Source organism: Amycolatopsis sp. NPDC051128 (assembly GCF_040682715.1).
GTDB lineage: Bacteria > Actinomycetota > Actinomycetes > Mycobacteriales > Pseudonocardiaceae > Amycolatopsis.
Genome location: NZ_JBFBBN010000002.1, coordinates 300,792 through 389,058, shown reverse-complemented (window position 1 = coordinate 389,058; position 88,267 = coordinate 300,792). Strand labels below are relative to the sequence as shown.

Sequence of the window (88,267 nt, the reverse complement as noted above, 5' to 3'; positions counted from 1 at the left end):
GACGTGGTACTCGACACCCTGTCTGCTCAGGTAGAGCTTGTCGCATTGAGGGACTTCAAGTCCCTCAATGCGACATTCACGGCCTTCTAGTCCGGGAGGACGTCGCTCGCGAGGGTGCCGAGCGCGGCGTGCCCGGCCCGGGTTGAGCACCACCGGCTCAGGCTTCCGTAAACTCGGGGTCAGCAGCGAGCGAGGTAGGTGAGGAACCGGTGGCCAACGCGGATGAGCGCCGCTTCGAAGTGCTGCGCGCGATCGTGGCCGACTACGTGTCCAACCAGGAACCGGTCGGGTCCAAGGCGATCGTCGAACGGCACAACCTGGGTGTGTCGAGCGCCACCGTGCGCAACGACATGGCCGCGCTCGAGGAAGAGGGCTACATCACTCAGCCGCACACCAGCGCCGGCCGCGTGCCGACGGACAAGGGCTACCGCCTCTTCGTCGACCGGCTCTCCGAGATCAAGCCGCTGTCGGCGGCCGAGCGGCGCGCCATCACCACGTTCCTCGACAGCGGCACCGACCTCGACGACGTCCTCCGCCGCTCGGTCCGGCTGCTTGCGCAGCTGACCCGCCAGGTCGCCGTCGTCCAGTACCCGATGCTGACCAACGCCAAGGTGCGCCACCTCGAAGTGGTGCCGCTCACCCCGGCGCGGCTCATGCTGGTGCTGATCACCGACTCCGGGCGTGTCGACCAGCGTACGGTCGACCTCGGCGACGTCGTCACCGAAGAAGACGTCGCCCGGCTCCGCAGCGTGCTCAACGGGGCGATGGCGGGGCGCCGGCTCAACGACGCCGCGGCGCACGTCGCCGAACTACCGGACAAATCGCCCGGCGACCTGCGTGACGTGCTCATCCGCGTCTCCACGGTGCTGGTCGAATCGCTGGCCGAACACCCCGAAGAACGCCTGGTGCTCGGCGGCACCGCCAACCTCACGCGCAACGTCGCCGACTTCCCGGGTTCGCTGCGCCAGGTCCTCGAAGCGCTCGAGGAACAGGTCGTCGTCCTCAAGCTGCTGGCCGCCGCACGCAACCCCGGTGCGATCACGGTCCGCATCGGTGAGGAAAATGAGGACGAGCAGATGCGCAGCACCTCGGTCGTCTCGATCGGCTACGGCCGCGACGACGTGGTGCTCGGCGGCATGGGGGTGGTCGGCCCGACCCGGATGGACTACCCCGGCACGATCGCCGCGGTGCGGGCGGTCGCCAACTACGTGGGGCAGATCCTGGCCGGCCGCTGAGCCGGGCAGAGCAGAAGGAGAAGCGAGAGACGGTGGCGAGGGACTACTACGGCATCCTCGGGGTGGCGAAGAACGCGAGCGATCAGGACATCAAGCGCGCGTACCGGAAGCTGGCCAGGGAGCTGCACCCCGACGTCAACCCGTCGGAAGACGCCCAGCACAAGTTCGGCGAGGTCACGACCGCCTACGAGGTGCTGTCCGACCCGCAGAAGCGCAAGATCGTCGACCTCGGCGGCGACCCGATGGACAACGGCGCGCGCGGCGGGGGCGGCGGCGACCCGTTCGCCGGATTCGGCGGCCTCGGCGACATCATGGACGCCTTCTTCGGCGCCGCCGGCGGGGGCGGCGGCCGCGGGCGTGGGCCCCGCAGCCGCGTCCAGCCCGGCTCCGACGCCCTCATCCGGCTCGGCCTCAGCCTCGAAGAGTGCGCCACCGGTGTCGACAAGGAGATCGCCGTCGACACCGCCATCGTGTGCGACCTCTGCCGCGGCGCCGGCACCACCGAAGGCACCGGCGTCAAGACCTGCGACACGTGCGGCGGCGCCGGCGAGGTCCAGTCCGTCCAGCGGTCCTTCCTCGGCCAGGTCGTCACCGCGCGGCCCTGCCCGGTCTGCCGCGGCTTCGGCGAGGTCATCCCCGACCCCTGCCGCCAGTGCGGCGGCGACGGCCGCATCCGCGCCCGCCGCAACGTCACCGCGAAGATCCCGCCGGGCGTCGGCGACGGCATGCGCATCCGGCTCTCCGGCCAGGGCGAGGTCGGCCCCGGCGGCGGCCCGGCCGGCGACCTCTACGTCGAGATCGACGAGACCCCGCACGAGGTCTTCGTCCGGCAGGGCCACGACCTGCACTGCAACTTCCGCATCCCGATGACCACCGCCGCCCTCGGCGCCACCGTGCCGATCGCCACCCTCGTCGACGGCGACTACGAACTCGACGTCGAACCCGGCACCCAGCCCAACGCCGAGCTCGTCCTCACCGGCAAGGGCATGCCCCGGCTGCGGTCCTCCGGCCGCGTCGACGGCCGTGGCGACCTCCACGTCCACATCGACGTCGTCGTCCCCACCAAGCTCGACGACGCCCAGCGCGAACTCCTCGTCGAGCTCGCGCAGCAGCGCGGCGAAGAGGTCCCCACGCTCGCGAACAACGGCACCAAGCACGGCGGCCTGTTCTCCAAGCTCCGCGCCAAGAACCACCGCTGACCCGTGCCCGACACCACCCTGCCGGTCTTCCTCGCCGCTTCGGTACCCACCAGCGGGCACGCCGTCCTCGACGGCGAGGAAGCCCGGCACGCGGCCACCGTCCGCCGCCTGCGCGCGGGGGAGCGGCTCGTCCTCTCCGACGGCGCCGGCGCGATGGCCCGCTGCGTCGTCGACGCCGTCCAGCCCGGCCGGGACGCGGCCCTGACCCTGACGGTCGAGGAGAGCTGGACCGAGGAACCGCCGGCCCTGCGGATCCACCTCGCGCAGGCCCTCGCCAAGGGCGACCGCGGCGAACTCGCCGTCGAACTCGCCACCGAAGCCGGCGTCGACGCCATCGTCCCCTGGCGCGCCGCCCGCAGCGTCACCAAGTGGGAAGACGGCCCCCGCGGCGACAAAGCCCTCGCCCGCTGGCGCACCACCGCCCGCGCCGCCGCCAAACAAGCCCGCCGCGCCCACGTCCCCGACATCACCGAACCCGCCACCACCACCGAACTCGCCGGCCTCGCCACGACGATGTCCCTGACGATCGTCCTCGAATCCGACGTCCCCGACCGCCTCACCGACCTCACCCTCCCCGACACCGGCGACATCCTCCTGGTCGTCGGCCCCGAAGGCGGCATCACCGACGAAGAACTTCGCACCCTCTGCGAAGCCGGTGCCCAGGCCGTCCGCCTCGGCACCACCGTCCTCCGCACCTCCACCGCCGCCGCCGTCGCCCTCGGCGCCATCGGCGCCCTTACCACCCGGTGGCAGTGAAAAGTTCACAACCAAAAAAACGACCAGATTTTGCGCCCAGTTATGGCGCGATCACGCTCCGACCCGTTACTCTCGTCAACTAACGCACCACACACTGTTTCGGTGCGCCACTGGGAAGACACAGACTCCGCCGGGCACCTCCCCCCTCGGTCCGGCGGCGCCGCGCCCCGGCGGATCGACCCCCAGGATCCGCCGCGGCGCGGCATCTTCCGCCGCGCAGCTCCCTCCTTCGCTTCGCTTCGTCGGATGCTGCTTTGCGTTCGTTGTGTTTTCTGGGGGTCAAACCCCCAGACCCCCAGCCGGGGGCAAGCCCCCGGACCCCCCGCGACTTTTGCTCGGTGCCTGTTCAAAAGGCGTCTTGCCTTGCTCGGCGGTCTTCGGCCTTCTCGCTTCGTGTTGGGTGGCGTGTGGGTTCGCGTGGTGGCGTTGGGGGTCGTTAGGGTTTGGGTATGAGTGAGGATCTCTTTGAACGGGTTATTCGGGGGGAGGTCCCTGCTGACGTTGTTTTTCAGGATGAGACCACCTTTGCCTTCCGGGATATTCGGCCCCAGGCTCGGGTTCACGTGCTTGTTGTGCCTCGGCAGCGGTATCGGAACCTTGCCGAGCTTGCTGCTGGGGATCCGCAGTTGCTCAGTGATGTTGTTGCTACTGCTCGTCGGGTTGCTGAGCTCGAGGGCATCCTCGAGAGTGGGTATCGGGTGGTCTTCAACACCGATGCCGATGCCGGGCAGACCGTCTTTCATGTTCATGCCCATGTGCTGGGTGGGGAGCCGTTGGGGTTCTTCGGGGCGCACGAGGGGTGACTGGGGAAACCTGCCTGCGTCCGGTCGGCCGGTGCCAGTAGCATCGGTGGGGTCCGCTGTCCCTCATGCAGAAAGCAGGGCCGAGGCCACGTGGCCGGAACCGTACCGGGTGGAGCCGCCCGACCTGACGTCCCTGGAGACGTCCAGAAGACCGAGGACACCGCCGGTGCGCAGGCGGCCCAGTCCCGGTTCCCCATCCCCGACGCCGCCGCCCTCAGCCTGCTCGGCTCCCGCGACGAGAACCTGCGTGTCGCCGAGGAACTCCTCGCCGCCGACGTGCACGTGCGCGGCAACGAGGTCACCCTGACCGGCACCCCCGCCGACGTCGCGTTCGCCGAACGTGTCTTCGCCGAGCTCGTGCAGCTCGCCACCGGCGGCCAGCAGGTCGGGCCCGACACCGTCCGCCGCGCCGTCGGCATGCTCTCCACCGGCGACGCCTCACCGGCCGAGGTGCTCAGCCTCAACATCGTCTCCCGCCGCGGCAAGACCATCCGGCCCAAGACGCTCAACCAGAAGCGCTACGTCGACGCCATCGACAAGCACACCGTCGTCTTCGGCATCGGCCCCGCCGGCACCGGCAAGACCTACCTCGCCATGGCGAAAGCCGTCCAGGCGCTGCAGGCCAAGCAGGTCACCCGCATCGTGCTGACCCGCCCCGCCGTCGAGGCCGGCGAGCGCCTCGGCTACCTGCCGGGCACGCTCAACGAGAAGATCGACCCCTACCTGCGGCCCCTCTACGACGCGCTGCACGACATGGTCGAGCCCGAGTCGATTCCGCGGCTCATGCAGGCCGGCACCATCGAGATCGCACCCCTCGCATACATGCGTGGAAGAACGCTTAATGATGCCTTCATCATCCTCGACGAGGCCCAGAACACCACGCCCGAGCAGATGAAGATGTTCCTCACCCGCCTCGGCTTCGGCTCCAAGATCGTCGTCACCGGCGACATCACCCAGGTCGACCTGCCCAGCGGGCAGCGCAGCGGCCTCCGCGTCGTGCGCGACATCCTCACCGGCGTCGAAGACCTCCACTTCGCCGAACTCACCAGCCAGGACGTCGTCCGGCACCGGCTCGTCGCGAGCATCGTCGACGCCTACGAAAAATGGCAAGCCGTGCAGGACGCCCAGGACCAGGGCAACGGCTGGAAGGGCAGCAGGCGTTGAGCATCGAGATCGCCAACGAGTCCGGCGTCATCGTCGACGAGACGTCCATCGTCTCGGCCGCCCGCTACGCCCTCGACAAGATGGAGGTCAGCCCGCTCGCCGAGCTGTCCATCCTCCTCGTCACCCTCGAGGTGATGGAAGACCTTCACGAGCGCTGGATGGACCTTCCGGGGCCCACCGACGTCATGGCCTTCCCCATGGACGAGCTCGACTCCTCCCGCCGCCCGGACGCGCCCGACGCGTCACCCGCGCTGCTCGGGGACATCGTGCTCTGCCCGGCGTTCGCCAAGGACCAGGCCAAGACCGCGGGCCACGGCCTGATCGACGAGCTGCACCTGCTCACCGTGCACGGCGTGCTCCACCTCCTCGGCTACGACCACGCCGAACCCGCCGAGGAACGCGAGATGTTCGCCCTCCAGAAGCGCATCCTCGGCGAATACCAGGACGCCGTCGCCGCCCTGGAGAAGCGGGACGCCCAGCGCAGCACCGACGACCGCGTCCTCGGCATCGCCGGGCTCGACGCGAGCGCCACGCCCGCCGCGCCCGCCGCCGAACCACCCGCCGGGGAAACGCCCTAGGCGCCAGCCATGGTCCAGCTCCTCTTCGCGATCGCGCTCGTCCTCCTGGCCGGCGTCTTCGCGGCGGCCGACGCCGCCATCAGCTCCGTCTCGCAGGCCCGGGCCGAAGGCCTCGCCCGGCTCGGGCTGCCCGGCGCCGGCCACCTCGCCGCCGTCGTCGCCGAACGCCGTCGCCACATCAACCTGCTGCTCCTGCTCCGCCTCGGCTGCGAGCTCACCGCGACCGTGCTGGTCACCGTGTTCGTCGGCACCCGGCTCGAGCCGCTCGGGCTGGCCGTGTTCGTCGCCGCCGTCGTCATGGTCGTCGTCAGCTACGTCCTCATCGGCGTCGGCCCCCGCACCCTCGGCCGCCAGCACCCCTACCGCATCGGCCGTTACGTCGCCGGGCCCGTCCGCGTCCTCGGCTCGATCCTCGGCCCGCTGTCCCGCCTGCTGATCCTCATCGGCAACGCGATCACCCCCGGTCAGGGCTTCCGCGAAGGCCCGTTCACTTCCGAGGTCGAGCTGCGCGAACTCGTCGACCTCGCCCAGGAACGCGGCGTCGTCGAGGACTCCGAACGGGAGATGATCCACTCGGTGTTCGAGCTCGGCGACACCGTCGCCCGCGAGGTGATGGTGCCGCGCACCGAGATCGTCTGGATCGAGCGCACCAAGACCGTCCGCCAGGCCCTCGCCCTCGCGCTGCGCACCGGGTTCACGCGGCTGCCGGTGATCGACGAGTCCGTCGACGACATCGTCGGCGTCGTCAACATCAAGAACCTGATGTCCGGGTACATGGACCCGGACGGCCCGAGCACCGTCGTCGACACCGTGATGAACGAAGCCTGTTTCGTCCCCGACTCGAAGCGGCTCCACGACCTGCTCAAGGAGATGCAGCGCTCGCACAACCACATCGCGATCGCCGTCGACGAGTACGGCGGCACCGCGGGCCTGCTCACCATCGAAGACGTCCTCGAAGAGATCGTCGGCGAGATCACCGACGAATCCGACGCCGACGAGCGCCCCGAGGTCGAGGAGCTCGACGGCGGCGCCGTCCGCGTGTCGTCCCGGATGGGCATCGACGACCTGGGCGAACTGTTCGGCATCGACCTCGAAGACCACGACGTGGAGACGGTGGGCGGGCTGCTCGCGGAACGACTGGGTAGGGTCCCGCTGCCGGGGGCCGAAGCCGAGGTCGCCGGCCTTCGGCTGTTCGCCGAAGGGGGCAAGGACCGGCGCGGCCGCATGCGCATCACCTCCGTGGTGGTGCACCCGGCCAACGCCGACGCGATGACGGACCCGGCCGACCGGACCGCCCGGCGCCGCACGCGCCTGCCCCACCCCGACGAACGCGACAGGAGCGTCGAACATGCCTGACCTCGAGGCCGAGGACCGGAAACTCGTCACGCTGGCCAGGTCCTCGCGCGCCCGCATCCAGGCCCCCGAGGGGGCCGCGGTCCGCGACACCGACGGCCGCACGTACGCCGCCGGCACGGTCGACCAGCCGTCGTTCAAGCTGACCGCACTCCAGGCCGCGGTCGCCGCCGCCCTGTCCAGCGGCGCCGAAGGCATCGAAGCCGCCGCCGTCGTCACCGACCAGGGCCTGATCAAGGGGGCGTCCGTGCACGCCGTCCGCGACATCGCGAAGTACGCGCCCATCATCCTCGCCGGCCCGGACGGCGAAGTCCTCGAGGTGCTGACCCGATGACCGAACACCGCTCCGGCTTCGCGTGCTTCGTCGGCCGGCCCAACGCGGGCAAGTCGACGCTGACCAACGCCCTCGTCGGCACCAAGGTCGCGATCACCTCCAGCAAGCCGCAGACCACCCGCCACGCCATCCGCGGCATCGTGCACCGCGAGGACGCCCAGCTCGTCCTCATCGACACGCCCGGCCTGCACCGGCCCCGCACCCTGCTCGGCGAGCGGCTCAACGACATCGTGCACGCCACCTGGTCCGAAGTGGACGTCGTCGGCTTCTGCGTGCCGGCCAACGAGAAGATCGGGCCCGGTGACAAGTTCATCGCCGCCGAGCTGGCGAAGCTCGCCAAACGGACCCCGGTGATCGGCGTCGTCACCAAGACCGACCTCGTCAAGCCCGAGCAGGTCGCCGAGCAGCTCCTGGCGCTGCAGAAGGTCATGGAGTTCGCCGAGCTGATCCCGGTGTCCGCGGTGGACGGGTTCCAGGTGGACGCGCTCGCGAACCTGCTCGTCGGCAAGCTGCCCGAGGGCCCGCAGCTCTACCCGGGCGGCGAGCTCACCGACGAACCCGAGCAGACCCTGGTCGCCGAGCTGATCCGCGAGGCGGCGCTGGAAGGCGTCCGCGACGAACTGCCGCACTCGATCGCCGTCACCGTCGAGGAGATGCTGCCCCGCGAAGGCCGTGACGACCTCATCGACGTGCACGCGTTCCTGTACGTGGAACGGCCCAGCCAGAAGGGGATCATCCTCGGGCACAAGGGCGAACGGCTGCGCGAGGTCGGCGCCACCGCCCGCAAGAGCATCGAGGCGCTGCTCGGCTCGAAGGTCTACCTCGACCTGCACATCAAGGTGGCCAAGGAGTGGCAGCGCGACCCCCGTCAGCTGCGTCGGCTCGGCTTCTGACCTGCGCCTTCCCTCGCCGGGGAAGGATCAGCGGAATTCCGGGTCTCGATTCGGTCGCGACGCCACGAAACCGGGGGCGGGCGACGATTTCGCCCCCTACAGTCGCGGCTTCGACCACACCGCCGCCGGTCGGGGCGGTGAGCGGATCCGGTGGTCGTTCTCGGAGCACGACGAAGGGGAACAACAGATCATGACCGACAGCCAGGGCATGCCCAACTACCCCGGCGACCAGCCGAACCAGCCCGGCGGGCAGCCGAACTACCCCGGTGGGCAGCCGGGCGGATACCAGCCGGGACCGCCCCCGAGCAACAACCTCGTGTGGGCGATCCTCACCACCATCCTCTGCTGCCTCCCGTTCGGCATCGTGTCGATCGTGCAGGCGGCGAAGGTCAACGGCTTGTGGGCGCAGGGCCAGACCGCCGCCGCGCAGGAGGCCGCCGACTCCGCCAAGAAGTGGGCGATCATCTCGGCCGTCGTCGGCGTGGTGTGGATCGCGTTGTGGGTCATCCTCGGGATCGCCGGTGTCTTCACGTCCAGCTTGAGCACGACGTCCTACTGACGTAGCCGAACAGCAGGAGGATTCCCGGTGACCGACCAGTACCCGCCGCCGTACCCGCCCCCGGGCGGGCCGCCACCCGGCTACGGCTACGGTTACCCGCCGCCGAACTACGGGCCGCCGCCGGACAACAACATGGTCTGGGCGATCCTGAGCACGGTGCTCTGCTGCCTGCCACTGGGCATCGTCTCGATCGTGAAGTCCAGCCAGGTGAGTTCGCTGTGGTTCCAGGGCTTCCACGCCGAGGCGCAGAAGGCCGCCGAAGACGCCCGCAAGTGGGCGATGTGGTCGGCCATCTCGACCGGGATCCTCCTGCTGCTCTACATCCTGCTCTTCGTCGTGATCGGGGCCGCGGCGTGGTGGTCGGCGTGACCACGACGACCGTCTACACGGGATTCCCCGCCCACGGCGCCAAGGCCAAGCTGCGCGCGCTCAGCGCGCCGCTGGCACTGGTGGCGGGGCTCGGCGTGTGCTGCGCGGTCGTCTGGGCCGGCGACCCGACCACCCCCGGCGGCTTCCTGCCGGTCTGCCCGACCAAGGCCCTGCTCGGCATCGACTGCCCGGGCTGCGGCGGCATGCGGATGGCCTACAGCCTCATGCACGGCGACATCCCGGCGGCGCTGCACTACAACGCCGTGTCGTTCGTCGTCGTGCTGCTGTTCGTGTGGAGCACCGTCGTCTGGACCATTGGGCGGCTGCGCGGCCGCGCGATGGACAGCTGGCTGCACTGGCGCTGGACGCCCCTGGTGTTTTCGATCGTGTTCGTCGTCTGGTTCGTCATCCGTAACCTGCCGTTCGCGCCGTTCACCGGTTTGCGCGTCTGATCCCGGCACGGACGGGAACCGTTCGCGCACCCACTGCGTCGGACCGGTGGGCGGGTCACTCGAACAGTGGACGCCTGCGAGGCGTGGCCGTCACGGAGCGAGTACGCTCCCGCGGACCGGGCCGTGCCGTCCATTCGGGCCGGTCCCGCACGAGGCTCCGTGCGGGCGAAGTGACCAGCGAGGGGAAGACACCCAATGACCGATCCCTACGGTCAGCAGTCCTTCGGGCAGCAGCCCGGCGGCCGGCAGCCGTTCGGACAACCGCAGCCGGGTCAGGCGCCGCCGCCGTTCGGGCAGCAGGCGCCGTACGGGCAGCAGGCGCCCTACGGCCAGCAGGCCCCGTTCGGGCAGCCGGCGCCGTTCGGCCAGCAGGGCAACCCCTTCGGTCCGCCGCGGAACTACGCGAACTGGGGCCAGCGGGCCGGCGCCTTCCTGATCGACATCTCCCCGACGCTGGTCCTCTACCTCCTCGCGGTCGTGCTCATGGTCTCCGGCGCGCGCGCCATCGGCGCCCTGCTGTACGGGCTCGGCGCGCTCGTCGGCCTCGGCTGGTCCATCTACAACCGGTGGATCCAGCAGGGCAACACCGGTCAGTCGCTGGGCAAGCGCGTCCTCGGGATCAAGCTGGTCTCGGAGCAGACCGGTCAGCCGGTCGGCGCCGGCACGGCCTTCCTGCGCGACCTCTGCCACATCGCCGACGCGCTGCCTTGCTACGTCGGCTATCTGTGGCCGCTCTGGGACGACAAGAGCCAGACGTTCGCGGACAAGATCGTCAGCTCCGTCGTGGTGCTGGGCGAGGCCACGCCGGCGGCTGGTCAGGCCCCGTTCGGCCAGCCCGGCGCGCAGCAGTTCGCCGGTGGCTACCCGCCGCAGGGACAGCAGCCCGGTCAGTTCGGCCAGCCCGGCCAGCCGCCGTCCGGTGGCTTCCCGCAGCAGCCGCAGTCCGGCGGCTTCGGCCAGCCCGCCCCGGGCGGGTTCCCACAGCAGCCGGCCTCCGGCGGGTTCGGGCAGCCCCCGCAGCCGGGTCAGCCGTCCACCTCGCAGCCGGGCGGCTCCGCCTTCGACGAGGTCGAGCGCACCCAGATGCTCCGCCCGGACTCCGAGGGCGGGTCCGCCTTCGACGAGCAGGCCGAGCGCACCCAGATGCTGCGTCCCGAGGCTCCGGACGGGGCCGGGGAGACCCAGAAGATCGATCCCGGTCAGTTCGGGCAGCCGCCGACCGACCAGCCGCCGCGTCACTGACGCACGGCTTTCCATTCCACCGCCGAGGGACACGGCGGGAGTTCACTAGTAGTTGGGGTAGAAGTAGATGACCAATCCCTACGGCCAGCAGCCTCCGTACGGCCAGCAGCCGCAGCAGCCGCAGCCCGGCTACGGCCCGCCGTCCGGCGGCATGCCCGCGCCCTACGGCCAGCCGGCGCCGTATGGCCAGCCCGCGCCGTACGGCCAGCCGCCCACCGGTGGCTTCGGCGCCCCCGGCTACGGCATGCCCGGCGGGGACATCAACCAGATCAAGGACTACAAGGGCTGGGCGATCGCGTCGCTCTTCCTCGGTGGCCTCATCCTGGGCATCTTCGCGATCATGAAGTCCAACGAGGTCGGCACCTACAAGATGCAGGGCAACTTCGCGATGGCGGAGCAGGCGTCGCGCACCACCAAGACGCTCTGCCTGGTCTCCAGCATCCTGGGCGGTCTCGGCTGCCTCTTCGTCATCGTCATGTTCATCATCGGGCTCGCGGCGGCGAGTGCCTGCACGGGCCGCTACTGCTGAACCCGGGTCGGTCCACCCCGGCATCACCCCGAAGTGGGACGATGTCGGGGTGGTGAACCTCTACCGCGACACCGGGGTGGTGTTGCGCACGCACAAGCTGGGTGAGGCCGACCGGATCATCACCCTGCTGACCCGGCGGCACGGCAAGGTCCGCGCCGTGGCGAAGGGCGTGCGGCGCACCTCGTCCCGCTTCGGGGCCCGGCTGGAGCCGTTCGGCCACGTCGACGTGCAGTTCTACACCGGCCGCACGCTCGACGTCATCACCCAGGTCGAGACCGTCGACGCGTTCGCGCTGCCGCTGGTCGCCGACTACCAGCGCTACACCGCGGCCAGCGCGATCGCCGAGACCGCGGACCGGCTCTCGGCCGAAGAGGGCGAGCCGGTGCTCAAGCTCTACCTCCTCGTCTGCGGCGCGCTGCGTTCGCTCGCCGCCGGCGAGCGTGACGCGTCCCTCGTGCTCGACGCGTTCTTCCTCCGCGCGATGTCCTACGCCGGCTGGGCGCCCGCGCTCACCGAGTGCGCCCGCTGCGGACTGCCGGGCCCGCACGTCGCGTTCAGCGTCGCCGCCGGCGGCGCGATGTGCCAGGGCTGCCGGGTTCCCGGCTGCGTGCACCCCGCGCCCGAGGTCCTGGACCTGCTCACCGCCCTGATGCACGGCGAATGGCCGCAGGCCGAGTCGACCTTGCCGGGTACCCGCCGTGACGCGAGCGGCCTGGTCGCGGCGCACCTGCAGTGGCATCTGGAGCGTCAGCTCCGGTCCCTCCCCCTGGTCGAGCGACGCGCCCGGGAGACTGTGCTGACATCCGGGGCTTCGCCCCGGGCCGGGGGCTCCGCCACCCGGACCCCCGAAGGACAAGGGGTGCCCGGGCAGTAGGGTCGGGCCTGATCGGTTTCACCCATCCAGGGAGGCTCGCTGTGCTGCGCAGGGGACGCGAGAACAAGGCGTCGCGATCCGAGCTGCGCGCCCCGGATCCGCACCCGTCCGGCGCGAAGCCGCCGGAGATCCCGCGCGAGCTGGTCCCGAAGCACGTCGCGCTGGTGATGGACGGCAACGGCCGCTGGGCCAACCAGCGCGGCCTGCCGCGGATCGAGGGACACAAGCGCGGCGAAGCGGTGATGATCGACGTCGCCGCCGGCGCGGTGGAAATCGGCGTCAAATGGCTCTCGGTGTACGCGTTCTCGACCGAGAACTGGAAGCGCAGCCCCGAAGAGGTGCGCTTCCTGATGGGCTTCAACCGCGACACCATCCGCCGTCAGGTCGACTACCTCGGCTCGATCGGCGTCCGCATCCGCTGGGCCGGGCGGCGGCCGAAGCTGTGGGCGTCGGTGATCAAGGAACTGCAGGCGGCCGAGGAGAAGACCAAGCACAACACGGCGCTGAACATGACGATGTGCGTCAACTACGGCGGCCGCGCCGAACTCGGCGACGCGATGCGCCGGATCGCCCAGGACGTCGCCGACGGCCGCCTGGACCCCGGCAAGGTCAGCGAGAAGACCATCGGCAAGTACCTCTACCAGCCCGACATGCCGGACGTCGACCTGTTCCTGCGGCCCTCGGGCGAGCAGCGGACGTCGAACTTCCTGCTGTGGCAGTCGGCCTACGCCGAGATGGTCTACCAGGACACGCTGTTCCCGGACTTCGACCGCACCCACCTGTGGCGCGCGTGCCTGGAGTTCGCGAAGCGGGATCGCCGCTTCGGCGGCGCGATCGACCAGACGGCTTCGTCATGAGCGCCACCGAGGCGGCCGAAACCGCGGAGCTGCTGACCAACGCTCGCGGCGCCCTGGAGCGTTACCTCGAGGTCCACGTCGACGACGACGGCGCGCTGACGTTCTCCCACGGCGACGTCCCGTGCGTGGTCCAGGCGACCCGGCTCGGCGAGGGCCTCACGGTGCTGACGTTGACCTGCGTGGTCGGCTGGGACCTGGAGGACGAGCCGGAGCTCTCGATCGCGGTCGCCGAGCGGGCGGGTCAGGGGCTGTTCGGGACGTTGGGCGTCGGGCATTCGGACAACGGGGTCGACGTGACCCTGCGGTACGCGTTCCCGGCGGTCGGATTGGACGCGCCGGCGTTGGGGACGCTGCTGATGCTCGTGGTGTCGACGGCGTCGCAGCTGCGGACCGAGCTGCCGGGGATCGTCCCCGGGGAGTAGCCCGGGGTACCGCTCCGGCGTCCGGCCGGCCGCGGAAGCCCGCTGTGGGCGGCGGATTTTCGGGGCGAACGGTGGATCAGGGGCCAAAACGGACCGTATCCGGCCGTTCGCGGGCCGTGCGGGGCTCTTCTTGTCGGGCGGCCCTGGCATCATCACCGGTGTGGACACTCTCCCCGGCGACGACACCATTACCGAGCCCGGCCGGCGCAACCGCCGGTTTCGGATCAGCTCGGTCGAGGTGCTGTGCGCGATCTTGCTGGTCGCGATCCTCGGTCAGGGCTGGCTGCAGCAGTTGTTCGACGTTCCCGCGTTGCGGACCGGTTCGACGGTGTTCGTCGCCGTGTGTGTGCAGGCGTTGCCGTTTCTGGTGCTGGGTGTGCTGATCAGCGGCGCGATCGCGGCGTTCGTGCCGGCGCGGGTGCTGGAGAAGGTGCTGCCGAAGCGGGCTGGTGCCGCGGTCGGTGTCGCGGGGCTTGCCGGGGTCGCGTTGCCGGGTTGTGAGTGTGCTTCGGTGCCGGTGGCGCGGCGGTTGATGGGGCAGGGGGTGGCGCCGGCGGCGGCGTTGACGTTTTTGCTGGCGGCGCCGGCGGTGAACCCGGTGGTGCTGGTGGCGACGGCGGTCGCGTTTCCCGGTAAGCCGGAGATGGTGCTGGCGCGGTTCGCTGGTTCCTTGGCCACGGCGATGGTGATGGGCTGGTTGTGGGCCCGCTGGGGGAAGCTCGAATGGATCACTGAGCGAGCGTTGCGGCGCCTGCCTGAGGTGGCGGGTGGTCAGCGGTGGCGGGTGTTCGCCGAGACCGCGCGGACGGATCTGGTCGAGGCCGGTGGGTTCCTGGTGCTGGGGGCATTGATTTCGTCGGCGTTGAATGTGCTGGTGCCGGCGAAGTGGTTCGGGGTGCTGGGCGATCAGATCGTGCTGGGTGTGCTGGTGATGGCGGTGCTGGCGGTGGTGCTGGCGTTGTGCAGTGAGGCGGATGCGTTTGTGGCGGCGTCGTTGACGGCGTTGCCGTTGTTGCCGAAGTTGGTGTTTTTGGTGGTGGGGCCGGCGGTGGATGTGAAGTTGTTCGCGTTGCAGGCGGGGACGTTCGGTCGGTCGTTCGCGGTGCGGTTCGCGCCGGTGACGTTGGTGGTGGCGGTGGGGTGTGCGGTGGTGGCCGGGTTGTTGGTGGGGGTCGCGTGAGGCGGGAGACGCAGAACGTTCTGCTGATTTTGCTTGGTGGTGCGTTGGTCAAGATCGCGGTCAACGGTGACTTTTTGCGCTATGTGAAGCCGGCGCAACAGCCGTGGATCGTCGCGGGTGGCGCGGTGATGGTGGTGCTGGGCGTGGTCGCGATCGTGCACGACGTGCTGGCCGCGCGCTCGAAGGTCACCGTGGACGCGGTCCCGGAGGAGCATGATCACGCTCACGACGACGGGCACGCGCATTCGGCCCGGCCGGCGTGGCTGCTGCTGGTTCCCGTGCTGGCGGTGTTCCTGGTCGCGCCACCCGCGCTGGGCGCCGATTCGGTGATCCGCACGGAGGCGCGGGTGCCGTCCAGCGCGGCCGCGGCGAGCGCGGCGGCGTTCCCGCCGCTGCCGATGGGCAACGTGATTCCGTTGCCGGTGAACGAGTTCGTGAGCCGCGCGGGCTGGGACACGGCGGGCACGCTCAACGGCCGCACGGTCTCGCTGACGGGTTTCGTCGTGCACACCGACGGCGGCACGCTGCTGGCCCGCCTGGTGATCAGCTGCTGCGCGGCCGACGCCTTCCCGGTGACGGTCCGGCTCCGGGGCGGCGAAGCGGACCACTTGGCGAGCGACGCGTGGATCCAGGTGACGGGCCAGGTGGTCCCGGGCACGGCGACGAAGGACAACAGCTACACGCCGGACTTCACCCCGGCCTCGGTGACACCGGTCCCGACCCCGAAGGATCCCTACGAGTACTGACATTCGTCCAAGACGAGCGGCCGGCTGCACCCCTACCGTCCGGCGCATGGGTCTTCACGAAAGTACGGGGATGTACGTCGTCCACGACGGGCCGCGGGCCGCGCCGCCTGTGGTGCTCGTCCACGGGTCGGGTGCTTCGGGCGCGTTGTGGGGTCCGGTGGCCGGCGTCCTCGCCGCCCGCTACCACGTCATCCGGGTCGACCTCCCGGGGTGCGGCCAATCCCCGCCCGCGCCGTCGTACGCGGTGCCTGGGCAGGCCGCCCGGGTGGCAGCGCTGCTCGACGACCTCGGGCTGCGGCAGGTCGCGGTCGCCGGGCACTCCAGCGGCGGCTACGTCGCGACGTCGCTGCTGGAGCAGCGCCCCGATCTGGTGCGGTCGCTGGCGCTGGTGAGCACCGGCCCGAGCCTCGGCGCGCTCCTGCCGCAGCCGTGGCTCATCCGGGCCCTGTCGGCCCCGCCGCTCGGCCCGCTCCTCTGGCCGTTGCGCTCGGATGCGTTGATCCGCAAGGGAATCCGGGCGACGACCGCGCGCCCGGTGGCCATCCCGGACGACGCGGTCGCCGAGCTGAAGCACATCGGCTACCGCACGTTCCGGAAGATCCTGCGCGCCAACTCCGCGTACGTCGCCGAGCGGAGCGTGCCCGATCGCCTCGCCGGGCTCGGCCGGCCCGTGCTGGTCGTCTTCGGCGCGGCGGATCCCCGCTGGAACCCGCAGTCGGCCCACGAGTACGACCCGGTGCCGGGCGTGCGCGTCGAGCTGCTTCCCGGCGTCGGGCACGTCCCCCTCTTCGAGGCCCCCGAGCCGACGAGCGAACTCCTGCTGCGCTTCGCGGCGGCCACTGAAGACGCTGCACCGGCCTAAGCTGCGGAGGTGACCGGCTGGCAGTGGGCGGACGTGGACGTCGCCGTGCCGCGCCCGGAAGTCCGCCTGCCGGGGGTCGCGATGGCCGGGTTCCGCCAGCAGATCGGCGGGAACGTGCGGATCGAGATGATCGCGCACCCGTCGGTGACGCTGTTCCTCGACCTGAGTGAGGGCGGCGGCATCGTCCGCGAGACCAGCGGGACGTCCCGGCGCGGCAGCTTCGTCGCCGGGCTCCTCCCGGGCGTCCTCCGGACCGGCGGGCGAGCGGGCGAGTGCCTCCAGATCCGGCTGTCCCCGGCGGTCGCGACGGCGGTACTGGGCGTCTCGGCCGACCTCACCGGCGCGGTGGCCACCCTGGAGGAGGTTTGGGGGCGTGACGCCGAGCGAACCGAGGAGCGCCTGCGCGCGGCCCCGACCTGGGACGAACGCTTCACCATCGCGACGGATCTGCTCGCCCGCCGCCTGGCGGAGACTCCGCCCCGGATCGAGCCGGAGGTCGCCCGGGTGTGGCACCGGACGCTGGCCGCGGGTGGCCGGGTGCGGGTCGACGGCCTGGCCGAGGAGGTCGGCTGGAGCCGCCAGCGCCTGTGGTCCCGCTTCCGCGCCCAGCTCGGTCTCACGCCCAAGCGAGCGGCCGGGCTGATCCGCTTCGACCACGCGGCCCACCTCCTGGCGGCGGGCCACCCGGCCGTGATCGTGGCTGCTCTGAGCGGCTACGCGGACCAGTCCCACCTCCACCGGGAGGCGCGGACGATCACCGGCCTGACACCGGCGACGCTGGCTACGGCTCCCTGGCTGGCCATCGACGAGGTGGCCTGGCCTGCGCCACCGCAAGCCTGACTGGGCCGACCCTCCGCGGCGCACGGCCCATCGCCGGGTTTCGCGGTGGTCGAAATGCGCGACACGCCTTCGGACGACCCGGAAGCAACCACGACGCACCTCGTCTCCACGGCGAAGGCAGCCCTGGACCGGCAGGGGATCCCGCCGCGCTGAGCCGCCCTAGTGCTCCGCGCAGGTGCCGGTGATCTCCACCGTGTGCGAGATCTCCGAGAAGCCGTGCTCGGCCGCGATCTTCTCCGCCCAGCGCTCGACCGCCGGGCCCTCGACCTCCACCGTGCGGCCGCACAGCCGGCACACCAGGTGATGGTGGTGGTGCGCCGAGCAGCGGCGGTAGATCGCCTCGCCGGAATCCGTGCGCAGCACGTCGATCTCGCCGGCCTCCGACAGGGACTGGAGGGTGCGGTACACCGTCGTCAGGCCGATGCCGTCGCCGCGTTTGCGCAGCTCGTCGTGCAGTTCCTGGGCGGAGCGGAAGTCATCGATGGTGCTCAGCAGCTCGACGACCGCGGCTCGCTGCCGGGTCGATCGGCGCCCGGGTACCGGGGCCTGGCTGCGCGACGCGGCGTGGGTCATCACTTTCCTTCCTGCACGTGGGCGACGGCGTCGACGACGATATGCGCCAGGTGGTCGTCGGCCAGCCGGTAGACGACCTCGCGGCCGCGGCGCTCGCCCTGGACCACCCCGGCCGTCTTCAGCACCCGCAGGTGCTGGCTGATCAGCGGCTGCGCGACGTCGAGGGTGTCCACGAGCTCGTGCACGCACCGGTCGGCCGCCCGCAGCTGCAGCACGATCGCGATCCGGATCGGCGCCGCCAGTGCGCGCAGCAGGTCGCCCGCGTCGGCCAGTACCGACGGCGCCGGGTGGGCGGGCGCCGCCGCCGACGTCGGGGCGCACTCCGCGAGTCCCGGCTGGGTGCCACTCCCGGTGACCGTCGCCATACCCGCCTCCACGCTGCTCGTCGACGTCCGGACCATGAATTCCGTAGTCATTGCCGATAACGGCTCCACCCATCCTAGTGTTTCCGCGTGCCGGGGCCCTGCCCTGCGGGGTACGGTCGGTGGTATTGCTCCATTTGGGTGTGTTAGTGAGAGAATGGCTCTTCGGCTTCGCATGTCGTGGCCGACGGTGCAAGGTTGTCGCGGACCGTTGCGTCGCTTCTCGTACACCGGCGGCCCGTCCGAGCAGAGCAGTGGGGAGAAATGACCCGTTTCGTGACGAAAGCAGCCGTGGGTGCGGCCGTGTTGTTCCCGCTGGTCGGCGTCGGTGCCGCCGGGGCGCAGAGCCAGGCGGTCGACGAGAAGACGGGGCCGGTCTCCTTCGCGAACATCGCCTCGGTCCGGATCGGGGACGAGGGCCAGCGAGGGGGCGCCTTGATCACCGAGACCCAGCGCTCGCCGCTGCTGCCCGGCCAGTCGAAGCTCGGCACGGACCGCGTCGCGGTCCCGAAGGACGACGGCGAGCGCGCCACCTTCGGCGGGCACTACCGGATCGACCTCGGCCGCTACAGCCCGTCGCAGAACCCCTACCCGCCGGGCATCGCCAGCCGGGACCACAACGTCGTCGCCGCGCTGCAGGCCACGACCGTGCCCACCGCCGTCGCGGAGACCAGCTACGCGCTGCGCGACACCTGGCAGGGCGGGACGAAGCCGGCCGACGACACCGCGCTCGTGCTGGAAGGCGCCAAGACCGCGGTGGACTGCACCGGCCCGGCCAAGCTGACCGGCACCACGTCGGTGGCCCGGCTGTGGGTGCGCCAGGGCGGGGCGCTCGGCATCGTCCCGATGCCCGGTGGCACCGCCGGCCTCCAGCTGCGGAACCTGAAGCTGGGCCCGCCCGGCGACATCACCGACGCCAGCAAGGACAGGACGGTCTCCGACCTCAAGCTGACCCGGGTCGCCACCTTCGACCAGCTGATCCGTCAGGACGGCTGGCGCGGGGGCGACTTCACCGCCGTCGCCGGCTGGCGGCTCGAGATCACCACGCACGTCAAGGACGCGCGGGGCGACGCGCTGCAGGACGTCCGGACGAACATCGTCCTCGGCGGGGTCAGCTGCTCGGTCCCGAAGGGGTTCGTCGCGAAGGCCGGCGGGCCCGCGGGCGGCACGAACGCCTCCCAGGCCGCCGTGCCGACCCAGGTCCCGGCGGGCTACCTCGGCGCGGCCGCGCCCGCCACCGACGGTGACGGCTCGCGCGTCCCGCTCGGCATCGGCCTGCTCTTCGGCGGGGTGTTCTTCGCGGCGGTCGCCCTGCTGCTCGGCAGGCGGCGCGGCTCCGGGACGGGCTAGGTGCTGCGAACGGGGCTGGCCGCCGTCTCGGCGGCGCTCGCGGTGGTCGCCTTCGCGGCCGGGATCGTCGTCCTGACCTGGCTGCCGCCCGCCCCGGCGCCGATCGCGGCGCCGCCGCCCGGCGCATTGCCGGGGGAGAACGCGGCCCCGGCCGTGCTGCCCGCGGACAGCGAATCCGCCGCGCAGCAGCGGCCCGGCACGGTCCGGCTGCCCGACGGCGGCACCGCCCGGCTGGTCCGCACCGAGCTCACCGGCGCGGGCGTGCTGCCGATCCCGCGCGGCCTCGGCGACGCCGCCTGGTGGGGCGCCAAGCTGGGGGCGGATCGCGGAGCGGCCCTGCTGTCCGGGCACGTCAACTGGGAGGGACGGCCTGGGCCGTTCGACGAGCTGTGGCGGATGCGCGGCGGCGACGAGATCAGCGTCGTCGATGCGCGCGGCGGCCGGTGGGTCTACCGGGTCGACGACGTCGTCACGCTGTCGAAGGAGGCCCTCCCGGCGCAGGCCGCCCGCTGGTTCGGGCAGGACGGCCCGCACCGGCTGGTGCTGGTGACCTGCGGTGGCGACTACGTCGGCGGCACCGAGGGCTACGACGAGAACCGCCTGGTCACGGCCGAGCTGGTGACGCGCCCCGCCCGCTGACCGGGTTCGGTGCAACCTCGCGCGCCCGCCGCGGCATGTCCGTCTGTGCACTGGTCACGGAACCAAAAGGAGCACAGGCGCATGCAGGAGCAGAACCCGGCGGAGCGGAAGAAGGGCTCCGGCCGCTGGTGGATCGTCGGCGTCGCCGGCGCGTTCGTGGTCGCGGCGCTCGTCGCCACACTGCTCATCTTCACGGGAAAGGATGAACCCGCGGTCGCGAACGGCACCGGCTCGAACAGCGCCGGCGCGCCCGTCACGGCCGCGGACCAGCCCGCGAAGCAGGACACCGGCCGGGCGCCCGCGCAGCTGTCGCTGCCCGGCGGTGGCACGGCGAAGCTGATCCAGGAGGACCTGGACGCGAACGGCGCGCTGAAGATCCCGGAAGGCCTCGACGAAGCCGCCTGGTGGGGCGCGAACCTCGGGGCCGACCACGGCGTCGCGCTGCTGTCGGGGCACGTGAACTGGAAGGGCAAGAAGGGCCCGTTCAACGAGCTGTGGCAGGTCAAGCAGGGCCAGGAGGTCCGGCTGACCGACGCCGCGGGCGGGGCCTGGGTGTACCGGATCGACGCGACGGAGACCGTGCACAAGTCCGAGCTGGCCGGCCGGTCGGAGCAGCTGTTCTCGCCGGACGGGCCGCACAAGCTGCTCCTGGTCACCTGCGGCGGCGAGTACGTCGGCGGCAGCCAGGGCTACGAGGACAACCGGGTGGTGACGGCGTCACTGGTGTCCCACCCCTGACGGGGGCTCACCTGCGCGGAAACCCGGTGGGCCCGGCGGATACCCTTGACGTTCTAGTCCGATAACCGTCCCCGCATGCTTCCGGAGCGTGGAGTGCCCACGAACACGATCGATACCGTAGTCAACCTGTGCAAGCGCCGTGGTTTCGTCTTCTCCAGCGGAGAGATCTACGGCGGTACCCGCTCGGCGTGGGACTACGGGCCGCTCGGGGTCGAGCTCAAGGACAACATCAAGCGCCAGTGGTGGAAGACCGTGGTGCAGGGCCGGGACGACGTCGTCGGTCTCGACTCGTCGGTGATCCTGCCCCGTGAGGTCTGGGTCGCTTCGGGGCACGTCAACGTGTTCACCGACCCGCTGATCGAGTGCCTGTCGTGCCACAAGCGGTTCCGCGCCGACCAGCTCGCCGAGGAGTTCTCGGCGCGCACCGGCAAGGAGACCGGCGAGGACGACCTGTCCGAGGTGCCGTGCCCCAACTGCGGCACGCGCGGCAAGTACACCGCGCCGCGGGACTTCAACATGATGCTGAAGACCCACCTCGGCCCGGTGGAGTCCGAAGAGGGTCTGCACTACCTCCGCCCGGAGACGGCGCAGGGCATCTTCGTGAACTTCCTCAACGTGCAGACGACGTCGCGGAAGAAGCCGCCGTTCGGCATCGGCCAGATCGGCAAGTCGTTCCGCAACGAGATCACGCCGGGCAACTTCATCTTCCGGACGCGCGAGTTCGAGCAGATGGAGATGGAGTTCTTCGTCGAGCCGGGCGAGGACGAGACCTGGCACCAGTACTGGATCGACCGGCGCACGGAGTGGTACACCGATCTCGGCATCAAGGCCGAGAACCTGCGCCACTACGAGCACCCGAAGGAAAAGCTCTCCCACTACTCGAAGCGCACCGTCGACATCGAGTACCGGTTCGCGTTCAACGCGGGCCAGGAGTGGGGCGAGCTGGAAGGCATCGCCAACCGCACCGACTTCGACCTCACCACGCACTCGAACCACTCGGGCGTGGACCTGTCGTTCTTCGACCAGGCGTCCGGCCAGCGCTACCGGCCGTTCGTGATCGAGCCCGCGGCGGGTGTCGGCCGGTCGATGATGGCCTTCCTGGTCGACGCCTACCACGAAGAGGAGGCGCCGACCGCGAAGGGCGGCGTCGAGAAGCGCGTCGTGCTCAAGCTCGACCCGCGGCTTTCGCCGTTCAAGGTCGCGGTGCTGCCGCTGTCGCGCAACGCCGACCTGACCCCAAAGGCGAAGGAAGTCGCCGCGACGCTGCGTAAGCACTGGAACGTCGACTTCGACGACGCCCAGGCGATCGGCCGCCGCTACCGCCGTCAGGACGAGATCGGCACGCCGTACTGCGTCACCGTGGACTTCGACTCGCTCGAAGACCAGGCCGTGACGGTGCGCGAGCGCGACACGATGTCGCAGGAGCGCGTCGCGATCGACAAGCTGGAGTCGTACCTGGCCGGGCGCCTGATCGGCTGCTGACCGCACCCCGGGCCCGGGCACCCCTGACACTTGTCACGACGAGGTCGTGACGCACGGTCTGGGGACCCGGGCCCGCCGGGCGGCAGCCTGGGGGCATGCGAGAAACCAACATCCAGGCGGTGGCGGCGGGGGCCGCGGTCCACCTCACCGGCCTGCGGAAGCACTACGGCGACGTCCACGCGGTCGACGGTGTCGACCTGACGATCGCCCCGGGCGAGGTGGTCGCCCTGCTCGGCCCGAACGGCGCGGGCAAGTCCACCACCGTCGACATGATCCTCGGCCTGAGCAGCCCGGACGCCGGTGCCGTGCGTGTGTTCGGGCGCAAGCCGATCGACGCCGTGCGCGCCGGGCTGATCGGCGCGATGCTGCAGGGCGGCGCCCTGATGGACGACCTGACCGTCGCCGAGACCGTCGGCCTGGTGGCGGCCCTGCACCGGAAGCCGATGCCCGTGGCCGACGCCCTGCGCGCCGCCGGCGTCGAGGAGCTGGCCGGCCGCCGCGCGAACAAGCTCTCCGGCGGGCAGAAGCAGCGCGTGCGCTTCGCCGTCGCCCTCGTCAGCCGCCCCGACCTGCTGATCCTCGACGAGCCGACCGCCGCGATGGACGTCGGCACGCGCCGCGAGTTCTGGCAGTCGATGTACTCGTTCACCGAGTCCGGCCGCACGGTCCTGTTCGCCACGCACTATCTGGAAGAGGCCGAGGAGTTCGCCGACCGGGTGGTGCTGATGCGGCGCGGCCGGATCGTCGCCGACGGCTCGGTCGCCGAGGTCCGCGCGCTGGCTGGGGGCCGCACCCTGCGCGCCGCCGTCCCGGGCGCCACCGACGCCGCGATCGCCGCGCTGCCCGGCGTCAAGGAGTTCGAGCTGCGCGGCGACCGCGTCGCGATCTCCACCGCCGACTCCGACGCGACGCTGTGGGCGCTCAAGGCGACGGTCCCGGCCGTGCACGACGTCGAAATCAGCGCCGTCGGCCTCGAAGGCGCCTTCCTTTCCCTGACCGCCGACGAGACCGCGGAGCCCGTGCGATGAACGCCACCTACCTGCTCACCGAGATCCGCCGGAACTTCCGGGCGCCGCGGTTCCTGATCTTCGTCGTCGCGTTCCCGGTCCTGATGTTCCTGTTGCAGGCCAACGTCTTCACCAAGGCGGACGACCCGGACCACGCGAAGATCGCCGCCGTGATCATGGTCAACATGATGACGTTCGGGGTCTTCGCCGCGGCGACGAACAGCGGGGCCCGGCTCGCCCTCGAACGCGCCGCGGGCTGGCAGCGGCAGCTGCGCCTGACCCCGCTGACCGGGTCGGGTTACCTGGCGGGCAAGGGCCTCTCGGGCATGCTGGTCGGGCTGCCCGCGCTGATCCTGGTGCCGCTGCTCGGCGTGCTGGCCGAGGGCGTGCACGTCGACGCGGCGGGCTGGGTCCGCGTCTTCGCCGGGATCTGGCTCGGCACGATCCCGCTGGTGCTGCTCGGGCTGCTGCTGGGCCAGTTCGGCACGCCGGACTCGATGCAGCCGATCAACATGATCGTCACGCTGGGCATGGGCTTCCTGGGCGGGCTGTGGATCCCGATCGAGTCGATGCCGGGCTGGATGCACGACGTCGCCCAGGTCATGCCGACGTACTGGGTGCTGCAGCTGGCGCGGCCCGCGGTGACCACCGACATGGTGGTGTCCCTGCCCCAGGCCGTGGGTGTGCTCGGGGCGTGGACGGTCGTGCTCGGGGCGCTGGTGATCAGGCGATACCGTAAGGACAGCGCCCGCGTTTGAGGGCCTGAGGGGACGAGGAACGGCGATGGCGGAGTCCGCGAGCCACAAATTCGGGCTGGGCAACCGGGAGACGTGGTGGGTGGACCCGCCCGGTGGCCGGGACGGCGGGCCGGACAAGGTGCGGTGGCCGATCCTGTCGGTCCTGTTCACCTTGCCCTACCTCATCCCGGTGACGAGGTCACTGCTGGCCGAAGACCGGGTGACGCCCGGCGTGGTGGCGCTGTGGGTGCTCGTCTACGGCTACGCGGTCGCGTACGCGTTCTTCCCGCTGGCGTTCGACCGCGGCCGCCCGGTCCGCGTCGGCTACGGGGTGGGGATGCTCCTCATGGGCCTCGGCCTGGTCGCGGCGATGAGTGCGAACCCGTTCGTCCTGCTCTACGGCACCGCGGCGATGGTCTTCCTGGTGTCGCCGGCGTGGGTGGTGATCCTCGACGGCGCGGCACTGGCGCTGGCGGCCGGGATCATGCTGCTGGCCGGCCGGTTCGGTGAGAACTACGGCGACCTGATCACGGTCGCGTCGGTCACGCTGGCGATGTTCTTCATGTCCAGCCTGATCCGCGCCGTCCGCGGTCTGGAGCAGGCCAACAAGGAGATCGCCACGCTGGCCGTGGCGAACGAGCGGGAGCGCCTGGCCCGCGATCTGCACGATCTGCTCGGGCACAGCCTCACCACGATCACCGTCAAGGCGGGGCTGGCCCGGCGGGTGCTGGAAAGTGCGGGTGACATCCCGCGCGCGGTCGAGGAGATCCGCGAGGTCGAAAGCCTCACCCGCAGCGCGCTCTCCGACGTCCGCGCGACCGTGTCGGCCAACCGCGAGGTGTCGCTGTCCGCGGAGCTCGTCGGGGCCCGCGCGGCGCTGCGGGCCGCCGAGATCGACGCGGACCTGCCGCACGCCGTCGACAACGTCCGGCCGGAGTTCCAGCCCACGTTCGGCTACGTCCTGCGCGAAGCCGTGACGAACGTGCTGCGGCACTCGGAGGCCAAGAAGGTCAAGGTGAAGCTCGGCGACACCTGGCTGGAGATCGAGGACGACGGCACCGCGACGGAGGTCGTCCCCGGCAACGGCCTGCGGGGACTCAACGAGCGGCTGGCCATGGTCGGGGGCACCCTGCGGGCGTCGGCCCGCCCCGGGGGAGGATTGCTGGTGCGGGCGGAGGTCCCGCAGCCGGAACCCCGCGCGGCCGCCAAGGCCGTGCGCGCCGAACCCGCGGGAGGACTCGCTTGATCCGGGTGTTGCTGGCCGACGACCAGGCCATGGTGCGCGGGGCCTTGGCCACCGTGCTGGGCCTCGAGAACGACATCGAGGTGGTCGGGCAGGTCGGGTCCGGCGACGAGGTGGTGGCCGCCGCGCGCGAGGCGAAGCCGGACGTCGCCCTGCTGGACGTCCAGATGCCGGGCAAGGACGGCCTGGAGGCCGCGGCCGACCTGCGGGCCGCGCTCCCGTCGTGCCGGGTCATCATCTGCACGACCTTCGGCCGCCCTGGCTACCTGGCCCGGGCGATGGCGGCCGGCGCGGCCGGGTTCGTCGTCAAGGACGCCCCGCCCGAGCAGCTCGTCGAGGCCGTCCGCCGGGTCCACAGTGGACTCCGGGTGGTCGATCCGGCGCTGGCCGCGGAGTCGCTCGCCACCGGCGCCAGCCCGCTCACCGGGCGGGAGCGGGACGTGCTGCGGGAAGCCAAGGACGGCAGCACGGTGGCCGACGTGGCCCGTGCGCTGCACCTGTCGGAAGGCACCGTCCGCAACCACCTGTCCGCCGCCATCGGCAAGACCGGGGCCCGCACCCGGGCCGAAGCGGTCCGGGTCTCGGAGGAGCGTGGCTGGCTCTGAGCGGCCCGTGGCCTTCTGACAAGATGGGCCGGGTGGGTACCGCTGAACGCACGAAGCCGTCGCGCGCGAGCTGGGCGCGCCGGATCGTCCTCGGCACGGTCCTCATGTTGCTGGCGCTCGTCGGCGGCACGGCGTTCCGCGTCTGGCAGGTCGCGCGCGAGAACGACCGGACGCCCGCCGACGTCATCGTGGTGCTGGGCGCGGCGCAGTACAACGGCAAGCCGTCGGACATCTACGCCGCGCGGCTGGCCAAGGCGAAGCAGCTCTACGACGCGGGCGTCGCGAAGACGATCGTCACCGCGGGCGGCAAGAAGGCCGAGGACAACTTCACCGAAGCCAGGGCCGGCCAGCTGTGGCTGACCAGGCACGGCGTGCCGGCGTCGGCGACGCTGGCCGTCGGGGAGGGCAGTGACACGCTGCGCAGCCTGCGGGCGGTCGCGGACGAGGTCAAGGCCCGCGACTGGCGCACGGCGGTGCTGGTCAGCGACCCGTGGCACTCCTTCCGCGCCCGGACCATGGCCGGCGACCTGGGGCTGGACGCCTGGACCGCGCCGACGCACAGCGGGCCGATCGTGCAGGAGCGCGTGACGCAGGTCCGCTACATCGTCCGCGAGACCGGCGCGCTGCTGTACTACCGGCTGACGAAGACCCCGGCCGACGACCTGTTCGCCACCTTCCTCGGCTGAGGATTTGCCGGTCCGTCCGCTTAAGCTGGCCGGGTGGACGACCGCTACACCGAGCACGACACCGCCCGCCTCCTGCCGGAACCGGCGAAGGGCGCGGCGCTGCCCGGCGCGCGCGCCGACGGGCGCAGCGCGTTCTCCCGCGACCGGGCCCGGGTGCTGCACTCCGCCGCGCTGCGGCGGCTGGCGGGCAAGACCCAGGTGGTCGGGCCCGGGGAGGGCGCCGAGGTCACCGGCGTCCCGCGCACGAGGCTGACGCACTCGCTGGAGGTCGCCCAGATCGGCCGCGGCATCGCCGAGGAGCTGGGCGCCGACCCGGATCTGGTGGACACCGCGGGGCTGGCGCACGACATCGGGCACCCGCCGTTCGGGCACAACGGCGAGCGCGCGCTCGACGAGGTGGCCGCCACGTGCGGTGGGTTCGAGGGCAACGCGCAGACGGTGCGCATCCTCACCCGGCTGGAGCCCAAGCTGGTCGGCGCCGACGGCGCCACGGCCGGGCTCAACCTGACCAGGGCCTGCCTCGACGCGACCACGAAGTACCCGTGGCAGCGCAAGCCCGGCCAGACGAAGTACGGCGTCTACGGCGACGACGCCGAGGTGTTCGCGTGGTTCCGCGAAGGTGCTCCGGCGGAGCAGACGTGCCTCGAGGCCCAGATCATGGACTGGGCCGACGACGTCGCGTACTCGGTGCACGACGTCGAAGACGGCGTGCTCGCCGGCCGGATCAGGCTGCGCGTGCTCGCACACCCGGACGAGCGCGCGGCCGTCGCCGAGGCCGCCGCCAAGCACTTCTCCGGCCAGTCGGTGTCCACTTTGGAGGATGCGGCGGCGGAACTGCTGGCGCTGCCGGTGGTGGCGGCGCTGGCTTCGGGGGAGCCGGACGGTTCACCGGGCGCGCAGGTCGCGCTGAAACGGCTGACCAGCGAGCTCGTCGGCCGGTTCACGACCGCGGCGGTCACCGGCACCCGGGAGAAGTTCGGTGAGGGACCGTTGAGCCGCTACCGGGCCCGGCTGTGCGTACCGGAGCAGGTCGCGGCGGAGGTGGCGCTGCTGAAGGCACTGGCGCTGCGCTACGTGATGAGCGACCGCCGGCGGCTGGCGATGCAGGAGGGCCAGCGCGAGCTGCTGGTCGAGCTGGTGCACGCGCTCGCGCGGCGGGCCCCGGAATCACTCGACCCGCTGTTCGTCCCGGCCTGGAAGGCGGCGACGGGCGACGCCGGCCTGCTGCGGGTGGTCGTCGACCAGGTCGCTTCGCTCACGGACGCGCAGGCCCACGTCTGGTATTCCTGGCACGTCACCCGCCTGCACCGCTGAATCAGCACGCGCGAAGGGCCTCACGCGTGACCAGAGGGGCATCGCGTCCGATGCTCGCCCAATCACGGGAAATGCCCGCCCAATCACGTGTGAGGCCCGCCGGATCACGCGAGCCGACCCGTTGGGTACGCGAGTCGTCCGTTCAGGTGCGTGTGTCGTGCGTCTGGGTGCGTTGGCTTGCCGGCTCGGGGCTGTTCGGTGGCGGTGGGGGATTTGTCCACCGGTGGGCGGAGTCGCGTGGAGTCTCCCGGCGGGGCGAACCGTTCCGGTAGTCTCGCCCGCATGGCCACGGACAGCCACCTCCGGTTCGCCCTCGCCGTCCACTCGGCCATCGGTGCCGGGGGCGGGAACACCTGTTTTTCGCCGTACTCGGTGGCCAGTGCGCTGACCCTGGCCGCGCACGCCGCCCGCGGCGGCACGCGCGATGAGCTGGTCGCGCTGCTCGGTGACCCGGCCGCGCAGACCACCATGCTGCGGGAGGCCGCGCAGCTGACCGAAGAGGGCGCGCGCGGTGAACAGCCCGAGCTGGCCGTCGCGAACACGCTGTGGGCGGACGACCGGCTCCCGCTGGAGGATTCGTTCAAGACCGAGCTGGCCGGGTGGCCCGGCGCCGCCGTCGCGAGCGCGCCGTTCGAGAAGGAGCCCGAAGCCGCTCGCGCCCTGGTCAACGACGACGTCGGCCGCACCACGCGCGGGCTGATCCCGCAGCTGCTGCCGCCGGGCTCGATCGACCGGGACATCGCGGCCGTGCTGGTCAACGCGCTCTACCTGAAGTCCGCGTGGAAGCTGCCGTTCCGCGAAGCCAACACCAAGGACGCGCCGTTCCACGCGCCGTCCGGCACCCACGACGTGCCGACCATGTGGCTCGGCGAGAGCGTCGGCTACGCGCACGCCGGGGGCTGGCAGGCCGTGCAGCTGGCCGCGGGGGGCGGTCTGCAGGCCGTCGTGCTGTTGCCCGACGGCGACCTCGCCGAGGCCGAGGCCGCGCTCGACCAGGCTTCGCTGACGAGCCTGCTCGGCGAAATCCGGTTCAAGCGCGTGGAACTTACACTCCCCAAGATCGCGCTCGACGTGCCGAGTTCGCTGACCGCCGTGCTGCGCGGCCTCGGCGTACGCACGATCTTCACCGACCGGGCCGACCTGGGCGGGCTCTCCCCGGACCCGCGGCTGGCCGTGTCCGAAGTGCTGCACCAAGCCGTGCTGCGCGTCGACGAACAAGGCTTCGAGGGGGCCGCGGCCACCGCGCTGACCATGCGCCTCACCTCGATGATGATCGACGAACCGGTCGCCGTCACGGTGGACCGGCCGTTCCTGCTGCTGGTCCGGCACGCCGGCACCGGGGCGCTCTACTTCCTCGCCAGGGTGGTCGAACCGTGAGCTTGAAGTCCGAAGCCGTTCCCGAACTCGTGCCGCCCGCACCCGAACCACCCGAAGGCCCGAAACGCTGGGCGTGGCAGGACTCCGCGATCGCCGGCGGGTTCCTGCTGTTCACGATCCTGCTCTACAACGGCCTGTGGTTCGACCTCAAGCGCGGCTACCTCTGGAACGGCGCGTCCGACCAGAGCCAGTGGGAGTGGTACTCGACGGTCGTCGCGAAGTCCGTCCTGCACTTCCAGAACCCGTTCACCACGGACCTGCAGAACTACCCGCTCGGCGTGAACATGGCGGCGAACGCGGCGATGTTCGGCTTGAACATCCCGCTGGCCCCAATCACGCTGACCTTCGGCGCGACGCTGACCTGGGCGATCGTGCTCACCGCCGGGCTCGCCGGCACCGCGATCGGCTGGTACTGGGTGTTTTCCCGGCACCTGGTGCCGAACCGCACCGCGGCCGCGATCGGCGGCGCGTTCTGCGGCTTCGCGCCGCCGATGATCTCGCACGGCAACGCGCACCCGAACTTCGTCGTGCTGTTCGTGCTGCCGTTCATCGCGCTCAAGACGATCCAGATCGCGCACGGCGAGCGCCCGGTGCGCAACGGCGTCGTGCTCGGCCTCCTCGTCGCGTGGCAGATCCTGCTGGGCGAAGAGCCGCTGGCGATCTTCGCCCTCACCTTCCTCGTGTTCGCGATCGCGTACCTGATCCCGCACCGCGCGGAGATCCGCGGCATGCTGGCGCCACTGGCCAAGGGGATCGGCATCGGCGCGGTGGTCGCGCTGCTGATCGCCGGCTTCCCGTTGTACTGGCAGTTCTTCGGCCCGCAGAGCTTCCATTCGCTGCTGCACGGCTCGGCGGGCAACGACACGGCGGCGCTCACGCGCTTCGCGACGCAGTCGATCGCCGGCTCGCCGGAGGCGGCCGCGGACGTCTCGATGAACCGCACCGAGGAGAACGCCTTCTTCGGCTGGCCGCTGGTCGTGCTCATGGTGGTGCTCACGATCTGGCTCTGGCGCGACGTGGTGTCGCGGGCGCTCGCGATCACGATGTACGTCATGGCGTTCCTTTCGCTGGGCGTCGAGATCACCGTGGCGCACGAGGACACCGGGATCCCGGGGTTGTGGAAATGGCTGGGCCAGTTGCCGTTGCTGGACTCGCTGCTCGAATCGCGGCTGGCGATGGGCTGCATCCCCGTCGTCGGCGGGCTGCTGGCGATCGCGACGCACCGCGCCTGGACGGCCGCGGCCGAACAGCCGGAGCCGCTCGACGGCCGGCCCCGCTTCCCGCTGCGGATGATCTGGATCGGCGCGGTGGTGGCGGTGCTGCTCCCGATCGCCCCGACGGAACTGGTGACGCACCCGCGCCCGCTCTCGCCGATGTTCTTCGCCGACGGGATCTGGCGCCAGTACGTGGCACCCGGCGGCTCACTGGTGCCGGTCCCGCTGCCGAGTACCGGCGAAGCCGAGCCGCTGCACTGGCAGGTCGACGCCGGCCTCGGCTACCCGATGCCGGAGGGCTACTTCGTCGGCCCGACCTCACCGGACGACCGCAGTGGCCGCTACGGCGCGGTTCCGCTCCCGACGTCGGACCTGTTCGCCCGGGTGGAGCGCACCGGCCAGGCGGCCGAGGTCACCGAGGCGGACCGGACGCAGGCGCTGACGGACCTGCGGAAGTGGAACGCGGACGTGCTCGTGGTGGGGCCGCGGCAGCACCAGGAAGCCCTCAAGTCCACTGTGGAGCTGTTGCTCCGGAAGCCGGCGGAATTCGTCGGCGGGGTGTGGGTCTGGGACGTCCGCCCGCTGACGCCGTGACCGGTAAAGTCGGCGCCCGTGACTATTGTGGACGAACAGGGCCGGCCCGAGCCGCCCCTCGACGGTGACGAACTCGCCACCCTCCTCGGTTTCCTCGACTACCACCGCGCGACGCTGGCCTGGAAGTGCGCCGGCCTGGACGCGGCCGGCCTGCGCGCGACGGTCGCGCCGTCGCCGATGACCCTCGGCGGTCTGCTCAAGCACCTCGCCTACGTGGAGGACCACTGGTTCTCCCGGGCGCTGTTCGACCGCGAGCGCGCGGCGCCGTTCGACGCGGTGGACTGGGCGGCCACACCCGACTGGGACTGGGAATCCGCCGCGGACGACACCCCGGAGCAGCTCCTCGGGCTCTGGGAGGAGATGGTCGCCCGGTCCCGCTCGGCGGTGGCAGAGGCGCTGGAGAACGGTGACCTGTCGCGGCCGGCCCGGCGCCCGTGGCCGGACGGCAGCGCGCCGAGCCTGCGCTGGATCCTCGTCCACATGGTCGAGGAGTACTCCCGCCACAACGGCCACGCCGACCTCATCCGCGAGTCGGTGGACGGCAGCACCGGGGAATGACCCCACGCCGGGTGGTCAGGCGACGGTGAGCGACTTCGGGCCTCACCCGACGAACAGGCAGAACGGGTGGCCCGCCGGGTCCGCGTAGACGCGCAGTGGTTCTTCCGGGTCGTCCGCGTGGTCCGCCAGCAGCCGCGCACCCAGCGCGATCGCCCGGTCGTGCTGCTCGTCCAGCTCCGCGGGCGTCGCCACCGTCAGGTCGAGGTGCAGCATCTGCGGCCGCGGGCCGTCCGGCCACGTCGGCGGTGGGAGGGCCGCCACCTGCTGGAAGGCCAGGCGCGGAATGCCGTCGGCATCGCGCAGGACCAGCCAGCCGGACTCGCTCTCTTCGTCGCCCGGGCGGTACGCGAAACCCAGCAGCCGCCGGTAGAACTCCGCCAGTGCCCGCGCGTCCGTCGTGTCGAGGACGACCTGGCGCAGCCGGGGCACCCGGTCAGCCACGGTGTTGCGCGATCTGGAAGACGTTGCCGAACGGGTCGCGGACCATCGCGCGCCGGTCGCCGTAGGGCATGTTCGCCGGATTCTCCATGCTCGTCGCGCCGCAGTCGAGGGCGCGGCGGTACGTCGCGTCCGCGTCGGCGACGTAGACGTAGAGGAACGCGGGGAACAGCTCACGCTCGCCTTCGGCGGACACCAGCACGAGCGAGTCGCCGATGCGGATCTCGGCGGGGCGGCCGCCTTCGGCCTCGCCGGTGGCGCCGAACACCGTGCGCAGGAACGCGACGGCGGCGACGAGATCGCTCACCACCATCCGCGGGATCACCGTCTGGAAACCCGGGGTCATACCCGCACCCAAGCCCCTTCGGGCCGGGAGCACAAGTCAGGGCCGCAGGCCGACCAGCTTGACCAGGAACCGGTCGATCTGCTCGACCGCGGGCGGCCAGGGCAGATCGGGCTCGTTGATGCGCTGCGCCAGCATGCCGTTGACCGCGGTCCGCAGGTCGATCGCGACGGTCGCGGCGTCGTCCGCCGGGGCCAGGCCGGCCTCCATGCACCGCCGCACCGCCTCCGTCGTGCGGGCGACCATGACCTCCTTGAACGGCATGCCGAGGCGCCGGTGGACCTTGCTCTCGTGCAGCACCTTGTAGAGCCCGGGGTGCTCCCGCGCCCACGCCGCCTGCGCCAGGATCCGCGCGCGCAACGCGGCCGCGGGGTCCGGCGCGGCGTCGGCCGCCTCGTCGCCGGCGCTGACCAGCTCTTGGTGGCAGCGCCGCATCGCGGCCAGGACGAGTGCGTCGCGATCCGGGAAGTGCAGGTATACCGACGTCGCCGCGATCGACACCGCACGCGCGACCGCCCGCAGGGACAACGCCTCGTCGTCGGCCAGCTCGTCGAGCATGCGCACGGCGGCCGTGACGATCTCTTCGCGCAGCAGGTCGCCCTGGCCGCGGGCGTTGGGACGGCGGCGTGTCTCTTCCATCGACGCGAGTGTAGCTGGACACCTATCGCGCTACAGGTGTAGCGTCACTTTGCACTACGGCTGTAGCGCTACACACGTTCATCCACTGAGGGAGCACGATCTTGACCACCGCCGAAGCACCCACGAACCTCGACCGGCTGGCCTCGCTCGACCCGGCGTTCGCCCAGATGGTCGGCGCCACCGCGAAGTACGTCCGGTCGATCCCCGAGCTGACCGACCGCGAGAAGACGTTCCTGTGCGTCGCGGCCGACGTCTGCCAGACGAGCCTGGGCATGGCGTTCGCCGCGCACGTGCGGACCGGGCTGGCCGCCGGAGTGACCACCGCGGACATCCGCGAGCTGCTGCGGTTCGTCTCCTACGACTGCGGTTACCACGCGGCGACCGCGGGGATCGAGCGGATCACCGAGCTCGAGGCGGAACTCGGCCTGCCCCGCCCGGAGGCCGAGCCGCTGGCCCCGGAGCTGCTGTCGACGGGTCCCGACGCGGCGCCCAGCCCGCTGCCGGACCCGGTGCGGGCCCGGCTGAACGAACTGGACCCGCACTTCGCCGGGTACTTCGACCTGCAGTCCCGGATGCGCGCCGGGCATGGGCCCGGCACGCTCAGCGAGCGTGAACGCGGCTTGGTCAGCCTCAGCGTCGACGTCCACTACCAGACCCTGGCGGACACCTTCCGCACGCACGTCGGGCGCGCGCTGCGGGGTGGCGCGTCACCGGAGGACGTGCGCGCGGCGCTGCGGTTCAACGCCCAGTTCGGCGTCACCAGGGCCTGGCACGCCTGGGAAGCGCTGAACGCGATCCTGGCGGAGAGCTAACCGAGTACGTCGTCCGCGAGCCGGCTCAGATAGCCCGCGAAACGCTCTCGGTCCTCCTTCGGCCAGTGGCCCACCAGCCTGTCGAACGCCTGACGCTGGTGGGCCTTCGAAGCCGCGAGGAACTCCTTCGCGGCGTCGGTCAGCGTCAGGACCGCGCGTCGCGCGTCGCGGGCCGACGTCGAGCGCGCCACAAAACCGTCTCGCGTCGCTTCGCCGACCATCCGGCTGGCCACCGAGCGGTCGATTCCCAGCTGGTGTGCCACGTCCGCGACGGTCACCTCGTCGCCCGCCGCCCCGTCGATCGCCTGGATGACGAAGAGGTTCGGCACCGTCCACGCCTTCGGGGCGTCGGCGGCGAAGCGTTCGACGACGTCCGGTGCCCACTGCCGCGCCCAGTGCCGGACCAGGCGGAACAGTGCCGGGCCGCCGTCAAGGGGGCTTGATGCGTGCATAACGCACACTATAACGTGTGCTTCATGCACGTATCTCGCAACCTCGCTTACGCCGGGCTCCTGCTCGGCATGGCCATGGCCCAGCTCGACGGCTTGGTCGTCACCGCGGCCCTGCCGTCGATCGGCACCGACCTGCACGCCCGCACCGGTCTCGTCGCGGTGACCGCGGCCGGCCTGCTGACCCTGACCGTCGCGACGCCGCTCCACGGGCGGCTCGGCGACCTCTACGGCCGCCGGGTCTCGTTCGCCGGCTCGGTCCTGGTGTTCGCCGCGGCTTCGGCGTGGTGCGCCGCCGCGCCCGACATCGGCTCGCTGATCGCCGCCCGCGCCCTGCAGGGCATTGGCGGGAGCGGCCTCGTGGTCACGGCGATGAGCGCGCTCGGCGAGCTGTTCGAACGCGACGAGCTGCTGCGCCGCCAGGGCTGGCAGACGGCGGTGTTCGCGGCCGCCACCCTGGGCGGGCCCCCGCTCGGCGGACTGCTCGCCGCGGGACCTGGCTGGCGGTGGATCTTCCTGGTCAACCTGCCGCTGTGCGTGCCCGCCCTGCTGCTCGGCCTGCGCGGGCTCCCGGCGAAACCGCGGCGTAGCAAGGAGAAGTTCGACGTGCCGGGCAGCGTGCTGCTGGCCGTCGCGGGGACCGCGGTCGTTGCGCTCGGCACCGTCGACGCGCTCGCTCGCAGTCCTTTGTGGACGCCGATGCTGGTGGGCGCGGCCGTGGTGGCGGGCTTCCTGTTCGTCCGGCGGCAGCGCCGCACGCCGAGCCCGCTGATCGCGCCGAAGGTGTTCGCGGACGCCGTGCTGGCGCGCGCGGTCGTCGTCAACGGCCTGGCGGGCGCCGCGCTCTACGGCACCTTCACCTACGTCGCGCTGGTCGTCGCCCTCGGCGCGGACGCGGCGGGCACCGGGCTACTGCTCGTCGCAATGACCGCCGGGCAGCTCGCCCTTTCCGCGTCCTTCGCCGCGCTGGCGCGCCGGCGACCGGAAATGACGGCGTGGGGCCGGTTCGGCTGCCTGCTCGGCACCGCCGGGCTCGCCGCGACCGCCGTCGCGGCCGCGGCAGGTGGCGAACCGAGGCTCCTCGCCCCGGGGCTGTTCGCGATCGGCGCCGCCTTCGGCGTCTGCACGTCCGCGTACACCGTGCTGGGCCAGACGCGGGCGAAGCGCGAGCTGATGGGCGTCACCCTGGGCGCGCTGACCTTCGCCCGGCAGGCCGGCGGGCTGGCCGGGGCCGCGGTGTTCGGCTGGCTCGCCCTGGCCACGACCGGCGGGCTGGCCGCGCCGGGACTGACCGTCGTGTTCGCCGTAGCGGCCGGGACGATGCTGGTGGCGTGGCTCACATCGCCGGTCGTCACGTCTTCGGACGCTGTCTCGTTCCCTTCCTGACCGAGACGAAGGAGAACGCAAAATGCCTCGCATCGCCGCGAAGAAGACCACCGAAGCCGGACCGGTCCTCAGGCTCGTCTACCGGATCGCCGGCCGCCGCTTCGGCGCGGTGCCGGAGCCGATGGCCGTCGTCGCGCACCACCCCGGCCTGCTGCGGGCCAACGCCGCGCACGAGCTGATGGTGGAGCGGGCGTCGAAGCGGCTGCCGTCGAACGTGCGGGAGCTCGCCGTCTACCGGGTGGCGACCCGGATCGGCTGCTCGTGGTGCGTCGACTTCGGCACCATGCTGCAGAAGCACGACGGCCTGGACATCGAGCGGCTCAAGAAGATCGACGACTACGCGACTTCGTCCGCGTTCAGCCGCCAGGAGCGGCTCGCGATCGCCTACGCCGACGCGATGTCCGCGGACGGCGTCACGGTGACCGACGAGCAGGTCGCCGAGCTCGAGCGCGAGTTCGGCCGGGACGGCGTCATCGAGCTGACCTACCAGATCGCGCTGGAGAACATGCGCGCCCGGATGAACAGCGCGCTCGGCATCGTCGACCAGGGCTTCACCTCGGGCGACGCCTGCCGCGTCCCGCTGCCGTAGGACCCCGGGAATCGGACCCTGGTGGGACGCGCCGCCGGGGTCCCCGCGGGATCGTTCGGAGCATGCACCTCGTCGCCAGTGAACGGATCAAGCTCTTCAGCATCGCCACGCCCTGGGTGTGCGGTGTCTTCGCGCTCATCGCGCTCGCCGCCCCGGCCGCGCTCACCGCGCTCACGGCCACCGAGTCCCGCCTGCCGCCGACCGTGGCGAGCACCCAGTTCGGCTCCCCGTTCGGCCTGGTCGCCGTGCTGGTGCTGGCGGGGCTCGCGGTGACGAGCGAATACCACTCGGGCACGATCCACGGCACCTTCCAGGCCGTGCCGGGCCGGACCCCGGCGCTGGTCGCGAAGGCCGCCGTCGTCGCCGCTTACGCGTTCGGCGTCGGCGAAGCCGCCGCCTTCACGGCCTGGCTGGTGGCGCGGGTCCTCGCCCCGGACGCCGACCTCGCGCTCGACAGCGCCGCCGACTGGACGATCGTCGCGGGGACCGGTGCCGTGTTCGCACTGGCCGCGGTCGTCGGGGTGGGAGTGGGCCTGCTCGTGCGCCACACCGCGGGGACAGTCGCCTTGCTCGTGATCTACCCGCTGGCGTTCGAGAACGCCGTGCAGCTGATCCCGGACGCGGGCCTGGCGATCCACCGCTGGCTGCCTCTGAACGTCGTCACCAAGTTCCTCAGCGGCACCGGCGAGGCGAACGCGGGCCGCGACGGCGGCAACGCGAACGTGCTGTCCGACTCGCCGCTGAGCCCCGGCTGGGCGCTGGCCTACTTCGCCGCCTTCGCCGCGCTGGTCCTGGCCGCCGGGATCACGGCTGCCCGGGTCCGGGACGCGTGATCCGGACCAGCTTGTCGGGGTTGACGACGTCGTAGATCGCCACGATCTTCCCGTCGCGGATGGTGACCGATTGCACGTGCTCGTCGAGGGCGACGAAGCCGTCGCGGCCCGGCATCGGCGGCAGGTACATCCCCAGGTCGCCGTTGACCAGCACCGGGACGCCGCGCTCGGCCATCCCCGGCGCGTACTTGCGCGTGAGGCCGACGAAGAACCGGGCGATCTTGTCCGGGCCGACGATGAGCTGGCGCGCGGTGCGGCCCTTGCCGTTCGAGTCGCCGATGAGCACGACGTCCGGGGCCAGCAGCTCGGTCATCGCCTGGATGTCGCCCTGCTGCAGCGCGATGACGAACTTCTCGAGGATCTTCGCCTGGTCGTCCAGTGGCACGCGCGGCGCCGGGTCCGCGTCCGCGAGGGCCTTGCGCCCCCGCGACGCGTGCTGGCGCGCGGCCTCGACCGAGACGCCGAGCGCGTCGGCGATCTCGGAGAACGGCACCGAGAAGGCGTCGTGCAGCACGAACGCCACCCGCTGCTCCGGGGTCAGCTTGTCGAGCACGACGAGCGCGGCCATCCGCAGGCCGTCATCGCGGACGGCGACGTCGAGCGGGTCCTCGCTCACCGGCCGCCCGAACGGCGTCACGACCGGCTCCGGCAGCCAGTTGCCGACGTATTTCTCGCGCTGCGCGGCGGCCGACTTGAGCCGGTCGAGGCAGATCCGGCCGACCACCGTGGTGAGCCAGCCCCGCAGGTCGCGGATCGCCGCGCGGCCGGCGTCGTCCAGCCCGGCCAGCCGCAGCCAGGACTCCTGGACGGCGTCCTCGGCGTCGGCGCGCGTCCCGGTCAGCCGATAGGCGACCCCGATCAGGTGAGACCGGTGCTCCGCGAAGTGCGCGGCGAGGGTGTCCTGGGCGGTGGGGGTGGCGGCCATGTCCCGAGTGTGCCGCACACGGACGGAGCCCGGAAACGGGGAAGACTAGAGTGGGCCGCGTGGCAGGACGGATTCGGGAGAGCGACATCGCGGAGGTGCGCGAGCGGAACCGGATCGACGAGGTCATCGGGGAGTACGTGGCACTGCGCCGCGCCGGCGGGGGCAGCCTGAAGGGCCTCTGCCCCTTCCACAACGAAAAGACCCCGTCGTTCAACGTCCGCCCGGCGCACGGCACCTTCCACTGCTTCGGCTGTGGCGAGGGCGGCGACGTGATCAAGTTCGTCCAGAAGATCGACCTGATCACGTTCGTGGAGGCCGTCGAGCGGCTGGCCGACCGCGTCGGCATCCGGCTCACCTACGAGGGCGGCGGCGCGACCATCCAGCGCGACCGCGGCAGCCGCACCCGGCTGGTCGAGGCCCACCGCGTCGCGCAGGAGTTCTACGCCGAGCAGCTGCTCACCGACGAGGCGCGCCCCGCGCGCGACTTCCTGTCCGAGCGCGGGTTCGACGCCGCCGCGGCGAAGACGTTCGGCTGCGGCTACGCCCCCGGCGGCTGGGACAAGCTGACCAAGTACCTGCTCACCCGCGGCTTCGAGGTCAAGGAACTCCTCACGGCGGGGCTGTCCAAGGAGGGCCAGCGCGGCCCGATGGACCGGTTCCACCGGCGGCTGGTCTGGCCGATCCGCGACGTCGGCAACGACGTCGTCGGCTTCGGCGCGCGGCGGCTGTTCGACGACGACCGGATCTCGGCGAAGTACCTCAACACCGCCGAGTCGCCGATCTACAAGAAGTCCCAGGTCATGTTCGGCCTCGACCTGGCCAAGCGCGAGATCGCGAAGCGGCACCAGGTGGTCGTGGTCGAGGGCTACACCGACGTGATGGCGATGCACGCGGCGGGCGTGCCGACGGCGGTCGCGTCGTCCGGCACGGCGTTCGGCGAAGACCACATGAAGGTGCTCCGCCGCTTGATGATGGACGACGACGCCTTCCGCGGCGAAGTGATCTTCACGTTCGACGGCGACGAAGCGGGCCAGAAGGCCGCGCTGAAGGCGTTCGAGGGCGACCAGACCTTCGCCGGCCAGACCTACATCGCGGTCGCCCCGGACGGCATGGACCCGTGCGAGCTGCGCCTGGCCAAGGGCGACAGCGCGGTGAAGGACCTGGTCGCGCGGCGGACCCCGCTGTTCGAGTTCGTCATCCGCAGCACCCTGAAGAACTACGACCTCGACTCGGTCGACGGCCAGGTCGCGGCGCTGCAGAAGACCGTGCCGATGGTCGCGGCGATCAAGGACCGCGCGGCCCGCGACGGCTACGCGTCGAAGCTCGCCTGGTGGGTGGGCTGGCAGGACGTCGCGCAGGTCGTCAACCGGGTGCGCGGCAGCGCGGGCGCGACCGACAAGCGCGGTGGCGCGCCGCTGCGCCAGCCGGCGCGCGTCGGCGCCCCGGCGGTGCCGGCCCCGGAGCAGGACGTCGCCCGGCCCGCGCCGAAGGACCCGCGGTTCGCCATCCAGCGCGAGGCGCTGAAAGCGGCCCTGCAGCAGCCCGCGATCGCCGGGCCGGAATACGACGCGCTGCCGCTGGAAGCGTTCACGCACCCGGTGTACGTCGCGGTGCACGAAGCCGTGCTGAAGGCGGGGGGCGCCGGCTCGGGCCTGACCGGCCCGGCGCTGCTGGACGCGGCGGCCCCGCACTGTCCGGAAGGGACGGTCCGGCGCGTGCTCTCCGAACTGGCCGTGGAACCGTTGCAGGCCAAGGACGAGGTCGACTCCCGGTACATTTCGTCGATCCTCGCCCGGCTGCAGGAAACCTTCGTCGGCCGGCAGATCGCGGAGATCAAGTCGAAGCTGCAGCGGCTGTCGCCGGTCGAAGCGCCGGACGACTACCGTGCGCTGTTCGGCGACCTCGTCGCGCTGGAGCAGTACAAGAAGTCGCTGGGCGAACAGGCGGCCGCCGGCGCGTGGAGCTGACATGACCTGGCTGCGCCGGTTGCTGGGCGACCGCACGCCCGAGGACTTCTCCGGCGCGCTGGCGCCGGGCGAGGACGTCGTCGACAGCGCCCCGGTCGAAGAGGGCGGGCACCTGGTGGTGACCCCGCTCGGGCTGTGGATCCCGGACGGTGCCGGGGCGCGGCGCGTCGGCTGGCACCTGGTCGGCAAGGCGACCTGGGCGGACGGGGTCTTCACGCTGACCGAGTCGTCCGAGACAGGCACCGCGGGGGCGGCCGTCGTGCTGGCCGACCTCCCGCCGGTTCGCTTTCGGCTGCCCGCGCCGGGCAAGGTGCCGCACCACGTCCGCCTGCGCGTCGACGGCTCGGTGCGGTCGCGGCACCGGCAGGAGATCGGCTCCGGCGGCGCGTGGTTCGTGCAGCGCAAGGTGCCGGGCCGCGACGGCAGCGTCCTGCAGGTCCGGCCCGATCCGGGCACCGACGTCACGCTGGTGGCGGCCATCGCCGAGCAGGTCGCCGCGAAGCTGGTCAACCCGGCCGAGTAGCAGTACGCTCGTACTCAGTACAGGCGTACTGTTTGTACTGTTGTTGTGGGGAGGCTGCCGTGTGGGATCCGGAGAAGTACCTCGACTACGCCGACCTGCGGGCCCGGCCGTTCTACGACCTGATCGCGCGCATCGGGGCCGTCGCGCCCCGGCGCGTCGCCGACCTCGGCTGCGGCCCCGGCAATCTCACGGTCGACCTGGGGAAACGCTGGCCATCGGCCACGCTGGAGTGCAGTGACAGTTCACCCGAAATGGTGGCCGCGGCCCGCTCCCGCGGCCTCGACGCCGCGGTGCTCGACGTCCGCGATTGGACGCCGGCCCCCGACACCGACGTCGTCGTGTCCAACGCGGTCCTGCAGTGGGTGCCGGACCACGAGTCGTTGCTGCGCCGCTGGGTGTCCGAGCTGCCGCCGGGCGCTTTTGTCGCCGTCCAGGTGCCGGGGAACTTCGACGCGCCCTCGCACGCGTTGACCCGCGAGCTCGCGGCGTCCCCGGCGTGGGCGTCCCGGCTGGCCGACGTCATGCTGCGCGAGGACGACGCGGTTTCGAGCCCGCTCGGCTACGCGAACCTCATGGCCGACGCGGGCTGCCGGGTCGACGCCTGGGAGACGACGTACGTGCAGCCCCTGCGCGGCCCGCTGGCGGTGCTGGAGTGGATCACCGGAACGGCGTTGCGCCCGGTCCGGGCCGCGCTGCCGGACGAGGAGTGGGAGCGGTTCCGCGCGGAACTGGCCCCCCGCCTCGCCGAGGCGTACCCGGCCCGCCCCGACGGGACCACCTGGTTCGAGTTCCGCCGGGTGTTCTTCGTGGCCCAGGTCTAACGGCCGAGCTTCTCGCTGATCTTGGCCCGCGCGACGCCGGCGGCGCCCTGCACCATCGGATGGTCGACGACCCGGCGGTAGGTGCGCACGAGCTGCTCGTAGCGCCCCCGGCCTGCCTTGGCGCCCAGTACGTATCCCAGGCCTGCCCCCAGCAGGAACTTCTTCATCCGCGTCCACGCCTTCCGTTCGTCAGGTCGTCCGACCGTCCATTGTCCAGGAAAACGGCGCCGCCGGGGCGGTTGCGCTAAGTGGGGGGTGGTGTGAAGGGCTTGGCGGGCATGGGTTAGAGTTCTTCTCGTCGGTCGGAGACCGGCACCGGAAGTGAGCGGCAATCCCCTGTAGCTCAACTGGCAGAGCATTCGGCTGTTAACCGGAGGGTTCTTGGTTCGAGTCCAAGCGGGGGAGCTTCCAGACGAGAAAGCCCAGGCCAGCGGCCTGGGCTTCTCTGCGTTGTGGGGTAGTGACGCCTGGAGGGAGGATTTAGTGATTAAAAACTCCGTCACGGCGCCGCCGCTGACGTCTTCCCGTGCGACGCCCGCGGAGGAGAGCACGTCCTCGAACGGCACGTCGGACGCCTGTCTCATCCAGCTGATCGTGTCCGGCGTGACGGTGGGCGCCGGCATGCCGCCGAGGCTGTCGACCACTGCCTCGAGTTCGATGTCGAAGGGCACGGCGCCCGCTTACGCCGGTCCGGTGCCGCGGGCGAACGAATCCCGCGTCGGGTCGGTGTGCACCTCGAGTTCCATCGACACCGGTGACATCCTGACCTCGGCGGGCGTCGCCGGCGGCATCGACCTCTGCCTGCACCTGCGGCGCCGCGACCACGGCGCCGCCGTCGCGAACGCCGTGGCCCGCGACATCATCGCCGCCCCGCACCGGGAAGGCGGCCAGGCGCAGTTCATCGACCGGCCCTCGGTGGTCACGGCCCGCACCGGCATCGGCGAGACCCTGGAATGGGCACTGCAGCGTCTGGGCGAACCGCTGACCGTCGCCGACCTCGCCGCCCACGCCAGGATGTCGGCCCGCAGCTTCGCCCGCAGCTTCACGGACGAAACCGGGACCAGCCCGATGAAGTGGCTCAACGCCGCCCGCGTCAACCAAGCCCGCGAACTCCTCGAAACCACCGGCACGAGCATCGACGACATCGCCGTCCGCTGCGGTCTTGGCACACCGGCCAACTTCCGGCAGCACTTCCGTCGGGCCACGGGAACCACCCCGAGCGAATATCGCCGGATGTTCGCCGAAGCCTGAGCCGGTCGAGGTGCTGGTCAGGGCAGCCTTTCGTGAGGTGTTACCCGACGCCGGGCACCGCCGGCCCTGGACGCGGGACCGGTCCGCGGCCCCGGCCACGGTGGTGAGCCCCCGCATTCCAGCGGTCGGTCCGCTGCGGGGGAAAGTTCCCACGGACATCCGCGGGAACTCTCCGGGAATGGAAACGGGGCGCTGTGACCGCGCCGCAGGATGTTCGTGCGGTTGCCAGAAAGGGGAATCGTGCCAATGCCGCGCGATCACCCCGTGAATTGTCCACTGTGGAGGAGCGGAGAAGGGCGGCTACGGTGCTGTCGTCGCGTCGCGGGCTTCACTCGTGGCTCAACCGGCCGACGGCGTGAGGACCTTGTCCAGTACGCCGGCCTTGACGTCGGCAACGAGCACCTCGAGCTGCTCGAGGCTCATCTCGATCCGCTGGCCGAAGTCGTCGGTGATGACGATCGCGCGCTCGGGCGGGGCGCCTTCGGCTACGTAGAGTTCTGGGCAGCCGCAGTTGCACTGGCCGCAGAAGGTCGCGATGTGCCGCAGGCCGGCTGGTTGTGAGGTCATCGTCGGCTCCTCGGAAGTTGAGTGGCTCCCTCGGTAGTCGTCCGGCGCGGCCGGTTGGTTCCCGGCGATCATCAGGCCGCACGGCGGCGGCTGGCCGGCAGGTGCGGGAACCGGCGGCGCGGACCCCGGCCGTCGCCCTTGGCGGCCGGTGGCTCCCAGCCGAGCGCGACCTCGTCGTGCGCGGTGGGCTCGACGCGCGTGCTCGGGCCCGGTGTCGACGTGCGGTAGTGCTGGCGGCGGACGCCGGCGTGCGGGACCGTGGTTGGGGGTTCGCCGAGGTGGCGGCCGGCTGGCCCGGTGCCGCCGACCTCGGCGATCGTGATGGCATTCTGCTTCTGGTGGCGGGGTTCAGGTGGTGGTGAGGATGTCGAGTGCGGCGGCGTGGACTCCTGGTGCGGCAGCCAGGTAGCTTTCGGAAGTGATCGTCCAGGGTTTGCCGTCGAGGTCGGTGACGACTCCACCGGCTTCCAGTACCAGGAGTACGGCGGCGGCGTGGGCGCGGACGTTGTCGAACTGCCAGTGCAAATCCATCCGCCCAGCCGCGACCTGCGCGAGCTGGTGACTGACCGGCACCGAGATACGGACATAGAGCGCCGCTTTGGCCATCGCGGCGTACGAAGCGCCGGTGCGGTCGGCCAGGGCAACGGTAGTGCCGGGTTGTGCCTGGCCGGTTCCGGTCACCGCGCCCTCGAGTGACTGCTTGTCGGAGACCCGCACAGGCACTCCATTAAGGAAGGCACCACCACCGTCGGTGGCGGTGAACATCTCGTCCAGCAGCGGGAAGTACAGCACCCCGAGTACTGGGCGGCCGTCGCGGACCAGGCTCACCCCGATGTTCCAGTCGGTCATTCCGTGTACGGCGTTGAGGTTGCCGCCCACCGGGTCGATCAGCCACCACGCGCCGTCGGGCAGCGGGCCCGAACCGTGTTCGTCGTTCAGCCAGCGCGCCTCGGGGACGATCTCGGCCAGCGCGGGTTCCAGCACGTCGACGACGGTCAGATCGTTGGCTTGAAGATCGGCAAGCAGTTCGGGCAACCCGGGCTGGCGGGCAGCGGTGGAATAACGCTTCAACAACCGGGCACCCGCCTGGCGGACAGCGACGGTCGTGGCACGCACCAAATCCTCGGACATGAGTATCTCCTTGAGTCGATTGTCGAAAAAGGTGGCGAAGTCAGCGGGCGAGGGAAACGGCGAATGGCGTGAAGCCGTTGCGGCGCAGGATGTGCGGAACGACGAGAATCATCGCTTCGGTCGCACGAGCGGTGACGATGTCGCCGAGGTCCTCGATCCAGGCGGGCTCCCAACCCAGATCACCGAGAAGACCCGCGACGGTCTTCTTGGCCCGCTCGTCATTTCCGGACAGATAGACGGTGGGCGGGGTGCTCAGCGTGCCGGGGGCCGTCATGACCATGAACAGCATGGTGTTGAGAGTCTTCACGACCTGGGTGCTGGGCAAGGCGGCCTGCAGCTGCTCGGCGAGACTGCTACCGGGATAGCACAGGTCACCGGGCAAACCATCGGCCCCGTCGATGGTGGCGTTGGAGACATCGACGAGGATCTTGTCCTCCAGTTCGGCTCGCAACGCGGTGAGCCGCTCCAGTGCGCTGTCGCCGGGGGTCGCGTTGATCACGACCTCCGCGCCGCGAGCAGTCGTGGCGTGATCGGCGTACCGGATCTCGACACCCTCCACGAGCGGCGTGCCCGGCTCCTCGTTCTCTCGAACGCCGAGGGTGACCTGGTGGCCCGCCGCGGCGAAAGCCCGGGCGAGATTGGTACCGACGCGACCCGCGCCCAGAATGCCAATGCCGGCCATCACAAAAACTCCTTGCGGTCTCGGTCTGAACGGTCCGAATGATTCGAAAAGGGGGGCGGCTGTGCGCGCTTCCCTCGGCCCCGCACCTCAAACGTAGAGGCATCCATCATTGACGACAAGTGCATGCTTGGTACTTGAAGGTTTACCGCCAAGGGAGAGGTGCAAGCGCATGGCGGCACGCTAAGCGCCTGGCATACCGTCCGGCGTCATACCGCGCTGTGATCGCTGTCCCTCTCGGGAGTGACTTCCGGCCGGGTTCGCGCCGGGCACAATGACCGGATGCTCAGCAGTACGAACGAGGGGGACCGCTCTCCGCTGCGCCGATGGCTCGGCCGCGCGGGCGCGCACGACACAGAGCGGTCCCTGGCACGCCAGTCGGCCCTCGTCGGGGCCGTGTGCCTGGTCGTCGACGCGGTCAGCTTCCTGACGCGTGGTCCCGGGCCAGGACCGTGGAACACGCTCCTGCTGGCCGGAATACTGATCGCCGACGCAGCTCTCGTGTCCGCGCCGCGGTTCTCCGGCTGGGTCGCGCTCGGACACGCACTGCTGATTCCCGCCCTTGCCTTCGTGCTTCCCGGCCGCAGCGCGAGCACCGCCGGCCAGCTGGTCAGCGCGTACCGCGCCGGCGCCTGGCTGCGGGGCCGGCCCGCCGGCGCGGCACTGGCGGCGTCGTGCGGCGGGGTCCTGTGCTCGTTGCTGATCAGTGGGCTGGACGCACCGGCTTCCCTGCTGAGCCTCGTGGCCGCCAACGCCCTGATGCCGTGGCTGGTCGGGCGGTACACGACCGCGCGCAAAGCGCACGTGGACGAACTGCGCCACCAACGCGAAGCCGCACTGCGAGACGCGCAAGCCGAGGTGGCCGCGGCAGTGGCCGAGGAGCGCGAAACGATCGCCGTCGAGCTGCACGACGTCATCTCCCACCACGTCAGCGCGATCGGCGTCCACGCCACGGCGGCCCGGTTGAACCTCGCGGCGGGCCCGCTCCCCGACGACAGCTCGGTGCGCACCTCGCTCACCGCGGTCGAGGAATCCAGCCAGGCCGCGATGGTCGACCTGCGCCGCCTGCTTTCCCTGCTGCACGAGGGCGACGAGTCACCGGAGCAGCCGGGACTCTCGATGCTGCCGGATCTCTTCGACGGCGTCCGGTCTTCCGGCCTGCGGGTGACGTATGTCGTGTACAACACCCCACACCCGCTTCCCCGAGCCATCGACACCACGCTGTACCGGGTGGCGCAGGAGATGATGACGAACGCTCTGCGGCACGGTGACGGGAAAGCCGCTCGAGTGGAACTCGACTACGGTGACGACCGCGTAGGCCTCACCGCCCGCAACCGGATCGTCTCCGGCGCGGATCCGGTGGGGACAGATTCCCCGGTCACCGGCTTCGGCGTCGGACTCGAGGGAATGCGCAAACGCGCGGAGACATTGGGCGGGTCGGCAGCTTTCGGCCTCGCCGGCGACGGGCACTACTGGGAGTCGAGCGTGACGATTCCCCTGGGAGGTGAATCGTGACCTTGCGGATCGTGATCGCCGACGACCACGCGATGTTCCGATCCGGTTTTCGCGCGGTCCTCGACGCCCAACCGGACATGGAATGCGTCGCCGACGTCGGCGACGGGTACAGCGCCATCGAGGCCATCCGGTCCCTTGCCCCGGACCTCGCCGTCCTGGACGTGCGCATGCCGAAACTCGACGGTCTCGCGGCCGCTCACCAGCTGATGTCGTCGGGACGGCAAGCCTTGAAAGTCATCCTGCTCACCACGTTCGGCACCGACGACTACCTGCGCTCGGCACTGGCCTCCGGCGTGAGCGGGTTCGTCCTGAAGAGCCTGCCCCCCGAAGAACTCGTGACCGCGATCCGCGTCGCCGCCCGGGGCGACACCTACCTCGACCCCTCGATCACCAGCCGGCTCGCCCCACGGCTGGTCGACGCGCTGACCCCCGCCGTGCCGGACCGGGAACGAGTGCCCGGCCTCGACCGGCTCACCGCACGCGAGCGGGAGGTGTTCCTGCTGATGGCCGCGGGTTTGTCCAACGCCGGCATCGGCGAACAGCTCTACGTCGGCGAACAGACCGTCAAAACCCACGTCTCACGCGTCCTGGCCAAACTCGGCCTCAGAGACCGGGTGCACGCTGTCCGCTTCGCCCACCACCACGGCCTGATCGAGCCAACCGACACCTCCGGCCTGTGACGTGATCCCGTCTGCGCCCCACGCGGGTGACGGAGGGGACCGGATCACCCGGCAGTCGTCGCCGCGCACAGCGGCCTCCTAGAAGATTCCTCGGGCCAGGCCTCCGTCGATGACCAGTGTCACGCCGGTGATGTAGCCGGCCCGCGGTGATGAGAGGAAAGACGCTGCGGCACCGATCTCCTCGGGGCGGCCGAACCTGCCCATGGGGATCTCGGTTTCGAATTCCGAGGGAGCGCCTTCGGGATGGTAATCCGCAAGGCGTTTGGTGCGGATGCGGCCCGGTGCCAGGTTGTTGACGGTGATTCCGTGTGGAGCAAGCTCGGTCGACAAGGTCTTGAGGTAGCCGATCACGCCCGGGCGGATGGCATTCGATAGGGCGTTGTCCGTCGGTTCCTTCGCCCCGCCGGTGGTGATCGCCAGGATGCGTCCCGCGTCGCTCGCCTTCAGGTGTGGCAGGGCCAGGTTGACGAGGTCGATCAAGGGTGCGAGCAGGGCATCGAACGCGGCCCGGGCATCTTGCGGGCCGATACCGGTCGCGGGACCGTTCGGCGGCCCGCCGGTGTTCCACACCAGAATGTCCAGCCGACCATTTCGTTCCATCGTGAGCTCGACGACACGGACGAGATCGTCGTGCCGGCTCATGTCCGCGACGACGGGGTACGCGCCGATCCGTTCGGCCTCGGCGTGCAGCACTTCCGCGCCGCGGCCGGTCATCACCACGTTGGCGCCCTCGGCGGCCAGAGCCTGCGCGACAGCGAGGCCGAGGCCTGACGACGCACCCCCGACGATGGCCGACTTTCCGGCAAGGGACAGATCCATCGATTTCTCCTTGGCAGGTGTTGTCCGGTTGAATGGGCTCTCGGGTGGGCATCAGTCTCAATGCACCCGCCAATCGTCACTATTCGTCGGACACGTCGGCGTGCGAAGATCAGGGAGCCGATGTTCGTTGCGCGCGGAGTACTTCACGCAGGACGGCGCTGGTCTCCTCGGGGTTCTCCACGGGCCAGAAGTGTCCCCCGGTGACGTAGCGAACCTCGACCTCGGTGGCGCGCGGAATGTACTTGTCGGCGTCCTCGAAGAACTCGCGGGGCTGGGTGCGCGAATCCACGCCCTGGATCAGGGTCACCGGACAGCGCCAGTGTGGGATCAGGTCCCGGCGCCGTTCGATCCACTCCTTGCGGAACGTGGAACTCATGTTATAGCGCGGGACGGCGTGCGTGATCCCGGGATACGAGTATTCCTGGATGATGCGGCGCATGTCCTCGTCAGCCACCGGCCGGCCGCCGACCATGGTGTAGGCCCAGACGACGAACCGTTTCGGGTCTTCCATCAGCCCGCTCCACGGTGCCTCGGCGAGGAGATCGTCGTGCGGGGCGAGGTCCGGGTGGAAGTGGTGAAGGTGCTGCTCGGTGCGCACGTAGTGACTGACCCGCCAGGGGTGGGCGGCGGCAATGTGGTCGCCCAGCACGGTTCCCCTGTCGTGGGTGACCAGGGCGAACCGGCCCACCCCGAGCGCGTCGAGCAGTGCGACGAGCTGCTCGGCCACACCCGCGTGCCGATAGTCGCCCCGTCCCTTCTCCGACTGCCCGTAGCCCTTGAGGTCCACGGCGATGCAGCGGTACGAGCCGGACAACGCGGCCATCTGGTGGTGCCACAGGAACCACGAGTCGGGCATCCCGTGCAGAAACACCACGGGCTGCCCGCTCCCGGTCTCGACGTAGTGCCATCGGACTGTTTCCTGATCACCCGGGACTTCTACGAAGCGATGGGTGAAGACGACCCCGTCGAGCTCCTCGGTGTCTCCGTCGTGGTCCGCGGGCCGAGGCCGCACATCGGCGTAGCGCTCGAGGCGCTCGGCCACGAGGGCCTCAGGCGGGACGAAGCTTTCGATCGCCTTCCGTGCCCGCTCCGGAAGTTCGGTGTAGTGCAAAGTGGACTCTTCGTGGCTCACCTGGCCACTTCACCACCGGCTTCCCATCATGTCCAACGATGTCTACTGCTGGGTGTCAGCACGGTGAGTGATAATGGGAGCCATGGAACTGCGTCACCTCGAACACTTCCTCGCGGTCGCCGGCACCGGCAGCTTCACCCAGGCGGCGAAACAGCTGCACGCCGTCCAATCAGGAGTGTCCGCGACCGTCAGGGCGCTGGAGCGGGAGCTGGGCTCGGCCCTGTTCACCCGGAGCCCGCAGGGAGTCGCCCTCACCGCGGCCGGACGCGTCTTCCTTCCCCGGGCCCGAGAAACCCTCGACGCCGCCCGCGGCGCCAAGGACGCCGTCCGCCGGAGGCAGGGGGCATTACACGGCACGGTCACGGTCGGCACGTTGACCTCGATTGACCTCGTCGACCTGCCCGGGCTCCTGGCCGCGCTGCGCGCCCGGCACCCCGGCGTCACGGTCCGGCTGCGAGCCGCGATGACAGGATCGGCAGGCCTGGCACAGCACCTGCGTGACGGCGGGCTCGACGTCGCGTTCCTCGCCCTGCCCGGTCCTTCCCCGGCCGACCTCGACACCCGCCTGCTGGCCGTCGCGCCCGTGGTCCTGTACGTGCCCAGCTCACATCCGCTCGCTCGGACGGGCCGAGCGAGACTGGCGCAGCTGACCGAGTTCCCGTTCATCGACTCCCCGCCGGGCTTCGCCAGTCGCGCCATGCTCGACCAGGCCTTCGCCGCCGCGGGGGTGGAGCGGGAAGTGACCGTCGAGGTCGCGAACGTGGGCACTGCCGCCAGCTTCATCCGGGCAGGGCTGGGGATCGGCTTCCTCAGCCACTTCCTGGTCGACGACTCCACCGGTCTCGACACCGTGCAGGTCACCGACTACGAACTGCGCTGGCAGCTCGCCGTCGCCACCGCCTCCGCCCGTCGGCCCAGCACGGCCACCGAGGCATTTCTGAACCTGCTCGGTGAGCGATATCCCACCGTCGTGCACGAGAACGTACCGCAGGTGCCGGGGTGAGGATGTCCGGCTCGGCCGGGCTGCTCTGACGGGTGCGCCAAGCGGTCTCGTACTCGTCGGTGAGCCGCAGCAGCCGCTTCGATGACCGCCCCTGCACTTCGGCCTGGCTGCTACCAAGCTGCCGCGCCCACGCCGTCACGGGCGTGGTCGCTGCTTGATCGTGCCGCCCACGGAATGGTCGGCCTTGGCGGCCCACGATGACCGCTCGGTCGCGCGGGCCGGCGGCGAAGACGCCGCGAAACTGCTGCAGGCTCGCGACTGTGAGTGTCGCATGGTTGTTCGGGTCGTTCACCGGAGTGGTGAATTGCCGGCTGCGCGGAGAATGTCGGCGGCGATCGCCGGAATGTCCGTCGGACCGCTGGTGTCGACCTCCACCAGCGGGCCGACACCCAGCGGGGGAACGGGTTCACCCCACAGTTCGGCCTCGTCGCGTTCCAGATCGAGGTGGGCCGTGTGCCGGTTGGCGGCGCGCGCGTAGTAGCGCGACCGTGCGAGCTCCACCGGCACGACGCAGCGCACCTCCACGATCCTTCCCGGCAACGCGGTCACGTGAGATCTGGTGTAGCCGAACCAGGTGCTGTCCAGCACCGCACCCGGGCAGTGACGCGCCACCCGCAGAGCGACCAGTACCGCGGCTCGGCCCAGCCGCCGTGACTCGCTGACGGTGCCGGGCAGCCCGAGTTCTTGGGCCAGGGTCTGCTTGATCTCATCCTTCGCCAGCACCGGCAAACCCAACCGCGGACCCAACGCGGCTGCCAACGTGCTCTTGCCCGATCCGGGCCAACCGCCTACCAGTACGAACAACGCAGCCACCTGCCTTGGCTACCACAACCCGCTCGGCCGGAATGGTCAGCGCGTCGATGGAACGGATGCCGTGTCGGGCTGCCGTGGAGATGCCGAGGGGATGGCGTTGTCGATGAGGACGGTGGCGATGGCGGCGGCGGTGGGGAAGGAGTCACGGTCGAGGACCCGGGTGCGGGCCGAAGCGCCGTCGAGCAGCAGCGCGAGTTGTTCTCCGAGTTGTTCGGGGTCGGTGGCGCCGGCTTCGCGGGCGGTTTCGGTGAGCCGCGCGGCGATCGTGGTCTTGTAGTCGCGTGCGTACTGGGATGCGGGGTGCTGGGGGTCGTGGAGTTCGACGGCCGCCGCGATGTAGGGGCACAGGGGCGTGGACACGGGCAGGTCGAAGGCGGCGAGGAGCCGCTCGCGGGGCGTGAGGTCGGTGCGGTCGAACACTCCGGGCATGACGTCGGGATCGAATCGGCGCAGGTATTCGGCGACGAGGTCGTCCTTGCTGGGGAAGTGCTGGTAGGCCGTGCGCTTGGACACCTGGGCCACCGCGCAGAGCTGGTCCATGCCGGTGCGGCTGATGCCCTGATCGCGGAACAGCTGCTGTGACGCACTGAGGATGCGCTCGCGCGCGCCCCTGCCGCGGCGCCGGCCCAGGGGGCCCTTCTCCAACTCCGTCATGTCGCCAGTGTAGCCCCCGCGGGTACGCCTCGGTGTACATAGCTTGCGCTCCGGCGGACCGTCCGATACGTTACGCAAACAGAACGGTGTACATAACTTCAGGACTGTTCCGGATACCCACCCCCCAAGAGGAGTGATCGTGGGAAAGCTCGATGGCAAGGTCGCGGTGATCACCGGCGGATCCACCGGCATGGCGCTGGCCGGCGCCAAGCTGTTCGTCGAGGAAGGAGCGCACGTCTTCATCCAGGCCCGGCGGCAGGAAGCGCTGGACGACGCCGTCGAGCTGATCGGCCGCAACGTCACCGCCGTGCGGGGTGACGCGGCCGAGCCGGCCGACCTGGACCGCTTGTACGACACCGTCAAACGGGAAAAGGGCTCGATCGACGTGCTGTGGGCCAGCGCCGGGATGGGCGAGCCGGCCGTCCTCGGCGAGATCACCGAGGAACAGTTCCACCGCGCCTTCTGGCTCAACGCGCGCGGCACCCTGTTCACCGTGCAGAAAGCACTGCCGCTGATCAACGACAACGGCTCGATCCTCATGACCGGGTCCAACGCCTCACTCGGAGCCTTCCCCGGCTGGAGCCTTTACGCCGGAAGCAAAGCCGTGCAGCAGGCGTGGGCCCGCGTCTGGCTCAACGAACTGCGCGACCGCAAGATCCGGGTCAACGTCCTGACCCCCGGCCAGGTCGCCACCGCCAAACAGGAAGAACTGTTCGACGAGGCCACCAAGGCCGCATTCGAGTCCCTGATCCCGCGCGGGGAGATGGGCCGACCCGAAGAAATCGCCACCGTCGCCCTGTTCCTGGCCTCCGACGACTCCAGCTACGTCAACGGCCTGGAACTGGTCGCCGACGGCGGCACCACCGCCATCTGAACGGGAAGAGAGGACACCTCATGGGCAACATCACCATCATCGGTACGGGGAACATGGCCCGTACCATCGCCACGCTTGCGGTGGCGGGCGGCAACACCGTCGAGATCATGGGCCGCGATCAGGCCAAGGCCGACGACCTGGCCAAGGCTTTCGGCGGCGGCGCGAAGGCGGGGAAGTGGGGCGTCGTCCCGGCCGGGGACATCGTCATCACGGCGCTGTTGTACGACGGTGTCGTTCCGGTCGTCGTCGAGTACGGAGACGCCCTCGCGGGCAAGGTCATCGTCGACATCAGCAACCCCTTCAACGCCACGTTCGAGGGGCTGGCGCACGGCGAGGAGACCTCGATCGCGCAGGAAGCCGCCAAGGTGGCCCCGGACGGCGCCAGCGTGGTGAAGGCGTTCAACACCATCTTCCGCAATGTCCTGGAGAAGGGCCGCCCCAACGTCTTCATCGCCGGCGACGGTGCGCAGGCCAAAGCGAGCGTGCAGGCATTCATCGAGAGCATCGGACTGCGCCCGCTGGACGTCGGCGGCCTGAAAATGGCGCACTGGCTGGAAGGAATGGGTGTGGTCACGATGGGACTCGCCGGAAACGGGGTTGGCCACGGGGACTTCGCCCTCGGCGTCAACGAATTCGCCGGCTGACCACGTGCACCGGTGACTCAGTCGCGGACGTTGGGATCGATCGCCTCGCCAATCGTGCCCGTGGGCCGAGGGCGTCCGTTCCCTGCGCGCTCGCCGTGTCGACCGCCGTCAGTTGAGCTTGCGGGTATCGGCAGGCAGGCCGCCGCCGGCGTAGACGTCTTCGGCCAGCTTCGCCAGCGCGGTCAGCGCGACGTTCTGGCTCCACGGGCCGTAGGAGACGCGGGAAACGCCGAGTTCCTGTGCACGGGCAAGCGGAATGGAGCCGGGGATGCCGATGAGATTGATCTTGCGCTCGCCGAGTGCTTCGACGAGCCGCGTCACCTGGTTCTCGTCGAGTTTGCCGGGCACGAAGAAGTTGGACGCGCCCGCGTCGAGGTAGGCGCGGCCGCGGGTGATCGCCTCGGCCAGGGCGGTCTCGGGGTCGGTCTTGAGGAAGGCGTCGGTGCGCGCGTTGAGGACGAAGTCGACGCCGGCCGACTGTGCGGCCGCGACGGCGGCTTCGACGGCCTTCACCGCTTCGTCCAGTGGCTTCATCTGGTCTTCGAGGTTGGCGCCGACCGCGCCGACCTCGATCGCCCTGGCCACGGTGCCGCCCGGGTCGCTGTAGCCGGCTTCGAGGTCGGCGGTCACCGGCAGGTCACCGGCGGTCCGCACGATGAGGGCGATCTCGGCGATCATTTCGTCGCGCGGGATCTTCTCGCCGTCCGGGTAGCCGCGCGAGGCGGCGATGCCGTGGCTGGGGGTCGCGAGCGCCTTGGTGCCGGGGGTTTCGGCGACGACTTTGGCGGTGATCGCGTCCCAGACGTTGACGACGAGCAGCAGTTCGGGCGCGGCGTGCAGCTCTTGCAGGAGAGTGGCCTTCTCGGCGGTCGAGATCATGCCCTCCAATGTAGGCGTGGCACTCCGTCGAGCCGGAAGTGGCCAGGGCCACTGTTCGGCCGGTCGGCGCCGGGGTATCCACCGGAGCGGAAGACAGGGAAAGGACCGAAGTGAGCGAGAACTCCACTCCACGCCTCGTTGCGAATCCGAAGCGCATCCAGATCCACACCGAAGCGGATCTCCGCCGGAGCGCGCCGCCCGCGAATCCCGAAGCCGGGACGACGACCGAAAAGCGTTGACCGGACGAGTCTCGCCGGGCACGGCGGACGTGCCCGGGGCGATGGAGTTCGGCTCGGCGGCAAACGCATCCGTTCGCCGCCGAGCCCGCCCCCTGGCAGAAGGCATTTCGATCTGAATACCCGGCGTTACCGCGGACCGGCGGCGGACGTCCGCCGAATCCACACCTACCGGGGTCAGGTGCAATTCGGGTAGTGGTACATGACGCTGCGTGTTTGCGGCTTGTCTTCGTCCCTGCCGGCCTCCTCGGAAACCTCTACCAGAGCAGTGGCGAGGAACCAGTCTTCGATTCCGGCGCTCAGCAACACGAGCGCCTCCGCCTGCCGCCCTTGGACACCGAGCAGCCGTGTCCACTCACGCGCGCGGAACCATTCCCCGCGGCCGGCCTGGAATTCCACTTCTTTCCCATGGCCGAGCTCAAGAAGCCGGGAGACGAGAAGCGGAGGAATGCAGCCGGACAAGGCCCGAGCCTGGTAGTCGAGATCAGCGGCATCCATGGCGGTGCACCCTGGCCAGCCACATCACCGCGAGACGGAGACCGCGGCACGAATGGACGTGTATGCGGTCACGCTCACCCGTTGTGGCCAGAATCGGGTTGCTCTTCGTGACCAGGCTGGCTGCCTGGAGTCGTGATCAGCGTCGTCGGCGGTAACCCGGTTCAGTGTGGGATTGCTCACCCTCCGGAGTGGCTCTGCTACCCAACTGCACCAGGCGCACGCCCCGATTGCACCCAGGACACCCGAGAGTGGGGCTACGTTCCAACCATTCCACCTCGGAAGTGCCACCATGCGTAATCTCGTATTGCCGCTAGCCGCAGTCACGCTGCTCACTCTTTCGGCCCTGGGAACCGGCACCCCCATCGCTGCGCCCAGTAACGCGGGAGCGCCACTCCCCGACGACGTCATAGTCGTCGGCGAACCGATCCTCGCTGCCCCGGAGGTCGCCGGCGCCGTGGCCGACACCGCGTGTAGTGACACCACCTATGCCCGCAAGCCCTGGCACCTCGCCGGCACCTACAGCTGGCTCTACAACGGCGCCCGCGCGCCGGCCTCCGTCGGCGGCACGGCCTTGACGAGCATCCGGACTGCGACGCAGAACCTGGTCCGCGGAACCAACAGATGTGCCATCGCGGTGACATCACCGGTCAGCCAGGCCTACGCCGGAGCCACGACGAGCGCTGTCGCGCAGATCGGGGCGACCGGCACCTGCACCGGCAATGACGGGCGAAGCGTCACCAGCTGGGGCACGCTGTCGTCGGGATACCTCGGCTACACCTGCGTCTACTACCGCTCCAACGGCGTGGTCCTGGCCTCCGACATGCTCCTCTCGAATTCACACAGCTGGTTCACCACACGGCCGCTTATCTGCTTGGGCAGCTACGACCTCGAGTCCGTGGTAGTGCACGAACGCGGGCACACCCTGGGCCTGGAACACGTCGACCAGTTCCTCCACCCGGCCCAGATCATGACTCCACGCATCAGCTCCTGCGACACCACCAAGAGGCTCCTCGCCGCCGGCGATGTGGCAGGTCTCCGCGCCGTGACCAGCCAGCCGTAACCACTCGATGCGTCGGTGACCCGCACCGGCGCGTCTTCTCCGGAAACACGGCCACCGCGCCCGGCAGCACGACCATGACGGGGCGAGGATCAGGCGATGTCCGATGTGGACAGGGGTGGCCGATGATCCCGATACTCGTGATCGGTGTGGCCATCGTCGCGCTCCCGGGCTCCCCACACTGGCCGGCCGCGCGATCCGGCTCGGCTGTCAGCTGGACCTGCGGGGTCGGTAGACGCGTGAGCTGCTTGAGCTGCCTGAGCGGTAGCGGTAGCCGATGCCGCGGATAGCCGTGATCGGGGAGAACTGGCCTTTCCAGCCCAGTTTGGCGCGCAGCCGCAGCACGGCGAACTTCACCCGGTCGGGGGCGACCGCGCATGGATCGTCCCAGACCGCGGCGAGCAGCTGGGCCAGGCTCAACACCGCGCCTTCATGCTGGACCAGCATGTTGAGCAGCCGGAACTCGATGGCGGTCAGCTCCAGTTCGCCGCCGTCCACGGTGACCAATCGGGTCCGGTGGTCGATCCGCACCAGGCCGTCGTCGTAGATCTCGTCCTGGATGGGTTCGGCCCGCCCCGAGCGGCGCAGCAGCCCGTGGACGCGGGCCAGCAGCTCGGGCCCGGAGAAGGGTTTGCTCAGGTAGTCATCGGCGCCCGCGCGCAGGCCGCGCACCTTGTCCGCGGTCCGATCCCGCGCGGACAGCAGCAGGACCGGCAGGTCGGTGGTGTCGCGAATCCGCCCCAGCATCGCCAAACCGTCCTCGCCGGGCAGTCCGATGTCGAGCACCACCAGGTCAGGCTGGAACTCGTGCAACTTGTGCAGGCCACTGCGGCCATCGGAGACCGAGCTGAACTCATAGCCCGCGCCGGTGAACAGCGGACTCAGCACCATCTCGATGTCGGCCTGATCATGCACAGCCAGGATTCTGACCATTGGTATCCACTCATTTCCATCGCCGGAGACGCCTCCCCCGGCGACGCCGCCGCACATTCCCAACCTACGTCCGGGCGTGGCCAGAGGGCCGACTCGTCACCCGATCGTGGGCCCCGTTCGGTGCGGCACATTCCTTGTGGGCGCGGAGGATCAAGCGCACGGTGGAGGGGACCATCGGAGTGCGCTCGTGCGGGCAGCCGAGTTTGACCTGCATGTTCGGTGAAATGCTAGCGAGCTTTGCTGTTTTGAATGCCGGTTAGGGCTCCGTTGCGTCTCCGTTTGTGCCGGCGTGTTGGACGCCGGGCAGGGGCCGATTCTGACCGAGGTGACCCCACCGTGAAGGTGGGCGTGGGCCGTCAGCGCCGTAGCCGGCTGGCCGCGGCCAGGACCGGGGTGGCCATTGCAGTGGCCGCGGCGCCGAGGGTGGTGTCGGTGGCCAGGATCCAGCGGACGGTCTTCATGGCCAGGGTGAGGACTTCGCCACCGCGCCGGCGCATCCCGGCTTCGAAGCGCCCGATCGCGTCGGTGAGCGTCGTGGTGCCGTCGATGGTCGTGTTGAGCTGGTCCAGCAGGTCGGCGGCATCACGGATGGCCGCGCCGGCTCCCATGCCGGCGGTGGGTGGTGTGGCGTGGACGGCGTCGCCGAGGGCGGTGATGCGGCCGGCGTTCCAGGGTGCGAGGTCGGTGGCGCGGGTCGAGGCGGCGTTGAACCGGAACGCGGCCACGCTGGCAGGATCGGCGCGGGTGATGACCTCCAGCGTGCGATCGGCCCACCTGCGGGCGCGGAACCGGTCGAGCAACGCGGTTTGCAGCTGGGTGCCGTGCAGGTCGCGCAAGGCTTCGGTCTGGGCGGATTCGGGGAACATCGCGCCCCAGATGTAGGTGGGGCCGGTGGTGACCGACATCCGCAGCTCGGGGGCGTCGAGGGCGGCGTTGCCGACCGGGTCGAGGAATCCGATGTAGAGCGCGGCGCCGCGTGGGCCGATCGCCAGTGCCGAGCGCGGCCCGAGGCGCTGCTGCTCGGCGGGGCTGAGGTCGGTGCGTCGGGTGCGGCCGGAGAATCCGATGATGCCGGCCGGGCGGTTGGTCGGGCCGGCCGCCAGGTGCCGGGCGACCACCGAGTGAGTGCCGTCGGCACCGACCACCAGATCCGCGGTGACCGACGTGCCGTCGGCGAACGCCACTCGCGGCATCCCGTGCTCGTCGTGATCGACACCCGACACCTCCCGCCCGAGATGCAGGTCCTCACCGACGGCTTCGGCCAGCAGGGTGCGCAGCGTGATGCGATCGACGTCGACGCTCGCGCTGCCGGTCAGGTCCGGGCCGTGCCCGAGCAGACGGCCGCGGCGGTCCCAGAACGCGTCCCGCTCCCGCAGCCGCAGCGCCGACCCCGACGCCAGGAGCCGTCGCATGATCTCCGGCGCCACCAGCCGCTCCAGCGCCGACTGGGCCCGCTGGTCAAGGGTGATGTGGTAGCCGCCGGTCGCGGCGACATCGGTGTCGCGGTCGAACACCGCCGTCTCATACCCGCTGCGGCGCAGCCCGGCCCCCAACGCCAGCCCGCCGATTCCGCCTCCGACCACGACGACGCGCACGCTCATCCATCCTCCACCCGCTGAACTGATCATTCGACTGTCCCGACACTGACACCGGTAGTGGACACGGAATGACCAGTACCGGTGCTTGGATGGAGTGATGGCGACCACCTCCCATCGAGCGCTGCGGCTGCTGTCGCTGCTCGCATCACGCCGGCAGTGGCCGCTGCGCGACCTCGTCGCCCGGCTCGAGGTCAGTGAACGCACGGTCCGCCGCGACCTGGACACCCTGCGCGGACTCGGCTATCCGGTCACGACCGTCCGCGGCCCCGACGGCGGCTACCGGCTCGGCACCGGACACACCCTGCCGCCGCTGCTGTTCGATCACGACCAGGCACTGGCGGTCGCCGTCGCGCTGCAAACCGCGCCCAGCACCATGTTCGGCCTGCAGGACGACACCGCCCGAGCCCTGGCCATCCTGGAGCAGGCCATGCCCGAGACGCTGCGCGCGGCGATGGAATCCCTGCGGCTGACCCGCCTGCGGAACTACTGGGAATTCCCCGCGCCACCCATCGATCCAGCCGCGCTCAGCGCCGTGGGCAGCGCCGTGCGGCACCGTCGCGTCCTCGTCGCCGAACTCCTGCGTCCCGACGCCACCCGCCCCGCCCCCGACGACCAGGACTTCGCCGCCGCCCACCGGATCGAGCCCCACCACCTCGTCGTGTGGGCGAGCCGGTGGTATCTCGTCGCCTACGACCTCGACGACCACCAGTGGCGAGTACACCGCGTGGACCGGCTGCACCCTCGTCCGACAACCTCCCACTTCGGCCACCGTGACCTGCCCGGCGGCGATATCGCCCACTTCGTCATGAGCAGCCACGATCGTGGCGACACCCCCGCTGCCTGGCCATGCACCGGCAGCGCACGACTCAACCTGCCCGCCCACATCGTGGCCCGCTGGGCACCGGGTGGCTCCGTCGTCGAACACCTCGACACCGATCACTGCCGGCTCACCCTCGGCGCCTGGTCCTGGTCCGGCATCGCCGGAATCCTCGCCACCTTCGACACCGACCTGGCCGACCTCCACCCAGCCGAACTCCTCGACGCGTGCCGGCACGTCGCGCACCGCTACATGGCGATACCCGGGACGTGACTCACGCTGACCGAGGACCGCCCCGCTGGTCGGTGTTTCGGACGGCGGTCTCCGGCGGCGAATACCGCGCCGATCAGCTGTCCGGGCCCGGCCCGCGGGTCGAGACCGATCACCGTTCGCCGTGCTGGGCGGTGGCGAGGCCGGCGAGCGTGCGCAGGCAGACTTTTCCGGTGTGGGTCAGGGGAAGCCGGGCCAGGACGAGCAGGCGCTCGGGGAGCTTGTGCGGGGTGATGCCCCGGTCGGTGCGCAGGAACGCGGTCAGCCCGGCGAGGTCGGGAGCCGGGTGGCCGGCGCGGACGGTGACGCACGCACACAGCCGCTCCCCGAGCTCGCGGTCGGGCACGGGCACGCACGCGGCGTCGGCGATGTCGGGGTGGCCGGTCAGCGCGGACTCGATTTCGGCGGGGCTGATGGTGTAGCCGCCGCGGATGACGACGCGCTTGATGCGACGCAGGACGTGCAGCGTGCCGTCGGTGTCGAAGCTGCCTCGGTCGCCGGTGCGGACCCAGCCGCCGGGAAGCCGGGGTGGTCCGCCGCCGACGTGGTCGAGCGGGGTCATCGGACCCAGGGCGCAGATCTCGCCGTCCACGATCCGGATGGCGGTCACCGCCGGGTCGGGGCGGCCCACACCGTGCTCGGGCGTGGTGGTGTGGCAGTTGACCCCGTCGGAAGAGCCGTAGACGTTGACCACGTCGATGCCGAACACCTCCCGGCACCGCCGCAAGGTGTCGTCCGGCAGCACGTCACCGCTGGACACGACGGCCCGCAGCGACGAGGTGTCGAAGGCCGGGGCGTGTTCGGTGAGGCGGCGCAGCATGGCCGGCACACCGAACACGTGGGTGGGCCGGTGCTCGGCGATGGCCCGCAGCGCGTCCACGGCGTCGAACCGGGGGCGCAGCACCAGTGTCCCGCCGAAGCGGCACAGGGTGATGGTGGCCCCGAACGACCCGTAGGCCGAGGACAGCGGCACGAGCACGAGGTCCCGCCACACCGGGGTGTCGCGGTGCACGGCGCGCAGGTAATTGCCGCGGCCGCCGGCGAAGGCGTTGTGGGAGTAGGCGACGAGCTTCGGCTCGGCTTCCGAACCCGAGGAAACGAGCAGTCTCGCCGGGGACTCCGGGTCCACGGTGACCGGTTTCCGCCCCTCGCCCCGGGCGTGGGGCGGCACGGCCGGCCACGGCAGGTCGTCATCGGTGATCAGCGACGCGGCGCGGGCCCGTCCGAGCAGGTTCAGCGCGTCGGTCCGCCCACCCGTGAACGGCAGGGCGACCGCGCCGCACGCGGCGACGGCGAGCTCGGCGACCACGGCGTCGCGGCCGTTGGGCACGCGGACGCCGACGATGTCGCCGGGCCGGGCCGCCAGCGCGCCCGCCAGCCCCCGCGCCTGCTCGTCCAGTTCGCCGTAGGTGAGCCTCCCGCGGTCGTCGATGACGGCGACCCGGCCGGGATGGTGGCGGACCCGGTCGCGGAACAGCGAGTGCAGGTCCCGGCCGGGGCAGTGCCCGGCGCGGACCCAGGCGCGCCGCGCCGCCGCCGGCACCCGGTCGGCGATCACCACCCCGGCGCGGGAGACCCACGTCATCGGAAGAACTCCCAGGGCGAGACCGGCAGCACGCACCGCTCCCGGGTGAGGGCCCGCGCGAATCGCGGGTCGCGTCCCAGTGCGGCGAGGTCGGTGCACACCGGCACGGTGGGCGCGGATGTGTCGCGGTGACCGGTGAGAGCGTTGAGCCGGGACGCGGCGGACAGCAGCGACGACGCCACGAGCTGCCCGCACCCGGTCCGTTCGCGGCGCAGCAGCGCGTCCACCACGGCGTGGGCGGCGACGACGCCGCCGAACACGTCCACGACGGTCATGGGCGAGGCGGGCACGCCCGCGTGGGCCTGGACGACGAAGTCGGTGCCCGGCGGCGGTTCGGGACCGAGTTCGTCGCCCCACCCGGAGGCGTGCGCGTACACCAGGCCGGCCGGGAAATCCTCGGCTCGCAGGCGCCAGCGGGTGGCTTTGCCCGGCGCCCAGTTGTGCACGAACACATCCGCCGACGCGGCGAGGTCGAGCACCTCGTCCCGGCCGGTGCGCAGGTCGATCTCGACCACGGCCTTGCCCCGGTTCAGGGCGAGGAACCGGGCGGAGGTGTCCCCGGCCATCGGTGACACCCAGCGCAGCGGGTCGCCGCCGGGCGGCTCGACGCGCACCACGGTCGCCCCGAGCAGCCCCAGCAGGTGCCCGGCCAGCGGTCCTTGCACGCGCCGGCACGACTCCAGCACGACGATCCCGGCCAGCGGCAGCTCCCCGGCCGAGAGGACCTCGTCCCGGGTGTTCCCGCGCGGCCCGCGCGGGGAGATCCGGTAGGCGGGCAGGCTGTCCAGCACTCGCTCCGACCGGACGACCATGGTCATGCCCGTCCGTCGAGCGGTGGCTTCCAGGACAGCGAGCGGGAAGCGGGCCGCGGAGTCGGCGAAATCGGGCGGCAGCGGGCAAGTGGCCGTGGCGAAGCGGTGCAGGAAGGGGCGCCAGCCCCGTTCGACGGCCCGGGCCGGGACACCCAGCTCGGTCCAGAACCGTTGCCACGGCCCGGGATCGAGGGTCTCCGCCTCGAACACCGCGCCGTCGGCGGACCGGAACGGCGGCCCCGCGCCGGGGTGCCACTCGTCGGGTTCGTCGGCGGTCGCGGCCGCCAGGTACTGGGAGACCGCGAGCAGGGCGGCTTGCGCGACGGACGTGATGTGCCCGGTGAGCGGCACGCCGCGGGTGCGCCCCAGTTCGACGGCGAGCACTCCGATCGCCCCCAGTTCGACGCCGACGGCGCGGGCGTAGTCCATCCCGAGCGGCGCGGGACGGCCGAGCCGGCGGCCGTGGACGTGCATCAGTCCGCACGCCGCCTGCACGTCGGGTTCCCCGCGCAGCGGGAGGTCGACGGGTCCGCTCCAGCTCGGCGCGTCGACGGCGGTCATGCGGGACGCCTGCCCTGGACGGTGTAGAAGACGCAGGACGTGGCGCGGAACGCGGGGTGCGTCATCGCGGCGCGGGCGGTCCGCAGGCCGGTGTCGGTCAGGCCCGCGGCGAGCAGTTTGCCGCGCAGGTGGTGGGTGTGGTGGACCAGCAGCCGCAGTCCGGGGGAGTCCGCGTTCCACTGCTGCACCACCGGTACCGGGTCGACCGCCACCAGGCCGGCGGCGACCATCGAGGCGGCGACCCGGCGGCCCCAGCGGCAGTCCGCGCCGGCCGCGGCGAACATGCGCTCCTTGGCGGCCAGGAACTCCTCGTAGGCGGCGGCGTGTCCGGTGTCCGCGGCCAGCAGCACCGGTCCGTAGCCGAGGTCGAACTCGTCCAGCTGCAGCAGACCGCCGGGCTTGAGGGCGCGGACGAGCTTGCGCAGCACCTGTTCGCGCTCGGGCAGGTGCAGCAGTACGAGGCGGGCGTGGACGAGGTCGAACTCGGCTTCGGGCAGCGGATCGTGGACGACGTCGTGCCGCAGCACGGTCAGTCCCGCGGCGGGCGGGACGTGCTCGGGCTTGACGTCGGTGGCCAGGACCGACGCGCCGCGCTCGGCGAGCCAGTGCGCGACGCTGCCGCCGCCTGCGCCGACCTCCAGGCACCGCCACCCGGGTCCGACGCCGGTGCGCTCCAGCCGGGCGAGCGTCGCCGGGTCGTAGGCGGCGGCCAGGCAGCGGTGCTGCTCGGTGGCGTGCACGCTGTGGTTGTCGAAGGCGTAGCCCTCCCGGATCGTGCTCATGTCCACCTTCCGGTCCCGTGGGTGACGGTGTGCCCGGCGACGCGGGTGAGCAGTTCGAGGCGGCGCACCTTGCCGGTGCCGGTGCGCGGGAGGTCGTCCCAGGTGACCACGCGCGGGGGCGCCAGCGGCGGCAGGCCGGCGACGGCGGACCGCCAGCGCCGCGGGTCGAGGTGCCCGTCGGCGGTGACGACGACCGGGACGGGCGGGCTGCCGGTGGCGCCCAGGACGACGCACTCCAGGACCTCGGGCAGCCGGTTCTCGAGCACGTCCTCGGTGTGCAGGCAGCTCAGGCCGGGCACGGTGTCGATCTCGCGGTCGAGCAGCAGCACGGCCCCGGTGCGGGTCAGGACGCCGAGGTCCCCGGTGTTCCACCAGCCGTCGGTGTGCTTGTCGTGCCAGCGGTCCTGCTCGCCCACGTACGTGGCGCAGAGAGCCTTGGTCCGGGCCAGCACGAGTCCCGGCCGTCCTCGTGGCACCGGCCGGAACGTCCCGGGGTCCACGACCCGGAGCTTCGCCCGGCCCGGGAGCGGGCGGCCGAGGTGGCGGGCGTGGGTGGCGCGGTCGACGGCGGCGCGGGTGAGGAAGCGGAAGGACAGCGGCCCGGTTTCGGTCTGCCCCCAGCCCTGCATCCACAGTGGACGGCGGCGGCGCGACGCGTGCAGCATGGTCCGCACCACGGGCGGGTGCACCGCGTCGTAGGTGGAGACGAACAGGCGTACGTCGCGGAAGGGGTTGCCCGCCCCGGGTGCCATGGTGCGCCACCGCACGTAGGCGGCGGGCAGGGCTTCGACGGTGGTGGGCGGGTGGGCGCCGAGCACTTCTCCCGCCGAGGCGGGGTCCGAGAGCAGCACGATCTTGCGGGGGGCGAGGCAGAACACGCTGCCGGTCCAGCAGAAGGTGCGGCCGTGGGCGTAGGAGGAGGCGTTGGCGACGACGTCGTCGCGGCGGGTGCCCACGACCGGAACGCGCAGCGCCTCGAACCGGGCGAGCCGGTCGACGATGGTGCGCGTGGTGTGGACGACCAGCTTGGGGGTGCCGGTGGTGCCGGAGGTGTGGTTGATCACCAGCGGGTCGTCGTCGGACCGGCGCCGGGGCGACGGGGCGCGGGTGCCTCGCACGTCGTCGAGCGCCAGTTCGCCCTGGCCGGGGGCAGCCAGGGACAGCACGCGGCGGGCGTGGTGCGCCGGAACGGGCCGGTCGGTGACGAGGACCGCCGGCTCCAGGCGCTCTAGCAGCGTTTCCAGGACGTCGCCGGGCAGGTCGCCCGACAGCAGAGCGGGGACGGCGCCGAGCCGGATCACCGCGCAGGCGAGCAGGTCGTAGTCGTAGTGGTTGCGCTTGATCACCGCGACCCGCTCTCCGGGGCGGATCCCCGCGGCGTGGAGCCAGCCCGCTGCTTCCGCCACGAGGCCGGCCAGCTGGGGCACGGTGAATTCGGTGCCCCGGTCGGGTGCGATGTCGAAGGGCCGGTCGAGCACGACGGTGGTGTGCGTGCGGCGCGCGGCGACCTCGTGGAACAGGGTGCCCATGTCGTGGGGCCTCATACGTGTTCCCTCCTGACTGGCGTGGCGGAGAGCAGCCGGGCGGCGGCGTGCTGCCCGGAGCGCACGGCCGCCTCGCTGCACGGCACGAGCCCGGTCCAGTCCCCGGCGTACTCGACGGCGGTGACGGGCCGGGCGGCGAAGGCGGCGCGCAGGGCCAAGGCGTGCGGGGTGGCCTCGGGCAGGGCGTCGCGGAAGCGGGTGACCAGTGCGCCGGTGGCCGTGCTCAGTGCGGGGAGGAACCGCCGGCCCGCGCCGGACAGGACGCCGGACACCTCGTCGTCGGCGGCGTCGAGCAGGCCGGGCGCGGTGGCGGGGTTCGCCATCACGGTGACCAGGCCCCGTCCGGCGGGCGCCCGCCCGGGGTGCTTGACGTGGTCGAGGATGAGCGTGGACACCACCTGGTCCTCCGCGGCAGGGATGACGATCGCGTAGGAGCGCGACGCCGGGCGGGTCGGCAGCATGAAGTGGGCCTTGACCACCGGGGTGAACGTGGCGGCGGCGAGGAACTCCGCGTCGCCGGCGGGGGCGTTGACGTGCAGGACGCGGGCCAGGGGGGCGGGCACGGCGAGCACCACCCGCCGTGCGCGGATCTGCCGGTTGCCGCAGAGCACCCGGACCGACCCGGGCTCGGACACCACGCCGTCGACGCGGGCGCCGGTGGTGACGTGCAGGGACGCGGCCAGGACGCGCGCGAGGGTGTCCATGCCGTCGCGGTAGGTGCGCCAGGTGTTCGCCGGCCCGGCGGCGGCCAGCAGCGCGAGCAGCGGCGCCGCGGCCGAACGCTCGGGCCGCCAGCCGAAGAACCCGGACACGACCGGCTGGCAGAGGTAGTCCAGCACGTCGGGGTGGAAGGCCCCGGCGAACTCGGCGACCGTGCCGAGTTCGGCGCGTTCCGGGTGGTCGAAGTCCGGGCGCACGCGCAGCATCCGCAGCAGGTCCAGCCGGGCGCGCGGCCCCAGGCCGGCCCCGGTGAGCAGGCCGCGGGGGTGGGCGAGTCCCGGCCGCGCCCGGCCGCCGCGCCACACGGCGAGGTGCCGGCCGATCCGGGGCACCGCGGCCCGGTCCACGCCCAGCTGCCCGAGCAGGCCCCACGTGGCGGGGTAGCCCCGTTCGGGCACCTGCTCGGCCCCGGTGTCGACGAGGAACCCACCGGTGCGCAGGGTCCGCATCCGGCCGCCCACGGCGTCGGCGGCCTCCAGCACCCGCACCGAGCGGCCGGCGAGGCGCAGCGCGTGCGCGGCGGCCAGTCCGGCGACGCCGGCCCCGACGACGATGACGTCTTCTTCGGCGGTCACAGCAGGTTCACCGTGACCAGCGCCACCACGGTGACGCGGTGGATGCGGATGCCCAGGAGGCGGGCACGCAGGATGTCGCCCCGGCCGAAGGCGATGCGCAGCTGCCAGGCGCGCAGCAGGAGCGTCGGCAGCAGGGCCAACGGGAACCACCACGCGGTGCCCAGCAGTGGCCCGCAGACGATCAGCGCGGCCTCCACGGCGGTGACGGCGAAGATGAAGCGCATGTTCCCGCGCGGCGAGGTGAGCGCGGCGACGGTGGGCCGGCCCACCCGGCGGTCGCCCTTGATGTCGTTGGTGTTGGAGTAGACGCCGAACAGCAGCGGTCCCAGGCCGAACAGCAGCGCCTGCACGATGACGTCGCCGTCGAGCGAGCCCACGGCCAGTCCGTAGGGGGCCAGCACGAGCGCCCAGCCCAGGGCGGCGATGAAGAACTCCTGGAACCCGTGGTAGCTGAGCTTGACGCCCCAGGAGTACTGCACGGAAAAGAAGTAGGTGACGCCGATCAGCGCGACGGTCCACAAGGGAGCGTGCGGTGCGGTGGCGATCGCCGCGATCCACAGCAGAGCGCCGATGATCCCGGTGGCCCACGCGAACCGCAGCACCTGGTCCTCGGTCAGCGTTCCGGCGACGAGCGGCTTGCGGTACCGGCGCCGGTTCGGGTCGTCGGGGGCGTAGTTGGCGACGTCGCTGCCGTCGCGGAAGCCGGTCAGATCGTCCAAGGCCACCATCGCGGCGATGACGAACACCTCGCCGAGCAGGAACAGGCCGGTGCTGGTGAGCACGCCGCCGTCGAAGCGCAGCGCGGCGGGCAGCAACGTCACGACGACCAGGACGCCGAGGTAGTAGTCGACGATGTCGAGCTTGGCCAGCCGGACGTAGGCGCGGGTGGTGGCGGGTGCGATGGAGGTGATCACCGGGGGCCCTCCAGAGCGATCAGGGCGGCGAAGGACCGGTCGCCGCCGTAGAACACGTCGCGCCGCTCGACCAGCCGGGCACCCGGCAGCAGCTCCAGGTAGGCGTCCAGGTCGCGCAGCCGCGAGTACTCGCCGACCGGGATGTCGGCGTGCTCGTACTCCACCAGCACCAGGTGCCGGGCCGAGGCGGCGATGCGGCGGCACGCTTCGGCCAGGTCGTCCTCGCCGAGCACGTGCATGAGGACCCACACGCACACGGCGACGTCGAACGGCTCTTCGGGTACCGGCAACTGCTGGACGGCGGCGTGCGCGAACCGCACGTGCGGCAGGCCGGCGCACTCGGCGCGGGCGAGGTCGAGCATCCGGGGCGTCATGTCCACGGCCAGCACGTCGCGGGCGTGCGCGGCGATGGTGGGGGTGAGCCTGCCCATGCCGCAGCCGATCTCCAGCGCCGTGCGGGGCGCGATCGCCCGGAGGTGGCCGGCGAGGAGCGCGCGGGTGCGTTCGGTGGTGGCCCCGGCGAGGCCGGCGGGCTGGGAGGCGCGCATGACGCGCGTCAGGCCGGGGCGCGCGGCCCGGCGGTGCCACTCCAGGGCCACGGCGTCGGCGGTGGGAGCGGGGCTGGTGTGCGGCATGGCGTCTCCGTTTCAGGTTCGGGCGAACCGGCACACTTCGTCGGCGATGTGCTCGACCTGGGTGTCGGTCAGGTGCGGGTGGATCGGGATGGCGAGCTGGCGTGCGCAGGCGCGTTCGGCCGCCGGCCACTCGCGGCCGGTGGTGCGGAACGCCGCCTGGTGCGGCAAGGGGGAGCGGTAGTACACGTGCGAGCCGATGCCACGGATGGCGAGGTGGTCGTGCAGCGCGTCGCGGTGCTCGGCGAGCAGGGAGTACACGTAGAAGCAGCGTCCGTCGCGGCCGGGCGGCGGTGGCACGACGCCGGGCAGGCCGGTGAACCGCTCGGTGTAGTACTCGCCGATGCGGGCCCGGCGTTCCAGGCGCGCGGGCAGTCCCGGCAAGCGGCGCAGCTGGAACGCCGCCATGATCTCGTCGAAGCGGCTGTTCACGCCGATCCGGTGGTGCAGGAACCGGGTGCGGCCGTCCTGGCCGTGGTTGCGCAGCATGCGCACGACGCGGCCCAGTTCCGGGTCGCCGGTGACGACCATGCCGCCCTCGCCGGGCATCCCGAACGTCTTGACCTGGACGAACGAGTAGACGCCCGCGTCGCCCCAGGTGCCCGCGGCCCGGCCGCCGAGCACGCCGCCCTGGGCGACGGCGGAGTCTTCCAGCAGCCGCGCGCCGGCGTCGGCGGCGATGGCGCGCAGCGCCGGCATGTCGGCCATCACGGAGAACACGTGGGCGGGCATGACGACCTTGGTGCGCGCGGTGACCGCCTTCTCGACCTCGACCGGGTCGACGACCATCGTCGCCGGGTCGACGTCGGCGAACACCGGCGTGGCGCCGAGCAGCACGGGGGCGGCCGCGAGCGGCGCACAGCAGTAGGCGGGGACCACGACCTCGTCGCCGGGCCCCACCCCCATGGCACGGAGCACGAGGGTCAACGCCGAGGTGCCGCTGGAGCAGGCGATGGCGTCGGCCGCTCCGACGGCGTCACGGATGACGGTTTCGAAGCGCTCGGTGCGACGCCCGAGGATGAACCGCTGCTCGGGATCGAGCGCCACCTCCCGGACCACGTCGAGCAGCACCTCGCGGTCGTCTTCGAACAGGTCCGGCGGGAAGAACGCGATCTTCATGCGGCCTCCGCGGACCGGGAGAAGTCGCGGATCTCGCGGCACACCTGGGCGACGTCGTCCTCGTGCAGGTCCGGGTAGAGCGGCAGCGCGAGCGCGTGCCGGCAGGCGGCCTCGGCGTGGGGGAAGTCCCCGGGCCGGTGGCCCAGGTCGGCGAAGCAGGGTTGCAGGTGCAGCGGGGTCGGGTAGTACGTCTCGGCTCCCACGCCGCGCGCGGCCAGGTGCGCGGCCAGCTGGTCCCGCCGCTCCACCTCGAGCGCGTACACGTAGAACACTCCACGTACGTCGGCCCGGCGCGGCAGCACCGAGGGCAGCTTCCGCACCCCGGGCACGCCGGCGAGCAGTTCGGTGTAGCGGTGGGCGAGGACGGCGCGGCGCTCGATGTCCGCGTCCAGGCGGCCGAGCTTGGCCAGCAGCACCGCGGCCTGCAGGTCGTCCATCTTGCTGTTGACCCCGACCGCGCCGGTGGTGGTGTTGATGGCGGGGAAGTGGCCGGCGGTGGGGCCGAACCGCCCGTGGTGGCGCAGCGCGGCGACGGTTTCGGCGACGCCCGGGTCGTCGGTGAGGACGGCGCCCGCGTCGCCCAGCGCGCCGAGCGTCTTGGTCGGGAAGAACGACAGCACGCCACCTTTGCCGAGCAGCCCCGCGTGCGTGCCGCCGTACCGCATCCCGATCGCCTCGGCGCTGTCCTCCACCACGGTCAGTCCCAGCCGCCGGGCTGTTTCGCCCAATCCCGTCATGTCCGCGGGTTGGCAGAACAAGTGCGCCGGCAGCACGAACCGGGTGCGTTCGGTGGTCACGGCCGCGAGCGAAGCGGGGTCCATGCCGTAGCCGTCGGGCTCGATGTCGGCGAACACCGGACGACCGCCGGCGAGCACCACGGCGGACGCGGAGGCGATGAACGAAAACGCGGGCACCACCACCTCGTCACCGGGCCGCAGGCCGCACGCGCGCAGGAGGAGCACCAGTGCGTCGGTGCCGCTGTTCACCCCCACCACGTACTCGGCGCCGGTGTACGCGGCCAGCGCTTCTTCCAATTCGACGACCTTGTGGCCATGTGAGTACTTGCCGCGGTCCAGCACGTCGATAATGTGGCGGCTCGTGGTGGGCCACAATTTCGAAAACGTCGCTGATTGGGTGAATGATGGAACGCTCAAGCGTTCACCTCCGCTGTCGGAATTTCCGTTGGATCCTAAGATCGGAGCCCAAGTGTCGCCCCTCAATGCGAGTTGTCTTCACTCTTCTTGGTCAACTGTGAACACGGAGTGTTGACAAGTGTCGCTCGAATCGTGAAATCTCGCGCATGTTCGAATCGAATCGTCTGTCGGGGGCGGTGGCCATTTTTCATCCAAATGGACGGGGATCAGGAGTGCGAACACTCGTGGTGGGGCTGGGACGAGCCGGCGCGCAGCTGCACCTTCCGGTGCTCGCCGGCGCTCGCGCCGCCGCGCCGGAGTTGTTCGACGACGAGCCGGTCGTGGGCTGCGACCCGTGGCGGACGCCGCCCGAGCGACCGGGGCTGGTCGTGCGCGCGGACCTGGGAGCCGCCGCGGCGGAGGTGGACCCCGCGCGGACCGTGGTGCACGTGTGCACGCCGCCGGAAAGCCGTTCCGAGGTGATCGCCGCGCTCACGCGGCTGGGGTTCCGGCGGTTGGTGGTGGAGAAGCCGCTGGCCATCGACCCCGACGAGCTGTCACGGGTGATCGAGCTGCGCCGGCAACACGGACTGCGGATCGCCGTCGTCGAGCCGTGGCTGACCAGTTCGCTGACCGCGCGGCTGACGGCGCTGGGGCGGGACGGGCGGCTGGGCGAGCCGCGCTCGATCACGCTCGTGCAGAACAAGCCGCGGTTCCGGCGCTCGTTGACCACGACGTCGCACCGGACGGCGTTCGACGTGGAACTGCCGCACGGCGTTGGCTTGGCGCTGCGCCTGGCCGGCAACGCCCGGGTCACCCACGCCTCCGGCGCCGACCTGGTGATCGGCAAGACGCGGGTGCCCCACATGGGTGGTGCCCGGGTGGGGCTGCGGCACACCAATGGCACGCGCACGGAAATCGAGTCGGATCTGACGTCCCCGGTGCGGGAACGGCGCGTCGTGCTGCGATTCGAACGCGGCACGGCGGTCGGGCACTACGCGGTCAGCTCCGACGACCCCTACTCCCAGCTGACCGTGACGGTGGACGGCCAACGCGAGCACCAGGTGCTGCGTGACGATTCGCTCACCGAGTGGATGATCTACGCCTACCGGTTGTTCCAGGGCGGCCGCGACCAGCACGCGAAGGGCTTTTCGGTCGCCTGCGACGTGGCCAGGCTGCTGTCGGTGGCCAAGAACATCAGTGCCGAGCCGGTGGTGGTCCCGGCAGCACGCGCGCCGGAGGCCGTCAGTGCGGTCTGAGGCCGCGGCGACCGCGTCCCCGCGGCACGCCGGCGACGCCGTCCTGGCCGGGATCACCGACGAGGCGGCCCCGGACCTGGCCGGCCAGCTGGCCGTCCTCGCGGAACTGGGCTGGTCGGCCGTCGAACTGCGCACCGTCGACGGGCTGGCCGTCGCCGACCTGGCGGACCGGCACTTCGCCCGGGTGGCCTCGACGCTGGCCGACCACGGCGTGCGGGTGGTGTGCGTGGCGTCGCGGATCGGCGGCTGGGCCCGGCCGGTCACCGCGCCGTTCGAGGACGACCTCGCCGAACTGGCCGTGCTGGCCCGGCGGTGCGCCGTCCTGGGCACCCCGTACGTGCGGATCATGTCCTACCCCAACGACGGCCTGGACGAGTCCCGCTGGCGCGCGCGGGTGCTCGACCGCGTCGTGGCCCTCGCCCGGGCCGCCGAGGCCGCCGGTGTCGTGCTGCTGCACGAGAACTGCTCGGGGTGGGCCGCCTCGGACGCCGACCGGATGCTGGAGCTGCTGGACGCGGTGAACGGCTCCTCGCTGCGGCTGCTGTTCGACACGGGAAATCCCGTCGCCCACGGCTACGACGGCTACGAGGTGTTGCGGCGCGTCGCGCCGCACGTGGCGCACGTGCACGTCAAAGACGCCCGGGGCGCCACGTTCGTCGATCCCGGCACGGGTGAGGCGCGCGTGCGCGACTGCGTGCGATTGCTGCGCTCGGCCGGCTACCCCGGGGCGTGGTCGCTGGAGCCGCACGTGGCGCTCCAGCCGCACCGCTCGGACCGGCCGGCCGAGGGCGCGGCGGAGGCGTTCGTCCGCGCGGGGCGGGCACTGGCCCGGCTGCTGCGGTGATCGCCCCGGATCGTGCCCTGCTGCTGGAGCTGCTGCGCACGCCCACCGCGGGTCCGCTGGAGACCGATGGCGAGGTGCGGCTGTGGGACGCCGTGCACGCCTACGCCGAGGCCGCGCACGCCTTCGGCATGCACACCGCGCACCTCGGGCCCGCCTCGCCGGAGGTGCTCCGGCGGGCCGACGTCCCCGCCGTCGTGCGCGAGGCGGTGCGGCGTGACCCGGGCTTCCTGGAGTGCCAGCCGAGCCTGGTGCTGCGGCTGGGCCACGCCGAGCCGGCCGTGATGTTCAACGTGCACCTGGACACGGTCGCGCCGGTCGAACCGGTGGGGTTCGACGGGAGCCGGTTCCACGGCCGGGGCGCGATCGATGCCAAGGGACCCGCGGTGGCGTTGCTGGCGGGCCTGCGGGAGGCGGCGCGCGATCCGGCCGTGGGCCGCGACGTCGGCGTGCTCGTGCAAGCCGTCTCCGGCGAGGAGGGCGGCGCGATGGGCTTCTTCGGCACCCGGCCGCTGGTGGAGGCGGGCTTCCGCGGCGCGCTCAACGTGTTCTGCGAGCCCACCGGCCTGCGCTACCTGCCGCGCTGCACCGCCGCCATGACCGCGGCCGTCGTCGTGCGCGGCGACGACGCGATCGACGACGAGCCGCACGCCGGGCACAACGCGACGGTGCTGCTCGGGTTCCTGGCCCAGCACCTCGCGACCGGGCTCGCGGGGCGCGTTCCGGACGGCCGGGTGTGCGTGGCCGGCCTGCACACGGGGCGGATGCACAACCGCGTCTACGGCTCGGGGGAGCTGCTGCTGAACCTGTCCTACGGGAGTGCCGAGTCGGCCGCGGTCCTGTCCGGGGCGCTGGAGGAGGGGCTGCGGGAGGGGCTGGCCGAGTTCGCCGAACGTTTCCGGGGCACCCATCCGTTCCACCGCACCGCCGTCGACGCGCCCGCGATCACGGCGCTGGAGTGGCGAAAACGCGGCCTGCCCGCGCTGCGCGAGCACGACGTGCCGGACCTCGAGGGAATCGCGGCGCCCTGGCCGGCCGGCGAGCCCGGATTCACCTGTGACGCGATCTGGCTCGCCGACGTGCCCGGAACCCGCACCGTCGTGCTGGGGCCGGGATCGCTGGAAACCAACAACGCACACGCGCGCGGCGAACACGCCCACGTCGAGGAACTGGACCGGTTCTCGGCGGTGGTGCACGAGCTCGTCACGCGCTTCGCCCGCAACGGAGGATGATGAACGTCGTCGTGCCCTACCCCGCGCTGGTGTCGGCCGTGGCGGACGTGTTCGCCGACCGCGGCGTCCCGCCCGACCGCGCCGGCGCCGCGGCCCGGGCGCTCGTGCACGGGGACCTGACCGGCGTCACCTCGCACGGCCTGGTGAACCTGACCCGCCTGTACCTGCCGCTGCTGGCGTCCGGTCGCGCCGACCCGGCGGCCGACATGGAGGTCCTCACCGACTCGGGAGCGTGCGTGCTGGCCGACGCCCACCGCACCCTCGGCCTGTGGTCGGCCTCCCAGGCGATGGACCTCGCCGTGTCGCGCGCCGAGCGGTACGGCGTCGGCATGGTGTCGTTGCGCGGCGCCACGCACATCGGGTGTGCGGGGTTCCACGCTGCCCGCGCCGCCGACCGGGGCGTCATCGGGCTGGTCACGTCCAACTGCGGCGGCCAGGCCATCGCCCGGCCGCCGGGTGGCCTGGCGAAGGCGCTGGGCACCAACCCCTTGGCACTGGCCTGCCCCGCGGGCGACCGGCACCCGTTCGTGCTGGACATGTCCACGACCGTGGTGCCCACCGGCCGGGTCCGGGCCGCGGCGCGGGCGGACGAGCCGATCCCCGCCGGGTGGCTGGCCGCCGACGACGGCACGCCGGTCACCGATCCGGCCGCCTACGACCGGGGCGAGGGGCACCTGCTGTGGCTGGGCAGCACCCCGCAAACCGGTGCCTACAAGGGTTTCGGGCTGGGGCTGCTGGTGGAGGCGCTGTCGGCACTGGTGTCCGGTGCCGCGCTGGGCCCGGTGCGGGCCGGGGACACCGACGACGACATCGGCGTCATGGCGCTGGCCATCGCGCCCGCGCGGCTGCGGACGGGATTCGCCGGCGACGCCGACGGGTTGTTCGCCGCGCTCCTGGGCTGCCCGCCGGCCGACCCGCGCCGTCCGGTCGTCTACCCGGGCTGGCTCGAAGGTGAACGCGCGGCGTGGCGGCGGGAGCACGGCGTGCCGCTGCCCGCCGACCTGTACGAGGAGCTGCGCTCGTCGACCCTGCGGGCCGCCGGGTGATTCGCCTGGGAGTGGCCGGGCTCGGCGTCATCGCCCGCTTCTACCTGGCCGCGATCGACCGGTTGGACGGGTTCGCACTGGCGGCCGTGTGCGACCCGCGCCCCGAGGCCCGCGCGGGACACGCGGTCCCGGCGTTCCCCGGCCACCGGGCGATGCTGTCCGCCGGCCTGGTGGACGCCGTGGTGGTGGCCGCGCCGAACGACGCGCACGCGGCGATCTGCCGCGACGCGGTCGAGGCGGGGGTGCCGGTGTGCGTGGAAAAGCCCCTGGACATCGACCTGGCGCGCGGCCGCGAGCTGGTGGCGGTGGCCCACGCGCGTGGCGTCGCGCTGTTCACCGCGTTCCACCGGCGGTACAACGACAACGTCCTCGCCCTGCTGGCCGAAGTGGACGGACGGCCGCTGGAGTCGTTGACCGTGCGGTACTTCGAACGCATCGAGGAGCACGTCGCAACCGACCGCTGGTACCTCGACGCCACACGATCCGGCGGTGGTTGCGTGGCCGACAACGGCCCCAACGCACTCGATTTGGCGCGCCTGTTCGCCGGTCCGCTGCAGCTGTGCGAGGCGCGCGTGGGGCGGGACGCGGCCGGGACCGACCGGCGCGCCGTGCTCACGGCGCGGGGCACGGCGCCGGTGCGGGTGGAGCTGGACTGGTCCTACTCGGGCGAGGTCAAGGACGTCACCGCGCGTCTGGCCGGCGGCCGCGAACTACGCGCCGACATGCTCGCCGGGCACGACGGGTTCAAGGGCTCACTGTGGCACGAATACGAGGGCGTGCTCCGGGACTTCGCGCGCGCCGCGGCCGCCGGCGGCGCGTGGGCCGACGGCGGCTTGGCCGCCCTGGCCTTGGTGGACGAGGCGTACCGAAGGGAGAGCACGTGATCGAGGACGGACCGAAGCGCCCCGTGCACAGCCGGGTGGTCAAAGTACTCGTGCATCGCCGCGACGACCGCGGCATGCGCCTGGAGCCGTTCGCCAGCCGCTGCGTCCGGCAGGGCGAGGTGCACGAGCTCGTCACCACCGACCACCCGGTGACCGCGGAGCGGATCGACCGGGTGGGTTTCCTGGGCTTCGTGGAGGTCATCGACGCCGGGGTGATCGACCGCGGTGACGAGGTGTGGCTCGAAGGCGCGCTGATCGGCACCGTGTTGGGGTTCGACGCGTGCCACCACCCCAATCACTACAACATCCTCATCTCCATGCCACGGCCGCACACCGGGCCCGAGGTCGGGATGCATCCCGAACGCACCGTCCGGTTCAGCCGGCCTCTCGGCGTCGCCGAGCGGGGACCGACGGTGACGGCCGCGGGCGTCGCGCACTGACCGCGGGCACGACAACGGCCCCGGAGGAATGCTCCGGGGCCCGTTGTCGTGCGCGAACCGTCAGCCCAGCAGCGGCACGTCCAGCGTGCCGAAGTGGTAGGCCTTCACCGCCGCGATCAGTTCCTCCACGGTCAGCGAGCCGCTGCCGTTGGTGTCGATGAGCCGGAACGCCTCGTCGGCCTTCTTCCGGTCCACACCGGCCGCCGACAGCCACTTGGCGAACTCGGCCCGGTTGACCTCGCCGTCGCCGTCGGTGTCGCACACGTTGAGGATCGCCTGGATCATCGGCCGCACCACGCGCCCGAACCCGGCGTCACCCCCCTTGAACACCTCCGCCTCGATGACCTCGATGAACTGCCGGCGGTCCAGCGCGCCCTTGCGGCCGACCCCGGCCCGCTCGGCCAAGTACTCGAAGGTGCTGGTGAACGACTCCAGCAGCGCGCGGCCCTGCGGGGTGGACGGCGACTCGCCGAACGCATCGAGGATCCGGCGGGCCTCCGCCTCCAGGTCCGACCGCTCGATGCGGCCGTTGCCGTTGCGGTCCCACTTCTTGAAGCGGAGTTCCAGGCGCTCGTTTTTGACAGCAGTAGTAGTCATTTCTACGTACTCCTTCAGCATACGGACGGGTGTCGTGACCGCGGGCGGGGCTCCACCCCGGCCGCGGGGCTGCTACAGGCGGTGGACCTCCTTCCCCGGCACGTGACCCGTGACGTCCAGGCCGACGTACCCGACTCCGACAATGGCGAGATCGACCGACACGCGCGTCCTTTCGGCGTGAGCGGAATGTGTGAGCACGGTTGCCGATCAGACCCGGAAGCTCGCCGCGGCCGGAGGGACATGCGTTCCCCAACTCGCCTCGACGGTGACGATGGGCACACCGAAACACTCGGGAGTTCCGTAAACCAGTACCGGCCCGTCGGTGCGGTTGGCGAGCACGTGCGCTCCCTCGGGCAGCGCGTAGCAGCCCTCGGGGTTCTCGTAGACGTCCAGCGGGACGAATTCGGAGGTGAAGACCACGACTTCGCCCGTCGCGGCGCCGGCCGCGGGACTGGCCGACATCAGCAGGACGGTGGCCGTCAATGTGCTCAAAAGGACTGCCATGAACCGCTTCATCATTCCTCCATGAGGGAAGCCCACCTCGTCATCCGTGAAACTAACAGCCCATATTCAGAGAGAACCGATCTTGATTGGAATCCCACTCGTGCAGGTTGCGGCGCGGCGCGGTCGTTCAGTCGAATGGCTGGGCATTGTTCTGCCTGAGTGCGCGCCCCGCTCGGGAAAATCCTTTCGGTTCACGATGTCGAGTGACCGGTGACGCGGGCGCAGTGATGCAGAGTGAGCACGGACAACCTCGTCCGATGTCGCCCCCGATAGGGTCGCCTGGCGACACCGCTCACCGGAAACCGGCCAGGACCCAGCCGGCGGAGCGCACACTGGTCGCGGCAGAAGAGCGCATCCGGTTGTAGGGTGCGGAAATGGTCGAGATCCGGGGGTGGCTCGGCGACGGTGAGTTGTCGGGCGTGGTGCGAGCGGCGTTCGGTGAGCGTGGACTGGTCTCGGTGGAACGGCTGCGGGGTGGTTCCAAGAAGGGCGTCTACCGGCTGGTGCTGGATGACCGCACGACGAGCATCGCCTATGTGTGGAACGCGGACGAGGACTACTGGCCGGACGCGGCGACGCAGGACCGGAGCGACCCGTTCGGTCATGCCAGCGGTCTCGATCTGTTCGAGACCGCCCATGCCGCTTTGTCCTCGATCGGCGTGCGGATTCCCCGGGTGGTGATGGTGGACCGGAGCAGGAGTCTGCTCGCGGGTGAGGTGGCCGTGCTGGAGGACGTGCGTGGTGGCACGCTCGAAGCCTTGTGCGAACGGGACCCGCGGCGCGCCGGGCGGGTGTCGGCTCGTCTCGGTGAGGTGGTCCGGGCGATGCACGACAGCCGGCGCGATCGATACGGTCGCCCGGGCGCCGACCGGGCGGGCGGCACGGATCCGGTGGAGCGGATCGTGCTGCGCCGCGCGCTGGGCCATCTCGGCGAGGCCGCGGCTCGCGTCGACCGGATCGCGGCGGTCGAAGATCGACTTCTGGGACTTGTTCACGACCGCTACGCCGCTGTGGCTCCCCGTACTGAGTACGGGTTGATCCACGGCGAGCTGGGTCCCGATCACGTCTTGGTCGACGACTGTGACGAGCCGGTGCTGATCGACATCGAGGGTGTCATGTTCTTCGATGTCGAATGGGAGCACATGTTCCTGGAGCTGCGCTTCGGAAGCGGGTATTCCCATTTCCGCCGTGACGACCTGGACGGCGACCGGGTGCGCTTCTATCGTCTCGCCATGTATCTGTCGCTTGTGGCAGGCCCGTTGCGGCTGCTGGACGGTGATTTCCCGGACCGGTCGGCAATGCTGGAGATCGTGGAACAGAACATCGGCCGGACCTTGGCGGAGCTTCCCTGAGCGCCCGGGGCGATCGCGGCTGCGCAAGGACCCGACTACGGTGCGATACACCGAGTGGCGGGCACGTTTCGACCGCGGCTGGAGCATGTCGTCCAGCTGCTTGAGCAGGGCGTCGCCGAGCTTCGGGTCACTGCCCAGCTCGTTGGCCAGCTTGCCCGCGACCTGCCCGTGCACCACCGGCTTCGTGCACAGCAGGAGAACTTGGCCCGTGCGCCGCTCCAGCGCCTTCACCCGCTGGCTGACCGCGGACGGCGTCATGTGCGGCATCGCGGCGGCGTCGTGAGCTGGATCGGCCGGCCGTGAGTACCGTGTGCGATGTGATCACAAGATGTTCGCACGGCTGGTTGCTCCCGGGGCACGAGCTGAGCTGCTTGGACGATTTCGAGGTCGTGCTCCAGTGCGGGCGCAACCCGTCGGTGTCGGTGCGTTTCGCGGAACGGCATGCGGCGGCAGAGCCGCAGGACCGCAGGATGTTCTTTGTCGTCGGCGCGCGGGCACCCGGGCTGGACGCCCGGCTGGAGGGCGTCACCAACTTCGTGGTGGGCCGAGGTCTCGTTTGTTTTGTCGACGGCCTCGACTTTCGCGGTTGGCAGGGTGAGCAACACTGGGCCAACGCTGATCGCGATCTGAAGGTCAGTGCGAGGTTCGAGTCCGGAGGGCATGTGGCGCTGACGTGGACGCTGCGGCCGTGGCGTTCCGCTTGTGGTGGTTGGGACGTCACGGTCGTCACTTGGCTGGAGGCCGGTGCGGCGAAGGACGATCTGGTCGCCCGACTCGACGCTTTCATGACAGCCGAAGGATTCCCCGTCGACTACTTCGATGGTGCGGCGCGCTGACGAGCCGGGATGATCCCGGCGGCCGGCGCTCGAAGCCGTCGTGGAGCACGGCCGGCGCCTCCTGGTAGGCCGCGCTCTCGTGTGCGACGACCGGCCGTCCGGACGACGGCGCTGGTGGCCAGGCTGTAGAGGGCTGACCCGAGGGCATCGAGTGATCGCCCGAAGGTGACACGCCCCCTCGCGCGCCGTCACGCAGAGTAATTACGGCAATCTCCTCTGTTCAATTAATTCATTGCGTGTCCATTCGATTTCTCTCAGTCATGGGGTGATTCCCTCCGGTCATTGCCGAGGATTGCCGGGCTGACCTGGGCGCTTTCCGGGCGCTCGCCGTTTCACCCGGGTCTTCCGGCCCGGGCCCTACCGGGTCGCTCTGCCCTACTTTCCGCAGCTCAAGTGCGGAAAGTTTAGGGAAGCACAGCTAGTGCGGAACACTCGGTGGAGGAGACAGTGATGATCGGTCGGCGCTGCCGGAAAATGGTTTTGGGATCATTTCTGGCAATGGTGGTGACGTTCACGGCAGGAATCGTTTCGGCCTCCCCGGTGTCGGCAGCGACGGTTTCCGAGGCGACAGCGCGCATTCAGTCCCTGTTAGACCATCCGGTGGATGGGACCGTCGATCTACCACAGGGAGTGTTCACTGTGGCACCTACGCTGCGCCTGTCCAGGGGGCTGAAGATCGTCGGCCACTACACGGTGCTGCGCGTCGCGCCCGGTGCGGGCGACTACCTGGCGATGCTCATGGGGGTCCAGCCGAGCACCGACCTCTCCGGTTTGAGCATCACCGGGGTGATCTTCGATCAGAACGAGCAGCAGAACCCGGTCACCACCTACTCGCTTTATCACGGCTTCCCGCGCTTCGCCGTCGTGGCCTACAAGGGCTCCGGAATCACCATCCGCGACAACCAGTTCCTCAACACCGACAACATCAACACCGTCGTGATGGGAACGGTGGTCGACCACAGCCTGATCACGGGCAACATCTTCAAGACCGTGGACCGCGAGCGGCACGACCACTCGTCGATCTACACCAACAGCCAGTACGTGACGATCGCCGGCAACTACTTCGTCGGCACCGACGTCACCGGTGCCGCGATCGAGACGCACGGCGCATACGCGCAGATCACGGGCAACAGGGTCTACGGCTACTACCGCGGCGCGAACATCGTCAGCACTTACACGGTGTTCAGCGGCAACGCCGTGTTCTGCGGAGTGAACCTGGTGGCCCTGTGGTCGCTTGCCCCCGAGGGCCTGCACGACGTCGAGGTGCGGGACAACCGGAACTACTACCCGCTGCCGGCCTACTGGCAGGCGCTGATCGGTCTGAAGGTTCCCGCGCAGTACCTGCAGTCCGTCATCTACGTGCCCGGGGCACAGGTTCCGTTTGTCCGGATCTCGATTGCGGGCAATCTGTAGCCACGAGTTGCTGCCGGCGACGGTGAGGGTGGCGGGAAATCGTTCCGAGACCAGGTCTCGGAACGATTTCTTGCTGGGCAAGTCCGGACGCACCTCTCTGTCCTTAGTGGATTGTCGAGCGGAAATTGCCCCTCCCGGCCGGGAACAGGGGCGCGGATACAGTGGCTATCGTTCCTCGATGTCGAGATGGTGGGGTGCGGGGCCGGCCGGGGACAGGTCGGGTGTCCGGTCGGCCGGGGAGAGCAGTTCGGCGTAGGGGCCTGACATGCGTTCGCCGATGTGGCGGTAGAACTCCGGCAGGGTGGCGGTCCGGCCCTCGTGGAAGGACCGGAACCGCGGGTCGGACCGCAGCATTTCCAGGATGCGGCGGAAGCTGGCGATGTCGGAGCGGAAGCTCGCGGTGCGTGCCCGGTGGACGTATCCGACGAGGCGGTTCGAGGCGGTTCGCAGTCGCCGGCGCAGCATCGCCGGGGATGCCGCGTGCGAATAGAGCGCGATGAGCTTTTCGTAGTAGGTGATCGGATCGTAGTTCTTGATGGTGGTCACCAGGTAGGGCGCGTAGTAGAAGCTGAACGGCATGCTGGAGAGGATCCGTCCGGCCGCGGTGAGCTCTTCGTGGAGCGGGGTGCCGCCGAACGGCACGGGGATGTTGATCGTCGGAAAGGCGAACGGGGCCAGGTCCATGAACCGGTTGGTCAGCTCGACCGGTTCGTCGCCCTGGTCGGTGTCGAGCCCGAACATGAAGTTCGCCTGCAGGTACGGCACGTTTTCGGCGAGCTGCGCGAAGTGCGCGGCGACGCGGTCGACTTTCTCGGGCCCGCCGGTCCGGCCGACGCCGGCTTTGTTCGAGTAATCGGTCCACGACTCGACGCCCGGTGCGACCATGGCGCAGTTCGTTTCCTTCAGCCGCCGCGGCCGGTCGCCGCGCAGCACCGTGAGCGAGCTTTCGATGATGTACGGCGGCCGTTCGCCGGGCGGCTGGGCCTCCAGCGTTTCGAAGACCTGGTCGAACTTCACCGCGAAGTTGGGGTCGTGGAACACGATCAGCCGGCCGGGCAGGTGCCGGGCCAGGTACCGCAGGTCCGCCCGGAGGCGGTCGGCCGGCAACGGGCGGTAGGTGCTGCTCCAGTCGATGCAGAAGTCACACCGGTACGGGCAGCCCATGCTCGCGAGCATGGGCACCGCGGACAGCAGTAGCGGTTTGCGTCCCCAGAAGAAGGCCGACGCCCGGATTTCGGGCATCCGCTCCTCGACGGTCGGCACGTCGTCGAACGGGCGGTCGGCCGAGATCATGGTGCCCGGATCGAACTGCCCGGACAGGATGTCGGCGACCAGCTCCGGATCGCACTCGCGGACGACCAGGTCGAAGAAGCGCAGGCAGTCCACCGGGAACGCCTTGGCGTGCGGGCCGCCGATCACCGTGCGGGCACCGGCCCGGCGGTAGAGCTTCGCCAGCGCGTAGGCGAGGTGGCTGACCTGCGTGTAGCAGGAGATGAACACCACGTCCAGGTCGGCGGGCAGCAGGCGGTGCGGCCGGCCGAGACCGTAGTAGGTGGCGTAGAAGGTCTCATGCCCCTGCCTGCGGCACCACACCGAAATGGCTTGGGGGGTGATGCTGGCGTACTGCTTGGTGATCAGCACCTGATAGGCGAGGTCCACCGGGCGCCGGACGGGCGGACCGAGAAGATCGAGGATTCCGACTCTCACCGCGTTGCTCTCTCCGATAGCCGGCCATGACGGCCAGAACGACGGTCAGCGACAAGCGGATGGCGGCGTCACCGGGGACTGGGGCAGACGCGGCGATCAGGTCGCACTATACCCCTCAGCCTGCTCGGCGAATACGCATTCGAGCCCGGGGCGGTAGCGGGCTACGAGGCAAGCGCGTACTGCAGCATGGCGCGAGCGGACCATCGCATCACGTCGGCCGCCTGTTCGCGGGACATGCCGGCGACATCGGTGAGCCAGACGAGCGACTCGATGCCGATCGCGCTGCGGATCGCCACGGCGAGCCGGCGCACCCCCTGCTCGGTCAGGCGTGGCAGCAGGGGGGCGAGAGCGTCTTCCAGCCAGCCGATCACCCGGCCTTTGCGCAGCGGCAACTCGCTGGGGACGGTGCCCGGTTCGAGGGACAGCCGGAGCATGGTGCGCTGCTGCGGCTCGGTCCGGATCACCAGCGCGATGACGGCGTCGACGGCCAGGCGCAGGCGTTCTTCGACGTCGTCGCCGATGTCGGCCGGGAGCAGGGACGTGGTTTCCACCTCGGGGTGGGCCGCCACGAGCAGTGCCTTCTGGTTGGGGAAGTAGCGGTAGGCCGTGGTGCGCGAGACGGCGGCCGCGGCGGCCGCTTCCTCGACGGTGGGCGCCGAGCCGCCCTGGGCGATGAGCGCGCGAGCGGCGGCGATCAGCTCGTTGCGGGTGCGCGTCTTCTGGCGTGTGCGTCCGGATTCCTCGTAGGACATCGACATGTGTTCATGGTACCGTCGTCCCAACATGGGACTCAAGTCCCATGAATAACGAGAGCAGGCCGTCATGAAGACACTGGCAGCGACAGTCCGCGACAGCGGCGAGGGCGAACGGCGGTGGTTCTGCGGCGGCGGCCTGCAGACCTGGAAGGTCACCGCGGAGGAAGCCGGCGGCGCGTTTCTGATGTTCGAGGACGAACTCGACGTGGGAAAGGTGACGCCACTGCACCGGCACCCCGACGCGGACGAGACGTTCTACCTGCTCGAGGGCGAAATCCTGCTGGACATCGACGGCGAGCGACGAACGCTGCGCGCCGGCGGCGTCGCCGTGCTCCCGCGGGGCGTCCCGCACGCCTTCCAGGTCACGTCGGTGGCGCGCATGCTCTGCATCCAGACGCCCGGCAGCGGCGAGTCCTTCTTCCGCATCGCCAGCGAGCCGGCGCCCGCGGGCAGCTCGCCGCCGCCGGTCGACTTCGGCCGGATCCACGCCGCGGCGAACCAGACAGGGGCGATCGAGATCCTCGGGCCACCCCCGTTCTGAGACTCCACCCCCTCGCGCCGCGACGGTGTCCAACGCCCCTGACCCTGTCTCGTTTAGCAGGGGAATCCGGCGGGAATCCAGTCGGGGTAGTGAACGAGTGGTCGCCCTGGTCCCCGGCGCCATGACTTGGGAAGGGCTTCCATGGTTGTGTCTCCGGAGAGCGTCGACGCCGGTGTTCGCGCGAAGTCGCGTGACGACTTCAGTGAACTCGTTCGCCTCGTGCAGGGTGAACGCCTGCTTGACCGTCGCCGCGGTTACTACGCGGTCAAGATCAGTCTCACGCTGCTCGCGCTGGCCGGCGGGTGCGTGGTGTTCGCCGTGCTGGGCGATTCGTGGTGGCAGCTGGCCACCGCGGTGTTCTTCGCGGTGGTGTTCGCCCAGATCGCGTTCCTCGGCCACGACGCCGGGCACAACCAGATCTTCCACACCGGGCGCGCCAACGACCGTGCCGGCTACGCCTTCGGCGGCCTCACCGGGCTGAGCTACGGCTGGTGGATGGGCAAGCACCGAAGCCATCACGCCAACCCCAACCACGAAGGCGAGGATCCCGACATCGACATCCCGGTGCTCGCCTTCACCCGGGGACAGTCGGCCGAGAAGAGCGGGTTGGTGCGCTGGACTTCGAAGCACCAGGCGGCGCTGTTCTTCCCGTTGCTGTTGCTGGAAGGGCTGAGCCTGCACTGGGCAGGCATCCGAGCGGTGTGGCGCGGCGATGTCAAAGCGCGTCGGCTCGAAGCGGCGTTGCTGCTCGCGCACGTCGGCGTTTACCTCGGTGCGGTGTTCGTGGTGCTGTCCCCGCCGGTGGCGGTCGCGTTCATCGCGGTGCACCAGGGGCTGTGGGGGATGTACCTGGGCTGCTCGTTCGCGCCGGGCCACAAGGGCATGCCCACCTTCACCGACAAGACCCAGTTCGATTTCCTGCGCAAGCAGGTGCTCACCAGCCGCAACATCCGCGGCGGTCCATGGGTCGACTTCACGCTGGGCGGGCTGAACTACCAGATCGAGCACCACCTGTTCCCCAGCATGCCGCGCGCCAACCTGCGCCGCGCGCAGCCCATCGTGCGGGCGTTCTGTGCCGACCACGGGATCGACTACGCGCAATGCGGACTGCTGAAGACCTACCACTACGTCCTGCGACACCTGCACGACGCGAGCGCGCCTCTGCGCGCCAAGAGCGCACCCGCCCGGTAGCGCGAGCCGGCGGGCTCGCCCGCGGTCACGCGCCCCCCGCTTCGAGGCGGGCGACGAGGGCGTCCACCGGCACGGTGGCCAGTGAGACCCGGGCGTCGCTGCTGCCGTAGGGCAGCCAGAGCGTGCCGTCGTGGATCATTCCGCCGCAGGAGTAGACGACGTTGGGCACGTAGCCTTCACGCTCGTCTTCGTCCGGCACGAGCAGCGGCTCGGGCAGCGCGCCCACGATCCGGGCCGGGTCGGCGAGGTCGAGCAGGAGAGCGCCGATGGCGTAGGTCCGCATCGGTCCGACGCCGTGGGTGAGCACCAGCCAGCCCGACGTCGTTTCCAGCGGAGAGCCGCAGTTGCCGACCTGCAGCAGCTCCCAGGCCGCCGTCGGCCCGTGCAGCGGCACTTCGCCGGACCATGAACGGCCGTCGGACGACGTCGCCAGGCTCATCGTTTCCCCGTCCCCGCGGCACAACGCGAGGTGCGTGCCGCCGACGAGCCGGGGGAACAGCGCCATGCCCTTGTTGCGGGCCGCCGGCCCGGTGAGGGCGAACGCGCTGAACGACGTCAGGTCGGCGCTTTCCAGCAGCCGGGGTGTCACGGTGGCGCCGTCGTACGCGGTGTAGGTGGCCCGATAACCGGTCACGCCCGTGTCGGCGGTGAAGCGGACGAAGCGGGCGTCTTCCATGCCGTGGCTTTCGGTCGCGCTGACCGGCCACAGCAGCCGTTGCGCGAGCTCGGTGTCGCCGGGAAAGCGCACCGTGTAGCCGGCGGCGGCGAGTTCGCGGATGTGCTGGGTGGTGCCGGCCGCCCCGGCGCGTTCGAGCAGCCGGGGATCGAGCGCCGCGAGCGCGTGGTCGAGGTCGTGCTGGCCGAAGGGGTCGGGCAGGGTCGCGGTCACGGTGGCGGTGATCTCGTTGTCGCAGCCGTCGTGTTCCAGGGCGGCGCGCAGCCACGAGCGGCTCCAGGAGTCCGGTTGACGCTCGCCCGTGTCCACCGGTCCGGTCCGGGGGTGCCAGTCGGCGCGCGTCCCGGGCCCCAGCACGCCGGTGGCGAAACCGATCGAGGAGATGTGTCCTTCGCCGATGCCGCGCAGGCTGAGCGCCACTCGCACCTGCCCGGACGCCAGCCCGTCCTGCCGCGGGTGCGCCACCAGGGACGGGTTGCACAGCGCGGCCGCCTCGACCGCGTATTCGTGCGTGAAGTACGCGCCGAGGAGCAGCCGGCGCCGGGGGTCGAGGGAGCGGGGATCGACGAGCCGGTGGCTCATGATCGACGCGTTGTGCTCGAGGACCGCGAGCAGGTCCCGGTGCCGTCCGGAGAAGCCGGCCAGTACACAGTCCACTGTGGAGCCGACCGAACTTTCCGGCAGGGCGAGGACACGCGCGACCAACGCGCCCGCCCGCGACCGGGTCTCCGGTGCCTCCTCGCCGGGCACGAACAGTTTCGTCACGACCCGGCCGGGGTCGGGCCGGAACCCTGACGGGTGCCGGGTCACCAGTCCTGCGCCCTCGCCGGTCACGCCGCACCGGCGCCGGTCAGCGCGCCGGCCCGTAGCCGCGGGAGCTGGAACGTCGCGAGCATCGCCAGCATCGATTCGGCACCCTGGTTGCGGTTGACACCGTCGGCGCGAAGCCCGTCGCCACAGCCGCCGGTTTCCCGGTCCAGCAATGGCGTGCCGGCGTCGTTGGCGCCCAGGAACCAGGTGCGGGCCAGCTCCACAGTGGACGTCCAGCGGGTGTCGCCGGTGACCGCGTGGGCCCGGGCGCAGGCCGTCGCGAGCGCGGCCACCTCGATCGGCTGCTGGTCGAACCCGGGCGGCGACTGACGCGGCGCCCAGCCGCCGGCGGGCACCACCGACAGCCTGCCCTCCCGGGTCTGCCGGTCCACCAGCCAGTCCAGGACGCGCAGGCCGTCGGTGAGCGCGCCCGGTTCGGGCAGCAGCGCGCCGGCGGCGATCAGGACCTCGGCGACCGCAGCGTTGGCGTACTCCAGCCTGCGCTCGGGCCACGGCCAGTCCCGGCCGGGCGGAACCGGCCCGATCGCCGTGACGGCGGCGGCGAGCAACGCCCGCGCCTGCTCGTCCGCCGGGAACCGGATGAGCACGTCGGCGGCGCCCAGCGCGGCGAACACCATCGCGCGCAGGTCCGGAGACCGGCGGCGGGCCCCCGCGTCGAACAGCAGCCGGGCTTCGGTGCGCAGCCACGCGCGTCCGGCGTACGCGGCCGTGCTGCCGAGCCCCCAGAGCGCGCGGCCCCACCAGTCGCCGAGACCGGGGGCGTCCCGCCAGCCGCGGTCGTAGCCGAGCCGGTTGCGGAAGCGGCCGTCTTCGTGCGCGTGCGCGGTGAAGGCGAAGAGCGTTTCCTGCACCCGCGCCAGCCGTGGGGTCAGGTCCCGCTCGCGGCTCAGCACCACCAGGCCGCGAGCGGCGTCGTCGAGGCAGTATCCGTGTTCGCGACGCGGGACGGCGCCGCACGCGTGCTCGAAGAGACCGACGTCGTCGGACATGCGCAGCAGGTGACGGTCGTCCAGCATCACGCCACGACCGGGGCCAGCGCGGACACGAGCTCGGCGCCGAGCCGGCCGTACTGCGTGGCCACCGACGCCCAGCCGAGGTCGCGCGCGGCGATCCCGGCGGCGGCGACCATCCGGCCCGCCGCGGCCCGGTCGACGAGGATCTCCTGGAGCGCGTGCGCGATGCCCGCCGGATCCCGGTGATCGACGAGCCGTCCCGCGCCGCCGGAGAGCAGCTCGACGGCGTGCGGGAAGCGGGTCGCCACGACCGGTGTCCGTGCGGTGACGGCTTCGATGAGCACGCCGGAGGTGACCTGGTCGTGGGAGTCGTAGGGCAGGAGAACCACTTCGGCGCGGGCCACCAGGCGTCCCAGCGACGCGGCGGCGAGGTAGCGGGAGTCGAACCGGACCCGGTCCCGCACGCCGAGCCGCTCGGTCCGGAGCAGCAGCGACCGGCGGTAGGTTTCCCCCTGCTGCGCCAGCACTTTCGGATGGGTGCGGCCGGCGACCAGGTAGCGCGGCTCCGGCCACTGGGCGGGCAGCAGGGCCATCGCCTCGATGCCCCATTCGATGCCCTTGCCGGGGCCGAGCAGGCCCCACGTCAGAATCTGGCGGTGCTGGCTGCGGTGCGGCACCGCCGCCGCGCCACCGGTGTCGGGGGCACCGTGCGGGATCACCACGAGCCGGCCGGCGGGGACGTCGTAGCCGGCGACGAGCCGGGCGCGCGCGGTCTCGCTCATCACCACGATCGCGGCCGCGGCGGCGATCACGCCGTTGAGGACCTCGCGCTGGTGCGGCGTCGGCGCGCTGAGGACGGTGTGCAGGACGACGATCGCCGGCACGCGCAGCAGGTCCAGGACACGCAGGACGTCTTCGCCGTCCGCGCCGCCGTAGATGCCGTATTCGTGCTGCACGATCGCCACGTCGTCCCGGTCGAGCAGGGCCGCCGCCGCGCGGTGGCTCGACGGCGAGCCGGCGACCAGGTCCCCGGCCACTTCGGCGCCGCCCACGGTGTCCGGGGACTCGACCGCGCGGACCACCCCGCCCGCGGAGCCCGGCGGCAACGCGGCACGCAGCGACGCGGTGAACGACGCGAGACCGCAGAGCGTGGGCGGATAGGTACTCAAGAAGCCGAACGTGATCACGCGGAGCCTTCCGGATGGGGCGGCGGCGAGGAACGGGCGGAACGTCCGCGAACGTTCAGGATGTTCCAGAATTCGCGAACGGGCGCCGGCACCCGCCGGGGGAGCGGGTGCCGGCCGGCGGGTGACGCCTCAGTCCGAGAGCGT

Annotated in this window: 96 protein-coding genes, 1 tRNA gene and 1 pseudogene (1 of these 98 running past the window's edge); 61 read left to right on the top strand and 37 right to left on the bottom strand. The window is 71.1% G+C overall.

Translation table 11 applies throughout. The features are described from left to right. The first annotated feature begins 209 nt into the window (after nucleotides 1–209). The 21 genes from hrcA (at nucleotide 210) to AB0M82_RS03950 (ending at nucleotide 17,247) form a co-directional block, all read left to right on the top strand. On the top strand, nucleotides 210–1,235 hold the full coding sequence (gene hrcA, locus AB0M82_RS04050; protein ID WP_364717514.1) for a heat-inducible transcriptional repressor HrcA: 1,026 nt from the start codon (nucleotides 210–212) through the stop codon (nucleotides 1,233–1,235). 32 nt (nucleotides 1,236–1,267) lie between these two features. Continuing rightward, entirely contained in the window at nucleotides 1,268–2,434 is a 1,167-nt protein-coding gene (gene dnaJ / locus AB0M82_RS04045) for a molecular chaperone DnaJ (protein ID WP_364717513.1), read from the top strand. 3 nt (nucleotides 2,435–2,437) lie between these two features. After that, nucleotides 2,438–3,190 carry a 16S rRNA (uracil(1498)-N(3))-methyltransferase gene (locus AB0M82_RS04040; protein WP_364717512.1) on the top strand — a complete coding sequence of 251 codons (753 nt, stop codon included), beginning with the start codon at nucleotides 2,438–2,440 and terminating at the stop codon, nucleotides 3,188–3,190. 449 nt (nucleotides 3,191–3,639) lie between these two features. Then, nucleotides 3,640–3,993, top strand: coding sequence for a histidine triad nucleotide-binding protein (locus AB0M82_RS04035; protein ID WP_364717510.1), 354 nt, complete (start codon nucleotides 3,640–3,642; stop codon nucleotides 3,991–3,993). Nucleotides 3,994–4,083: 90 nt separating this feature from the next. After that, nucleotides 4,084–5,157, top strand: coding sequence for a PhoH family protein (locus AB0M82_RS04030; RefSeq protein ID WP_364717508.1), 1,074 nt, complete (start codon nucleotides 4,084–4,086; stop codon nucleotides 5,155–5,157). Continuing rightward, nucleotides 5,154–5,735 (top strand): rRNA maturation RNase YbeY, encoded by a 582-nt coding sequence (ybeY, locus tag AB0M82_RS04025; protein ID WP_364717507.1) that lies wholly within the window; start codon nucleotides 5,154–5,156, stop codon nucleotides 5,733–5,735. Before AB0M82_RS04030 ends, ybeY begins: the two co-directional genes overlap by 4 nt. A gap of 9 nt (nucleotides 5,736–5,744) precedes the next feature. Beyond that, nucleotides 5,745–7,091, top strand: coding sequence for a hemolysin family protein (locus AB0M82_RS04020; protein ID WP_364717506.1), 1,347 nt, complete (start codon nucleotides 5,745–5,747; stop codon nucleotides 7,089–7,091). Next, nucleotides 7,084–7,422, top strand: a complete 339-nt coding sequence (locus AB0M82_RS04015; protein ID WP_364717504.1) for a cytidine deaminase — start codon at nucleotides 7,084–7,086, stop codon at nucleotides 7,420–7,422. The genes AB0M82_RS04020 and AB0M82_RS04015 overlap by 8 nt, the downstream gene beginning before the upstream one ends. Continuing rightward, a complete protein-coding gene (era, locus tag AB0M82_RS04010) occupies nucleotides 7,419–8,315 on the top strand; it encodes a GTPase Era (RefSeq protein ID WP_364717503.1) in 897 nt (298 codons plus the stop codon). The genes AB0M82_RS04015 and era overlap by 4 nt, the downstream gene beginning before the upstream one ends. Nucleotides 8,316–8,505: 190 nt before the next feature. After that, nucleotides 8,506–8,874 carry a CD225/dispanin family protein gene (locus AB0M82_RS04005; protein WP_364717501.1) on the top strand — a complete coding sequence of 123 codons (369 nt, stop codon included), beginning with the start codon at nucleotides 8,506–8,508 and terminating at the stop codon, nucleotides 8,872–8,874. Between the two features lie 27 nt (nucleotides 8,875–8,901). Then, nucleotides 8,902–9,243: a CD225/dispanin family protein gene (locus AB0M82_RS04000; RefSeq protein WP_364717500.1), complete on the top strand. Its 342-nt coding sequence runs from the start codon at nucleotides 8,902–8,904 to the stop codon at nucleotides 9,241–9,243. Continuing rightward, nucleotides 9,240–9,695, top strand: coding sequence for a DUF2752 domain-containing protein (locus AB0M82_RS03995; RefSeq protein WP_364717499.1), 456 nt, complete (start codon nucleotides 9,240–9,242; stop codon nucleotides 9,693–9,695). Before AB0M82_RS04000 ends, AB0M82_RS03995 begins: the two co-directional genes overlap by 4 nt. Before the next feature lie 195 nt (nucleotides 9,696–9,890). Then, nucleotides 9,891–10,937: an RDD family protein gene (locus AB0M82_RS03990; protein ID WP_364717498.1), complete on the top strand. Its 1,047-nt coding sequence runs from the start codon at nucleotides 9,891–9,893 to the stop codon at nucleotides 10,935–10,937. Between the two features lie 67 nt (nucleotides 10,938–11,004). Then, the gene (locus tag AB0M82_RS03985) at nucleotides 11,005–11,466 is read left to right on the top strand and encodes a CD225/dispanin family protein (RefSeq protein WP_364717496.1); all 462 of its coding nucleotides are present in this window, start codon (nucleotides 11,005–11,007) and stop codon (nucleotides 11,464–11,466) included. Nucleotides 11,467–11,515: 49 nt separating this feature from the next. Next, nucleotides 11,516–12,340, top strand: a complete 825-nt coding sequence (recO, locus tag AB0M82_RS03980) for a DNA repair protein RecO (RefSeq protein WP_364717494.1) — start codon at nucleotides 11,516–11,518, stop codon at nucleotides 12,338–12,340. Nucleotides 12,341–12,381: 41 nt separating this feature from the next. After that, nucleotides 12,382–13,197, top strand: a complete 816-nt coding sequence (locus AB0M82_RS03975; protein WP_364717493.1) for an isoprenyl transferase — start codon at nucleotides 12,382–12,384, stop codon at nucleotides 13,195–13,197. Next, entirely contained in the window at nucleotides 13,194–13,619 is a 426-nt protein-coding gene (locus AB0M82_RS03970; protein ID WP_364717492.1) for a hypothetical protein, read from the top strand. Before AB0M82_RS03975 ends, AB0M82_RS03970 begins: the two co-directional genes overlap by 4 nt. 160 nt (nucleotides 13,620–13,779) lie before the next feature. Further along, nucleotides 13,780–14,799: a permease gene (locus AB0M82_RS03965; RefSeq protein WP_364717490.1), complete on the top strand. Its 1,020-nt coding sequence runs from the start codon at nucleotides 13,780–13,782 to the stop codon at nucleotides 14,797–14,799. Then, nucleotides 14,796–15,545, top strand: a complete 750-nt coding sequence (locus tag AB0M82_RS03960; protein ID WP_364717488.1) for a TIGR03943 family protein — start codon at nucleotides 14,796–14,798, stop codon at nucleotides 15,543–15,545. The genes AB0M82_RS03965 and AB0M82_RS03960 overlap by 4 nt, the downstream gene beginning before the upstream one ends. Nucleotides 15,546–15,591: 46 nt before the next feature. Continuing rightward, complete coding sequence (locus tag AB0M82_RS03955; RefSeq protein ID WP_364717487.1) at nucleotides 15,592–16,407, top strand: alpha/beta hydrolase; 816 nt, start codon at nucleotides 15,592–15,594, stop codon at nucleotides 16,405–16,407. 9 nt (nucleotides 16,408–16,416) lie between these two features. Further along, nucleotides 16,417–17,247, top strand: a complete 831-nt coding sequence (locus AB0M82_RS03950; RefSeq protein WP_364717486.1) for a helix-turn-helix domain-containing protein — start codon at nucleotides 16,417–16,419, stop codon at nucleotides 17,245–17,247. A gap of 159 nt (nucleotides 17,248–17,406) precedes the next feature. Here the strand turns inward: AB0M82_RS03950 and AB0M82_RS03945 are convergent, their stop codons facing one another. Continuing rightward, the gene (locus AB0M82_RS03945; RefSeq protein ID WP_364717485.1) at nucleotides 17,407–17,820 is read right to left on the bottom strand and encodes a Fur family transcriptional regulator; all 414 of its coding nucleotides are present in this window, start codon (nucleotides 17,818–17,820) and stop codon (nucleotides 17,407–17,409) included. After that, nucleotides 17,820–18,185, bottom strand: a complete 366-nt coding sequence (locus AB0M82_RS03940; RefSeq protein WP_364717537.1) for a metalloregulator ArsR/SmtB family transcription factor — start codon at nucleotides 18,183–18,185, stop codon at nucleotides 17,820–17,822. Before AB0M82_RS03940 ends, AB0M82_RS03945 begins: the two co-directional genes overlap by 1 nt. A 261-nt stretch (nucleotides 18,186–18,446) precedes the next feature. Between AB0M82_RS03940 and AB0M82_RS03935 the strand changes: the two genes are divergently transcribed. The 13 genes from AB0M82_RS03935 to AB0M82_RS03875 all read left to right on the top strand — a co-directional run bounded on the left by AB0M82_RS03935 (nucleotide 18,447) and on the right by AB0M82_RS03875 (nucleotide 31,726). Further along, nucleotides 18,447–19,532, top strand: coding sequence for a hypothetical protein (locus tag AB0M82_RS03935; RefSeq protein ID WP_364717483.1), 1,086 nt, complete (start codon nucleotides 18,447–18,449; stop codon nucleotides 19,530–19,532). Continuing rightward, nucleotides 19,533–20,171, top strand: a complete 639-nt coding sequence (locus tag AB0M82_RS03930) for a class F sortase (RefSeq protein WP_364717481.1) — start codon at nucleotides 19,533–19,535, stop codon at nucleotides 20,169–20,171. Nucleotides 20,172–20,252: 81 nt separating this feature from the next. Then, on the top strand, nucleotides 20,253–20,909 hold the full coding sequence (locus AB0M82_RS03925) for a class F sortase (RefSeq protein ID WP_364717479.1): 657 nt from the start codon (nucleotides 20,253–20,255) through the stop codon (nucleotides 20,907–20,909). Nucleotides 20,910–21,002: 93 nt separating this feature from the next. After that, entirely contained in the window at nucleotides 21,003–22,391 is a 1,389-nt protein-coding gene (locus tag AB0M82_RS03920) for a glycine--tRNA ligase (RefSeq protein ID WP_364717478.1), read from the top strand. 95 nt (nucleotides 22,392–22,486) lie between these two features. Then, nucleotides 22,487–23,419, top strand: a complete 933-nt coding sequence (locus tag AB0M82_RS03915) for an ABC transporter ATP-binding protein (RefSeq protein ID WP_364717477.1) — start codon at nucleotides 22,487–22,489, stop codon at nucleotides 23,417–23,419. After that, entirely contained in the window at nucleotides 23,416–24,156 is a 741-nt protein-coding gene (locus AB0M82_RS03910) for an ABC transporter permease (protein ID WP_364717476.1), read from the top strand. The genes AB0M82_RS03915 and AB0M82_RS03910 overlap by 4 nt, the downstream gene beginning before the upstream one ends. A gap of 25 nt (nucleotides 24,157–24,181) precedes the next feature. After that, the gene (locus AB0M82_RS03905) at nucleotides 24,182–25,381 is read left to right on the top strand and encodes a sensor histidine kinase (RefSeq protein WP_364717474.1); all 1,200 of its coding nucleotides are present in this window, start codon (nucleotides 24,182–24,184) and stop codon (nucleotides 25,379–25,381) included. After that, the gene (locus AB0M82_RS03900; protein WP_364717473.1) at nucleotides 25,378–25,983 is read left to right on the top strand and encodes a response regulator transcription factor; all 606 of its coding nucleotides are present in this window, start codon (nucleotides 25,378–25,380) and stop codon (nucleotides 25,981–25,983) included. Before AB0M82_RS03905 ends, AB0M82_RS03900 begins: the two co-directional genes overlap by 4 nt. A gap of 32 nt (nucleotides 25,984–26,015) precedes the next feature. Next, a complete protein-coding gene (locus AB0M82_RS03895; RefSeq protein ID WP_364717472.1) occupies nucleotides 26,016–26,669 on the top strand; it encodes a YdcF family protein in 654 nt (217 codons plus the stop codon). Between the two features lie 33 nt (nucleotides 26,670–26,702). Next, nucleotides 26,703–27,983 carry a deoxyguanosinetriphosphate triphosphohydrolase gene (locus tag AB0M82_RS03890; RefSeq protein ID WP_364717470.1) on the top strand — a complete coding sequence of 427 codons (1,281 nt, stop codon included), beginning with the start codon at nucleotides 26,703–26,705 and terminating at the stop codon, nucleotides 27,981–27,983. Nucleotides 27,984–28,265: 282 nt separating this feature from the next. Then, entirely contained in the window at nucleotides 28,266–29,360 is a 1,095-nt protein-coding gene (locus tag AB0M82_RS03885; RefSeq protein WP_364717469.1) for a serpin family protein, read from the top strand. A 2-nt stretch (nucleotides 29,361–29,362) separates the two neighbouring features. Next, nucleotides 29,363–31,168, top strand: coding sequence for a glycosyl transferase (locus tag AB0M82_RS03880; RefSeq protein WP_364717536.1), 1,806 nt, complete (start codon nucleotides 29,363–29,365; stop codon nucleotides 31,166–31,168). Nucleotides 31,169–31,186: 18 nt separating this feature from the next. After that, a complete protein-coding gene (locus AB0M82_RS03875; RefSeq protein WP_364717468.1) occupies nucleotides 31,187–31,726 on the top strand; it encodes a DinB family protein in 540 nt (179 codons plus the stop codon). A 42-nt stretch (nucleotides 31,727–31,768) separates the two neighbouring features. On the opposite strand, the gene AB0M82_RS03870 is transcribed toward AB0M82_RS03875, so the two are convergent. Genes AB0M82_RS03870 through AB0M82_RS03860 form a run of 3 tightly spaced genes read right to left on the bottom strand, consistent with a single transcriptional unit; the run spans nucleotide 31,769 to nucleotide 33,146 of the window. Continuing rightward, a complete protein-coding gene (locus AB0M82_RS03870; protein ID WP_364717467.1) occupies nucleotides 31,769–32,167 on the bottom strand; it encodes a VOC family protein in 399 nt (132 codons plus the stop codon). Then, complete coding sequence (locus AB0M82_RS03865) at nucleotides 32,160–32,510, bottom strand: VOC family protein (RefSeq protein ID WP_364717466.1); 351 nt, start codon at nucleotides 32,508–32,510, stop codon at nucleotides 32,160–32,162. Before AB0M82_RS03865 ends, AB0M82_RS03870 begins: the two co-directional genes overlap by 8 nt. 36 nt (nucleotides 32,511–32,546) lie before the next feature. Continuing rightward, on the bottom strand, nucleotides 32,547–33,146 hold the full coding sequence (locus tag AB0M82_RS03860) for a TetR/AcrR family transcriptional regulator (protein WP_364717464.1): 600 nt from the start codon (nucleotides 33,144–33,146) through the stop codon (nucleotides 32,547–32,549). Nucleotides 33,147–33,247: 101 nt separating this feature from the next. On the opposite strand from AB0M82_RS03860, the gene AB0M82_RS03855 reads away from it, so the two are divergent. Next, nucleotides 33,248–33,958: a carboxymuconolactone decarboxylase family protein gene (locus tag AB0M82_RS03855; RefSeq protein ID WP_364717463.1), complete on the top strand. Its 711-nt coding sequence runs from the start codon at nucleotides 33,248–33,250 to the stop codon at nucleotides 33,956–33,958. Here the strand turns inward: AB0M82_RS03855 and AB0M82_RS03850 are convergent. Then, nucleotides 33,955–34,410 carry a MarR family winged helix-turn-helix transcriptional regulator gene (locus tag AB0M82_RS03850; RefSeq protein ID WP_364717461.1) on the bottom strand — a complete coding sequence of 152 codons (456 nt, stop codon included), beginning with the start codon at nucleotides 34,408–34,410 and terminating at the stop codon, nucleotides 33,955–33,957. The two genes, AB0M82_RS03855 and AB0M82_RS03850, sit on opposite strands and share 4 nt — an antisense overlap. 24 nt (nucleotides 34,411–34,434) lie before the next feature. Here AB0M82_RS03850 and AB0M82_RS03845 point away from each other — a divergent pair, with 24 nt between their 5' ends. The 3 genes from AB0M82_RS03845 to AB0M82_RS03835 all read left to right on the top strand — a co-directional run bounded on the left by AB0M82_RS03845 (nucleotide 34,435) and on the right by AB0M82_RS03835 (nucleotide 37,215). After that, nucleotides 34,435–35,793, top strand: a complete 1,359-nt coding sequence (locus AB0M82_RS03845; RefSeq protein WP_364717460.1) for an MFS transporter — start codon at nucleotides 34,435–34,437, stop codon at nucleotides 35,791–35,793. Nucleotides 35,794–35,815: 22 nt separating this feature from the next. Beyond that, nucleotides 35,816–36,382, top strand: coding sequence for a carboxymuconolactone decarboxylase family protein (locus AB0M82_RS03840; protein ID WP_364717459.1), 567 nt, complete (start codon nucleotides 35,816–35,818; stop codon nucleotides 36,380–36,382). A 62-nt stretch (nucleotides 36,383–36,444) separates the two neighbouring features. Further along, a complete protein-coding gene (locus AB0M82_RS03835) occupies nucleotides 36,445–37,215 on the top strand; it encodes a hypothetical protein (RefSeq protein WP_364717458.1) in 771 nt (256 codons plus the stop codon). Here AB0M82_RS03835 and AB0M82_RS03830 read toward each other — a convergent pair. Continuing rightward, nucleotides 37,187–38,140 (bottom strand): sigma-70 family RNA polymerase sigma factor, encoded by a 954-nt coding sequence (locus AB0M82_RS03830; RefSeq protein ID WP_364717457.1) that lies wholly within the window; start codon nucleotides 38,138–38,140, stop codon nucleotides 37,187–37,189. The genes AB0M82_RS03835 and AB0M82_RS03830 overlap by 29 nt on opposite strands. 59 nt (nucleotides 38,141–38,199) lie before the next feature. Between AB0M82_RS03830 and dnaG the strand changes: the two genes are divergently transcribed. Genes dnaG through AB0M82_RS03815 form a run of 3 tightly spaced genes read left to right on the top strand, consistent with a single transcriptional unit; the run spans nucleotide 38,200 to nucleotide 41,451 of the window. Next, on the top strand, nucleotides 38,200–40,107 hold the full coding sequence (dnaG, locus tag AB0M82_RS03825; protein WP_364717456.1) for a DNA primase: 1,908 nt from the start codon (nucleotides 38,200–38,202) through the stop codon (nucleotides 40,105–40,107). Between the two features lies 1 nt (nucleotide 40,108). Beyond that, entirely contained in the window at nucleotides 40,109–40,630 is a 522-nt protein-coding gene (locus tag AB0M82_RS03820; RefSeq protein WP_364717454.1) for a hypothetical protein, read from the top strand. A 59-nt stretch (nucleotides 40,631–40,689) separates the two neighbouring features. Beyond that, a complete protein-coding gene (locus AB0M82_RS03815; RefSeq protein ID WP_364717452.1) occupies nucleotides 40,690–41,451 on the top strand; it encodes a trans-aconitate 2-methyltransferase in 762 nt (253 codons plus the stop codon). Here AB0M82_RS03815 and AB0M82_RS03810 read toward each other — a convergent pair. Further along, nucleotides 41,448–41,618: a hypothetical protein gene (locus tag AB0M82_RS03810; protein WP_364717451.1), complete on the bottom strand. Its 171-nt coding sequence runs from the start codon at nucleotides 41,616–41,618 to the stop codon at nucleotides 41,448–41,450. The two genes, AB0M82_RS03815 and AB0M82_RS03810, sit on opposite strands and share 4 nt — an antisense overlap. 165 nt (nucleotides 41,619–41,783) lie before the next feature. On the opposite strand from AB0M82_RS03810, the gene AB0M82_RS03805 reads away from it, so the two are divergent. Then, a tRNA-Asn gene (locus AB0M82_RS03805) sits at nucleotides 41,784–41,856 on the top strand. 78 nt (nucleotides 41,857–41,934) lie between these two features. Continuing rightward, the gene (locus AB0M82_RS03800) at nucleotides 41,935–42,702 is read left to right on the top strand and encodes a helix-turn-helix domain-containing protein (protein WP_364717450.1); all 768 of its coding nucleotides are present in this window, start codon (nucleotides 41,935–41,937) and stop codon (nucleotides 42,700–42,702) included. A 339-nt stretch (nucleotides 42,703–43,041) separates the two neighbouring features. Here AB0M82_RS03800 and AB0M82_RS03795 read toward each other — a convergent pair whose 3' ends face one another. The 3 genes from AB0M82_RS03795 to AB0M82_RS03785 form a co-directional block, all read right to left on the bottom strand. After that, the gene (locus AB0M82_RS03795; protein ID WP_364717449.1) at nucleotides 43,042–43,269 is read right to left on the bottom strand and encodes a hypothetical protein; all 228 of its coding nucleotides are present in this window, start codon (nucleotides 43,267–43,269) and stop codon (nucleotides 43,042–43,044) included. A 348-nt stretch (nucleotides 43,270–43,617) separates the two neighbouring features. Further along, the gene (locus AB0M82_RS03790; protein WP_364717448.1) at nucleotides 43,618–44,400 is read right to left on the bottom strand and encodes an inositol monophosphatase family protein; all 783 of its coding nucleotides are present in this window, start codon (nucleotides 44,398–44,400) and stop codon (nucleotides 43,618–43,620) included. A 40-nt stretch (nucleotides 44,401–44,440) separates the two neighbouring features. After that, nucleotides 44,441–45,082 carry an NAD(P)-binding domain-containing protein gene (locus AB0M82_RS03785; protein WP_364717535.1) on the bottom strand — a complete coding sequence of 214 codons (642 nt, stop codon included), beginning with the start codon at nucleotides 45,080–45,082 and terminating at the stop codon, nucleotides 44,441–44,443. 279 nt (nucleotides 45,083–45,361) lie between these two features. Here AB0M82_RS03785 and AB0M82_RS03780 point away from each other — a divergent pair, with 279 nt between their 5' ends. After that, on the top strand, nucleotides 45,362–46,594 hold the full coding sequence (locus tag AB0M82_RS03780) for a histidine kinase (protein WP_364717446.1): 1,233 nt from the start codon (nucleotides 45,362–45,364) through the stop codon (nucleotides 46,592–46,594). Next, nucleotides 46,591–47,274, top strand: a complete 684-nt coding sequence (locus AB0M82_RS03775) for a response regulator transcription factor (protein WP_364717445.1) — start codon at nucleotides 46,591–46,593, stop codon at nucleotides 47,272–47,274. Before AB0M82_RS03780 ends, AB0M82_RS03775 begins: the two co-directional genes overlap by 4 nt. A 78-nt stretch (nucleotides 47,275–47,352) precedes the next feature. Here the strand turns inward: AB0M82_RS03775 and AB0M82_RS03770 are convergent, their stop codons facing one another. After that, nucleotides 47,353–48,093 (bottom strand): SDR family oxidoreductase, encoded by a 741-nt coding sequence (locus AB0M82_RS03770; protein WP_364717443.1) that lies wholly within the window; start codon nucleotides 48,091–48,093, stop codon nucleotides 47,353–47,355. A gap of 109 nt (nucleotides 48,094–48,202) precedes the next feature. Next, nucleotides 48,203–49,225, bottom strand: a complete 1,023-nt coding sequence (locus AB0M82_RS03765; RefSeq protein WP_364717442.1) for an alpha/beta fold hydrolase — start codon at nucleotides 49,223–49,225, stop codon at nucleotides 48,203–48,205. 82 nt (nucleotides 49,226–49,307) lie between these two features. Between AB0M82_RS03765 and AB0M82_RS03760 the strand changes: the two genes are divergently transcribed. Next, nucleotides 49,308–50,228: a LysR family transcriptional regulator gene (locus AB0M82_RS03760; RefSeq protein WP_364717440.1), complete on the top strand. Its 921-nt coding sequence runs from the start codon at nucleotides 49,308–49,310 to the stop codon at nucleotides 50,226–50,228. Nucleotides 50,229–50,516: 288 nt separating this feature from the next. On the opposite strand, the gene AB0M82_RS03755 is transcribed toward AB0M82_RS03760, so the two are convergent. Further along, nucleotides 50,517–51,041 (bottom strand): AAA family ATPase, encoded by a 525-nt coding sequence (locus AB0M82_RS03755; RefSeq protein WP_364717439.1) that lies wholly within the window; start codon nucleotides 51,039–51,041, stop codon nucleotides 50,517–50,519. A 36-nt stretch (nucleotides 51,042–51,077) separates the two neighbouring features. After that, a complete protein-coding gene (locus tag AB0M82_RS03750) occupies nucleotides 51,078–51,695 on the bottom strand; it encodes a TetR/AcrR family transcriptional regulator (RefSeq protein ID WP_364717437.1) in 618 nt (205 codons plus the stop codon). Nucleotides 51,696–51,834: 139 nt separating this feature from the next. On the opposite strand from AB0M82_RS03750, the gene AB0M82_RS03745 reads away from it, so the two are divergent. Then, a complete protein-coding gene (locus AB0M82_RS03745; protein WP_364717436.1) occupies nucleotides 51,835–52,569 on the top strand; it encodes an SDR family oxidoreductase in 735 nt (244 codons plus the stop codon). A 20-nt stretch (nucleotides 52,570–52,589) separates the two neighbouring features. Beyond that, nucleotides 52,590–53,213, top strand: a complete 624-nt coding sequence (locus tag AB0M82_RS03740; protein WP_364717434.1) for an NAD(P)-binding domain-containing protein — start codon at nucleotides 52,590–52,592, stop codon at nucleotides 53,211–53,213. Nucleotides 53,214–53,321: 108 nt separating this feature from the next. Here the strand turns inward: AB0M82_RS03740 and AB0M82_RS03735 are convergent, their stop codons facing one another. Together AB0M82_RS03735 and AB0M82_RS03730 are read right to left on the bottom strand one after the other, a co-directional pair. After that, the gene (locus AB0M82_RS03735) at nucleotides 53,322–54,092 is read right to left on the bottom strand and encodes an isocitrate lyase/phosphoenolpyruvate mutase family protein (RefSeq protein WP_364717431.1); all 771 of its coding nucleotides are present in this window, start codon (nucleotides 54,090–54,092) and stop codon (nucleotides 53,322–53,324) included. Between the two features lie 413 nt (nucleotides 54,093–54,505). Next, nucleotides 54,506–54,826 (bottom strand): hypothetical protein, encoded by a 321-nt coding sequence (locus AB0M82_RS03730; protein WP_364717428.1) that lies wholly within the window; start codon nucleotides 54,824–54,826, stop codon nucleotides 54,506–54,508. Nucleotides 54,827–55,115: 289 nt separating this feature from the next. Between AB0M82_RS03730 and AB0M82_RS03725 the strand changes: the two genes are divergently transcribed. After that, nucleotides 55,116–55,886, top strand: a complete 771-nt coding sequence (locus AB0M82_RS03725; protein WP_364717425.1) for a matrixin family metalloprotease — start codon at nucleotides 55,116–55,118, stop codon at nucleotides 55,884–55,886. Nucleotides 55,887–56,093: 207 nt separating this feature from the next. On the opposite strand, the gene AB0M82_RS03720 is transcribed toward AB0M82_RS03725, so the two are convergent. Together AB0M82_RS03720 and AB0M82_RS03715 are read right to left on the bottom strand one after the other, a co-directional pair. Beyond that, the gene (locus AB0M82_RS03720; RefSeq protein ID WP_364717422.1) at nucleotides 56,094–56,798 is read right to left on the bottom strand and encodes a response regulator transcription factor; all 705 of its coding nucleotides are present in this window, start codon (nucleotides 56,796–56,798) and stop codon (nucleotides 56,094–56,096) included. A gap of 374 nt (nucleotides 56,799–57,172) precedes the next feature. Continuing rightward, the gene (locus AB0M82_RS03715; RefSeq protein ID WP_364717419.1) at nucleotides 57,173–58,417 is read right to left on the bottom strand and encodes an FAD-dependent monooxygenase; all 1,245 of its coding nucleotides are present in this window, start codon (nucleotides 58,415–58,417) and stop codon (nucleotides 57,173–57,175) included. Between the two features lie 94 nt (nucleotides 58,418–58,511). Between AB0M82_RS03715 and AB0M82_RS03710 the strand changes: the two genes are divergently transcribed. Further along, a complete protein-coding gene (locus AB0M82_RS03710) occupies nucleotides 58,512–59,504 on the top strand; it encodes a WYL domain-containing protein (RefSeq protein ID WP_364717416.1) in 993 nt (330 codons plus the stop codon). A gap of 109 nt (nucleotides 59,505–59,613) precedes the next feature. Here AB0M82_RS03710 and AB0M82_RS03705 read toward each other — a convergent pair whose 3' ends face one another. The 9 genes from AB0M82_RS03705 to AB0M82_RS03665 are packed head-to-tail and all read right to left on the bottom strand — an operon-like array spanning nucleotide 59,614 to nucleotide 69,824. Beyond that, nucleotides 59,614–61,086 carry a fatty acid--CoA ligase family protein gene (locus AB0M82_RS03705; RefSeq protein WP_364717413.1) on the bottom strand — a complete coding sequence of 491 codons (1,473 nt, stop codon included), beginning with the start codon at nucleotides 61,084–61,086 and terminating at the stop codon, nucleotides 59,614–59,616. After that, the gene (locus AB0M82_RS03700) at nucleotides 61,083–62,459 is read right to left on the bottom strand and encodes a CoA transferase (RefSeq protein WP_364717411.1); all 1,377 of its coding nucleotides are present in this window, start codon (nucleotides 62,457–62,459) and stop codon (nucleotides 61,083–61,085) included. Before AB0M82_RS03700 ends, AB0M82_RS03705 begins: the two co-directional genes overlap by 4 nt. Further along, nucleotides 62,456–63,241 carry a class I SAM-dependent methyltransferase gene (locus tag AB0M82_RS03695; RefSeq protein ID WP_364717408.1) on the bottom strand — a complete coding sequence of 262 codons (786 nt, stop codon included), beginning with the start codon at nucleotides 63,239–63,241 and terminating at the stop codon, nucleotides 62,456–62,458. The genes AB0M82_RS03700 and AB0M82_RS03695 overlap by 4 nt, the downstream gene beginning before the upstream one ends. Beyond that, entirely contained in the window at nucleotides 63,238–64,785 is a 1,548-nt protein-coding gene (locus AB0M82_RS03690) for a class I adenylate-forming enzyme family protein (protein WP_364717407.1), read from the bottom strand. Before AB0M82_RS03690 ends, AB0M82_RS03695 begins: the two co-directional genes overlap by 4 nt. Continuing rightward, nucleotides 64,782–66,080, bottom strand: coding sequence for an FAD-dependent oxidoreductase (locus AB0M82_RS03685; RefSeq protein ID WP_364717405.1), 1,299 nt, complete (start codon nucleotides 66,078–66,080; stop codon nucleotides 64,782–64,784). Before AB0M82_RS03685 ends, AB0M82_RS03690 begins: the two co-directional genes overlap by 4 nt. After that, entirely contained in the window at nucleotides 66,077–66,994 is a 918-nt protein-coding gene (locus AB0M82_RS03680; RefSeq protein ID WP_364717404.1) for a UbiA family prenyltransferase, read from the bottom strand. The genes AB0M82_RS03685 and AB0M82_RS03680 overlap by 4 nt, the downstream gene beginning before the upstream one ends. Beyond that, on the bottom strand, nucleotides 66,991–67,629 hold the full coding sequence (locus tag AB0M82_RS03675; RefSeq protein WP_364717403.1) for a class I SAM-dependent methyltransferase: 639 nt from the start codon (nucleotides 67,627–67,629) through the stop codon (nucleotides 66,991–66,993). The genes AB0M82_RS03680 and AB0M82_RS03675 overlap by 4 nt, the downstream gene beginning before the upstream one ends. A gap of 12 nt (nucleotides 67,630–67,641) precedes the next feature. After that, nucleotides 67,642–68,745, bottom strand: a complete 1,104-nt coding sequence (locus AB0M82_RS03670; protein WP_364717400.1) for a DegT/DnrJ/EryC1/StrS family aminotransferase — start codon at nucleotides 68,743–68,745, stop codon at nucleotides 67,642–67,644. Beyond that, a complete protein-coding gene (locus AB0M82_RS03665) occupies nucleotides 68,742–69,824 on the bottom strand; it encodes a DegT/DnrJ/EryC1/StrS family aminotransferase (RefSeq protein WP_364717399.1) in 1,083 nt (360 codons plus the stop codon). The genes AB0M82_RS03670 and AB0M82_RS03665 overlap by 4 nt, the downstream gene beginning before the upstream one ends. Before the next feature lie 287 nt (nucleotides 69,825–70,111). Between AB0M82_RS03665 and AB0M82_RS03660 the strand changes: the two genes are divergently transcribed. The 6 genes from AB0M82_RS03660 to AB0M82_RS03635 are packed head-to-tail and all read left to right on the top strand — an operon-like array spanning nucleotide 70,112 to nucleotide 75,580. Continuing rightward, nucleotides 70,112–71,137 (top strand): Gfo/Idh/MocA family oxidoreductase, encoded by a 1,026-nt coding sequence (locus tag AB0M82_RS03660; RefSeq protein WP_364717397.1) that lies wholly within the window; start codon nucleotides 70,112–70,114, stop codon nucleotides 71,135–71,137. Next, the gene (locus AB0M82_RS03655; RefSeq protein ID WP_364717394.1) at nucleotides 71,127–71,981 is read left to right on the top strand and encodes a sugar phosphate isomerase/epimerase family protein; all 855 of its coding nucleotides are present in this window, start codon (nucleotides 71,127–71,129) and stop codon (nucleotides 71,979–71,981) included. The genes AB0M82_RS03660 and AB0M82_RS03655 overlap by 11 nt, the downstream gene beginning before the upstream one ends. Continuing rightward, nucleotides 71,978–73,210, top strand: coding sequence for a M20/M25/M40 family metallo-hydrolase (locus AB0M82_RS03650; RefSeq protein WP_364717391.1), 1,233 nt, complete (start codon nucleotides 71,978–71,980; stop codon nucleotides 73,208–73,210). The genes AB0M82_RS03655 and AB0M82_RS03650 overlap by 4 nt, the downstream gene beginning before the upstream one ends. Further along, nucleotides 73,210–74,256: an Ldh family oxidoreductase gene (locus tag AB0M82_RS03645; protein ID WP_364717389.1), complete on the top strand. Its 1,047-nt coding sequence runs from the start codon at nucleotides 73,210–73,212 to the stop codon at nucleotides 74,254–74,256. Before AB0M82_RS03650 ends, AB0M82_RS03645 begins: the two co-directional genes overlap by 1 nt. After that, on the top strand, nucleotides 74,253–75,140 hold the full coding sequence (locus AB0M82_RS03640) for a Gfo/Idh/MocA family oxidoreductase (protein ID WP_364717387.1): 888 nt from the start codon (nucleotides 74,253–74,255) through the stop codon (nucleotides 75,138–75,140). Before AB0M82_RS03645 ends, AB0M82_RS03640 begins: the two co-directional genes overlap by 4 nt. Beyond that, complete coding sequence (locus AB0M82_RS03635; RefSeq protein ID WP_364717385.1) at nucleotides 75,137–75,580, top strand: hypothetical protein; 444 nt, start codon at nucleotides 75,137–75,139, stop codon at nucleotides 75,578–75,580. The genes AB0M82_RS03640 and AB0M82_RS03635 overlap by 4 nt, the downstream gene beginning before the upstream one ends. Nucleotides 75,581–75,640: 60 nt before the next feature. On the opposite strand, the gene AB0M82_RS03630 is transcribed toward AB0M82_RS03635, so the two are convergent. Beyond that, complete coding sequence (locus AB0M82_RS03630; protein WP_364717382.1) at nucleotides 75,641–76,177, bottom strand: EF-hand domain-containing protein; 537 nt, start codon at nucleotides 76,175–76,177, stop codon at nucleotides 75,641–75,643. 207 nt (nucleotides 76,178–76,384) lie between these two features. Then, nucleotides 76,385–76,681: a hypothetical protein gene (locus tag AB0M82_RS03625; protein WP_364717379.1), complete on the bottom strand. Its 297-nt coding sequence runs from the start codon at nucleotides 76,679–76,681 to the stop codon at nucleotides 76,385–76,387. A 374-nt stretch (nucleotides 76,682–77,055) separates the two neighbouring features. On the opposite strand from AB0M82_RS03625, the gene AB0M82_RS03620 reads away from it, so the two are divergent. Next, on the top strand, nucleotides 77,056–78,033 hold the full coding sequence (locus tag AB0M82_RS03620) for a phosphotransferase (protein WP_364717377.1): 978 nt from the start codon (nucleotides 77,056–77,058) through the stop codon (nucleotides 78,031–78,033). A 174-nt stretch (nucleotides 78,034–78,207) separates the two neighbouring features. On the opposite strand, the pseudogene AB0M82_RS03615 reads toward AB0M82_RS03620, so the two are convergent. After that, nucleotides 78,208–78,309, bottom strand: a pseudogene (locus tag AB0M82_RS03615) (LysR family transcriptional regulator); the annotation flags it as partial. A 95-nt stretch (nucleotides 78,310–78,404) separates the two neighbouring features. On the opposite strand from AB0M82_RS03615, the gene AB0M82_RS03610 reads away from it, so the two are divergent. Together AB0M82_RS03610 and AB0M82_RS03605 are read left to right on the top strand one after the other, a co-directional pair. Beyond that, the gene (locus tag AB0M82_RS03610) at nucleotides 78,405–78,869 is read left to right on the top strand and encodes a DUF6228 family protein (RefSeq protein WP_364717375.1); all 465 of its coding nucleotides are present in this window, start codon (nucleotides 78,405–78,407) and stop codon (nucleotides 78,867–78,869) included. A gap of 450 nt (nucleotides 78,870–79,319) precedes the next feature. Next, nucleotides 79,320–80,282, top strand: coding sequence for a right-handed parallel beta-helix repeat-containing protein (locus AB0M82_RS03605; RefSeq protein WP_364717373.1), 963 nt, complete (start codon nucleotides 79,320–79,322; stop codon nucleotides 80,280–80,282). A 165-nt stretch (nucleotides 80,283–80,447) separates the two neighbouring features. On the opposite strand, the gene AB0M82_RS03600 is transcribed toward AB0M82_RS03605, so the two are convergent. Beyond that, on the bottom strand, nucleotides 80,448–81,989 hold the full coding sequence (locus tag AB0M82_RS03600; RefSeq protein WP_364717370.1) for a radical SAM protein: 1,542 nt from the start codon (nucleotides 81,987–81,989) through the stop codon (nucleotides 80,448–80,450). Between the two features lie 161 nt (nucleotides 81,990–82,150). Further along, nucleotides 82,151–82,747, bottom strand: coding sequence for a TetR family transcriptional regulator (locus tag AB0M82_RS03595; RefSeq protein WP_364717368.1), 597 nt, complete (start codon nucleotides 82,745–82,747; stop codon nucleotides 82,151–82,153). Between the two features lie 64 nt (nucleotides 82,748–82,811). Here AB0M82_RS03595 and AB0M82_RS03590 point away from each other — a divergent pair, with 64 nt between their 5' ends. Together AB0M82_RS03590 and AB0M82_RS03585 are read left to right on the top strand one after the other, a co-directional pair. After that, the gene (locus AB0M82_RS03590; protein WP_364717366.1) at nucleotides 82,812–83,285 is read left to right on the top strand and encodes a cupin domain-containing protein; all 474 of its coding nucleotides are present in this window, start codon (nucleotides 82,812–82,814) and stop codon (nucleotides 83,283–83,285) included. Between the two features lie 141 nt (nucleotides 83,286–83,426). Continuing rightward, entirely contained in the window at nucleotides 83,427–84,476 is a 1,050-nt protein-coding gene (locus AB0M82_RS03585) for an acyl-CoA desaturase (protein ID WP_364717365.1), read from the top strand. 25 nt (nucleotides 84,477–84,501) lie between these two features. On the opposite strand, the gene AB0M82_RS03580 is transcribed toward AB0M82_RS03585, so the two are convergent. From AB0M82_RS03580 to AB0M82_RS03565, 4 genes are all read right to left on the bottom strand, one after another. Beyond that, entirely contained in the window at nucleotides 84,502–85,986 is a 1,485-nt protein-coding gene (locus AB0M82_RS03580) for a glycoside hydrolase family 130 protein (RefSeq protein WP_364717363.1), read from the bottom strand. Further along, nucleotides 85,983–86,999: a hypothetical protein gene (locus AB0M82_RS03575; RefSeq protein WP_364717361.1), complete on the bottom strand. Its 1,017-nt coding sequence runs from the start codon at nucleotides 86,997–86,999 to the stop codon at nucleotides 85,983–85,985. Before AB0M82_RS03575 ends, AB0M82_RS03580 begins: the two co-directional genes overlap by 4 nt. After that, nucleotides 86,999–88,105, bottom strand: coding sequence for a glycosyltransferase (locus AB0M82_RS03570; protein ID WP_364717358.1), 1,107 nt, complete (start codon nucleotides 88,103–88,105; stop codon nucleotides 86,999–87,001). Before AB0M82_RS03570 ends, AB0M82_RS03575 begins: the two co-directional genes overlap by 1 nt. Before the next feature lie 147 nt (nucleotides 88,106–88,252). Next, nucleotides 88,253–88,267: the end of a BON domain-containing protein gene (locus tag AB0M82_RS03565; RefSeq protein ID WP_364717355.1), read on the bottom strand. It continues 660 nt past the right edge of the window; the window shows 15 of its 675 coding nt (coding positions 661–675); its start codon lies beyond the right edge, outside the window; its stop codon occupies nucleotides 88,253–88,255.

What these genes read in the sequence shown, in the direction of transcription:
- AB0M82_RS04035 (WP_364717510.1), top strand. Translation starts at nt 3,640, where the DNA reads ATGAGTGAGGATCTCTTTGAACGGGTTATTCGGGGGGAGGTCCCTGCT.
- AB0M82_RS04020 (WP_364717506.1), top strand. Translation starts at nt 5,745, where the DNA reads ATGGTCCAGCTCCTCTTCGCGATCGCGCTCGTCCTCCTGGCCGGCGTC.
- AB0M82_RS04015 (WP_364717504.1), top strand. Translation starts at nt 7,084, where the DNA reads ATGCCTGACCTCGAGGCCGAGGACCGGAAACTCGTCACGCTGGCCAGG.
- era (WP_364717503.1), top strand. Translation starts at nt 7,419, where the DNA reads ATGACCGAACACCGCTCCGGCTTCGCGTGCTTCGTCGGCCGGCCCAAC.
- AB0M82_RS04005 (WP_364717501.1), top strand. Translation starts at nt 8,506, where the DNA reads ATGACCGACAGCCAGGGCATGCCCAACTACCCCGGCGACCAGCCGAAC.
- AB0M82_RS03990 (WP_364717498.1), top strand. Translation starts at nt 9,891, where the DNA reads ATGACCGATCCCTACGGTCAGCAGTCCTTCGGGCAGCAGCCCGGCGGC.
- AB0M82_RS03985 (WP_364717496.1), top strand. Translation starts at nt 11,005, where the DNA reads ATGACCAATCCCTACGGCCAGCAGCCTCCGTACGGCCAGCAGCCGCAG.
- AB0M82_RS03970 (WP_364717492.1), top strand. Translation starts at nt 13,194, where the DNA reads ATGAGCGCCACCGAGGCGGCCGAAACCGCGGAGCTGCTGACCAACGCT.
- AB0M82_RS03955 (WP_364717487.1), top strand. Translation starts at nt 15,592, where the DNA reads ATGGGTCTTCACGAAAGTACGGGGATGTACGTCGTCCACGACGGGCCG.
- AB0M82_RS03945 (WP_364717485.1), bottom strand. Translation starts at nt 17,820, where the DNA reads ATGACCCACGCCGCGTCGCGCAGCCAGGCCCCGGTACCCGGGCGCCGA.
- AB0M82_RS03940 (WP_364717537.1), bottom strand. Translation starts at nt 18,185, where the DNA reads ATGGCGACGGTCACCGGGAGTGGCACCCAGCCGGGACTCGCGGAGTGC.
- AB0M82_RS03935 (WP_364717483.1), top strand. Translation starts at nt 18,447, where the DNA reads ATGACCCGTTTCGTGACGAAAGCAGCCGTGGGTGCGGCCGTGTTGTTC.
- AB0M82_RS03925 (WP_364717479.1), top strand. Translation starts at nt 20,253, where the DNA reads ATGCAGGAGCAGAACCCGGCGGAGCGGAAGAAGGGCTCCGGCCGCTGG.
- AB0M82_RS03915 (WP_364717477.1), top strand. Translation starts at nt 22,487, where the DNA reads ATGCGAGAAACCAACATCCAGGCGGTGGCGGCGGGGGCCGCGGTCCAC.
- AB0M82_RS03910 (WP_364717476.1), top strand. Translation starts at nt 23,416, where the DNA reads ATGAACGCCACCTACCTGCTCACCGAGATCCGCCGGAACTTCCGGGCG.
- AB0M82_RS03905 (WP_364717474.1), top strand. Translation starts at nt 24,182, where the DNA reads ATGGCGGAGTCCGCGAGCCACAAATTCGGGCTGGGCAACCGGGAGACG.
- AB0M82_RS03885 (WP_364717469.1), top strand. Translation starts at nt 28,266, where the DNA reads ATGGCCACGGACAGCCACCTCCGGTTCGCCCTCGCCGTCCACTCGGCC.
- AB0M82_RS03865 (WP_364717466.1), bottom strand. Translation starts at nt 32,510, where the DNA reads ATGACCCCGGGTTTCCAGACGGTGATCCCGCGGATGGTGGTGAGCGAT.
- AB0M82_RS03860 (WP_364717464.1), bottom strand. Translation starts at nt 33,146, where the DNA reads ATGGAAGAGACACGCCGCCGTCCCAACGCCCGCGGCCAGGGCGACCTG.
- AB0M82_RS03850 (WP_364717461.1), bottom strand. Translation starts at nt 34,410, where the DNA reads ATGCACGCATCAAGCCCCCTTGACGGCGGCCCGGCACTGTTCCGCCTG.
- AB0M82_RS03845 (WP_364717460.1), top strand. Translation starts at nt 34,435, where the DNA reads ATGCACGTATCTCGCAACCTCGCTTACGCCGGGCTCCTGCTCGGCATG.
- AB0M82_RS03840 (WP_364717459.1), top strand. Translation starts at nt 35,816, where the DNA reads ATGCCTCGCATCGCCGCGAAGAAGACCACCGAAGCCGGACCGGTCCTC.
- AB0M82_RS03835 (WP_364717458.1), top strand. Translation starts at nt 36,445, where the DNA reads ATGCACCTCGTCGCCAGTGAACGGATCAAGCTCTTCAGCATCGCCACG.
- AB0M82_RS03830 (WP_364717457.1), bottom strand. Translation starts at nt 38,140, where the DNA reads ATGGCCGCCACCCCCACCGCCCAGGACACCCTCGCCGCGCACTTCGCG.
- AB0M82_RS03820 (WP_364717454.1), top strand. Translation starts at nt 40,109, where the DNA reads ATGACCTGGCTGCGCCGGTTGCTGGGCGACCGCACGCCCGAGGACTTC.
- AB0M82_RS03810 (WP_364717451.1), bottom strand. Translation starts at nt 41,618, where the DNA reads ATGAAGAAGTTCCTGCTGGGGGCAGGCCTGGGATACGTACTGGGCGCC.
- AB0M82_RS03795 (WP_364717449.1), bottom strand. Translation starts at nt 43,269, where the DNA reads ATGACCTCACAACCAGCCGGCCTGCGGCACATCGCGACCTTCTGCGGC.
- AB0M82_RS03790 (WP_364717448.1), bottom strand. Translation starts at nt 44,400, where the DNA reads ATGTCCGAGGATTTGGTGCGTGCCACGACCGTCGCTGTCCGCCAGGCG.
- AB0M82_RS03785 (WP_364717535.1), bottom strand. Translation starts at nt 45,082, where the DNA reads ATGGCCGGCATTGGCATTCTGGGCGCGGGTCGCGTCGGTACCAATCTC.
- AB0M82_RS03780 (WP_364717446.1), top strand. Translation starts at nt 45,362, where the DNA reads ATGCTCAGCAGTACGAACGAGGGGGACCGCTCTCCGCTGCGCCGATGG.
- AB0M82_RS03770 (WP_364717443.1), bottom strand. Translation starts at nt 48,093, where the DNA reads ATGGATCTGTCCCTTGCCGGAAAGTCGGCCATCGTCGGGGGTGCGTCG.
- AB0M82_RS03760 (WP_364717440.1), top strand. Translation starts at nt 49,308, where the DNA reads ATGGAACTGCGTCACCTCGAACACTTCCTCGCGGTCGCCGGCACCGGC.
- AB0M82_RS03750 (WP_364717437.1), bottom strand. Translation starts at nt 51,695, where the DNA reads ATGACGGAGTTGGAGAAGGGCCCCCTGGGCCGGCGCCGCGGCAGGGGC.
- AB0M82_RS03740 (WP_364717434.1), top strand. Translation starts at nt 52,590, where the DNA reads ATGGGCAACATCACCATCATCGGTACGGGGAACATGGCCCGTACCATC.
- AB0M82_RS03735 (WP_364717431.1), bottom strand. Translation starts at nt 54,092, where the DNA reads ATGATCTCGACCGCCGAGAAGGCCACTCTCCTGCAAGAGCTGCACGCC.
- AB0M82_RS03730 (WP_364717428.1), bottom strand. Translation starts at nt 54,826, where the DNA reads ATGGATGCCGCTGATCTCGACTACCAGGCTCGGGCCTTGTCCGGCTGC.
- AB0M82_RS03725 (WP_364717425.1), top strand. Translation starts at nt 55,116, where the DNA reads ATGCGTAATCTCGTATTGCCGCTAGCCGCAGTCACGCTGCTCACTCTT.
- AB0M82_RS03715 (WP_364717419.1), bottom strand. Translation starts at nt 58,417, where the DNA reads ATGAGCGTGCGCGTCGTCGTGGTCGGAGGCGGAATCGGCGGGCTGGCG.
- AB0M82_RS03710 (WP_364717416.1), top strand. Translation starts at nt 58,512, where the DNA reads ATGGCGACCACCTCCCATCGAGCGCTGCGGCTGCTGTCGCTGCTCGCA.
- AB0M82_RS03705 (WP_364717413.1), bottom strand. Translation starts at nt 61,086, where the DNA reads ATGACGTGGGTCTCCCGCGCCGGGGTGGTGATCGCCGACCGGGTGCCG.
- AB0M82_RS03700 (WP_364717411.1), bottom strand. Translation starts at nt 62,459, where the DNA reads ATGACCGCCGTCGACGCGCCGAGCTGGAGCGGACCCGTCGACCTCCCG.
- AB0M82_RS03695 (WP_364717408.1), bottom strand. Translation starts at nt 63,241, where the DNA reads ATGAGCACGATCCGGGAGGGCTACGCCTTCGACAACCACAGCGTGCAC.
- AB0M82_RS03690 (WP_364717407.1), bottom strand. Translation starts at nt 64,785, where the DNA reads ATGAGGCCCCACGACATGGGCACCCTGTTCCACGAGGTCGCCGCGCGC.
- AB0M82_RS03675 (WP_364717403.1), bottom strand. Translation starts at nt 67,629, where the DNA reads ATGCCGCACACCAGCCCCGCTCCCACCGCCGACGCCGTGGCCCTGGAG.
- AB0M82_RS03670 (WP_364717400.1), bottom strand. Translation starts at nt 68,745, where the DNA reads ATGAAGATCGCGTTCTTCCCGCCGGACCTGTTCGAAGACGACCGCGAG.
- AB0M82_RS03645 (WP_364717389.1), top strand. Translation starts at nt 73,210, where the DNA reads ATGAACGTCGTCGTGCCCTACCCCGCGCTGGTGTCGGCCGTGGCGGAC.
- AB0M82_RS03630 (WP_364717382.1), bottom strand. Translation starts at nt 76,177, where the DNA reads ATGACTACTACTGCTGTCAAAAACGAGCGCCTGGAACTCCGCTTCAAG.
- AB0M82_RS03625 (WP_364717379.1), bottom strand. Translation starts at nt 76,681, where the DNA reads ATGGCAGTCCTTTTGAGCACATTGACGGCCACCGTCCTGCTGATGTCG.
- AB0M82_RS03620 (WP_364717377.1), top strand. Translation starts at nt 77,056, where the DNA reads ATGGTCGAGATCCGGGGGTGGCTCGGCGACGGTGAGTTGTCGGGCGTG.
- AB0M82_RS03605 (WP_364717373.1), top strand. Translation starts at nt 79,320, where the DNA reads ATGATCGGTCGGCGCTGCCGGAAAATGGTTTTGGGATCATTTCTGGCA.
- AB0M82_RS03595 (WP_364717368.1), bottom strand. Translation starts at nt 82,747, where the DNA reads ATGTCGATGTCCTACGAGGAATCCGGACGCACACGCCAGAAGACGCGC.
- AB0M82_RS03590 (WP_364717366.1), top strand. Translation starts at nt 82,812, where the DNA reads ATGAAGACACTGGCAGCGACAGTCCGCGACAGCGGCGAGGGCGAACGG.
- AB0M82_RS03585 (WP_364717365.1), top strand. Translation starts at nt 83,427, where the DNA reads ATGGTTGTGTCTCCGGAGAGCGTCGACGCCGGTGTTCGCGCGAAGTCG.
- AB0M82_RS03575 (WP_364717361.1), bottom strand. Translation starts at nt 86,999, where the DNA reads ATGCTGGACGACCGTCACCTGCTGCGCATGTCCGACGACGTCGGTCTC.